This is a genomic window from Vibrio sp. Isolate25, from assembly GCF_022398025.1.
Lineage (GTDB): Bacteria > Pseudomonadota > Gammaproteobacteria > Enterobacterales > Vibrionaceae > Vibrio > Vibrio coralliilyticus_A.
Window position 1 is genome coordinate 633,123 of record NZ_JAKEUT010000001.1, and the last position, 115,343, is coordinate 748,465.

99 protein-coding genes and 2 pseudogenes (2 of these 101 cut by a window edge) are annotated in these 115,343 nt (G+C 44.0%); 52 read left to right on the forward strand and 49 right to left on the reverse strand.

Annotated elements, in window-relative coordinates:
• Both helD and cutA read left to right on the forward strand, forming a co-directional pair.
• Positions 1 to 1,226, forward strand: partial view of a DNA helicase IV gene (gene helD, locus L1D15_RS02725; protein WP_239874593.1) — the 3' portion only. The gene continues 841 nt to the left of window position 1, outside the view; only the last 1,226 of its 2,067 coding nucleotides appear in the window; its start codon lies off the left edge, out of view; the stop codon is at positions 1,224 to 1,226.
• A 13-nt stretch (positions 1,227 to 1,239) separates the two neighbouring features.
• Positions 1,240 to 1,560 carry a divalent-cation tolerance protein CutA gene (gene cutA, locus L1D15_RS02730; RefSeq protein WP_239874594.1) on the forward strand — a complete coding sequence of 107 codons (321 nt, stop codon included), beginning with the start codon at positions 1,240 to 1,242 and terminating at the stop codon, positions 1,558 to 1,560.
• On the opposite strand, the gene L1D15_RS02735 is transcribed toward cutA, so the two are convergent.
• Entirely contained in the window at positions 1,524 to 2,141 is a 618-nt protein-coding gene (locus L1D15_RS02735) for a DUF2238 domain-containing protein (RefSeq protein ID WP_239874595.1), read from the reverse strand. The two genes, cutA and L1D15_RS02735, sit on opposite strands and share 37 nt — an antisense overlap.
• A gap of 232 nt (positions 2,142 to 2,373) precedes the next feature.
• Here L1D15_RS02735 and L1D15_RS02740 point away from each other — a divergent pair, with 232 nt between their 5' ends.
• A complete protein-coding gene (locus tag L1D15_RS02740) occupies positions 2,374 to 3,213 on the forward strand; it encodes a 2OG-Fe(II) oxygenase family protein (protein WP_239836253.1) in 840 nt (279 codons plus the stop codon).
• Between the two features lie 131 nt (positions 3,214 to 3,344).
• The gene (locus tag L1D15_RS02745; protein WP_239836254.1) at positions 3,345 to 3,959 is read left to right on the forward strand and encodes a DNA-J related domain-containing protein; all 615 of its coding nucleotides are present in this window, start codon (positions 3,345 to 3,347) and stop codon (positions 3,957 to 3,959) included.
• Between the two features lie 53 nt (positions 3,960 to 4,012).
• Here L1D15_RS02745 and L1D15_RS02750 read toward each other — a convergent pair whose 3' ends face one another.
• The 4 genes from L1D15_RS02750 to tesA form a co-directional block, all read right to left on the reverse strand.
• Positions 4,013 to 5,668, reverse strand: a complete 1,656-nt coding sequence (locus L1D15_RS02750) for an ABC-ATPase domain-containing protein (protein WP_239874596.1) — start codon at positions 5,666 to 5,668, stop codon at positions 4,013 to 4,015.
• A gap of 72 nt (positions 5,669 to 5,740) precedes the next feature.
• The gene (locus L1D15_RS02755; RefSeq protein ID WP_239874597.1) at positions 5,741 to 7,654 is read right to left on the reverse strand and encodes an EAL domain-containing protein; all 1,914 of its coding nucleotides are present in this window, start codon (positions 7,652 to 7,654) and stop codon (positions 5,741 to 5,743) included.
• Between the two features lie 229 nt (positions 7,655 to 7,883).
• Complete coding sequence (gene fabV, locus L1D15_RS02760; protein WP_239863994.1) at positions 7,884 to 9,074, reverse strand: enoyl-ACP reductase FabV; 1,191 nt, start codon at positions 9,072 to 9,074, stop codon at positions 7,884 to 7,886.
• 73 nt (positions 9,075 to 9,147) lie between these two features.
• A complete protein-coding gene (gene tesA, locus L1D15_RS02765) occupies positions 9,148 to 9,747 on the reverse strand; it encodes a multifunctional acyl-CoA thioesterase I/protease I/lysophospholipase L1 (RefSeq protein WP_239874598.1) in 600 nt (199 codons plus the stop codon).
• Between tesA and L1D15_RS02770 the strand changes: the two genes are divergently transcribed.
• The 3 genes from L1D15_RS02770 (at position 9,746) to L1D15_RS02780 (ending at position 14,590) form a co-directional block, all read left to right on the forward strand.
• The gene (locus L1D15_RS02770; protein ID WP_239874599.1) at positions 9,746 to 10,420 is read left to right on the forward strand and encodes an ABC transporter ATP-binding protein; all 675 of its coding nucleotides are present in this window, start codon (positions 9,746 to 9,748) and stop codon (positions 10,418 to 10,420) included. The two genes, tesA and L1D15_RS02770, sit on opposite strands and share 2 nt — an antisense overlap.
• Positions 10,420 to 12,861, forward strand: a complete 2,442-nt coding sequence (locus tag L1D15_RS02775; protein ID WP_239874600.1) for an ABC transporter permease — start codon at positions 10,420 to 10,422, stop codon at positions 12,859 to 12,861. The genes L1D15_RS02770 and L1D15_RS02775 overlap by 1 nt, the downstream gene beginning before the upstream one ends.
• Before the next feature lie 289 nt (positions 12,862 to 13,150).
• Positions 13,151 to 14,590, forward strand: a complete 1,440-nt coding sequence (locus L1D15_RS02780; RefSeq protein ID WP_239874601.1) for an FAD-dependent oxidoreductase — start codon at positions 13,151 to 13,153, stop codon at positions 14,588 to 14,590.
• Positions 14,591 to 14,638: 48 nt separating this feature from the next.
• On the opposite strand, the gene L1D15_RS02785 is transcribed toward L1D15_RS02780, so the two are convergent.
• From L1D15_RS02785 to L1D15_RS02795, 3 genes are read right to left on the reverse strand one after another with little or no spacing between them, the layout of a single operon-like run.
• Positions 14,639 to 15,571 carry a biotin-dependent carboxyltransferase family protein gene (locus tag L1D15_RS02785; RefSeq protein ID WP_239836262.1) on the reverse strand — a complete coding sequence of 311 codons (933 nt, stop codon included), beginning with the start codon at positions 15,569 to 15,571 and terminating at the stop codon, positions 14,639 to 14,641.
• Positions 15,568 to 16,275: a carboxyltransferase domain-containing protein gene (locus tag L1D15_RS02790; protein WP_239836263.1), complete on the reverse strand. Its 708-nt coding sequence runs from the start codon at positions 16,273 to 16,275 to the stop codon at positions 15,568 to 15,570. Before L1D15_RS02790 ends, L1D15_RS02785 begins: the two co-directional genes overlap by 4 nt.
• 17 nt (positions 16,276 to 16,292) lie before the next feature.
• Entirely contained in the window at positions 16,293 to 17,027 is a 735-nt protein-coding gene (locus L1D15_RS02795) for a 5-oxoprolinase subunit PxpA (protein WP_239875107.1), read from the reverse strand.
• Positions 17,028 to 17,268: 241 nt separating this feature from the next.
• On the opposite strand from L1D15_RS02795, the gene galE reads away from it, so the two are divergent.
• On the forward strand, positions 17,269 to 18,285 hold the full coding sequence (galE, locus tag L1D15_RS02800; protein WP_239874602.1) for a UDP-glucose 4-epimerase GalE: 1,017 nt from the start codon (positions 17,269 to 17,271) through the stop codon (positions 18,283 to 18,285).
• A gap of 90 nt (positions 18,286 to 18,375) precedes the next feature.
• Here galE and L1D15_RS02805 read toward each other — a convergent pair whose 3' ends face one another.
• From L1D15_RS02805 to napF, 6 genes are all read right to left on the reverse strand, one after another.
• On the reverse strand, positions 18,376 to 18,513 hold the full coding sequence (locus L1D15_RS02805; protein WP_005473113.1) for a TIGR02808 family protein: 138 nt from the start codon (positions 18,511 to 18,513) through the stop codon (positions 18,376 to 18,378).
• A gap of 12 nt (positions 18,514 to 18,525) precedes the next feature.
• Positions 18,526 to 19,104, reverse strand: coding sequence for a NapC/NirT family cytochrome c (locus tag L1D15_RS02810; RefSeq protein WP_239874603.1), 579 nt, complete (start codon positions 19,102 to 19,104; stop codon positions 18,526 to 18,528).
• 29 nt (positions 19,105 to 19,133) lie between these two features.
• Positions 19,134 to 19,589 (reverse strand): nitrate reductase cytochrome c-type subunit, encoded by a 456-nt coding sequence (locus L1D15_RS02815; protein ID WP_239874604.1) that lies wholly within the window; start codon positions 19,587 to 19,589, stop codon positions 19,134 to 19,136.
• Positions 19,590 to 19,658: 69 nt separating this feature from the next.
• Positions 19,659 to 22,148, reverse strand: coding sequence for a periplasmic nitrate reductase subunit alpha (gene napA / locus L1D15_RS02820; protein WP_239836267.1), 2,490 nt, complete (start codon positions 22,146 to 22,148; stop codon positions 19,659 to 19,661).
• Positions 22,145 to 22,459 carry a chaperone NapD gene (locus L1D15_RS02825; protein ID WP_239874605.1) on the reverse strand — a complete coding sequence of 105 codons (315 nt, stop codon included), beginning with the start codon at positions 22,457 to 22,459 and terminating at the stop codon, positions 22,145 to 22,147. Before L1D15_RS02825 ends, napA begins: the two co-directional genes overlap by 4 nt.
• Before the next feature lie 18 nt (positions 22,460 to 22,477).
• Positions 22,478 to 22,957 carry a ferredoxin-type protein NapF gene (napF, locus tag L1D15_RS02830; protein WP_239864003.1) on the reverse strand — a complete coding sequence of 160 codons (480 nt, stop codon included), beginning with the start codon at positions 22,955 to 22,957 and terminating at the stop codon, positions 22,478 to 22,480.
• Positions 22,958 to 23,204: 247 nt separating this feature from the next.
• On the opposite strand from napF, the gene narQ reads away from it, so the two are divergent.
• Positions 23,205 to 24,938 carry a nitrate/nitrite two-component system sensor histidine kinase NarQ gene (narQ, locus tag L1D15_RS02835; protein ID WP_239874606.1) on the forward strand — a complete coding sequence of 578 codons (1,734 nt, stop codon included), beginning with the start codon at positions 23,205 to 23,207 and terminating at the stop codon, positions 24,936 to 24,938.
• Positions 24,925 to 25,557: a response regulator gene (locus L1D15_RS02840; protein WP_239836271.1), complete on the forward strand. Its 633-nt coding sequence runs from the start codon at positions 24,925 to 24,927 to the stop codon at positions 25,555 to 25,557. The genes narQ and L1D15_RS02840 overlap by 14 nt, the downstream gene beginning before the upstream one ends.
• A gap of 58 nt (positions 25,558 to 25,615) precedes the next feature.
• Here L1D15_RS02840 and dcuC read toward each other — a convergent pair whose 3' ends face one another.
• The 3 genes from dcuC to L1D15_RS02855 all read right to left on the reverse strand — a co-directional run bounded on the left by dcuC (position 25,616) and on the right by L1D15_RS02855 (position 28,884).
• Positions 25,616 to 26,983, reverse strand: a complete 1,368-nt coding sequence (dcuC, locus tag L1D15_RS02845; RefSeq protein ID WP_239836272.1) for an anaerobic C4-dicarboxylate transporter DcuC — start codon at positions 26,981 to 26,983, stop codon at positions 25,616 to 25,618.
• Between the two features lie 394 nt (positions 26,984 to 27,377).
• Positions 27,378 to 28,166, reverse strand: coding sequence for a lipase (locus L1D15_RS02850; protein ID WP_239836273.1), 789 nt, complete (start codon positions 28,164 to 28,166; stop codon positions 27,378 to 27,380).
• 82 nt (positions 28,167 to 28,248) lie between these two features.
• The gene (locus L1D15_RS02855) at positions 28,249 to 28,884 is read right to left on the reverse strand and encodes a hypothetical protein (RefSeq protein WP_239836274.1); all 636 of its coding nucleotides are present in this window, start codon (positions 28,882 to 28,884) and stop codon (positions 28,249 to 28,251) included.
• Between the two features lie 102 nt (positions 28,885 to 28,986).
• On the opposite strand from L1D15_RS02855, the gene L1D15_RS02860 reads away from it, so the two are divergent.
• From L1D15_RS02860 to L1D15_RS02870, 3 genes are all read left to right on the forward strand, one after another.
• Positions 28,987 to 29,235 carry a DUF2164 domain-containing protein gene (locus tag L1D15_RS02860; protein ID WP_239836275.1) on the forward strand — a complete coding sequence of 83 codons (249 nt, stop codon included), beginning with the start codon at positions 28,987 to 28,989 and terminating at the stop codon, positions 29,233 to 29,235.
• A gap of 160 nt (positions 29,236 to 29,395) precedes the next feature.
• Positions 29,396 to 29,935, forward strand: a complete 540-nt coding sequence (locus tag L1D15_RS02865) for a cytochrome b (RefSeq protein ID WP_239874607.1) — start codon at positions 29,396 to 29,398, stop codon at positions 29,933 to 29,935.
• Entirely contained in the window at positions 29,932 to 30,501 is a 570-nt protein-coding gene (locus L1D15_RS02870) for a YceI family protein (RefSeq protein WP_239874608.1), read from the forward strand. The genes L1D15_RS02865 and L1D15_RS02870 overlap by 4 nt, the downstream gene beginning before the upstream one ends.
• Positions 30,502 to 30,579: 78 nt before the next feature.
• Here the strand turns inward: L1D15_RS02870 and focA are convergent, their stop codons facing one another.
• Positions 30,580 to 32,031 carry a formate transporter FocA gene (focA, locus tag L1D15_RS02875; protein WP_239864008.1) on the reverse strand — a complete coding sequence of 484 codons (1,452 nt, stop codon included), beginning with the start codon at positions 32,029 to 32,031 and terminating at the stop codon, positions 30,580 to 30,582.
• A gap of 223 nt (positions 32,032 to 32,254) precedes the next feature.
• On the opposite strand from focA, the gene L1D15_RS02880 reads away from it, so the two are divergent.
• Both L1D15_RS02880 and L1D15_RS02885 read left to right on the forward strand, forming a co-directional pair.
• Positions 32,255 to 33,160, forward strand: coding sequence for a LysR substrate-binding domain-containing protein (locus L1D15_RS02880; protein ID WP_239836279.1), 906 nt, complete (start codon positions 32,255 to 32,257; stop codon positions 33,158 to 33,160).
• 163 nt (positions 33,161 to 33,323) lie between these two features.
• Positions 33,324 to 33,809 carry a DUF1097 domain-containing protein gene (locus tag L1D15_RS02885; protein WP_239864010.1) on the forward strand — a complete coding sequence of 162 codons (486 nt, stop codon included), beginning with the start codon at positions 33,324 to 33,326 and terminating at the stop codon, positions 33,807 to 33,809.
• 78 nt (positions 33,810 to 33,887) lie between these two features.
• On the opposite strand, the gene L1D15_RS02890 is transcribed toward L1D15_RS02885, so the two are convergent.
• Positions 33,888 to 35,519, reverse strand: a complete 1,632-nt coding sequence (locus tag L1D15_RS02890; protein ID WP_239836281.1) for an ATP-dependent endonuclease — start codon at positions 35,517 to 35,519, stop codon at positions 33,888 to 33,890.
• 233 nt (positions 35,520 to 35,752) lie between these two features.
• On the opposite strand from L1D15_RS02890, the gene L1D15_RS02895 reads away from it, so the two are divergent.
• From L1D15_RS02895 to L1D15_RS02915, 5 genes are all read left to right on the forward strand, one after another.
• Positions 35,753 to 37,498: a bifunctional UDP-sugar hydrolase/5'-nucleotidase gene (locus tag L1D15_RS02895; RefSeq protein WP_239874609.1), complete on the forward strand. Its 1,746-nt coding sequence runs from the start codon at positions 35,753 to 35,755 to the stop codon at positions 37,496 to 37,498.
• Between the two features lie 452 nt (positions 37,499 to 37,950).
• Positions 37,951 to 38,910: a TerC/Alx family metal homeostasis membrane protein gene (locus tag L1D15_RS02900; RefSeq protein ID WP_239874610.1), complete on the forward strand. Its 960-nt coding sequence runs from the start codon at positions 37,951 to 37,953 to the stop codon at positions 38,908 to 38,910.
• Positions 38,911 to 39,195: 285 nt separating this feature from the next.
• Positions 39,196 to 39,384 (forward strand): hypothetical protein, encoded by a 189-nt coding sequence (locus L1D15_RS02905; RefSeq protein ID WP_239836284.1) that lies wholly within the window; start codon positions 39,196 to 39,198, stop codon positions 39,382 to 39,384.
• A gap of 123 nt (positions 39,385 to 39,507) precedes the next feature.
• Positions 39,508 to 40,206, forward strand: coding sequence for a DUF1223 domain-containing protein (locus L1D15_RS02910; protein WP_239864013.1), 699 nt, complete (start codon positions 39,508 to 39,510; stop codon positions 40,204 to 40,206).
• Between the two features lie 90 nt (positions 40,207 to 40,296).
• On the forward strand, positions 40,297 to 41,082 hold the full coding sequence (locus L1D15_RS02915; protein WP_239874611.1) for a transporter substrate-binding domain-containing protein: 786 nt from the start codon (positions 40,297 to 40,299) through the stop codon (positions 41,080 to 41,082).
• 93 nt (positions 41,083 to 41,175) lie between these two features.
• Here the strand turns inward: L1D15_RS02915 and L1D15_RS02920 are convergent, their stop codons facing one another.
• Positions 41,176 to 41,733: a PhnA domain-containing protein gene (locus L1D15_RS02920; protein ID WP_239874612.1), complete on the reverse strand. Its 558-nt coding sequence runs from the start codon at positions 41,731 to 41,733 to the stop codon at positions 41,176 to 41,178.
• A gap of 234 nt (positions 41,734 to 41,967) precedes the next feature.
• Here L1D15_RS02920 and L1D15_RS02925 point away from each other — a divergent pair, with 234 nt between their 5' ends.
• Complete coding sequence (locus L1D15_RS02925; RefSeq protein WP_239864015.1) at positions 41,968 to 43,050, forward strand: site-2 protease family protein; 1,083 nt, start codon at positions 41,968 to 41,970, stop codon at positions 43,048 to 43,050.
• A gap of 28 nt (positions 43,051 to 43,078) precedes the next feature.
• Here L1D15_RS02925 and L1D15_RS02930 read toward each other — a convergent pair whose 3' ends face one another.
• Positions 43,079 to 43,867: a M48 family metallopeptidase gene (locus tag L1D15_RS02930; protein WP_239874613.1), complete on the reverse strand. Its 789-nt coding sequence runs from the start codon at positions 43,865 to 43,867 to the stop codon at positions 43,079 to 43,081.
• Positions 43,868 to 43,951: 84 nt separating this feature from the next.
• Between L1D15_RS02930 and L1D15_RS02935 the strand changes: the two genes are divergently transcribed.
• From L1D15_RS02935 to L1D15_RS02950, 4 genes are all read left to right on the forward strand, one after another.
• Positions 43,952 to 44,404, forward strand: coding sequence for a hotdog fold thioesterase (locus L1D15_RS02935; RefSeq protein WP_239874614.1), 453 nt, complete (start codon positions 43,952 to 43,954; stop codon positions 44,402 to 44,404).
• The gene (locus L1D15_RS02940; protein ID WP_239874615.1) at positions 44,404 to 44,637 is read left to right on the forward strand and encodes a DUF3389 family protein; all 234 of its coding nucleotides are present in this window, start codon (positions 44,404 to 44,406) and stop codon (positions 44,635 to 44,637) included. Before L1D15_RS02935 ends, L1D15_RS02940 begins: the two co-directional genes overlap by 1 nt.
• 75 nt (positions 44,638 to 44,712) lie before the next feature.
• Positions 44,713 to 46,440: an SgrR family transcriptional regulator gene (locus L1D15_RS02945; RefSeq protein ID WP_239874616.1), complete on the forward strand. Its 1,728-nt coding sequence runs from the start codon at positions 44,713 to 44,715 to the stop codon at positions 46,438 to 46,440.
• Positions 46,424 to 46,675 (forward strand): hypothetical protein, encoded by a 252-nt coding sequence (locus tag L1D15_RS02950; RefSeq protein ID WP_239836293.1) that lies wholly within the window; start codon positions 46,424 to 46,426, stop codon positions 46,673 to 46,675. Before L1D15_RS02945 ends, L1D15_RS02950 begins: the two co-directional genes overlap by 17 nt.
• A 451-nt stretch (positions 46,676 to 47,126) precedes the next feature.
• On the opposite strand, the gene L1D15_RS02955 is transcribed toward L1D15_RS02950, so the two are convergent.
• The 4 genes from L1D15_RS02955 to L1D15_RS02970 form a co-directional block, all read right to left on the reverse strand.
• Positions 47,127 to 47,846 carry a 3'-5' exonuclease gene (locus tag L1D15_RS02955; RefSeq protein WP_239836399.1) on the reverse strand — a complete coding sequence of 240 codons (720 nt, stop codon included), beginning with the start codon at positions 47,844 to 47,846 and terminating at the stop codon, positions 47,127 to 47,129.
• Between the two features lie 7 nt (positions 47,847 to 47,853).
• The gene (locus L1D15_RS02960) at positions 47,854 to 49,743 is read right to left on the reverse strand and encodes a DUF294 nucleotidyltransferase-like domain-containing protein (RefSeq protein WP_239836294.1); all 1,890 of its coding nucleotides are present in this window, start codon (positions 49,741 to 49,743) and stop codon (positions 47,854 to 47,856) included.
• A gap of 97 nt (positions 49,744 to 49,840) precedes the next feature.
• Entirely contained in the window at positions 49,841 to 50,227 is a 387-nt protein-coding gene (cueR, locus tag L1D15_RS02965) for a Cu(I)-responsive transcriptional regulator (protein ID WP_239836295.1), read from the reverse strand.
• A 163-nt stretch (positions 50,228 to 50,390) separates the two neighbouring features.
• Positions 50,391 to 51,998 carry an EAL domain-containing protein gene (locus tag L1D15_RS02970; RefSeq protein WP_239836296.1) on the reverse strand — a complete coding sequence of 536 codons (1,608 nt, stop codon included), beginning with the start codon at positions 51,996 to 51,998 and terminating at the stop codon, positions 50,391 to 50,393.
• Positions 51,999 to 52,267: 269 nt separating this feature from the next.
• Between L1D15_RS02970 and L1D15_RS02975 the strand changes: the two genes are divergently transcribed.
• Both L1D15_RS02975 and L1D15_RS02980 read left to right on the forward strand, forming a co-directional pair.
• The gene (locus tag L1D15_RS02975; RefSeq protein ID WP_239874617.1) at positions 52,268 to 53,461 is read left to right on the forward strand and encodes an acetate/propionate family kinase; all 1,194 of its coding nucleotides are present in this window, start codon (positions 52,268 to 52,270) and stop codon (positions 53,459 to 53,461) included.
• Between the two features lie 630 nt (positions 53,462 to 54,091).
• Positions 54,092 to 54,718, forward strand: coding sequence for a hypothetical protein (locus tag L1D15_RS02980; protein WP_239874618.1), 627 nt, complete (start codon positions 54,092 to 54,094; stop codon positions 54,716 to 54,718).
• Here L1D15_RS02980 and L1D15_RS02985 read toward each other — a convergent pair.
• Positions 54,626 to 54,876: pseudogene (locus tag L1D15_RS02985) on the reverse strand (hypothetical protein); the annotation flags it as partial. The gene L1D15_RS02980 and the pseudogene L1D15_RS02985 sit on opposite strands and share 93 nt — an antisense overlap.
• Before the next feature lie 239 nt (positions 54,877 to 55,115).
• Between L1D15_RS02985 and L1D15_RS02990 the strand changes: the two are divergent.
• Positions 55,116 to 55,877, forward strand: a complete 762-nt coding sequence (locus L1D15_RS02990) for an EndoU domain-containing protein (protein ID WP_239874619.1) — start codon at positions 55,116 to 55,118, stop codon at positions 55,875 to 55,877.
• A gap of 162 nt (positions 55,878 to 56,039) precedes the next feature.
• Here the strand turns inward: L1D15_RS02990 and L1D15_RS02995 are convergent, their stop codons facing one another.
• A complete protein-coding gene (locus L1D15_RS02995) occupies positions 56,040 to 56,378 on the reverse strand; it encodes a cytosolic protein (protein WP_239874620.1) in 339 nt (112 codons plus the stop codon).
• 357 nt (positions 56,379 to 56,735) lie between these two features.
• Between L1D15_RS02995 and L1D15_RS03000 the strand changes: the two genes are divergently transcribed.
• Genes L1D15_RS03000 through L1D15_RS03010 form a run of 3 tightly spaced genes read left to right on the forward strand, consistent with a single transcriptional unit; the run spans position 56,736 to position 61,658 of the window.
• Positions 56,736 to 58,340 carry an ABC transporter transmembrane domain-containing protein gene (locus L1D15_RS03000; protein WP_239874621.1) on the forward strand — a complete coding sequence of 535 codons (1,605 nt, stop codon included), beginning with the start codon at positions 56,736 to 56,738 and terminating at the stop codon, positions 58,338 to 58,340.
• The gene (locus L1D15_RS03005) at positions 58,337 to 60,370 is read left to right on the forward strand and encodes an ATP-binding cassette domain-containing protein (protein ID WP_239874622.1); all 2,034 of its coding nucleotides are present in this window, start codon (positions 58,337 to 58,339) and stop codon (positions 60,368 to 60,370) included. Before L1D15_RS03000 ends, L1D15_RS03005 begins: the two co-directional genes overlap by 4 nt.
• Positions 60,363 to 61,658, forward strand: coding sequence for an HlyD family type I secretion periplasmic adaptor subunit (locus L1D15_RS03010; protein ID WP_239864035.1), 1,296 nt, complete (start codon positions 60,363 to 60,365; stop codon positions 61,656 to 61,658). The genes L1D15_RS03005 and L1D15_RS03010 overlap by 8 nt, the downstream gene beginning before the upstream one ends.
• A 76-nt stretch (positions 61,659 to 61,734) precedes the next feature.
• Here L1D15_RS03010 and L1D15_RS03015 read toward each other — a convergent pair whose 3' ends face one another.
• The 5 genes from L1D15_RS03015 to L1D15_RS03035 all read right to left on the reverse strand — a co-directional run bounded on the left by L1D15_RS03015 (position 61,735) and on the right by L1D15_RS03035 (position 72,464).
• Positions 61,735 to 66,270 (reverse strand): cadherin-like domain-containing protein, encoded by a 4,536-nt coding sequence (locus L1D15_RS03015; protein ID WP_239875108.1) that lies wholly within the window; start codon positions 66,268 to 66,270, stop codon positions 61,735 to 61,737.
• A complete protein-coding gene (locus L1D15_RS03020) occupies positions 66,156 to 69,134 on the reverse strand; it encodes a VCBS domain-containing protein (RefSeq protein ID WP_239874623.1) in 2,979 nt (992 codons plus the stop codon). The genes L1D15_RS03015 and L1D15_RS03020 overlap by 115 nt, the downstream gene beginning before the upstream one ends.
• Before the next feature lie 166 nt (positions 69,135 to 69,300).
• Entirely contained in the window at positions 69,301 to 69,786 is a 486-nt protein-coding gene (locus L1D15_RS03025) for a hypothetical protein (protein WP_239874624.1), read from the reverse strand.
• Complete coding sequence (locus L1D15_RS03030; RefSeq protein WP_239874625.1) at positions 69,783 to 70,901, reverse strand: cytochrome c peroxidase; 1,119 nt, start codon at positions 70,899 to 70,901, stop codon at positions 69,783 to 69,785. The genes L1D15_RS03025 and L1D15_RS03030 overlap by 4 nt, the downstream gene beginning before the upstream one ends.
• 51 nt (positions 70,902 to 70,952) lie before the next feature.
• Entirely contained in the window at positions 70,953 to 72,464 is a 1,512-nt protein-coding gene (locus L1D15_RS03035) for a lytic polysaccharide monooxygenase (RefSeq protein ID WP_239874626.1), read from the reverse strand.
• A gap of 753 nt (positions 72,465 to 73,217) precedes the next feature.
• Here L1D15_RS03035 and L1D15_RS03040 point away from each other — a divergent pair.
• Positions 73,218 to 73,913 carry a transporter substrate-binding domain-containing protein gene (locus L1D15_RS03040; RefSeq protein WP_239874627.1) on the forward strand — a complete coding sequence of 232 codons (696 nt, stop codon included), beginning with the start codon at positions 73,218 to 73,220 and terminating at the stop codon, positions 73,911 to 73,913.
• Positions 73,914 to 74,005: 92 nt separating this feature from the next.
• On the opposite strand, the gene L1D15_RS03045 is transcribed toward L1D15_RS03040, so the two are convergent.
• Complete coding sequence (locus L1D15_RS03045; RefSeq protein ID WP_239874628.1) at positions 74,006 to 74,644, reverse strand: NAD(P)-dependent oxidoreductase; 639 nt, start codon at positions 74,642 to 74,644, stop codon at positions 74,006 to 74,008.
• A gap of 125 nt (positions 74,645 to 74,769) precedes the next feature.
• Between L1D15_RS03045 and L1D15_RS03050 the strand changes: the two genes are divergently transcribed.
• The gene (locus L1D15_RS03050; protein ID WP_239874629.1) at positions 74,770 to 75,660 is read left to right on the forward strand and encodes a LysR family transcriptional regulator; all 891 of its coding nucleotides are present in this window, start codon (positions 74,770 to 74,772) and stop codon (positions 75,658 to 75,660) included.
• A 45-nt stretch (positions 75,661 to 75,705) separates the two neighbouring features.
• Here L1D15_RS03050 and L1D15_RS03055 read toward each other — a convergent pair whose 3' ends face one another.
• Positions 75,706 to 77,259: an alanine/glycine:cation symporter family protein gene (locus tag L1D15_RS03055; RefSeq protein WP_239864045.1), complete on the reverse strand. Its 1,554-nt coding sequence runs from the start codon at positions 77,257 to 77,259 to the stop codon at positions 75,706 to 75,708.
• 533 nt (positions 77,260 to 77,792) lie between these two features.
• Here L1D15_RS03055 and L1D15_RS03060 point away from each other — a divergent pair.
• Complete coding sequence (locus L1D15_RS03060; RefSeq protein ID WP_239864046.1) at positions 77,793 to 78,053, forward strand: hypothetical protein; 261 nt, start codon at positions 77,793 to 77,795, stop codon at positions 78,051 to 78,053.
• Positions 78,054 to 78,106: 53 nt separating this feature from the next.
• Here the strand turns inward: L1D15_RS03060 and L1D15_RS03065 are convergent.
• Positions 78,107 to 78,801 (reverse strand): annotated as a pseudogene (locus L1D15_RS03065) (pirin family protein).
• Positions 78,802 to 78,824: 23 nt separating this feature from the next.
• Complete coding sequence (locus L1D15_RS03070; RefSeq protein ID WP_239874630.1) at positions 78,825 to 79,268, reverse strand: DoxX family protein; 444 nt, start codon at positions 79,266 to 79,268, stop codon at positions 78,825 to 78,827.
• A 337-nt stretch (positions 79,269 to 79,605) separates the two neighbouring features.
• Here L1D15_RS03070 and L1D15_RS03075 point away from each other — a divergent pair, with 337 nt between their 5' ends.
• From L1D15_RS03075 to L1D15_RS03090, 4 genes are all read left to right on the forward strand, one after another.
• Complete coding sequence (locus tag L1D15_RS03075; protein WP_239874631.1) at positions 79,606 to 80,199, forward strand: LysE family translocator; 594 nt, start codon at positions 79,606 to 79,608, stop codon at positions 80,197 to 80,199.
• Between the two features lie 16 nt (positions 80,200 to 80,215).
• A complete protein-coding gene (locus L1D15_RS03080; protein ID WP_239874632.1) occupies positions 80,216 to 81,028 on the forward strand; it encodes an AraC family transcriptional regulator in 813 nt (270 codons plus the stop codon).
• A gap of 10 nt (positions 81,029 to 81,038) precedes the next feature.
• Positions 81,039 to 81,749, forward strand: a complete 711-nt coding sequence (locus L1D15_RS03085) for an AraC family transcriptional regulator (RefSeq protein ID WP_239874633.1) — start codon at positions 81,039 to 81,041, stop codon at positions 81,747 to 81,749.
• Positions 81,750 to 81,856: 107 nt separating this feature from the next.
• Entirely contained in the window at positions 81,857 to 82,798 is a 942-nt protein-coding gene (locus L1D15_RS03090; protein ID WP_239874634.1) for an EamA family transporter, read from the forward strand.
• Here L1D15_RS03090 and L1D15_RS03095 read toward each other — a convergent pair.
• The 5 genes from L1D15_RS03095 to L1D15_RS03115 form a co-directional block, all read right to left on the reverse strand.
• Entirely contained in the window at positions 82,778 to 83,683 is a 906-nt protein-coding gene (locus tag L1D15_RS03095; RefSeq protein ID WP_239874635.1) for a hydroxymethylglutaryl-CoA lyase, read from the reverse strand. The genes L1D15_RS03090 and L1D15_RS03095 overlap by 21 nt on opposite strands.
• Positions 83,680 to 84,492 carry an enoyl-CoA hydratase/isomerase family protein gene (locus L1D15_RS03100; protein WP_239874636.1) on the reverse strand — a complete coding sequence of 271 codons (813 nt, stop codon included), beginning with the start codon at positions 84,490 to 84,492 and terminating at the stop codon, positions 83,680 to 83,682. Before L1D15_RS03100 ends, L1D15_RS03095 begins: the two co-directional genes overlap by 4 nt.
• Before the next feature lie 9 nt (positions 84,493 to 84,501).
• Entirely contained in the window at positions 84,502 to 86,106 is a 1,605-nt protein-coding gene (locus L1D15_RS03105; RefSeq protein ID WP_239874637.1) for a carboxyl transferase domain-containing protein, read from the reverse strand.
• A gap of 10 nt (positions 86,107 to 86,116) precedes the next feature.
• A complete protein-coding gene (locus L1D15_RS03110; protein ID WP_019275779.1) occupies positions 86,117 to 87,286 on the reverse strand; it encodes an isovaleryl-CoA dehydrogenase in 1,170 nt (389 codons plus the stop codon).
• Positions 87,287 to 87,355: 69 nt separating this feature from the next.
• On the reverse strand, positions 87,356 to 87,733 hold the full coding sequence (locus L1D15_RS03115) for a MerR family DNA-binding transcriptional regulator (protein WP_345779238.1): 378 nt from the start codon (positions 87,731 to 87,733) through the stop codon (positions 87,356 to 87,358).
• 253 nt (positions 87,734 to 87,986) lie between these two features.
• Between L1D15_RS03115 and L1D15_RS03120 the strand changes: the two genes are divergently transcribed.
• Genes L1D15_RS03120 through L1D15_RS03150 form a run of 7 tightly spaced genes read left to right on the forward strand, consistent with a single transcriptional unit; the run spans position 87,987 to position 95,527 of the window.
• A complete protein-coding gene (locus L1D15_RS03120; protein WP_239874638.1) occupies positions 87,987 to 89,198 on the forward strand; it encodes an acetyl-CoA C-acyltransferase in 1,212 nt (403 codons plus the stop codon).
• Positions 89,199 to 89,215: 17 nt separating this feature from the next.
• Positions 89,216 to 90,709 carry a CoA-acylating methylmalonate-semialdehyde dehydrogenase gene (locus L1D15_RS03125; protein WP_021455129.1) on the forward strand — a complete coding sequence of 498 codons (1,494 nt, stop codon included), beginning with the start codon at positions 89,216 to 89,218 and terminating at the stop codon, positions 90,707 to 90,709.
• Positions 90,710 to 90,720: 11 nt separating this feature from the next.
• Complete coding sequence (locus tag L1D15_RS03130; protein ID WP_239874639.1) at positions 90,721 to 91,875, forward strand: acyl-CoA dehydrogenase family protein; 1,155 nt, start codon at positions 90,721 to 90,723, stop codon at positions 91,873 to 91,875.
• An 18-nt stretch (positions 91,876 to 91,893) separates the two neighbouring features.
• A complete protein-coding gene (locus L1D15_RS03135; RefSeq protein WP_021455857.1) occupies positions 91,894 to 92,682 on the forward strand; it encodes an enoyl-CoA hydratase in 789 nt (262 codons plus the stop codon).
• An 8-nt stretch (positions 92,683 to 92,690) separates the two neighbouring features.
• The gene (locus L1D15_RS03140; protein ID WP_239874640.1) at positions 92,691 to 93,821 is read left to right on the forward strand and encodes an enoyl-CoA hydratase/isomerase family protein; all 1,131 of its coding nucleotides are present in this window, start codon (positions 92,691 to 92,693) and stop codon (positions 93,819 to 93,821) included.
• A gap of 32 nt (positions 93,822 to 93,853) precedes the next feature.
• A complete protein-coding gene (gene mmsB, locus L1D15_RS03145; RefSeq protein ID WP_239874641.1) occupies positions 93,854 to 94,756 on the forward strand; it encodes a 3-hydroxyisobutyrate dehydrogenase in 903 nt (300 codons plus the stop codon).
• 12 nt (positions 94,757 to 94,768) lie between these two features.
• Complete coding sequence (locus L1D15_RS03150) at positions 94,769 to 95,527, forward strand: SDR family oxidoreductase (protein ID WP_006960839.1); 759 nt, start codon at positions 94,769 to 94,771, stop codon at positions 95,525 to 95,527.
• A 64-nt stretch (positions 95,528 to 95,591) separates the two neighbouring features.
• Here L1D15_RS03150 and azu read toward each other — a convergent pair whose 3' ends face one another.
• Complete coding sequence (azu, locus tag L1D15_RS03155; RefSeq protein WP_239874642.1) at positions 95,592 to 96,047, reverse strand: azurin; 456 nt, start codon at positions 96,045 to 96,047, stop codon at positions 95,592 to 95,594.
• A gap of 101 nt (positions 96,048 to 96,148) precedes the next feature.
• Positions 96,149 to 97,816 carry an electron transfer flavoprotein-ubiquinone oxidoreductase gene (locus L1D15_RS03160; RefSeq protein ID WP_239874643.1) on the reverse strand — a complete coding sequence of 556 codons (1,668 nt, stop codon included), beginning with the start codon at positions 97,814 to 97,816 and terminating at the stop codon, positions 96,149 to 96,151.
• A gap of 215 nt (positions 97,817 to 98,031) precedes the next feature.
• Here L1D15_RS03160 and L1D15_RS03165 point away from each other — a divergent pair, with 215 nt between their 5' ends.
• The 3 genes from L1D15_RS03165 to L1D15_RS03175 all read left to right on the forward strand — a co-directional run bounded on the left by L1D15_RS03165 (position 98,032) and on the right by L1D15_RS03175 (position 100,989).
• Positions 98,032 to 98,781, forward strand: a complete 750-nt coding sequence (locus L1D15_RS03165) for an electron transfer flavoprotein subunit beta/FixA family protein (RefSeq protein WP_239874644.1) — start codon at positions 98,032 to 98,034, stop codon at positions 98,779 to 98,781.
• A gap of 11 nt (positions 98,782 to 98,792) precedes the next feature.
• Positions 98,793 to 99,731, forward strand: coding sequence for an FAD-binding protein (locus L1D15_RS03170; RefSeq protein WP_239874645.1), 939 nt, complete (start codon positions 98,793 to 98,795; stop codon positions 99,729 to 99,731).
• Positions 99,732 to 99,825: 94 nt separating this feature from the next.
• Positions 99,826 to 100,989 carry a GGDEF domain-containing protein gene (locus L1D15_RS03175; protein ID WP_239874646.1) on the forward strand — a complete coding sequence of 388 codons (1,164 nt, stop codon included), beginning with the start codon at positions 99,826 to 99,828 and terminating at the stop codon, positions 100,987 to 100,989.
• Here the strand turns inward: L1D15_RS03175 and L1D15_RS03180 are convergent.
• The 3 genes from L1D15_RS03180 to pdhA are packed head-to-tail and all read right to left on the reverse strand — an operon-like array spanning position 100,982 to position 104,185.
• Positions 100,982 to 102,118 (reverse strand): dihydrolipoamide acetyltransferase family protein, encoded by a 1,137-nt coding sequence (locus L1D15_RS03180; RefSeq protein WP_239864076.1) that lies wholly within the window; start codon positions 102,116 to 102,118, stop codon positions 100,982 to 100,984. The genes L1D15_RS03175 and L1D15_RS03180 overlap by 8 nt on opposite strands.
• A complete protein-coding gene (locus L1D15_RS03185) occupies positions 102,115 to 103,098 on the reverse strand; it encodes an alpha-ketoacid dehydrogenase subunit beta (protein ID WP_239836331.1) in 984 nt (327 codons plus the stop codon). Before L1D15_RS03185 ends, L1D15_RS03180 begins: the two co-directional genes overlap by 4 nt.
• Positions 103,091 to 104,185: a pyruvate dehydrogenase (acetyl-transferring) E1 component subunit alpha gene (gene pdhA, locus L1D15_RS03190; RefSeq protein WP_239874647.1), complete on the reverse strand. Its 1,095-nt coding sequence runs from the start codon at positions 104,183 to 104,185 to the stop codon at positions 103,091 to 103,093. The genes L1D15_RS03185 and pdhA overlap by 8 nt, the downstream gene beginning before the upstream one ends.
• 788 nt (positions 104,186 to 104,973) lie before the next feature.
• Between pdhA and L1D15_RS03195 the strand changes: the two genes are divergently transcribed.
• Positions 104,974 to 107,286: a methyl-accepting chemotaxis protein gene (locus L1D15_RS03195; protein ID WP_239874648.1), complete on the forward strand. Its 2,313-nt coding sequence runs from the start codon at positions 104,974 to 104,976 to the stop codon at positions 107,284 to 107,286.
• A 107-nt stretch (positions 107,287 to 107,393) separates the two neighbouring features.
• Here L1D15_RS03195 and L1D15_RS03200 read toward each other — a convergent pair whose 3' ends face one another.
• Positions 107,394 to 109,523: a TonB-dependent hemoglobin/transferrin/lactoferrin family receptor gene (locus tag L1D15_RS03200; RefSeq protein ID WP_239874649.1), complete on the reverse strand. Its 2,130-nt coding sequence runs from the start codon at positions 109,521 to 109,523 to the stop codon at positions 107,394 to 107,396.
• A 257-nt stretch (positions 109,524 to 109,780) separates the two neighbouring features.
• On the opposite strand from L1D15_RS03200, the gene L1D15_RS03205 reads away from it, so the two are divergent.
• A complete protein-coding gene (locus L1D15_RS03205) occupies positions 109,781 to 110,671 on the forward strand; it encodes a LysR family transcriptional regulator (protein WP_239836335.1) in 891 nt (296 codons plus the stop codon).
• Positions 110,672 to 110,689: 18 nt separating this feature from the next.
• Here L1D15_RS03205 and L1D15_RS03210 read toward each other — a convergent pair whose 3' ends face one another.
• Positions 110,690 to 113,371 (reverse strand): bifunctional acetate--CoA ligase family protein/GNAT family N-acetyltransferase, encoded by a 2,682-nt coding sequence (locus L1D15_RS03210; RefSeq protein WP_239874650.1) that lies wholly within the window; start codon positions 113,369 to 113,371, stop codon positions 110,690 to 110,692.
• A gap of 219 nt (positions 113,372 to 113,590) precedes the next feature.
• Here L1D15_RS03210 and L1D15_RS03215 point away from each other — a divergent pair, with 219 nt between their 5' ends.
• Together L1D15_RS03215 and L1D15_RS03220 are read left to right on the forward strand one after the other, a co-directional pair.
• The gene (locus L1D15_RS03215) at positions 113,591 to 114,160 is read left to right on the forward strand and encodes an SPOR domain-containing protein (protein ID WP_239864081.1); all 570 of its coding nucleotides are present in this window, start codon (positions 113,591 to 113,593) and stop codon (positions 114,158 to 114,160) included.
• 158 nt (positions 114,161 to 114,318) lie between these two features.
• A complete protein-coding gene (locus L1D15_RS03220) occupies positions 114,319 to 115,308 on the forward strand; it encodes a D-alanine--D-alanine ligase (protein WP_239874651.1) in 990 nt (329 codons plus the stop codon).
• Here L1D15_RS03220 and L1D15_RS03225 read toward each other — a convergent pair.
• Positions 115,305 to 115,343, reverse strand: the end of a protein-coding gene (locus tag L1D15_RS03225; RefSeq protein WP_239874652.1) for a tyrosine-type recombinase/integrase. 918 nt of this gene lie beyond the right edge of the window; only the last 39 of its 957 coding nucleotides appear in the window; its start codon lies off the right edge, out of view; its stop codon occupies positions 115,305 to 115,307. The genes L1D15_RS03220 and L1D15_RS03225 overlap by 4 nt on opposite strands.

Consider the following 115,343-nt stretch of genomic DNA (forward strand, 5'->3'; position numbering starts at 1 on the left):
ACCAACTGGGCTTAAAAATTCTAAATCAAGTAGAGAATGAAGCTGTCATCATTTCTCCTATTGCTTTAGACGACAATCTTAAAAATGCTTGGTGCATCGACTGGCTCAAGAAACATTGGATGACACCAACGGCATTTAAACGCTGGCAAAAGCATCTTCAAAAATGGCCTATTGCTTATTTAGCAGGTGATGATGAGCTTGGCAGTCATGTAGAGAACCCGAAACTGATTGCTTGGTTAAATAAGCAGCTGAATCAGTTGTCATCAATGGGATGCACTAAGAAAGAGATACAACAGAAATTAGTGGATCACAACGATTACACCAGATTGAACAGCGAACTCTCGCTTGTCTGGCCTTGTTATCAGGCGTGGTTGGAGATGTTGAAGGCCGAAGGACATATCGACTTTAATATCATGATCACCAAAGCGACCCAATATGTTACGAAAGGTAAGTTCAAAGCACCTTGGAAGTACATCATGATTGATGAGTATCAGGACATATCACCACAACGCTTGGCCTTGGTAGAAGCATTATGTCAGCACGTGAACGATCAACACTGTGTGTTGTTTGCCGTTGGCGATGATTGGCAGTCGATTTATGAATTTGCTGGGGCCGATGTTGACCTGACGACGGGTTTTTCTGAGCGCTTCCCACACTCAACCGTTCATTATCTTGATACGACCTATCGGTTTAATAATCAGATAGGGCAAGTTGCGAATCAATTTATACAGCAAAACCCTGCTCAGTTGGAAAAAGAGCTGAAAAGTCACAAAGAGCAGAAATCAAAAGCGGTGACACTAGCGCCAAGTAACTCTGTTGAAAAAATCTTAGATGAGCTTAATCGGAAAGCGAAAAGTACTCAGACCGTACTGATGCTTGGCAGAAATCATTATCATAAACCTGAACTTCTTTCTGAGTGGCAAAAACAATTCGCCTTGCTGTCTATTGAGTTTATGACTTGCCATGCTAGTAAAGGTAAAGAGGCAGACTTTGTTATTGTTCTCTCTGTAGATGAAGGGCAGTTTCCAGCTCGTGTTAAAGCCTTGCACATTGACGGTGCTTTAACCCAAACTGGTGAGACCTTCCCCTATGCCGAGGAGAGGCGTCTGTTTTATGTAGCTTTGACGCGTGCCAAGAAAAAAGTATGGGTGACTTACACTGGATCTGGCTCAAGCTTTGTCAAAGAGCTGGTGGAGAATGACTATCCAGTCATTGTTAAGAAATAAGGATATACGAATTATGAGTGGGCAATTCTGTATTACTCTGACTACATCAAATAGTGACAGCATTACTCAGCAAATTATTGAGTCTGCGCTTAAGAAAGGCTTAGCAGCCTGCATTCAGACAATGCCGATTCGAAGTCATTATATTTGGGAAGGAAAAATCTGCAACGATAAAGAAACGCTACTTATCATGAAAACCAAGAAAGCGTGCTATGCGGAACTTGAACAAGTAATTATTTCTAATCACAATTATGAGGTACCTCAGGTTGTTCAAGTCCCGTTTACAGAAGGGTTTAACCCTTACCTAACTTGGGTAGAAGAGAGCACCCGCTGTTGAGACGCAAGCAAGGTTAATGAAAGTAATGCACCAAGCGTATCCATTAACATATCTTTTTGTGCATCCCATATGTCGCCTTGAGAGCCTAAAAAAGCAATGCCCTCATCCCCGCCTGCGAGGGCAGCATACCACCATTCGATAATTTCATACCCTGCAGCAAGAGACATTATTGCGAAAAGAGCGAAAGCCATGGCTAGCTTTATGCTCATCAGCTGTTTTTTGATTAGGTATTCAGCAATTGGGTAGGCGTATAAGCCGATAGAGAAGTGTGCGACACGATCGAAATGGTTTCTTTCGGAACCGATTAAGTTGTTAAACCAGTCGAATGGTACTTCAGCAAAGGTGTACTTCGCCCCAATGGTATGCAGGGTTAGCCAGATAAACATTAGACAATAGGCAGTGTTGGAAAACTGAAAGCGTCTAGAGACCCACCAAATAACGGCAAGGATTCCTAATGCAGGAATGATCTCTGCTATCCATACTGGGTACGAAGAAGGGGATATAGCAGAAAATAAGAAAACTAAAGCGTAGGCTGCTGTTAACCAATGTAATATTGAAAATGAAGCTTTATTTGGATTCATTAGACTTTTCCTAATTCAGTTCGTAACGTAATCATGCCACTCAATAAAACATTGTTCAATTGTGGGTTGAGATGTTTCCGGTAATAAGTGTTTAACGATTTATGTTGAAAGACATAAATATCGCACAGTTAGAGCTCAAACAAACGTTTTCATTTCATCAAAGTTTGATTTACCTATATGTCACACTTAAAATCGCAAACTCACTTATTACATAAACAATAAAAGTAAAGCCATGAAACTGGAAACTGTCGATTATTTAGCTGAAGATGCTGCTCAGCAATTTGTCACCTCACTTCGTGAGACTGGATTCGGTGTACTAAAAAATCACCCGATTCCAAAAGAGCTTGTGGAATCTATCTATGAGAACTGGTATCAGTTCTTCATGACGGAGCGTAAGAACGAGTTTACCTACAATGTTGAAACTCAAGATGGTTACTTTCCACCTTCCGTTTCAGAAGTTGCAAAAGGCCACACAGTTAAAGATATCAAGGAGTATTTCCATATTTACCCTTGGGGGCAGATGCCAGAAGAGCTTAAAGAGCAGATCATGGATTACTATGATCGTGCGAATCAATTTGCTCAAGAATTACTAGGCTGGGTTGAAGCATATGCACCGAAAGAGGTACAAGAAAAGTTTTCTGTAGCGCTTTCTGAAATGATCAAGGATAGTGATAAGACGCTGCTTCGTGTCCTTCATTACCCACCAATGACAGGTGATGAAGAGCCTGGGGCAATACGCGCTGCAGCTCATGAAGATATCAACCTGTTAACCGTTCTTCCAGCGGCAAATGAACCAGGCCTGCAAGTGAAAGGTAAAGATGGCGCTTGGATTGATGTGCCGTGTGATTTTGGTAATTTAATCATCAATATTGGCGACATGCTCCAAGAAGCTTCTGGTGGTTACTTTCCATCGACGACACATAGAGTGATTAACCCTACTGGTGAACGTCAGGAAACGTCGCGCATTTCATTGCCTTTGTTTTTGCATCCTAAACCAGAAGTGGTATTGTCTGAACGTCATACAGCCGACAGTTACTTGATGGAACGACTACGTGAGTTAGGTGTTATCTAACAGCCAGTTTATTAGAAAGAGCCAGCAAACGCTGGCTCTTTTTTTGGGTCACGATCCTTAAATCTAAGATATTCGCTCGACAAACGGGCCATTTTGGATTTTTATTAAAAATAAACCCCTAGTGAGTGGATATGAACGAGCATCAGGAAGTCGCGGCCCAGTTCCAGCAGTATATGGAGAATCCTCTGCTGTGGCCTATCATGGAAATCCTCAGAAAGCAGCCTTCAGGATGGAAAGTTCATACATTATCTTCCCACCTCAGTGAGCTCGAACTGTTACCTGTGCTTGATGGTTCACCGGAAAAAGATCTCTTCAAGCGCAATTTCTTAATCATGAATGCTCTGTATCAGCTTCAGGAAACCTTATATCCAGATAATTGGTTACAGGTGCAGGCGATGGACATTGTCTTAATGCCTCAGTCACGAGTGTTTGGCCATGAAGTGGATCATGAGGATCCGCTGCGGGATTATTATCTAGATTGGCACAACTATGAAGCAGAAGAGGGTGAGGTTAAACGCCTACTGAATGAATTCTGGACTCGATACCGAGAGTTTGTCGGCAGTACAAATGATGATATGGACCGTGCTAAAGCACTGTCCTTATTCAAGTTACCGCGCGACGCTAGCCAAACGGAAATACGTAAAACATGGCGTAAACTCGCGCTTAAGTGGCATCCAGACAGAGAAAACGGCAATAGTGAGCGTTTTCGAGTGCTTTGTGAAGCATGGCATGTACTCAGACACTAACAAAAAGCGCCAATCAAGGCGCTTTTTACGTGGAGTCTTTCTAGATTATCTCATTACGATGTCGCTTTAAAATGCGACTTTCTCATCCGGTTTAGCGCGGCCATCACATCAAGAGTTCTTGGCTTAGCAAGGTCGCCTTGATTCGGCATGTTTTGACACCAGTCGCCCTGTAAAATCTGTTGGACTTCTTTTGCAGGGTTTTCAGACCAATCAGGCAATTGTGCTAATTGGAACCACAGCCAACCGATGGCGTTGATCTCTGAGCTGGACTCAATCTGCTCCAACGCACTGAGGTCAGTAAATTCTTTACCAAAACGCAGGGAGTCTATGCCCTTTGCTGACACACGGAATTTCCCATCAGCCAGTATTTTTTGCAATGCTGCTCTGTTGAGCGCTCTTGGTCGGAATGTCCTTAGAGCATTTTCTGACTCATTATGTCGCTCTGTTGGATGTTGCTCTACCACTTGCTGGGCTTTCTCGGTGACATCTACGGCTTGGTAATCGTGCATTTGAATCACGGTATCAGCGACATCCAAGTAATCACCAGATCCCCCCATGACGATAACAGTCGATATATCTAGATCATCGCGAAGCTGCCCGATACGATCAACTAAAGGGGTGATTGGTTCATCCCCTTTGCTAACCAGAGCCTGCATACGTTCATCGCGAATCATAAAGTTGGTTGCAGACGTATCTTCATCAATTAGAATGCCTTGCACACCTGCTTCAATAGACTCTTGCAGCCAGGCCGCTTGAGAGGTTGAACCTGATGCATCCTGAGTGGAGAAGTCTTTGGTATCACGGCCCATCGGAAGGTGATTAATATAGTTGGAAAGATTGAGATTGTGCACGCAGCGACCGTCTTCCGCACGTATCTTCATAGCGTTCAGGTTTGTCACTACAAGTTCACGTCCATCACCAGGGATGTGGTTGTAAATTGAGCGTTCAATGGCGTTAAGAAGAGTGGATTTACCATGGAATCCGCCACCGACGATCAAGGTAATGCCTTTTTTAATACCCAAGCCTTGGACAATGCCTTGGTTTGGAGTTGTAAAGCTGACTTGCAAAGATTCAGGAGCTTTAAGGGTAACGGCGTCTTTCATCGGTAAATCACAGTTGCCAGCTACACGAGGTAATACAGAGCCGTTACCCACAAAAGCAAGTAGGTTAAGCTCATCAAGCTTGCTACGAATAAATTCCTGATCTTCAACGATTTCGCAATGATGGATTAGGGCTTCTTTATCTAACTCACGTTCTAGGGTTGCACGTCGAATAAACTTTGGAAGATGGAATGTCAGAATATTGTTGGCTTTTTTGCCCAGCACTGAACGGCCTTCTGCCGGAAGATTAACGCGGAATCTGAGCTCGATGCCAGCTTCAGTAAACAACACAGCGGTGCTATCCAAAACGGTTTGTCCGGTTAAAGCGATACTGATGCTGTTTTCATGCTTAGCAAACTCGGCAAAGCTTCGTGCAATAAAGTCGCGAGCAGCCATTTGATACGTTTGAGACTTATCACGTAACCACTGTAATCCAGTAACTGACCAAGGGCGGATAGCACGTACGCGAGAAGCTGATGCATAAGGGTCAGCCTGAACATAGTCGATATAGAATGTGTAATCGCTAAAGTCGTACTGACCTTTGATTTGCTGGTAAGCGCGATAATTCTGTTTTTCGATTTTTTTTAGCGTAGCAGTTAGCTGGTCCATAAGACGTTCTCAAGCGAGATAAAATGAAGGCGAGGATTATAAGAATCGCTCGCCGCAGAGTAAAGGGTTAAGCTACTGATAAGTCATGTTGGTATGACTGGGGTAATTTTGGCTGAGCAAGCTGGTTTCAAACTCATCGCATGGCATAGGTTTGCCATAGAAGTAACCTTGCCCATATTCACAGCCTTCTTTAATGATAAAGCTCTCTTGACTTTCGCTCTCTATACCTTCAACGGTGACGGTTAAGTTGAGCTTTTTGGCAACATGAATGATTGACCTAACAATTTCTTTATCTTCCTCACTGTCGTCCAATTGCTGAACAAAGCTTCTATCAACTTTAATCGCGTCAAATGGAAACTTTTTCAAATAATTAAAGGAAGAATAACCAGTTCCAAAATCATCGAGCGACAGCGTTATACCTAGATTATTCAGAGCAAGTAAAGTATTTCGCGCAGTGACTTCATCATCAATTAAACCACTCTCAGTGATCTCAAGTTCTAGAAACTTAGCTGGAAGCTGGTAGGCGTTGAGCAGATCTTCAACTTGCTCGATAAAATGCGGGTTTTTAAGCTGTATCGCTGAAATATTAACGGCGATTTTAAAATCGTCCACATGTTCCATCCAATCAGCGGCTTTTTGAATAGCGGCTCGAAGTACGAAACTGCCAACTTCGAAGATCAGCCCGTTTTGCTCGGCCATATGGATAAGAGTTTCATTGGAAATATCACCCAGAATAGGGTGACGCCACCTCAGTAGAGCTTCAGCGCCTGTCCATTTATGTGTCGTCGGTGACACTTTCGGTTGGAAGTAGAGCAACAAATCATCATTACGTACTGCTTGTAATAAATAGCTTTCCATCTGATTTATGTGCTTCTGAATATCAGCGATCGCTTGTGAGTAGTAACTGAATTTATGCCCTGAATCTTTACACGATTGCATCGCCTCAGAAGCGTACTTTAGTAAGTTTTTGGGGCAAAGTGTGTCATTGGTGGTGCTGATTCCAATATACGCATTAAGGTGAAGAATATCGCCATCAATATCAAATTCAGATTGACTAACTTCGACTAGTAGATGGCTGAGAATGTTTAAGTCAACGTCGAGTTGAGGTGATTCAATCAGTAATACTAAATTGGTGGAAGTAGGGCGAGCGGTTAGAATCTGATACTGGCTTAAATCACCCAGCCTTTCTCGGTATTGAATTAATACATCTTCCCATGAACTGTAGCCATATTTTGACTGGATTCTGCGACCATTGGTAAAACCAATATGGATAGCTGCCGCCTGTAACGAAGGGCTGATTCCCACATCTTTAATAAAGTGTTCCGCTTCATGCTCAAGTGCGGAACGGTTTAAAAAGCCAGTACCCAAGTCATGTCTTTGCTGGTAGCGAATTTTTTGTTCAGCGGCGCGCCGTTTATCTATCTCTTGATTCAGAGAGTAGTTGAGATCTACAAGATCCTGAGTGCGAGTATGTACTCTTGATTTGAGCTCTAAGTTGAGGTGTTTTAGCTTTTCATGCTGATAGAGTGTTTTTAGTTGTGATTCGATAGAGTCACGAAAACTTTCTATCAATTGCTGATAGGTCTCAGAAAAGTGGTTTTCTTTATTGTCGAGTACACAGATGGTGCCAAAAGTATCGCCATTCGGCCAGTTAATAGGAACACCACAGTAAGCCAGCAGGCCAAACTTGATGTCTGGATTGTCTTGCCATGCAGGGTCTATCTCAGCGTTTGGTACAATAAGCTGACTTTGTTCATTGACAACGGTTTCACAGTACAGGCCTTGCCCCAGCGTTTCTGAATCACCCACACGATAAGGGTGGTTTCCGTTGTTATTTGACGAAAAAACTTCAATATGTTGTGGGTAAATACGCATGATCAATGCGGTGGGTACTGACACAATCTCTGCGAGCAAGTCGACAATATTTTGCCAACCACTGGTCATTTCGTCAGGAATGACCAAGTTTGTAGTATTGATTTTTGACATACATTTTTTATCCCTGGCAGCTTAGCCTTCTAACCGGGCAATCCTAGCCCTTATGTTAATAATAGTCGCTATTTAGTAGGAAGCAGGAGAAGAGGCGTGCTTGGGAGACAACCTTCGTTCTTATTATTAAGAAAGGCAGATGCTACGTTTAAAAAAACGCCCTGTCAGTAAGGCAGGGCGCTTGTTGTATGTGTGTTTCAAAAATAAGACAGACTTGGTAGGCGAATAATCAGCGCGTAAAATCACTTAAGTCAACGGGTTTGGTATAGTCTATTTCGCTGAATCCGAATCCGTTAATGTTCAAAAACTCTTGCTTAAAGCCCGCATAGTCACCAAGCTCTTTGAAGTTCTGACTGTTCATTTTTTCAAGCAACACACTCACTTGGCTCTGAATAGCTGGGCTCAGCTCCCAGTCATCCATTCTGATCAATCGCTCACTATCCAAAGGAATAGGGGAGCCTGAGTAGAGTTTCTCTCTGAAAAGGCGCTGCATTTGTTCAATACAGCCTTCATGAGTCCCTTCCTGTTTCATTACCCGATAAAGGGCGAGAATATACGGGGTGAGGCCGGGAATAAACACACTTGCTTTGGTTACCAGTGCTTTACACACAGTGGCATAGGCACCGCCACTGAAGTTTGCCATTTTAAGATTCAAAGCGTGACTGGTTTGGTGCAAATCGATTTTTGCTCGCCCGAGCGTTCCATCGAGATAGATTGCATGTGTCGACTCTGGGCCAATGTAAGAAAATGCAATAGTTTTACAGCCTTCAGCGATGGACTCCGCATTGATCAAGGCATCAATCCAGTTTTCCCAATCTTCTCCCCCCATCACTTTTAGTGTGGCTTCTGTTTCTTCTTCACTGGCTGAGTGAAGTGATGTTTCTACCCATTGATCGGTCTCCAAAGATACAGACGACCCTGAAACATCCTGCCCAATCGGTTTTATGGTCGAACGCCACATATCGTCACTATTGGGCTTTGGTCGAACACCACTTGCCAAACTATAAATAATTAAATCCACTTCACCTTCAAAATAGGTCTCAATGGCTTCAATCACTTCAGCTTTAGTTTGAGGTAAAAAAGCGTCACCTTGGATATTGATCGCAACACGGCCAGACTTTTGTGCGTGTTTTTGGAAGAAGATGTCATTGAAATAACCAGCAGAGCCTACTGATCTACTGGAGGGCCCTCGTTCGTATGAAACGGAAATGGTGTCTGCGTTTGCGCCACCGAAGGTGAGTGCTATGCGCGCTGCTAAACCAAGGCCAGAAGAACCACCAATGATAAGAACGCGTTTTGGCCCGCATTTTATTGGAGTGGCTTGTTGTGAATATTCTATTTGTTTTATTACTGAATGCTCGCATCCGGTTGGATGAGCGGTACGAGCAACAACGCCTTCAATCATGGGTTCTATGATCATGGAAACTTCCTTTTCAACACGGAGTTTCGTCACATTAACGTAAAGCTAGGTAAAGTTTATTGAGCTAGACCAATTAGAGGTGATTTAGTAATTCATTGGCGACAAATTCCGCAATCCATGGTTGAGCGATGTCCTTAGGGTGTAGGCCATCGTCCATCATCCATTCCGGTTTTGTAATTACTCCTTCCAAAAAGAAAGGAAGTAAGGGAACGTCAAGTCGCTCAGCCGTTGCAGGGTAAAGCGCTGAGAACGCCTGCGTATAGCGCTTACCATAATTAGGGAGTACGTGAATTTGCATCAATAGAGGTTCAGAACCTGCATCACGTACCATATTGATGAGTTGAGTTAAATTATTTTGAATCAGGCTTGGTGGGAAGCCTCGTAAACCATCGTTAGCACCAAGCTCGATCAAAACAGAGTCTGGCTGGTGTTCTTTGAGCAGTTTGGGTAGTCGAGCTAAGCCGTTACCTGTAGTGTCACCGGAAATACTGCCGTTAATAACGGTCAGATTTTTCCCTTTTTTAGTCATGATGTTGGGTAACAATGTAGGCCATGCTTTTTCGATTGGCATCTGATAGCCTGCACTAAGACTGTCACCTAAAATCAAGAGTTTAGTCGCACTTGCTGGGTTAACGAAGAAAAGCACAAATACAAAGGAAAGTAGTCGAAACATGCATGCATCCGTAATTAAAGCTGAATCACTGTCCAAAGTAGTCTCTACTAATCAAGAGCAATTAACAATCCTAGAAAATGTAAATATTGACATTAAGGAAGCTGAAAGCGTCGCTATTGTTGGCACATCCGGCGCAGGTAAGTCTACGTTGATGACTCTGTTGGCTGGCCTAGATACACCAACGTCAGGTGATGTGCATTTACTAGGACGAACCCTCAATACTCTCAATGATGAGGAGAGAGCTGCGATTCGCAGTGAGTCGGTCGGTTTTGTTTTCCAAAGCTTTTTGCTTATTCCGAGCTTGAGTGCCTTGGAGAATGTTACTCTGCCTTGCTTGCTGAAGGGAGAGAATGAAGATGTAGACAGAGCCAAAGCTTTGTTGACCTCTGTGGGCTTGGAGCACCGTATCCATCATTCTCCGTCTCAGCTATCTGGCGGTGAGCAACAGCGTGTGGCGTTGGCTCGAGCATTTATGGTGCAGCCAAAAGTGTTGTTTGCAGACGAGCCAACAGGGAACTTGGACCAGCAAACGGCTACTAAAGTCAATGAACTACTGTTTGAGCTGAATAAACAGCACGGTACGACTCTAGTTTTGGTTACCCATGATATGAAGTTAGCTGAGCAGTGTGATCGCCGCATCCATATTCAAGCAGGGCATGTGGAGGAATCATAATGAGCTCGAGTTATTCTCCAGCCTTAAATCGTAGGCTGTTTTCATGGAGTTTGAGTGAGATACGTCATGGGCAGCTATGGCCAGTTTCGATTGCTTTAACACTAATTATCGCCTGTATTTTTGCTTTGACTGCGCTTGCTGAACGAATGGAGCAGGTTGTGGTGAAACAAGGTAAAGAGGCGTTGACAGCAGATACTGTGTTCGCAACCGCAAATCCAATCCCAGATGTGCTCTATCAAGCAACCAATGAGGCAGGGTTGACCACTTCCACTCAAACTCGCTTTGCCACTATGGCATTTAGTGATCAAAGCATGAAGTTGATTACCGTGAAATCGGTAGACAGCGCATATCCTCTCAGAGGGGAAATGGTGCTATCGGATGACAATCAAAAGTACAAGGCGGTTAGCCCCGGTGAGTTGTGGTTAGATGAGCGGCTGTTTTCTCAACTTGAGGTTAATATTGGTGACAGCGTCACTGTTGGTGATGCTGATTTCACGGTTACGGGGCGTATTGTTGAAGAGCCGGGACTTAGCTTTAATCCATTCCAGCAGATGCCGTCGGCACTCATTCACAATACAGATTTAGAAAAAACTGGGGCTGTTCAGCTAGGTAGCCGTGTCCGATACAGCTTGTATATCAATGGGGACGAGTCTGACATAGAGCAGGTAAAGCAAGCTATCGACTTAACTCCAAGTGATCGTTGGCGCGACCAAAATAGTGCTAGCCGAACCAATGAAGTATTCCAGCGTACTGAGCAGTACCTGTCACTCACGGTGGCGATTGTTGTTATCATGGCTGCGACAACGCTAGTGTTGACCTGCCAGCATTATGTTGCCACTCGCCGTAAAACAATATCGATGCTTAAAAGTCTCGGGGCAAGTAAACGTTGGATAGGGCGTTGGTTAGGTATTCAGGTCACTATCTTACTTAGCAGCGCTTCTGTGATTGGAGTGATAATTGGTATTGCACTTGAGTACTTACTGCGTATTCCACTTGTGGATTTATTACCAAACCCCTTGCCGAGTTATGGTCTTCAACCAGCGTTTCTTTCCATCATCACCAGTATTCTGATCGCAGTACCAGCACTCGGTATTCCTTTACTCAGTTTGCTGAATGTTAGTGCAATGGATGTCATGCAATCACAAGCAACGGCACAAAGAAGCCGCAACACGGGTTGGCTGATCTTGGTTCCCATTGTGCCAATGTTATTCGTTTACAGAGAGAATACTTTGGTATGGATTGTACTGGGAGGGATGCTCGCTTTGTTTGTGACACTAGCAGCGGTGAGCTTGGTAGTGACCAGAATGCTTGGACGACTTCCGTTATCAACATCTTTCAAATTAGCGCTTAGCCGTATTAATCGATCTTCATTAGCTACGGGCATTCAGTTCGGTGCGTTAGCTCTTTCTCTGATGTTATTGGCGGTGATGTGGTTGGTTCGCACGGACTTGTTGTCAGATTGGCAAAAAACGATTCCTGAGAATGCGCCGAATGCTTTTGCGTTAAATATTGCTCCATATGAGAAAGAAGCCTACATAAGCGCGTTAGACGCTCATCAAATTGAGCGTTCAAAAGCTTATCCGATCATAAGAGGCCGTTTAACGGAAATAAATGGTGAAGATGCTAAAGATAAGGCGCAAGGCGAAGAAGGCAGTGATGTACTACGCCGAGAAATTAATTTTACCTTCGGTAAAGAAAACCCTGAGCATAACATCATCTTGCAAGGTGAATGGACTGACCGCAATGGCGTTTCAGTCGAATCGGATGTCGCAGAAGACTTTGGACTTCAAATTGGTGATCAACTTACGTTTGTGATCAATAGTCAAGTCGTGAAGGCGAACGTCAACAGTATTCGTCATGTTGAATGGCGAGATATGAAGCCTAACTTCTATTTTATATTCACTCCAGACGCTTTAAAGAATATTCCTGCAACGTATTTGGTGAGTTTCAGAGTGGAGGAGCAGCACAATGGTGTCCTTAATGAGCTATCAAGAAGTCACCCAACAGTGAGTCTAATGGATATTCGCAGTATGGGTGCGAAAATTCAGGAGCTACTTACACAAATCGTTTGGTCAATTACTGTGTTAGCCGCGTTAGGTGTTATTGCTGGTGTACTGTTAATCTTCACTTTGCTACGTCTCAGTTTGGGTCAGAGGCAATCGGAAATACAGTTGTATCGAACGTTAGGAGCAAGTAAAAAGCGGGTTACTCGAACCATTTGGGCTGAATATGGATTAATGGCTCTTGTGGCAGGKTTGATCGCAACAATCGGTGCGGAGGCAGTGGTAGGGGGGATTATGTCATTTGGTTTTGATCTTTCTCCCAACTTGCATTTTTCACTCTGGTTTGCACTTCCTTTGGTGACTTTTTGCACACTAGCATTGGTTGTGAACAGCCTAATAAAACGGCTGCTAGTCCCTATAAATAAAGAGTTTAGCTAGCTCATCAGTGGCTAAGTTATCCAGTTATCCACAAAAACAGTGGATAAAGTTTGGGATAACTTAGCCTGTAGATAACTCCCCATTTCCTCCAAAGCCAATAAGCATAATGTTTAGAGGATTCTTGTTATTCACAGTGACAATTTTTCTTCTTTCCACAAGATATGAGTCAAGCGTTTTTTTTCATTTTTTTTACTTGAAATTGTCATATTTATCCCCTTCAAAAAATGTGATTTTATTGGGCGCGCAAACTCAGTAAAATGTGCTGAGAATGAATAAATTAGCAACATAAATGCAGTCTGAAAAAACGAAAGTGGATACGCCTTCTGTCGCTGTGATCGGTGGGGGCATAGCGGGTTCGACCGCTGCCTTGCATCTGGCAGAAATCGGTATAAATGTTGTGTTGCTGGAAAAAGGCAAAACTTTAATCAGTGGGCCACCTATTTGTCATTTGCATGCTGGTGGAAATTTGTACAGAGAAATTTCCACCTCACAATGCATTGAGCTGTTGGAACAGTCCATCGAATCCGTACGTCTTTATCCACATACTATCAATCGTCGCCCAACCGTCATTGCTGTGCCATACAGTGATGGTGGTAGCCCAGAAGAATTGTATGAGCGGTTAATCACGATACAGCGATGCTATCAGGAGTTGGTCGATTTAGATCCGGCGAATGAAGTGCTCGGTGCCCCATCAGACTATTACAAGTTTTATGGTCGAGAAGAACTGGAAGCGTTAGCGACACTTAATCAACCGAGCCAGCCAAGCAATGTGGATGATTGGATGATACCGTTTGCTAAATCTGCTGATTTAGACTCGCTCAAGTTTCCAGTCGTTGCAGTGCAGGAGCATGGTTGGAGTGTATTTCGAATCGCTGCATCTGCAACATTAGCATTGGAGTCGATCCCCAACTGCCAGTTGCTGACAGAGTCACAAGTTATAGGCCTTGAAAACACAAACCGTGGCTGGAAACTGGAATACATCAGAGCTAATGGTGTAACCAGCGTTTTGGAAGTCGACTATTTAGTCAACGCATGCGGTTATGAGACGGGAAGCATCGATGATCTTGCTCAAACTCCGCGCAATCGACTCGTTGAATTCAAAGCTGCTTATGTAACGCGCTGGGATGATTGCTGTGAGCTGTGGCCTGAGGTGATTTTCCACGGTCCAAGGGGAACTCCAAATGGAATGGCTCAACTGACTCCTTACCCTAACGGCATTTTCCAACTCCACGGAATGACGAAAGATATTACCTTGTTTGATGATGGCTTGGTGGCCTCAGGAGAAGAGTCGTCGCAGCCTACATTACCACTCAGGCTCCGGCGTAAGATTCAACAGGGCTGGGATGAAGAGGTGGTTCTATCAAGAACACGCCGAGCCATTGAACACATGGCGAAATTTGTGCCTAGTTACGAGAAGGCTCATGAGTTTGGTACGCCTCTTTTTGGGGCCCAACAAATCCCAGGTTCTGATGAAACACTGCGCGCTGCTGACGTGACTTTTGAAGGGCGGAACTACGCGAGGATCGAAGTTGTTAAAGGTTCTTCTGCACTTGAAGCGGCTAATAAACTGGTTGAAGAGTGGAAGTTGTTTGACTATCAAGGAATGGCGATCGAAGCGTTGCACCCTGTCAGTATGGCGCTCAAACCTGAGGATATCGAATCAAAAGCGGAACAGTTAGCGACCTTGCGGAATTACCCAAAGGAATTGGCTAACGTGTACGGTGAATAATCAGAAAGCTCCCGAGATTGGGAGCTTTGACGTTGTCTTGAAGATAGACTAGTAGCCAAAGAACTTTGCCCATTGGCACCATACGTCCTGTAAGCCTAATAGGTCACCCCTGACGAATCTAACCTTCTGCCCAGGCTTCGCTTGTGCAAGGCGAGGTAGATCAATCCGAGCGACACAGCCAATTTTCGGGTATCCGCCGATAGTCTGTCTGTCATTGAGAAGTACGATGGGCTCACCATTCGGCGGGATTTGGATTGCTCCTAAAGCAATGCCTTCACTAAGATATTCTTTGTCTGGTGGAATGACTTTGCTATCGCATAGTCGATACCCCATGCGATCTACCAATTGGCTGACTGTGAATTCTTGATTGTACAGTGAGCTAACGGCATCCTTGGAAAAGTCATTGATTTGATATCCTTCTATGACTCTTAGTTCAAGGGGAAGGTTATAGTCAGGTTTGTACCGAAACGTCATTTGTAGAGGCTTCGCTCTAACATCATGGGGCTTAAAGCCAATGACTTCTCCTGCTTGTACGGGGTTCCCTGACTGACTGCCACCTAGCTGATCTCGAGTGACGGTAGCGCAGCTTCCAAGTTGAGGTGTGACAGTAAAGCCTCCTTTGATTGCGAGGTAAGCCCTTAGCCCGTTTTTTGGTAAGGAAAAGGTCAGAGTTTGCCCTTGGCGAGCAACGAATGTTGACCAATTTTCGAGAGGCTTACCATCAAGTCGAGCATTAAGGTCTCCGCCTGCTATGGACATTTCGCATTTGGAGTGAATAAGAAACTCCGCCTGACCTAGTGTGATTTCAAGAGAAGCACAATTAGTGGTGTTACCAAGCAGATGATTAGCCCAACTATATGCGTAGTCGTCTACTGGGCCACCTTGAGTAATCCCCAAATGCGCCAGACCAAATCTACCGAAATCCTGAATGAGTGTTTGTTGCCCTGGCTTTACGACGGTGATTGCGTGGTTGATCATCATTGCCACCCCTTAGTGATTTCTCCGCCTAGGCGGAGAAACTCTTTTTCCGAAATCGGTCTAAAACGTACTTTAGTGCCTATTGAAAAGGGCAAAATGGGTGAGTTTTTGGGAGTATAAAGGTCAAGTGGACAATTACCTATGATGTTCCATCCCCCCGGAGATTCAGCAGGATAAACAGCGGTATTGGAATTGGCAATCCCTACGCTGCCTTTTGGTAACTTCACCCTTGGAGAAGGCTTCCTCGGTAAACGAAGGGAGTCTGCGACGGAAGTTAAAAAGGCGAAGCCGGGGGCAAAACCAATCGCACCCACTGTATATTCATGGGTCGTGTGCAGATCTATGATTTCTTCTAAGCTTAAGCCTTTTGCATAGTAATCCTGTAAGTCAGGACCCACATCATCATGGTAGTAGATCGGGAGCTCAATATGCTGTGACTCAACATCATCAGGAAGGGCTTTGATTGCTTCAGTGACCAGTTTTTCTAGGTAAGGGACAAATTCGAAAATTGAGACCCTATGCGGTAAGTAATCAATTAAGATTGAATCAAAGGAAGGGGTGACATTCATAATCATCGCTCCCAATTGATTGGTGAGATAGTGACTTATTTCACCAATGAGGAGTGACAGTTTATGGCTAGGTTCTGCTTCAAAGTGGATGAGTATTGAGCACTCAGCAACAGGGTCGACAGATGTCTCTATATTCACTCGACAGTCTCCTTGCGTTAAAGGATGTTTCGTATTTTTTGAATCATAGTGATGGCTTGTTGATTATCGCCATGGACACAAATCGTGTCGGCTTCAATGGGGATGAGAAAGCCGTCAATTGTGCGTACTTTTCCGTAGTGGACGATTTGGCGGACCTGATCGAGTATGTCTTCCTCTCTATGTAACACTGAACCGGTCATCGAGCGTGGAGAAAGTGAACCATTTGATAAGTAAGCTCTATCCGCAAAAGCTTCAAACAGGATAGGAAGTTCATACTTATCAGCGATCTCCAAATGCCTTTCGTTATCATTGAACGCAAGCATCATTAAAGGTACGTCAAAGCAAGAGACTGCGTCAGCGATAGCATCAAAAATCGACATATCGCGCATCATGTCATTGTAGAGCGCACCATGAGGTTTGACGTAGTTCAGTTGGACATTTTGGCTTTCCGCTAAGGATTTCAGCGCTCCCACTTGATAGATTAGCATGTTGGTGATTTCGTCCGTTGCCATCGGTATTGAACGTCGACCAAAGCCTTGTAAATCAGGATAACTTGGGTGGGCGCCGATCTGGACATCATGTTCAATAGCCAACTTAATGGTTTGTGACATGATCTGTGGGTCGGAGGCATGAAAGCCGCAGGCGATATTTGCCATGTCGATCCAGGGCATCACAGCTTTGTCGTTCCCCATTTTCCATGAGCCAAAGCTTTCACCCATATCGCAATTAAGAGTCATCGAGCGCTTTGTCATTGCTTCCATTCCGCTGTTTCTTATCCTTTCAACATCTTATAAAAATAACAAACAATCAATGATCCATTTCATTATTTCAGGAACAAAAAACAGTTTAGCGTGTTTAATACAGATCATTTGATGCTCATGTATCGCTTAGTGGGAGGGAAGACAGTTAGACAAGCTTGATTCTCATTAATAAGCTATATTTTAATTCTCATATTCGTTAATATTTGGCCAAATTAATCAGAAGGTTAGTAATATGAATGTCTTGGTTACAGGTGGCATGGGGTACATAGGCAGCCACACATGTATTCAAATGATTGAAGCAGGAATGACACCTGTTCTTTTTGATAATCTGTACAACAGTAAAAGATCTGTTTTAGACAGAATCAAGCAGGTAACAGGGACAGTACCGTCTTTTATCGAAGGTGACATTCGGGATAAAAAAAAGTTGGTGTCGGTTTTAAAAGAACACCAAATTAGAGCCGTCATCCACTTTGCAGGTTTGAAGGCGGTGGGGGAATCCGTAGAAAAACCGCTCGAATATTACGATAACAATGTAAACGGTACATTAGTACTGGTTGATGCTATGCGCGAAGCCGGCGTGAAATCAATCGTCTTCTCTTCTTCTGCTACTGTCTATGGTGATCCTGCTAGTGTGCCTATTACAGAAGATTTTCCTACCAGTGCGACCAATCCTTACGGCCGCAGCAAACTAATGGTTGAAGAGTGCCTGACTGATTTTCAACAAGCGAATCCAGATTGGAGTATTACATTACTTCGCTATTTTAATCCGGTAGGCTCACATCCCTCTGGAAACTTAGGCGAGGATCCGCAAGGTATTCCCAACAATCTGATGCCATTTGTTTCACAGGTCGCGGTTGGAAGACGTGAATGTTTGTCTGTCTTCGGTGGTGACTATCCGACTAAAGATGGTACTGGCGTTCGTGATTATATTCATGTCATGGATCTCGCTGATGGTCATGTTGCTGCGCTTAGGAAAGTTGGTCAAAAGGATGGTTTGCATATCTATAACCTAGGAACGGGTAATGGTTACAGCGTGCTAGAAATGGTCAAAGCGTTCGAAATCGCATCAGGTAAGCAAGTGCCTTACCAAATCGTTGCACGCCGCCCTGGGGATATTGCAGAGTGCTGGGCTGATCCTGCAAAAGCAATAAAAGAGTTGGATTGGAAAGCAGAGAGAACATTGGAAGAAATGACAACGGATACTTGGCGTTGGCAGTCCAATAACCCACAGGGCTACCCAGACGTTTAGTTTTATCGCTCGCTAAAAAACAAAGCCACCGTTTCCGGTGGCTTTTTTACGCATTATACAAAATAGGCAAAATTGAAAATGCGAGTGAGGTTAATCGACCTCTTTGTCTTTACCAAGCGATAGTAGCCAAATCGAGATGGCAGCGACGACAGCAAATCCAGACAAAATAATGAATGGCATAGCGCCATAGCCAAGAATATGCCAGATAACGGATTCTAAAGTACTCATATCTCAGTGCTCCTATTGCCAGCCTTCAACGCCGTGCATGTCAGGAAGTTTATGTGCGATACCTTTGTGGCAATCGACACATGTTTTCTCTCCTGATGCTAGCGCGGTTGAGTGTTGCTTCGCACTACGTTCGCCTTGCTCTGAAAAATCCATGTACTCAAATTCGTGACAGTTTCGACACTCCAAGGAGTCATTTTTCTTAAATCTAGCCCACTCACGTTCGGCTAGGTGAGCGCGCCGCTCTTGGAATTTTTCAGGTGTATCGATAGTCTTTGTCACAAAGTGAGCGAATAGCTCTTTTGAAGCTTGAACTTTTCGTACGATTTTATCCGTCCATTCGTGTGGCACGTGACAGTCTGAACAGATAGCCCTTACTCCAGAACGGTTGGAGTAGTGAATAGTCTCTTGAATTTCAGCGACGATAGGCGCGTGACAACCGGAACAGAATTCTTCTGTATTGGTTGCTTCCATGCCTGTGTTAAATGCGCCCCAAAATAGAAGACCACCAGCAAAGCCCATGAATAAAACTACACCGACGGCAGTTTTACTAGGGGATGCTAATCTCTTCCAAAACGCTTTCAATAATTTCATAGATAGCCTCTTACTTACTCGCGTATCACTTATTTAAGTGAATCGACACTCTTGAACTCATTTTCAACAAGCGGCTGAGCGTTTGCTTGCGGAACGTGACACTGAAGACAGAAATAACGGCGAGGAGACATATCTGCTAACACAGCGTCTTCGCGGTTTATGTAGTGCGTGACACTGATCTTAGTTGCGCCCATCTCTTTTGCATTTTTCCAACTGTGGCAAGAAAGACATTTGTTTGCATTCAAAGAGACTTCGTAACCACGGATGTTATGTGGGATCAGCGGTGGCTGATAAACATAACTGCTATCTAGTGCCTGTTCACGAGGGTATTTTTTGAAATCGTCAGCAGGGCGAGTTGCTTCTAGCTCACTGGCACCACGTAGTGATTCCAAGCCGCCAATACCACCCGGGTTTTCTAACTCGGCAACGGCAGCTCCACTGATTAAAGCACCAACAGATAACAGTGCAATAAGTAATTTTTTCATCTTACATTCTCCGCCTTATGGCTTAATTCTTATCTGTGGTCGCCCTATGGGCGACCAACACATTCTGGTTTATGCAACTTTAGTGATCTTGACTGGACACTTCTTAAAGTCTGTCTGCTTGGACAGAGGGTCTGTCGCGTCAAGGATCAGTTTGTTGATCAGGATGCGTGCATCAAAGAATGGTACGAATACCAAGCCTTTAGGTGGGCGGTTACGGCCACGTGTTTCAACACGAACACGCACTTCACCACGTTTGTTGGCAATCAGTACTTCTTCTCCACGGCGAACACCACGAGCTTTAGCATCTTCTGGATGCATGTAACACACGGCATCAGGTACTGCTTTGTAAAGTTCAGGTACACGGCGCGTCATTGTGCCAGTATGCCAGTGCTCTAATACTCGACCTGTACATAGCCAGAGATCAAACTCTGAATCAGGCACTTCCGGTGGCGCTTCATATGGCGCAGAGATAATCAGTGCTTTGCCATCTGGTTTGCCATAAAAGTCCCAACCACTACCTGCTTTTGCATAAGGATCAGAACCTTCTTTGTAACGCCATAGGGTTTCTTTACCATCCACAACAGGCCAGCGTAGACCGCGAACTTGGTGGTAAACATCGTAAGGTGCCAAATCATGACCATGCCCACGACCAAAGGCTGCATACTCTTCGAATAAGCCTTTTTGTACGTAGTAACCAAAGTGATGAGCGTCATCATTAAGTTCACGTGCTTCTTCGATAGGGAATTTGTTTACGACACCATTTGCAAATAGCATGTCGTACATGGTTTTACCACGGTACTGAGGTGCTTTAGCCAGTTGTTCTTCTGTCCACACTTCTTCCATCTTGAAGCGTTTAGAGAACTCCATCACTTGCCATAAGTCAGATTTTGCTTCGCCAACGGTATCTACCTGCTGGTACCAAGCCTGAGTACGACGTTCAGCGTTACCATAGGCGCCTTCTTTTTCAATCCACATTGCAGTTGGAAGGACTAAGTCAGCAGCTTGGGCTGTTGCAGTTGGGTAAGGATCAGAACATACGATGAAGTTTTCTGGGTTACGATAACCTGGCAAACGCTCGCCGTTAATGTTTGGACCGGCTTGCATATTGTTGTTACACATTACCCAATATGCATTCAGCTTACCGTCGCGAAGCATGCGATCTTGAAGTACAGCGTGGAAGCCAGGTTTTGGAGGGATGACGCCATCAGGAATATTCCAGATGCCTTCTGCAATCTTACGGTGTTTAGGGTTAGCAACGACCATGTCCGCTGGTAGGCGGTGTGCAAAGGTACCAACCTCACGTGCTGTACCACATGCAGATGGCTGACCAGTGAGTGAGAATGGGCTGTTACCCGGAGTTGCAATCTTACCTGTAAGAAGGTGGATGTTGTAAATCAAGCTATTCATCCACACACCACGAGTATGTTGGTTCATACCCATAGTCCAAAGAGACATTACCTTCGTATCTGGATCTGCGTATTGCTTGGCAAGCTCAACGAGTTTCTCTTCAGAAACACCAGAAAGTTCGGCTGTTTTCTCTAGCGTGTATGGCGCAACCGATTTTTTGTATTCCTCAAAAGAGATAGAAGACATAGCGCCAGAGTTAGGATTCGCCGCTGCCATTTGGATTGGATCGTCGTCGCGAAGACCGTAACCGATATCTGTAGTTGCTTGCTTGAAGTTAGTGTGCTTGTTAACGAAATCCCAATTCACTGCATCATTTTCAATGATGTAGTTGGCAATGAAGTTAGCGATAGCTAAGTCTGACTGAGGTTCGAAAATATAACCTTTGTCTGCAAGCTCGAAAGAACGGTGGTAGTACGTAGACAGTACATTCACCTTAACGTGTGGGTGGCTTAGACGGCGGTCAGTAATACGAGTCCACAAAACAGGGTGCATTTCGGCCATGTTTGAGCCCCAAAGCACGAAAGAGTCGGCGTTTTCGAAGTCATCGTAACAGCCCATAGGCTCATCAATACCGAAAGTACGCATGAAAGCGCCAACAGCAGAAGCCATACAGTGACGTGCATTTGGATCAATGTTGTTCGAACGGAAGCCAGCTTTCATCATTTTGGCTGCCGCATATCCTTCCATGACAGTCCACTGGCCAGAACCGAACATACCTACGCTAGTAGGACCTTTGTCTTTAAGGGCTTGTTTCCATTTCTCTGCCATGGTGTCAAATGCGACGTCCCAAGAAACAGGAGTGAAGTCACCATCTTTATGATACTTACCATCTTTCATACGCAGTAGTGGCTGCGTTAGACGGTCTTGTCCATACATGATCTTAGAGAGGAAGTAGCCCTTGATACAGTTCAGGCCTTTGTTTACAGGTGCTTCTGGGTCACCTTGCGTAGCTACGACTTTGCCATTTTGTGTACCTACAAGGACAGAACAACCAGTACCACAGAAACGACAAGGCGCTTTGTCCCATGTGATTTTTGTTTGGTCTGAGCTAGCAATCAGGTTAGTCGCTGACGCTGGTAGAGTAATACCTGCGACCGCTGCTGCTGATGCTGCTGCGTTTGCTTTCACAAACGCACGTCTTGTCATCTTCATACTTCACCCTCGGTTTGGGAATATTGAGTTACAGTGTTTTTATTTTTTGATTCGTCTTCTTCTAGCTCAGTTTCAATTTGGTGGTAGACCAGTACTGTGCTTAAAACGTTCGGTAAGTTGTTAATAGCTTCGATAGTGTCAGTAATGAATCCCTGATTTTCGGTTTCCAAAACAACAACAATTTTGCCTTCTGGACTGTCACCATAGATCTCTGCATTGTCGTATGCTTCGATCTGAGACTTAATCTCGGTCAGGTGTTCAGGAGAAACATGAACCACTAAGCTAGAAATATGCACTTCGTTAAGTGACATAGATATCTTCCGTTTTTATTACAAATTGCTCACATTGATGGATGAAGTAGGACACACAGAAACACAGGCGCCACAGCCGTTACATTCATCGAGATTTATATTGGGTTGTGCTACTTTGCCAACTTCTAATTTGAATGTGATTGCCATAGGTTCACACATATCGCTGCAGCTACGGCAATCAACATTTTGTTTCGCTAAACAGCTTTCATTAATAGTAGCTTTTACGTTCCATGGTTGCTCATTTTTTGAGCTGAATAAAGGTTCAGGGCAGACTTCTGCACATTGATAACAGAAGGTGCATTCATCCACGGAAAAATCAACTTGAGGAAAACCGCCATCCCCTTTGACAATAATTTGGGTTTCACAAGCGTCACTGCATTTGCCACATCGTGTGCACTGGTCGGTGAAAAAGCCTGGCTGTGATAACCATGGTAGGTGCAACTCATTATTTTCTAGCTTCTTCCTTGAGAAGAAACGTCGTTTTGAAAGGTCGACCACTGCGCTACCTAAAGTTGATGAAATCTAAACTAATCATAGTTCACATTTCTTTTAATAAATTGTCATTTATCCTCACACAGATTGTAGTTTTTGACATATTTGTATAAATAACCCTTAGGTGGTAAATGGAGGGGGTTCTTGTTTTAGATCAATAAATTCCACCACATTTGATCAGATATTGTCTGCGTCAACATACAAATCTATAAATAGTGATGTCGCACTGTTGACTTTGAGTGTAGGAGAGTGAGTGTTTAAAAGTGTGAAGAAATCAGTAACGAGTACGATTGCAAAAGCGATGGTGCTCATTCTGTCGTTGTCGATAGCAACAACAAGCTTCGCTATCATCACTCTAGCATCGAGCCTAAATGATGCAGAGGCCGTGAATGTTGCGGGTTCGATGCGCATGCAGAGTTATCGTCTGGCACACGACATTCAGATCATGTCAGTGGATTATGCCGCGCACATTGACATGTTTGAGCGCTCGATTTATTCCCCCTCTATGAAAGCACTCCAAAGCTGGACAGTGCCGGAAGATATTACTCACGATTACTACAGGTTAATCATACGCTGGCATGAGTTAAAAGAAGTACTGAGTAGCCACGATAGAGAACGTTATCTCATTTTGGTTGCTGGATTCGTAAATCAAATTGATGAGTTTGTTTTTAAGTTGCAGAACTTCTCTGAGCAAAAGTTGATTAAACTGGCTTGGGCTGGGGGAATGGGCTTAGGCGGGATCCTGATCGTCAGTATTTTTGTTGTCCATTACATTCGTAAGCAGATCGTGAAGCCACTTAACGCTTTAGTGACTGCTAGTGAACAAATTCAGTCCCGTTCATTTGATGTCTCTCTGAATGTTTCGAGTGATAATGAAATGGGTATCCTCACCCGAACCTTTAATAACATGGCGGCCGATCTAGGTAAGTTATATCGGGGTTTGGAGCATGCTGTTAATGAAAAGACTCAAAAGCTTCAACATGCTAATGACTCACTTGAAGTACTTTATAGCTCATCACAGGAGCTGACAGCTTCACGAATTACTCAAGAGAACTTTGAAGCTATATTGAAGCACCTAACAAGCCTTGAAGGTATTCGAGCTGTGCGCTTAGAAATCCGAGAAGCGGGTGAGAAAGCGTTGATTTTGAATGAAGGTGAAGAGTGCTCTGGGTGTGACTCGGAATGCCAGCAAAAGACGCTGTCTCTTGATGGGCAAGAACTAGGGACCCTGTATTGGAAAGTGGCACTACCTTGCCCAGACCCAGCTTTGATTGATAACTTTGTCCAGATCATTTCCCGAGCGATTTACTATAACCAAGCTCAGCGTCAGGCCGAGCAACTTCTATTAATGGAAGAACGGGCAACAATCGCACGTGAGCTTCATGATTCACTGGCTCAAGCGCTTTCGTATCTGAAGATTCAGGTCTCATTGCTCAAGCGAAGTATGAGTAAATTGCCAGAATCACCACAGCTGGAAAAAACACAGCCAATTTTACGGGAACTCGATACAGGGCTTTCTTCGGCTTATACTCAGTTGAGAGAACTATTAACAACTTTCAGGCTGACGATTAAAGAGGGTAGTTTTGGTGTGGCTTTGCAAGAAATGACCGAGCAACTTGGCGAACAGACAGAATCGGCTATTGTGTTGAGTAACGAGCTGTCTTCGATTGAGATGGATGCCAACCAACAAGTGCATTTATTGCAGTTGATACGTGAAGCAACAATTAATGCTATTAAACATGCTAAAGCTTCCGAAATTGTAATCCGATGCTGTGAAAGTGCGACTACGGTGATTGTGTCGATCAAAGATGATGGCGTTGGGTTTGATAAATCGGTAGAGAAGGTCAACCATTATGGTTTGAGCATTATGCAAGAGCGTGCTTCACGCTTGAATGGCCAGCTTGAAATTATTACAGAAAATAACGCTGGCTGTGAAATTTTATTAGAATATCCAAAGACTAAGGAACAAAACATTGACAGAGTGTAGAGTATTGCTGGTGGATGACCACCCACTAATGAGACGAGGTATTCATCAGCTATTAAGCTTTGAAGATGAGTTCACTGTTGTTGCTGAAGCAAGTAACGGTACTGACGCAGTTGCGCAAAACCATGAGCACAAGCCGGACCTGATCCTATTGGATCTCAACATGAAAGGTATGTCTGGACTTGATACTCTTAATGCTCTGCGTGCGGATGACTGTGATGCCACAGTCGTGATTCTTACGGTTTCGGATAGTCCTGCAGATATTGAAGCGATTGTAAAGGCAGGGGCTGATGGCTATTTATTGAAAGATACAGAGCCGGATGAATTGGTGGAGTTACTTAAATATTCATTACAGGGTAACAAGGCATACAGTAAAGAAGTAGCGAAGTACCTTGTTGATAGAGAAAACATGACGAATGTTTTTGATGAATTGACCGACCGAGAAATGCAAATCTTAAGAGAAGTAGCCAAGGGATATAGGAATAAACAAATCGCTGACAACCTATTTATCTCTGAGTCGACTGTAAAGGTACATATGAAGAGTTTACTCAAAAAGTTAAAAGTACCGTCCCGTACAGCGGCTACAGTATTGTATCTAGAACGTTATGGCGAGATTAAATAGCTAGTTCGAATTCAAATAAAAAGGGCGCTTATCGAGCGCCCTTACTTTTGGGTATATATTATGCGTTCATCGGAACCAATACAAGGGTACCGAGGATCACCGTAATAAGTCCACACAGAACGGGTACGGATGTACGCTTCACTACTTCAAACGGGCTTATTTTACCCATACCAGACGTTGCGACAACTACACCGGATACAGGTGAAACCGTGCGACCTAAGTTAGATGCTTGTAACATCGGGATAATTAAGAATGCTGGGTTTAATCCCATTTTTGCCGCTAATGCAGGCGCTAATTCAACAAAAGCATAGAAAGGAGCATTTCCTGAACCCGTTGCAATTGCAGCTGCAACCGTAAGACCAGTAAGAATCAACATCAATGCGATACCACCTGCACCTGCTGTTTCTGCAAGATGCAGTAGATTATCAATCGCGCCAATTGACATCAGACCTTGAGCAAAAACACCGGCCGCGACCAATAGCATTACTACGCCTTTAAACGCATCGGCCATGCCCTCATAACAGGATTCTAAGTCTTCCAGTGTTTCTTTACCTTTGAACCTTTTAGTCACAAAGTCGATAAGAGCACCAATGAAAATTGATAGAACCACAATGGTGTAGATATCCAGTTTTAAACCCGGAAGCGTTCGTCCATTGAAAAGAAACACACCAATGATAGGTAGAAACGGAAGCACTGCATAATATGCTGGAGCTTTCACCTCTATTTCAGATACGTCGACGCGTTCCATTGGTGAGTTATCTTTCTTATCTAAATACTTGTTCCAGAAAAACGCAGCCGCAGCCATAACAATAATGGCGCAAATAGAGACAGGTAAAACTGTTTGGACGGCGAAAACATCCAAATCTAGCCCAGATTTTTCAGCCGCGATAACAACGTCACCTGATGTTGGAGAGAGAATGATTGCTGCTGGTGAGGCACACACGGCTACCGCTGCGGGTCTGGAGATCCCCATTGCAGTCATCATAGGGAAAAGCGTTGCCATTAGTAGTACGCCTAAACCAGTTGCAGAGCTAACGGCAAGTGACATCAAACATGCCACGATGTAGGCAGCCACGAGTAAAACATAAGGTGACTTTATAACGGAAAGGGGTTTGGAAAACTGCTTAACGACGACATTGTTTGCACCGATATGGGTCATGTAGGAAGCAAAGCCACAAAGCAGCATGATTTGCATGCCTAAGCCACCACCACGGTATTGGAGCATGTATTTTACGTACTCAAGAGAGTCGGTAAACATATTACCCGTAGAGGCAATTTTTGATGGTAGTACCGTGTGGCCAATGAGGCCAGTTAGAATGAGTAACAAAATACCTGCAGTTAAAAGAACGCCTGCAGGCTTATATCCTTTAACAATGAAGTAGCCGACAGCAACAGTGACGACTAACCCTATTAAGAGTTCCAGCATAGATATCACCTTAAGATATGAAAATTATATAAAAACTGTTTCAAACTATGACAAAGAATGTACATAAAATGAGGTTGTAGCACGAGTGCTAGTTAAGCATCTGATGATCTAGAACAATAAATTGATTAACTTATTAAAAGTGGCAAATGATGTTGTAATGTCAGAGTGTTGTAGATGTTATTAATAGTTTGGAAGACAGATGGAGATGTTTGTAAATGATAAAAATGTTACATATGGCGTTTGACTTAGTCGGCACATCGGTTTAAAGAACACCTCAGGCTTGAGCCTTTATAAGCGGTGACTTTAAACATGTTTACCATGATGTTTGGCAGTTATTTAGAAACTTAAGTTCTGTCTTGAAAGTTTATCGGTGTGATTTCAAGATCTACTCGGTCTAACGTTCATCAAAGAAGTCTTTGTTACGAATATATTTGGTCATTAGATGATAGGAAAAAGGCCGAATTAGCCAAGATCCTATGGAGCGACCTAAGCGCATTAAAGTTGGGGTATTTTCGTATATTCTCCCATTATACAACCACAGCATTTTACCCACATGCCAGTAAAAAAGTGGTAAAGGGGGGAGGAAAGTCACTATGTCGAGATCGCAGCAAATACGATAGGTTTTATGTCCGAGTGTATAACGATTCTTAAACCCATACCCTCCGATTGAAGGTTGCCCAAATGTGACAACACGTTTGATTGATTTAGGAAATTGCTTTTCGAGTGCATCCGCGAGTACACAGCCAATAGCACCTCCTGAAGAGTGTCCTGTGAAAGTGATCTTTTTTCCTTGTTCTATTAAGGGGACGATGATTGAAGTTAGCTGCTCATAGACAGAGGCGCCGAGTCTGTCATTTTTATGCAAAGGGAGGCTTTCTTGAAAAATCAGGTAGTAGTAGCCCGCGTGAATAGCGTAGTTAAGGCCAAGCGCTTTACAATGTCGTTTCCACAGAGCCAGATTGAGTAGCCAGTCCCAAGGGTTATGGGATCCCTTGATAACGACAATCACTTCTTCATTGTCATTGGCCCAGAGCACACGAATCATGGGCTTTCCAAACCGATTCGCTATCACTCTTTGGCCATTAGGCGCGAATCCATATCGAGTTTGTTTGAGGACTCTGGAATACGCTAAGTTACATAGGACAGCATAACGCTCATATTGGTAACGTTTTAGTTTTTTCACGCTGAACTCATCAAAGGGTTAACTTTGTGAGTATGGCTGAATAACGTGAAAGTGCGATGACAAGGATAAAGTGAGTGTCTCACTAACTAAGTTGAACGACGGAGTAAAGCTGAATGTATTTGCGAACTAATTGCTTATCCGTCGAGCGCCTGAGTGGATGAGTGCATTTAACAAAGTAGGGGCTCAGGCCGAAGTGTTGCTCCAGCGAATTGGCTAATTGAGAGTCACTTTCAAACAGACTAATACCTTGTAGCTTGTATTGGTCGATTTCATCTGGCAGTTGGCCTGTCCACCAATGGAGTAACTCCCTGCTTTGTTTATTTCGAGAAATCCAGTGATCGCTGAGTAGAAGTAATAAATCGTTGGGTTGAATCGCAAAGGCGTATTCTTCTTGCCATTGAGTAATCGCTTTAAACAACTTTTGCCGACAGTTGCTTCCTGCGCTGAATAAATGCGATGAGAGAATCCAAACAGTCCCCACATCCGAAGTGACTCGATAGTGATGCGGTTGTTCATTATTTGCATACGATTCTAAAGCGACATATTCACAGTGATGGCCGAACTCAATTAATGTCCTTGATAAACGGCGAGAAAAGGCCAAGCTCAAGTGGTGCTCACTCATTCCCTTATTATGGATCGTCGGATAATGTTTTTCACACAGCTTCATACAATCTGCCTGAAATTCATTGACACTTTGAATTAGCACATCAAGTAACAAGACTTCTCTCCATGAGTCGATATTTACCCAAACAAGATTAGCATGTGATGGTTTTATTTAGTTACACTTACCAAGAAAAATATTGAGCAGAGTTAAGGGTTTATGTCTAAGATTGAATTCACGTCACAACAAAAACAAGCAATGTCATCTGCTTTATTGCGATATCTGGAAGATGAGCTAGATATAGAGATTGGTCAGTTTGATGCTGACTTTTTTATCGACTTTATAACAGAGACGTTTGGGCCCGCTTTTTATAATAAAGGTTTAGCCGATGCACAGGCGGTCATGCAGAAGAAAATGCTGGACATTGCCGATGAACTTTATGAGATAGAGCAGGTTAGCGATTTTTGATTAACCTATGAAGTAAAAAGTTCCTTCAAATTTTTTGAATGACTTAATCAAATTCACTCCGTTTCCCGAATGTAAATAATAGTAAATACTCTGTTATAGAAACAAAAGAGGCGATAGTCTCAATGAAAAAGAGAACTATTCAATATTTGGATTGAGTGCAATGAAGTCACAAGTTAAAAACTATAACCCTATCGCTCGGGGTATTCACTGGGTATCAGCGATAGTCATCATTGGTATGTTTGCTGTAGGCCTATGGATGGTTGATCTAACGTATTACAGCGAATGGTATAAAACGGCACCTCACTGGCATAAATCGATAGGTATTTTGCTTGCAGGTCTAACACTATTTCGTTTTGTTTGGAAACACGCAACACCTTCTCCTGAAGTGGAAGGTAAAGCCTATGAAAGATTGGGCGCTAAATTGATTCATGCTGCAATGTACTTTGTGCTGCTTGTGCTTTTTGCTTCCGGATACCTTATTTCAACAGAAGATGGCAGAGGTATTGACGTCTTCAACTGGTTTACAGTCCCTGGGCTAGGCGCACTGTTTGAAAATCAAGCCGATCTTTCAGGCGAAATACATTTCTATGCAGCCTGGGCACTCATTCTAATGGCAGCGGCTCACGCACTCGCTGCTATAAAACACCACGTGATTAACAAAGACAACACGCTACGCAAGATGATAGGAGCTTCGAAATGAAAAAGATGTTATTTGCAACCGGATTGGCTATGACCATGGCATTGCCATTTGGTGCAAGCGCAGCGGACTACGTAATTGACAATAAAGGTGCTCACGCATCGGTTAACTTTAAAGTTAGCCACTTAGGCTACAGCTTTATCAAGGGGCGTTTTAACACATTTGAAGGTGACTTTTCTTACGACCCTGCAAATATTGATGCCTCAAAAGTATCGGTCATCGTTGATACAACAAGTTTAGACTCGAACCATGCAGAACGTGACAAGCACATTCGCAGCTCAGACTTCATTGATGCCTCTAAGTACTCCACCGCGACATTTGAAAGTACGAGTGTAAAGGACAAAGGTAACGGCAAACTTGAAGTGACGGGCAACCTTACCCTTCATGGTGTCACCAAAGAGATTACCATCGATGCTGAATTTGTTGGTGCGGGTAAAGACCCGTGGGGTGGTGAACGTGCGGGCTTTTATGGCACTACACGTCTCGAACTGGAGGATTTCGACATTCCTGTGATGGGAGCTTCAAGCTACGTCGACATGGAGTTGCATGTCGAAGGTATCAAGAAGTAAATACAGTCAAAGTAAAGCGTCCCCAACTAATGTTGGGGACTTTTTTGATCAAGCGACTTATTTCCTGACCAAAATTGGTTATGCAGTCTCTCGTTGATTTGCTTCTGTGACTAATGTGACGGTATCACTATAAATTGAACGCATAGCCCGCAGTACATCTTCTCTGGTTACCACGCCCACAAACTCACCTTTTTCCAGAACAGGCAAGACGTGTGGTTTATGTACCTTGATACTCTTCGCTCGTTCTTCAAGAGACAGAGAACTAAGCTGTGTTGCTATCCCCATACTGGTTGTTGGATAAAGCTGTTCTTTATCGATGCAGAGAAACTCAGCGACATCAACTAACGTATCTTGAGAGCTGATGGCAATGATATCCCTAGACATCAAATCCACCACTTTTTGTCCTTCAACTGGGATGTAATCCTGACACCATAAATCCACCATCACATCATGCACAGAGTAGAAACCAATTAATCGACCTTGAGAGTCAACAACAGGAGAGCTGACCAAATGGTGCTTTAGTAACGTATCTATTGCGCTAGCAGTAGGCATCTCAGGGCTCAGAGTAATGGGATTTGGGTTCATAAAGTCTTTTACGATGAGTGTGTTGTTCATGGTGTTTTCCTTGACTGACGTAATGTTAGTGGTTGTTGTAATACTTGAAATAGATGCGGCTTTAAGTTGAGGTCTGCGATATATACTCCAATTGGCAAGACCCACTAACACCGCTCCGCCAAGAATATTCCCTAAAGTGACAGGGATGAGGTTAGCGGTAATAAATTGATAAATATTAAGGTCGCTGTATTGAGCAGGGCTTGCACTCACTTGGGTCCAAAAGGTTTCTGGTGCAAAACTTTGGATTACGATACCAAGCGGCACCATAAACATATTGGCAACGCAGTGCTCGAACCCACTTGAAACAAACATGGCTACAGGCATTATGGTCATTGCTGCTTTTGTCATGGCATTTGCACTGCTAAATGTTAGCCAAATAGCGAGACATACCAATAGGTTACACAGTACCCCTAATGCGAATGCTTCTATTGTAGAGTGATGGAGTTTATGCTGTGCAATATTGAGTGCATTGAGGCCCCATTGACCATTATCCATTTGATAGAGGCCAGCAGCAGTAACAATAATTAGCAGCAACATGGCTCCTAAAAAGTTACCCACATAAACTTTTCCCCATATAGACAACATTTTTCCAAGGCTAATTTGTTTATTGGCCCACGAAATACTGGATAAAACGGAGCTGGTAAATAGCTCTCCGCCGCAAATAACAATCAGAATCAGCCCCATGCTGAACGCTAGACCTCCAGCGAGTCGGCTGATCCCCCAACCTGATTCTGTGTTGCCAGTAGTGACGGTTATGTAGAACAGAAAAGCGAGCCCAATAAAAGCTCCTGCCATTACAGCGAGCCCTAACGTCATACTGCTGGTTTTTTTGGCCTTACTAAGGGCAAACTTTTCCGCCTCAGCCATCATCTCACTAGGAGAAAAGTAGAGATTATTCGCTTGAGCTTGTGTCATATCGGCTCCCGAATTGATTAGTCATGATTACCTCCTGTTAATGCAGTAAAAGCATCTCACTGCCAATTCAGGTTATGGTGTTCGGCTATACACGTAAAATTGATAATATTTAAAAACCTCATCAAAAATGTTGATATAGAAAGTGAGAAGGATAGAATGAAACAACTTGCTTATTTATAAGCAGTTGTGTACTCACACTCTCTAAGCAAAGGATCAAAGCTTAATGAGATACTCTCTTAAACAACTCGCCGTATTTGACGCAGTCGCAGATATGGGGAGTGTCAGCATGGCGGCTGATAAGCTAGCGTTAACTCAGTCTGCAACCAGCATGTCGCTCGCTCAACTCGAAAAAATGCTTGGCCGACCATTGTTTGAACGACAAGGTAAACAAATGGCACTGACCCATTGGGGGATGTGGCTCAGACCGAAAGCGAAGCGCTTATTACAAGATGCGCAGCAGATTGAAATGGGCTTTTACGAGCAACATTTGCTCAGTGGTCACATCAAATTAGGTGCGAGTCAAACACCTGCGGAACACTTGGTTCCGGACCTTATCAGTATTATTGATAACTCATTCCCGGAGATGCGAATCTCACTGAAAGTAAAAAGTACGGATAGCGTCATGCAGGGCGTTTTAGACTATAAGTACGATCTGGGTATCATTGAAGGGCGTTGTGATGATAACCGTCTCCACCAAGAGGTATGGTGTCGTGATCATTTGACCGTGGTCGCAGCTGCTCATCACCCATTTGCGAAACATAACACGGTTAGCTTGGCGCAGTTAGAGCAAGCTAGGTGGGTATTGAGGGAGCATGGTAGTGGTACTCGCAAAATATTTGATAGCTCCATTCATCATTTAATTGAAGATTTAGACGTTTGGCGTGAGTATGAGCATGTACCTGTCCTACGTAGCATGGTTGAAAATGGACAATACCTCACTTGCTTACCTTATTTGGATGTTGAGCGCTTTATTGAAAATGGTCAACTGGTGGCGTTGAATGTGCCGGAACTGAATATGGAGAGGACATTGTCTTTTATTTGGCGTGCAGATATGTTGGAAAACCCACTTGTCGAGTGTATTAAGCGAGAAGGCTTACGGATGATGAAAGGTAAACCGTCAGTCCTTTGATATTTTCACTATCTGTTGAAATAGCGTTTGCGTCACAAAATATTTTTAATATTTCATTTTATTGCCTTTTTATTGTGATTCAGATCGTTTTGTTTCGCTTGTTTAACCCTTAACATGCCATCTTGTACTTTTGATGTGTGGAAAGCACACTTAGCGAGGCGGTATGAGCACACTTGTCGCGATTTCATTAACTACAGGTATTCTTTCTGGGCTTTGGGGGTGGATTGCTATCTCACTTGGCCTATTGTCATGGGCTGGTTTCTTAGGTTGTACCAGTTACTTTGCTTCTCCAACCAGTGGGCTCAAGGGCCTGGCTGAGAGCTTGGTGACCAACATGACAGGTGTATTTTGGGCAATGGTGATTATCCATGCTTCCCAGTATGCTTCGCTAGAAATTCTTGGTTATGTGATCACTGCTATCGTGGCATTCATGATGTGTATTCAAGCAAAGCAAAATTGGCTTGGGTATATACCAGGTACTTTTATCGGTTCTTGCGCAACTTTCGCAGCAGATGGTAACTGGCAGCTTGTTATTCCTTCGTTGATCTTAGGTGGAGTGTTTGGTTACTTAATGAAAGCAAGTGGCTTATGGCTGCATCAGAAGTCTTCTCAAACACAATCTGCCAGCGAGTTGCCAACTCGCTCATGATTGTGAACCCCCGATTGATTCGTATCGCTGATATTTGATACGCGGCCTTGGTTGCTGAAAGCAATCAGGGCCGCTTTTTTATGTGTTGCCGTTTGCCATGGTAACAACGCGTTTTAACGTCCACCTAAGCAGCAGTGGGATGCATTCCATGCCTTGACTCTCACAGTGAGAAACAATCGCAAGAGCAAGGTCAGGCTTCGCAAATTTCTTGAGTACTCTAGTGACCACTTTCTTGGCCGGAATTGGATGATCAAGGGGAATTCGGACCATACCTTTAAAGAAGGGTTCGAAGCCATTGTTATAGAGATAGTGTTCAATATCTCTATCTGGTAACTCTGTTAGACGATGACGTTCTTGATCGTTGCCTAATTGAGCCCGCACTGCGGCAGCATACTTTTTACCAGCTGCATCGCCGTCGGTGACAACATGCCAATCAATACCGAAAGCTTTGGCGATCTTGACTAAGGATTTTAGCCCTGATTGAGCGAATTCTATGATTTGTACACCTTCAGCCGCCAAATTATAACCGCATTGGTTGGCTAATTCATTGAACAACCAGACTTCAGTTTCCCCTTCAACCAAAAGCCAACACCTCGCAAACAATGCGCCTGAGCGATGAAAACGAATATGGAAGCCGATGCGTCTGAGCTCATCTTTGCTAAAGCCTTGAGATGGTAGATAGGTGGTAATAGTGCGGTCTGACTGTCGAACCAAACGCCGGATACTGTAAAGTGGAACTTGCCCTAACAGATCCCCACTGTTTGTAGTGAGAATTTTTTGCATGGGAAGAAGTTGTAACAGACTCCAGGCTCTGGCTAAGTGGGTAGGGTGCAACCGACCTTCAGGATCTTCAAGAATTAACAATGGCCTTGCACAGCGCCGAAGCTTGTTCGGCCCTTTGGCTTGTAGGTAGGCATTGAGTAAGCCCATAAATAGAAGTCTGGTCTGTTTACTTTTTGTTTCTTCAACAACTTGTGAAATACTTTTATTGTTGGATGAACCACTAAAGAAAATACCGTCTCTTTGCTTACGTAGGTTCTTACGTGTACTGGATTTAAAGGAAAAGTAATGATCAACGAGAAGGCTCATTGAGCTTAGGCTGCTTTTCATTTCTCCTTTATTTACATGCCCGGGTATTGCCATAAGACGGCGGCATGTGTTGTTAATGCGTTTTTCTATTCGATCATTGGTATCACCCAAGTTGCCTATTGGGCGTTCAAAGCGTCGGGAGTCTTTTAAACGAATGACGGGATGTAGTGTCATTAACTCCTGCGCTAGCTTTTCAGAGTGGTGAAGTGGGAGAGGGTTCCCCTCACGATCAAGAAAGGCATAGCGAGTAGTAACATCATACCCATCACGGCTAGCGCTTAACCGATAGATGATTTTATTCGCGCCTTGTGCATCTTGAATCCAAACGGGCTTGATTTTTCGATAACGGCCTGAGTTGATTTCATTTTTATCGTTGGATATTAGGCTAATAACAATTTGTAGATGTTGAGTTTGTGGGTGAGCAATCGAATAGTCGACGTGAAAATCCGTCATTTCGAATTGGTATGGCACGCCTTCAGGTGGCAACGCGACAGACAGGGCATCAAGTAATGAAGACTTACCCCAAGTATTTTCGCCAATAAGGGTCGTGAGTTCATCAAACGCAATAGATAGTCGTTTGATCCCACGAAAGCCAGAAATTTCAATCCGCTCTAGCAGCATGTACTGACTCCGTTTGAGCTACTGTTACTTAAAGCATAATAGAAAAACCTCGTATAAGCAGAAGCTTAACTCACAAAGTTTGTGCTTTCTTGGTGTAAAAGATGAATAGAGTTAGGCGATTAAACTCACTTTTATTTATGTATAGAGAATCAGGCATACAAGAAAAATGTGAAAGTTAATGAATTTGTCATAGAGGATGGGATACGATGTAGTGGATTATGAGAGAAGAAAATATGAAATATAAAAACAATAAAGCAACCAAGATAAGGCTTGCGCACATCAATGATACCCACTCGTACTTTGAACCAACGTCGTTGCAGTTAACGATCAATGTTGAAGGGGAAACCCTGACACCTTACGTTAGCGCAGGGGGCTTTGCTCGTATTGCAACACGTAAGAAGCAACTTGAAGAGTCTTTGTCAGATCAGCGTGAAATGCTATTCCTACACGCTGGAGACTGCTTTCAAGGGACATTATATTTCTCGCTATTTAAAGGGGAAGCGAATGCGACCATGCTCAATGCTCTAAATATTGATGCAATGGCGTTAGGTAATCATGAGCTGGATATGGGGAATTTACCGGTTGCCAAATTTGCTGAGCAAATTGAGTTTCCCCTACTTGCTGGCAATTGGGATCTGTCGAATGAACACTCACATAAAGAGTCGACGCTGAGAGACAAAGCATGGGTATATTCGTTCTTACCGGAAAGCCAATCAGCTCAATGGATTGTGAAAGAGGTAAATGGAGAGCCTATTGCTATTTTCTCCCTAGCTCTCGAAAAAATGGCAGACATTTCTAACCCTGATCCAGATACCCCATTTGTGAGCTCGATTGAAACCGCAAAGCGCACTGTTGAGGACATTCGAAATCATGGCATTAATAAGATCATCCTCTTAAGCCATATGGGTTATGAAGCTGATCAAGATATGGCAGAGCAGGTGGAAGGAATTAGCATTATTGTGGGGGGGCATAGCCATCGCTTACAAGGTGATTTCAGTTCACTCGGCCTGCAAAAAGATGATGAATACGGCATTAAAATTAACGGTACTCATGTTGTTCAAGCTGGCTACCACGCCCTCAGCATGGGGCACTGTGATATTGATTTTAATGAACACGGCGAGATCATCAGGTTTAAAGGGCAAAATGAGCTGTTACTAGGGCGTCGATTATTCCTTGATGCCAGTATGAATGAGAGCACCGAAGAATTGCCTTATAACCTTGCACGACGATTTATTGATGAGCACCCCAATGTATTGGTGTGCAAAAAAGATCAACAATTGCAGGGGTTGTTGAATAAAAAGTATGTGACTCGGGTTAGAGCGCTACAGCGCAATGTTATTGCTCATGCAGATAAACCACTACGTCATATCAGAATTCCTGATGAAGTAGGTGCGAGCGAGCTGGCACCTTTGGTCGCTGAGTCTTTTGTTCATTCTATGAACAAACTTGGACATAATGCAGAATTTGCTATTCACAATGCAGGTGGTGTTCGTAATTCGTTGAATGTTGGCAATGTGTCAGTCGCCGATATTGCTGGCAAGTTACTACCGTTTGCCGTACCAATTGGTGTCTATCGACTTAAAGGGAAGGACATTGCCGCAGCACTTGAAGGGGCAATTAATAATGCCACAAATAATGGTGTAGAAGGTACTGGCGACGGATCCTATCCATATACCTACAACCTGAACTTTCAATACCTTCCGGAAGCGGAAAAAGGAAACCGGATCGTTGGTCTAGAAATCTATAGTGATCAGCTAGGCTGGCAAAAAATTGAAGAAGAGCGGTACTACACCGGAACCTCTTCAGCCTATACGATGAAAGGTAAAGAAGGTTATGAAGCTTTGTTAAATATGCTTGATGACGGTGTGGTGACGACAAGCTCGATGGCGGACTGTTTTATTGAGTTGTTAACAGACTTTCCTGAAACACTGAATAGACCGCAAGAGAAAGTGCAAATATGGTGGCATAAAGGTTGCTAATTAATCCTTTGAGTTAATTGAGTAAGTAAATGTTACTCGGAGGAATCTATGTGGAGTAGAGACTGGATCGACGTAGCTGTCGTGGTTAGCTGGATAGGCGTTTGGTCTGCATTGGTATACTTTCTCCCTATTGGGGGAGTATAACTTAGCAAGAGTTATTGCGTAATGTAAAAAAGGAGTCAAATCGGCTCCTTTTTCGTTTCTAGCTATAGACGGAGCCTAAATGTCAGAATACAATCCGCACTGTTTGGGGAGTAGTCGCCTCTGGTTTACTTATCGTCATCTCGTTAGACGTTGTTCTATCCGGTAAGTATAAATGCCGCTCTATTCATTTAGTGCGCTTTTCGACGAGACCAACGCAATCAAGTATCCAATGTAGCCATACATTGGATTGGTTTTGTTTGCGGTGGGAGAGTCATACACAATTCTGATCCCTCCGCTCTGGAGGTATAATGACCCTATCAATTTATCTTGGCTTTGGTTTGCTGACACTGTCGATGGTGGCGTTGGATATTTGGCAGACTCGTGGCGGTAATATCAGTATTAAAAAAGCGGCTGTATGGAGCGTATTTTGGTTTCTGCTTGCGTTTGCCTTTGCCGTTAGTATTTATTTCTTCTGGGATATATACGCCCCGGGAAGCCAATATAGCGCAGAGAAAGCCACCATATCATTTATCACTGGTTATTTATTAGAGAAGTCATTGAGTGTTGATAACCTGTTCGTTTTTGCCATTATTTTTCATCAGTACATGGTTCCGGAACATTTACGTCCAAGAGCACTGCTATGGGGGGTGATCGGGGCGCTTGTATTACGCGCCATTATGATTGCAGTTGGTGCACAATTGCTCGCACAGTACCATTGGGTCTTGTACATATTTGCGTTATTTCTGATTTGGACTGGTATTCAGCTTGCTAGGGATAAAGCTGAAGAGGGCATTAATCCCCTGCCTGAGAAGCTAATTAGAAAGTGGGCAAGTGTGACGCCGGATTTTCGTGGTAATGCATTGAGTGTTGTGGAGCAGGGTAAACGTGTATTGACGCCAATGGCGATTGTTATCGGCGTGATTGCGTTTATGGATGTGATGTTTGCACTTGATTCGATACCAGCCATTTTTGCAGTTACTCAGGATCCTTTCTTAGTGCTAGCGGCCAATGTGTTTGCTTTGCTGGGGCTACGTTCGCTGTATTTTGTACTGCAAGGGATGATGGATAAGTTTATCTACCTAAAACCTGCTCTATCATTTATCATGATCTTCATCGGGATCAAGATGATGTTGGTGGGTTCTCCATGGGAAATTCCGACACCATTATCCTTAGCTGTATTATTGATCACCATGCTGGTGGCGATAGTTGCTTCTGTACATAAACAAAGAAAAACGGCTCCCCCCCTCGAAATAAGTATTGATAAATAAACTAATTCAACGGAGACGAATTGCTCCTTTTTATACGTATTTCTTGTAAATTATTTGTGACTTAAAGCATGTTTATGATTGCTTTGAAAATAAAAAATGCAGATTTTTTGGATACAAATGCACTATTTAGATGTTGTTTTGCATTTTATTTGAATTTTCATGTTAAGAGGTTGTTTTATTAGAAAAACTAATCTCAAATAATAAAATTTGTCATTTTTTGAACAATAAATAATTGCTTAATATTCCCCCATCGAAACGAATTACACGATTTATAGAGAGGCAATCATGGCACAGGCAATGCACATCGGAACTATCGAAGCTCCAATCTCTATGGACAAAAAAACCTACTCGGTTACTTTCAAAGGATTGATTGCACACCTATTAGATATTCTTTTCACAGACGATACGCCACGCGCTTACTACGCGAGCGATATGTCTGGCCACATGCAAAAGGATATTGGTCTAACTCGTTAATTGACCAAATCGTAAAAGAGATTAAGCGCTAGCAGAAATGCTAGCGCTTTTTTTTGTTTTCCCTCATGAAATAGAGTGTGCGAAACATCGGTCATAGTCAGTAGAACAATAAAGGATCTGTCTATGAACCCATTACTAGCAATATCTTTTGTATCGAGTCTATCTAGTGGACAAATCTGGTCACACGAAGGTCAACCTGCGCAGGTAATAGAGTTATTTACATCTGAGGGCTGCTCCAGCTGCCCACCTGCGGACAAATATTTGTCGGAATTTGAAGAAGACGACCGTCTGTGGAAAGACATTATTCCCGTTGCTTATCACGTTGATTATTGGGATTACTTAGGTTGGCAAGATGATTTTGCTAAGCCTGAATATTCGCAATTGCAAAGGTTGTATCGAGCGTACGATGTGGTTGGCAGTGTTTACACGCCAGGCTTCATCGTTGATGGTAAAGAATGGCGTGGTTTTTTCAACTGGTTGAATCGAGAATTACCAGCACTAGAGCCAAGAAATGCTGAAAGGCTAACACTTAGCCGAAAGGGCAGTCAGTTTACTCTAAGCTTCGATAAGTCCGGTTACCTTGATGCGACCATCATCTTTTTAGCGAATAACAGAACAACGCTTGTGAAAGCCGGTGAGAATAAGGGTAAATCACTCGAGCATGACTTCATCGCTAAAGAGCGTCAGCAGAGTCGTTCAAATACAGGAATATGGCGCTTTGAGTTGACTAATGAATTACGTGATATTGATGCTGTTGTTGCATGGGTCACAAAACCAGGCAGCTTCGAGAGAATCCAGACTGTTGGGGGAGAAATAAAGTAGCGCGTATTTATATGTTACAGTGTCATGATTGAGGTATTGCTACTTTTGTACTAGAAGTATAAAGGTTGAGCTTATTAGTAGGACATTAATATGGGCGATTTTAGCCGTTTAGCAAAACTGCCACTTTTATTGTTACTGCTGGTCTCTTCTCTCCAAGAAGTTTACGCAAAAACAGTTACATTTGTTACTGATATTTGGCCCCCTTATGTACTTGACGCATCAAAGAACCAGGGAAAAGGTTTTTTTGTCGATCTAGTGATCGAGATGTGTGAAAGTGAAGGAACGAAAATAAACATAACTTATGTCCCTTGGCTAAGGGCAGAGACTATGGTCAAACATGGCTCAGCCTTTGCGGCATTCCCTTATGCAGTGACTCAAGCGAGAAAACAATTTGCAGATTTTTCGATTGCTTTAACTCAATCTGCGAACCCACCACGAATATTTTATTACCGGCCTTCTGTACCTCAGACTGAACCTATTAGCCTTGAGAAGTTAATGACCTATCGCATAGGTACTTATCTTGGTTATTACATAAAAGAACAGTTTGATGAACAGGGGCAGAAATACGTTTTAGCTCAAACGGAAGAGAGGGCGTTTAGATTGCTTCAAAAAGGTCGCATAGACTATTTGCCTGCTGATCCTGAATCTGGATGGAAGTGGATCGCGAAACTTTTCCCTGATTCGCAGCACCTCTTCGATGTCCTACCGGAACCTTTCCCTGGAACTTCACTCCATTTGATGGTTTCCCGCTCTTTTCCTAATGCCAAAGAAATCCTTGCACAATGTGAATCAGGGTTCCAGAAAATGATAGATTCCGGAAAGTATCACGAGATGTTAAAGCGTGAAGGCAAGTTAAACTATGCGATACCAAACTAAGCGGTGTCCTTAGTGATGCAGAGAGAGCATCTCAAACTGAGATGGACTAAAAAGGGCGCTGAATAGCGCCCCCGAGTAATCATGAAGTAACAATTACTTTTTACGGCAGTATTCAGCGATAACGTACATGGATTGGCCGCCGTTTGCCTTACCAGAAACTAGCTTAGGATCGTCGCCGATGCTGATACCTCGAATAACGGTACCTTGCTTGATGACTTGATTAGTGCCTTTAACAGGTAGGTCTTTGATAACCGTTACGTCGTCACCTTTTTTAAGCTCAACGCCGTTACAGTCAAGAGGCTTGTCATCGGCAGACATACCAATCATGGCCCAGTTCATTTGCTCTTCTTCCATGTACATCATATCTAGCGCATCTTGTGCCCAGCTTTCACTGTTCAAGCGCGTCAACTGACGCCATGCAGTGACTTGTACACCTGGAACTTGATTCCACATACTGTCATTCAAACAGCGCCAGTGGTTGATGTCTTTCGGGTCATCGATTTCGCCAAGACATTTCTCGCAAACCATAATGGCGTGATCCACAGTAACATGGCTATGTGGTGGTACAGCGTAGGCTGTCAGTGGAGAATCACCGCTGCACAATTCACATTTGGATTGACAACGCTCTAGCATGGTCGCTTCAGAAGACATATTGAACTCACATATTAATAGGGACTTAATTAAGGTCGCTATTATCCACTTTATCCATCGAAAATAAAGGGATATTGAACAGAGGAGTATAGAGAAGGTGTCATTGAGTTACTTTTTACTCTTAACTGAATGGCAGGTGTGACGGTGTCACTATTATCTGTGAGTTTTCTTTGCCATTTGTCTAACAATTGGCATAATTGGCGCCGCTTATATAACAAATTACTAGGACAAACATTGGAACTGCTTTCTATTGATTTTTTGGGAAAGCCTTTGCGCTTAGAAGGTTCCCTCGCTGGCTGGCAACAACTTTTTTGGGACAATCAATTGGTCTCTCAACTGGACGCAGATTCAGAGCGTGGTAAAAAGTCTGCACACGAGTTTAAATTGCTTAATGGTGAAGAAGAACTGATTTGTCGACTTGAAACCTCTTTGGAATGGCAACCGTTCCTGATCGAATATAAAGCGATATTGAATGACCAGCTTGTCGTTCAAGGAAGCCGAGATACGAAGGATATTGAAAAGCAGACACCATTCACTCCGCTACAACCAGAGAAAAAATGGAGCCTGTTGGGTCTATTGTCACTTGGTGTAAAAGCTTTTAAGAGCGCAAAACTCATTAAGGTAGCGCTTGCATCAGCCAGTCTCGCGGCATACTCATGGCTGTTTTCTTTCCAGTTTGCACTGGCGTTAATTGCTTGCTTGATTTTCCATGAATATGGGCACGTTAAAGCGATGAAATACTTTGGAATGAGGACTAAAGGTATCTATTTAGTTCCTTTTCTAGGAGGTTTGGCGCTCAGTGATGAGAAGATCAACACACGTTGGCAAGATGTAGTCATTTCAATAATGGGGCCTATGTTTGGCTTTGTTCTCTCGTTGATCCTGGTAGTACTATATTGGGTGACGGGAGAGATGTTCTTTGCCGGTTTAGCTGTATTTAACGCATTTCTAAACCTGTTTAACCTATTGCCAATATTACCTCTTGATGGTGGGCATATTTTAAAAAGCATTAGCTTTTCTATGAATAGCTTAATGGGGATTCTCCTCTGTACCGCTGCAGCACTGGGTGGGGTTGCACTGAGTTATTCACTAGGGCTGACATTGTTCGGCTTATTGCTTGCCTTAGGGACTTTTGAAATCGTGATTGAGTGGCGTAGTCGGCATCACAGTCACTTGCTGCCGCTCGATCGTTACGGTCAAGTCGTCGCTGCGGTATGGTACTTGGCGTTAGTGACTGGATTGATTGGGATTATTTGGTATTTCGCGAGTACTGGTGACCAATTACTGCGTTTACCACTGATGATTCTTGGAACATAAGAATGGGGGGCACGAGCTCCCCATTACTTTAAGAACAATTCGGTTTTTTCACGCTGTAGTTTGGTAGTGTTTTTATTTTTTCTGACAAGTCGTGGATCCGAGTTCCATGTGAAGGGTGAGTAGACAATAACTCAGGTGGCTGACTGCCACCGGAAGCTTTCGCCATGTTCTGCCACAAACTGATGCTTTGGTTAGGGTCAAAACCTGCTTTAGCCATGATTTCCAACCCTACCAAGTCTGCTTCTGATTCTTGCGTTCGACCGTAAGGGAGTAACACTCCGTATTGCAGACCGAGCCCTAACGCTGCCATTGTTGCACTTTGGTATTGGGCATATTCGGATGAGCCCAAAGCTATACTGGTGATTTGTAATCCTGCATTTGCTAACTGAGATTGGGACAAACGCTCATTACTATGATCCGCGAGAACATGAGCGATTTCGTGACCAATCACAGTGGCAAGTTGGTCTTCATTTTTTGCCACTTTGAGTAAGCCAGTGTAGACGCCAATTTTGCCACCAGGAAGAGCGAAAGCATTGACTTGGTCACTGTCAAATACGACCACTTCCCACTCCTTAAACTCAGGTTGTTGCGGTACTTGCTTCGTGACGGCTTTCGCCACACATTGCACGTAGGCATTTATTTTTGAGTCTTGACTTATCTTCTGTTGCTGCTTCATTTGCTCGAAAGACTGGGTGCCCAACGTACTCATGTCATTATCAGAGAAGAGCAGTAACTGATTGCGCCCTGTGGGTGAAGAGGTACAAGCGGCCAATCCTATGATGGCGGCTAGGGTTGTGTGTTTCAACCATGTTTGCATGGATTACTCCGTTTCACTCTTATTATTTTGCTAATCATACCATTAGGTTACAATGCGTTGTAACGAATCATTACGAGAATCTATATGACTATCTGGAAACGACCCATTGATCTTGAGCGTCTCAATGCGACGTCTGAAAACACTTTGATAGATCACCTCAAGATTATTTATAGCAACGTTGGAGAAGATTTCATTGAAGCGACAATGCCTGTCTGTCACTTCACTCACCAACCTTTAGGTATGCTTCACGGTGGGGCCTCAGTAGTTTTGGCGGAAACTCTGGGTTCTGTTGCTGCCAATTTCTGTGTTGATGAGGATGCGTATTGTGTTGGTTTGGATATTAATGCCAACCATATTCGATCGATGCGTGAAGGCTATGTGATTGGCCGGGCAGAGCCGATTCACCTCGGTGTATCGACGCAAGTTTGGCAAATTAACATTACTGATGAACGTCAAAGGCTTGTATGTACTAGCCGATTGACTATTGCGGTTAAGAAAAAACGCAACGTTAAGCAATCTCTTAAGGTAAACCAGTAATGGTCATTGAGTTTAAAAGCGGAAAAATCATCGTGACGGTGCATGAAATTGTTGTGAAAGTTGCTTCGGAACATATGATCACTCTTTCTGCCCAAATCGACGCGATTCAACTCATAGGCCGAGGTGCCAATGTTATTGCTGCAAATGGCTCGGAGACAAAGTGGTCGATTAAATTGGATAACGCACAACAACTGTTCGAAATCGCGAGTGAAATCGGGATCGACATTCAATAACACTAAAACTCACTTGCTTCTTTAAATTAAATAAGGAAACTTAATCTAGTTATAAATCTATGAGATTTCCTCTTTATGAGTAGCCCTAGACTGCGTGTTCAGTTCGAGACCTTGTTTGAGCATTACAATGGCAAAGATTGTGGTGTTCAACTTGAAGAAATTACCGACATCCTTTTTTGTACCCGCCGTAATGCACGTATCGTGCTAAATAAAATGGAAGAAGAGGGCTGGATAGAATGGCACCCCTCACCAGGTCGCGGAAAGCTTTCTCAGCTCAACTTCAAGCGAAGCCGAACCGATGTCAGTGAAAATCTTGCTCGTCGATATTTAGAGGAAGGTAAGATCGGTCAGGCGTTGAAAGTGCTTGACCAAGACTCAGCTAAACTTGCGCAGGTAGTTGAGAGCTATTTAGGTGTCCAGCAACTTGAAGGGCAGCAAGTTCTGCGTTTACCGTATTATCGTCCACTGTCAATGCTCAATCCTACCAAACCTGTCCGTCGTTCAGAACAGCACATTGCACGTCAGATATTTAGTGGCCTGACACGCTTAGATGAAAGCGAAAAACTTTGTCCAGACCTTGCCCACACATGGGAAATGCTGTCACCAAGGCATTGGCGCTTTTATCTGAGGCCGAATGTCCGTTTTCACAATGGCGATTTGCTTACCACCAATATTGTTGTGCACTCATTGTTGGAGCTTAAAGAGAAAAATCTGTATTCACATATCCATGACGTGGTAAGCCCAGGCCGTTTTGTGATTGACGTGTTATTAAGTAAAGATAACTATCATTTACCGCTATTATTGTCCGAGTCGGATGCAAAAGTCTTGTTACCTAAAAAGTCTAGGGATGAAGATTATGATTTAAACCCAATTGGGACAGGCCCTTATAAGGTAATTCAAAATGATGATAAACGCCTTGTTTTACAGGCTTTTGATGGTTATTTTGGCTTCAGACCTTTAATGGATCGTGTAGAAGTTTGGGTTATTGATGATATTCACTCGTCAATGGTGTTCCCAAGTATGACTAATCCGATTAAGCCAGAAACAGGGACCTACAGTGATGAGGTTGAATTGGACCCGGGGTGCACCTATTTGCTGTTGAATAGGCGAAGTGGCCTTGCGAAATCTGACGATTGGGCCAATTACTTTAGTCATAGGCTTGGTTCGCTAAATCTCTATCAGGAGCTTCCTCAAGAAAAGATTGTGGAGCTTGGTGTATTGCCTGCACATGGCCTAAAGCCAGGCTGGTATCACCACACTAGGCAAGGGCATTACACGTCACCACCTTCTTATCGAAAGGTGACCATTGCTTACCATGGTCAGCACCCTATGTTTCCAACCTTAGTGAAATGCATCGAATCATTGTTGAAGCAAGACAATCTTGAAGTGGAGCTAATTAAGTATGACATTTCTTTACCGGATGCTGATGATGTTGATGTCTGGGTTAAGCCTATGGGGATCGCCAACAACCGAGAAGATGGACTAGCGGGATGGTTGCTTAACTACAGCGATATTGAACAATTAAGCAAACCCGAAGATTTCAAATATTGGTCTGGCTTGGTTGAGGTGTGGCAGGCAGAAGAAAATAGTGCATTCCCAGCAAAAGACTTAGGTAAATCTCTAGTTGAACGAATGCAGATTATCCCTATGTTTCATTGTTGGTTGGGTATTAGCAAAGACCAATGTGGCTCATTACAGAATGCTAAATGTAACGCGTTGGGTTGGTTTGATTTCAGTCAGGTCTGGTTAAAACCAGAGAAGCTTATTCAAAGTTCAGAGATGTTAAATGGCCAAACCGAATAAGAAGCAACCGAACAAAACGGTCGATATTTATTGCTCTAAGTGTCAATCCAAACTGTTCAAGTATCGTAAAGGTGGTAAAGGGGCTTTAGTGAAGTGCTTTAAAGAACGGATCGTTGAGGACTATACAAAAAAGACATGCTATTGCCCTGAGTGCGATAGAGAGTTTGCGAGAGAAACTTTAATAAGAGGAACGCCAGCTTATAAAATTATTGGCGGAAAAGTTACCATGAAGTAGGATGTATTTAGCATAATCTTTTAACACAAATAACAGTAATTTTGATGAACAAATTTGTTGAAAATGAGGCTAGGCGCACCGATTTTGATCTGAGTCGACAAAAATCGTAAAAATCTCGTTAATAACTATCATTGATCTTTAAAAGTGTTAGAATGGCGCTGTTTAAAAATCAGTCCAGTCTATCAACTTTGCAAACAATAGGGGTTATCAATGGAGCTAGGTCTCATCATCGCTTTCATCGTCACGTCAGCTGTAATGGTTAAGAAAGAGATGACAAGCTCAAAATAATTGCTGTTTCATTCATAACATTTTTGTTTTCCTTTTTGAATGAACGATGGAAGCTCCCAGATTCGGGGGCTTTTTTGTTTTTTAAACCCATTCATCGTTTGTAAAGTTTGTTGGTAGAACCACCTTCTTATAAGGTGGTTTCTGCACTGGCTCTATATTATTTTTAAATCCACACTTGATTCAGTTTTGTCGTCCGTTCGTAATGATGAGCGATTTGTGCCTGCAGTAGTTCGGCAGTAGCGACTGCATCAGTTAAAGCGTGGTGTGGTGTGTAAGGTGGAAGGCCGTAACGTTCACGGCTTGCGCCTAATCTGACCGAGGCAGGTTTCTTGCCCAGAACTTTATTGAGAATCCCACCACGTAGGCGCTGTTGATGGAGTGTTTCAAGGTGCATCGTATCGACAACAGGAAACTCGATACCTTCATTGATGCGGTCTTTCAGTGCTCGATCAAGAAACTCTCGCTCTATTCTTTGATAATGCACCACCATGATTCTACCTGACATCTGTTGCAACACCTGATCGTAAATATTTGATAAATCAGGGGCGTCAAGAATATCACTGTGTGTGATGCCGTGAATAATGACAGATTCCTCAGCCAATTGCTGGCGCGGTCGTACTGTCCAGTGATGGGCTTGGTTAATGAAGATCCTATTGAGATTAAACGGCACCGTACCAATCGTGATAATGTCGTCTTTGTCGGAATCCAAACCTGTTGTTTCAAAATCCATCGCCAAAAAGGTTACATCTTCGAGGTTGGTTTCAGCACTAGGGATGCCAGCATTGTAATAGTCCTTGAGTGAAGCATCTCGACTTGTTTGTTGCTTTGCCGCAAACTTGTTTTCCCAGTCAATGGCAGGCGTGTGCATCATTTTTCTGATCATCATTTACCTACTTAAAGTTATTGCTGGCTTGGTAGCGGAACTTAAGAAAATTTTGTGCATTACTGAGAATTTGGAACGCATCTTTTAAGTTGCGACGCTCAAAGTCGGACAAGTTCTCTGGTTCAATGTTGTTATCTGGCTCGATTTGATTTTCGACATCAAAAGCTTGGTGGCGAATACGCACCATGGAGATGAACTCTAAGGCATCTCGTAAATCTCGTGCTTTCCCTTTGGGGAGAATGCCGGCTTCGTGAATGTCATCAAGACGCTCAAATGAGTTGGTTGAACGCGAGCCAACCGCCAAAGCATGTACACGGATCAGATCTGCAAGAGGGGCAGTGCCACGACGTTTGAGGTTGATGGAATTCTTATGCTGGCCGTCTTTCTCCATGACAAAATCTTTAAAGAATCCGAGTGGTGGGGTGCGATTCATCGCGTTTCGAGCTAAACAGGCTAAGAAACGGTTGTTTCTACGTGCGCGCCTGACGATGAAACCATTGAGCTGCTCAGCCCACTTCAGACGACCGTAAACACCGACCAAGTCAAAGAAGATAGAGGCATTTAAAAGTGCTTTTGGATTTGGATCATCAATCCAGTCAGCAAAACATTCTTCCCACTCTGTCCTTGTCATGCGCCAGTCAGGGTTGGTTGCCATAATATCGCCAGTACAGTAGGTGTAACCGCATTCGTTTAATCCATCACAGATTTTCTTCGCCAGCGCATCGAAGTATTCGTTGTGCTCTTCTTCAACGTATGAATTATCTAGAATAATGGCGTTATCTTGGTCGGTTACCAGGATCTGTTCATCTCGCCCCATTGAACCTAAAGCGAGAAAACAATAGGGAATAGGAGGCTCGCCCAGCTCTTCTTCTGCCAGTTCAATAATGCGTTGTTTAAAGCTTCTGCCTATCACTGACATCGCACTCCCGACCATGTGCGAATTGGCATCTTCGTTCACCAAACGCACGAAACTATCCTTGACTTGCTCGGATAGGGAAGCGAGTTCTTCAATGGATTGCTGTTGGAAGATGCTACTCACTAGCAGTAGAGAGTTTTGGGATTCATAACGAACAATGTCGGTGGCTTCAATAATACCAATGGGCTTTTTGTCTTTCAAAACTGGAAGGTGGTGTACGTTATAGCGTAGCATCGTGAGCATAGCTTCATAGACGTAGGCATTGTGGTCTAACGAAATAACCTCAGTGGTCATCACACTGGATACTTCATCACTGGCATCGAGTCCCTCGGCGAGTACTCGGGTACATAGGTCTCGGTCTGTAATGATTCCGACAAGCGGTGAGTTATCTTCTTCGTTATCCTCGAGGATATCTGGATCAATGATTAACAGCGATGAAACGTTTTCTTCAGCCATTTTTATCGCGGCATTCTGAATAGTTTCTGTTTTCTCTAGGAAGGGGGCTTCGCCTGTCAGCAAAGTGCGCACTTTGGACGTCGTTAGATCGTTTTGTTCATTGGTGCTTGAAACGGCTTGGCGTAAGCGGGCGGTATCTTCGACCTCTACAAAGTCAGCGAAAGCTTCGTGGTTGTCGTAGAGCTCCTGAAATACGGGCTCAGGGATGCAGTATACCAAGGTGTCTTTTATAGCTTTGACCGGAAAGCGAACTTTATTGTTGGTCAACAGGCCCATTTGACCAAATAGGGCTCCTTCATCGAGGCGATTATAGAGCTCACCTTTACGTCGATAGACTTCAACGACGCCACTCCGAACCATGTATAAATCGTGGATTTCATCACCAAAATGGATGACGGGCGTATCCTCGCGAAAATAAGAAATTTCGACATGTTTGGTGATGAAGTTAAGGACTTCCTCTTCTAGTTCATCAAAGGGAGGGTGCTGAGAGAGGAAATTTTTTATTTCCAGTAATTCTGCTTCCATGAAGACATCCGATCTATCAGTGTGGTCTTTCAATGTTACATGATCTGCGGATGTACTTCATGGTGAAGGGTTGAAAAGATTAGGAAAATAACCAAGTCTACTTGGTCAGATCTTCAATAATAGGACATTCACTGCTTTCATTACCAGGGCAGGCATTCACCCAGCCTTTCAATTGCTTTTCAATTTCTTTCAATTCCCGAATCTTGATTTCCACCTCTTTTAGCTTTTCCTGAGCTTTCGCTTTTACTTCACTGCTTTTCCGTTTTGGGTTGTGGGCGAGTTCGACAAATTCTTTACACTCCGCCAGTGAAAAGCCGGCATTTTTGGCTCTTGAAACCAAGTTAAGCTCTTGAACATGCTGTTCATTATATTCTCGATAACCTGCTTCACTGCGGCTAGGGGAAGAAATGACGCCTTTTTCCTCGTACAGGCGAATGGACTTACTGGATAATCCGGTAAGTTTCGCTACTGAGCCTATATTCATGGGGAACCTCTGCCAATGGGTAAGTTGTTCGCATCGAAATTTCATGATCAGTTTTACTACTTTCAGACTTTTAGGCCAATCGTTTTATGGCAGTCAAAAGGAAAAGCTTACCGTGGAAAATGAAAGGTGGGTAGAAATGGTGGGTAAAATTTCTGGGCTCTCCTTACGTTTCCTCCGCTAATTCAATGATATGAGGGGGGTTATGATTGTGAGTCCAACGGATTACCTCATCGATTTTTAACGCAGGGCTATACAGAAAGCCCTGAATATAGTCGCAGCCGTAATGCCTTAATAGTTCGAGAACGCTGTTATCTTCAACCCCTTCAGCGACGACGGTATAGCCGAGGCCATGGGCCAATGCGATGGCATTTGAGACAATCGAGCTGTTACGCTGATTGGTTTCTAGTTGATACAAAAAAGATCGATCAATTTTGATCTGGTCAACGGGTAAGTCTCTGAGTAGCGAGAGGGAAGAATAGCCCGTTCCGAAATCGTCTAAGCTGATCTTGAAGCCGAGAATTTTGAGGCTTTCTAGTAATTCTTCAGGGCTTCTTAAACGATTAATCGCTGTGCTTTCTGTTATTTCCAGAATGAGGTTTTCTGTGATATCGGGGTATATCTGAATCAACTTTTCAAGATGCCTTTTGAGGTTATTTCCCATGAGATCTTTCGCAGATAAGTTGATATGTACAGGACATCGAATGTTCTCAGATTTTAGCTTTTCGATATCGGTAGACACCTGATTAAGGACCCAACTAGTAATGGAGGTGATTTTGTTACTTTGTTCTGCAATAGGAATGAATTCGACCGGACTCATCACGGTACCATCTTCTTTTTGCCAGCGGATTAGTGCTTCGTAGCCAGAAACAATCGCGCTTTTCCCGCACAGGATCGGCTGGTAATAGATACAAAACTCGTCATTAAGAAGTGCGGCATCAATTTCGCGAGTGATGCGCAGTTTTTTCTTGGCTCCTTGGCTCATTTTATCGTCATAGCACGCAAACAAGCGACCAGACTTTTTGGCCCAATACATAGCAACATCAGCGGTATTAATGATTTGTTCTGCGTCTTCTCCGTGTCTTGGAAATTCGCTTAAGCCAATAATTGCACCGGTGCTCAACTCAAAACCGTCGATACAAAAGGGTTTGCGCAGTTCTGTATCAATACGCTTAGCCAATACTTTTGATGCGGATTCACTGCTATTTGGACAAATAAGAACAAACTCATCACCACCAATTCTGGCAATGAAATCTTCTTTACGCAGCAGAGATGAAATTCGTTGGCCGATTTGAATCAATAACTGATCCCCACAGAAGTGACCCATTCCATCATTAACTTGCTTGAAATTCACGATATCAAGCAGCATCAAATCAAAGGGGGTATCGGACTCAATTAAGAACTCAATTGTTTCTATACAGTGTTTTCGGTTGGGGAGTGTGGTGAGTGAGTCGTGAAGCGCATTGTGCTTTTCTTCGTCGGCTAGAACATGGAGTTGGTTGATGCTTTGTAAGCTGTAGGTGGTCACCATATACACGAAAATGCTACCGCAAAAAAGAATGATGCAGAGGCCAAATAATACAGGAGTAACAATAGGATCATAAAAAATAGCTACTAAAACAAAGGTATAGCCGGCGACGAAACCAAGAATTAAGTAGCTTAAAACCTGCCACCCTAAGTGCTTTGTCTTCCGACAAACTTTATTAGCGGGAACGTACCCCGCTAATAGAATGATGATGCCTGAAATGACCAGAACAATAGATAAAGTCGTCACTAGTTAGACCATAAGGAACAGGTTTGGGTAAACTCGCAAAAGTGTCACTCTGTTAATAGAGTTTAGGCTTGGATTTCATATTTATAAAACTAACATTAAATTTATGGCTAGAAATAAAGCGTAAGTTGCGTTAGATCAACAAAAAATCGTTTCCTACAGGTCCTTCTTTAAAATAAAGTTGAATCATTAAAAAAATATTGAATAATGTAAGGCACACAAAAAGAAGCACTTTGCTTCCAAAATTCAGTCTGAAACAGGATACATACTCCATGTCTAACTCGTTTGTGCTGGTTATTAACTCTGGTAGCTCTTCTCTTAAATTTGCGGTGATCGACTCCATTACAGGTGACGCTGTTATCACAGGCTTAGGAGAGTGTTTTGGGCTCTCTGAAGCAGTCATTGGCTGGAAGTATAAAGGTGAGAAGACAGAAGAGGCCATCACTGCTCCAGACAATCATCATCAACACGCAATTAACCGAATTGTTAGCCTGATGGAGTCATTAGGTTTGACAAACGATCTAGTTGCTGTGGGACACCGTATCGTGCATGGTGGCGAGAAATTCACCTCCACAGTTCGTATTAATGACGAAGTTCTAGCAGAAATTGAAAGCTTGTCTGATCTGGCACCGCTCCACAACCCAGCAGGCGCAAAAGGGATTCAAGCAGCCATGCAAGCATTCCCAAGCCTTCCTCAATTTGCTGTTTTTGACACGGCATTCCACCAAACTATGCCTCAGAAGGCATTTACTGGTGCGATTTCTAACGAACTGTATAAAGAATACGGCATCCGCCGATACGGTTTCCACGGCACTAGTCACTATTTTGTAAGCCGTGAAGCAGCCAAAATGCTCAATAAACGTGTGGAAGAGTCGAGTTTTATCTCTGTTCACTTGGGTAACGGAGCCTCGGTCTGCGCGATCAGCAACGGTCAGTCTGTTGATACATCAATGGGCTTTACACCATTAGCCGGTTTGATGATGGGAACTCGCTCTGGGGATCTTGACCCAGGAATAATTGAGTTTCTAATGAAAAAAGGCTGGAGCCAAGAGAAGGTGTTTGAGACTTTGAATAAGAAGTCTGGTTTCTTGGGGGTTTCTGGTTTGACGTCTGATGCGCGCGGTATTTTAGAAGCAATGGAAAAGGGACACGAGGGGGCTAAACTTGCTTTTGAAGTCTTCACTTATCGTGTTGCCAAGTACATTGGCTCATATTTGATTCCGCTGAATGCGTTAGATGCGATTATTTTCACCGGCGGTATTGGTGAAAACTCACTACCTATTCGCCGTGAAATACTGAACAACCTCAAGCTACTTGGCTTTATTGAAGACGAGCAGGGCAACGAAGATGCCCGATTCGGACGCGCAGGTATCATTGCAAAATCAGATATGCTCAATGCGGTTGCTATGGTTATTCCAACCAATGAAGAATTTGTGATTGCCCAACAATCGGTAGAATTGCTGTAATATATAACAAAACAGATAGTTAAAAAGCGAGCCTCGTGCTCGCTTTTTTGATCTTATATGGTTGATATAGCTAAGCAGCGCTTGACGCCACACTAGTTACTGCTCTATTGATTTCTGAAACTCATTTTGTGCCCTTAGGTCAGCAAGGTTCATGTTCACTTGTTTTTGCCCCTAAATGAGTTGCAATAAGCATCAGAGCGAATGGAGGACAAAGGCCAAACCTGACTCTTGCCATTTTTTGCTTAAAGCTATTTAGCAATTTTTAAATCATTAATATATCGGGTTTATAAAAAGTAACTAATTCACTGTACATATAACAGGTACCCTTAAACGGTTGTAGCTTCAATTTTGAAGCAATCTTTCATATAGATTGGCCAGGTGATGCATTTGGACAAAATTGATAAAGAATGGGGATGTGCTTATTCTCATTACCACGACAGCAGCAACGTCAAAGCATGTATTGTGGCAGTTTCCTGTTTAGAAAAGATCTCTGAAAAACTAACTCCGGCAGTGCTTGATTTGTCAAAGTGACTTTTTTGTTAGTGAAATCGTCAGATTGTCTTACTGGGAATTATAAGCTACTGAAAATATGGTTATCATCCTTGTTATTTATCATTAAAGCCTACTCCTATGAGATATAAATCCAAACGTTTAGAACCAGAAGTAAGACAAAAAACCGCAAGAGAACGTGCTGCACACCAACGCCTAGAACGCAGGGCTGAATTAACGTCTGATGAAACTGATGAGAAACGATGGGCTGATAATAGAAGGCGGGTTATCGCTAAGCGTGAGAAAGCAGCACAGCAAAAAGAAAGTCGTAAATCTTGCCTTGATCAAATACTTAATCTGCTGGGGAAAACACGCAACGATTTCAAGTCTTCTATCCCTAAGGGGCCTAATAGTAAATATTATCGAGGTGATGTGTTTGCCTTGAGTTTACCAGACTCTTACCCAAATCTCGATGAGCGTATGAGTTCGATCATTAAGCACACTTCAAGAACTAGCGGGAGTGCTGGAGAAGTTCAATCCTTTACTTCTAATGTGTATGTCGCTCATAGGTTTGCACAAAGTAGAGGGGGAACTGTTCATATGGTTGACGCTTCAGATGGTATTTTTATGTCAGCTGCGGATATTATTTATGCTCATGGTGACCGGCTAGTTAAATTAGGCCATATTCAAGCGGGGACTTTGAGGGCGGCTGTTGAACATTTCTATCAGGATGGTGAGTCTGAGTATTTTTGGATGGGACGTCGTTAAAGTAAACACTCCATGAAGCAACGAGGCTACAATGCACTTGACCGTGTTAAGGCCGTTTACTTTCACTGACTCTACGATGCTGTAAAGCATTGCGCTCTCATTAGCTGTTTAATGGCGCGTTCGACACGATTATTGTCAATAGATAAGTGACTATCGTCTAGTGGGCTAAGTTGGAACACCGAAAATTACAAACCCTATTGAATTCCCAAGCTTAAGAATTGCACACAAGCAATCGTGCACGAATAAGGCTCCTTTGGGGCCTTTCTTTTGAGTGGCGAACAAGGGTCATATGAAGATCTATGTGATAATCTGCTCCAAATCAAGTGTGGGTAGGAGATATGTAGTGGCCCAAAAATACAGTATGACCTCTAATAGATAATCAAAAAGGGAAATAAACATGAAATTAGCAATATCATCATTGGCTCTTCTTTTCACAGCCATCAATGTTCACGCCCAGCAAGTCCCATTTTTTGATGATGACCCTAATACGGCTTTCGCTCCTGAATATACATTTAAAAACAAACCCATTGATAAAGAAGTACTGAGAATATGTGGAGAATGGGGAAGTGGTGTATCTGAACAGGACCTACAATCTTTATTTGAAAATTATCCAGATATCACAAAGAAACTGCTATCTATTGATGAATCTTTAAACATAGAGAAGCTCGTAACATTGTGGACCAAGAATGATGGGTTTGACCATATATTCTGTGGAGAGAGAGAAAGTGACGGTAGTCTTGGCGGGTTACATTATGCCCCAAGATATAAAGAACTATACGAAATGGGAGTCATTTCTATGTGTCCACCAAACAATGATAAATGTTTTGATTCGGGCAATGAGGTTGTGCCGGAAAAGGGGATCTACTCAATTCCTACGAGCTATCTCAACAATGAAAGCAAATGGAAGTTGAAGCCTGTCAACGGTTACAACATGGAAATGAATGCAGATGAAATTCTTTATCAAGCCACCAAAGGTTACTTTGACCTAGCGGATAGAAGGAGTTGTTTCCATAAAATCCCACAAACCAATGACCATCCTGAACACTACGCAGTGATTGTGAGTGTAAAAGGCGATGAGATCACTACTTTTTACTCAGTAGGTCCAAATGGTCGAAAGGCAAATTCTCAACGTTACGGTACTAGTTACTGTGAAAAATAAGATCGTATAGAATCACTCTTATTGTGGGCTAGTAAGGATTCAATCTGTCAGTCCAAAATGACGATGTAATCAAATCTGACAGATTGTTCTAATCCCTCTTATATACCATGTTAGGGGGACAGATCCTCACTTAACCGCAGCTTTCAACTTTCCGAATGGTTGTTAGTCAAGTCGGGTAATAAAGGTTTGTTCGTCATCCACAAAAGCGACAAAGCCGCCGTGATAGATAAACACTCGTCCACGCCCTTCAACTAGGCAGGCAAGTTGTGGGTTCAAATCTTCTTCGTTATCTTGGCTTTGAAACGTACCGGTATCTGTGACTACGCCGCTGAGTTTGGGCAAATATCCATAAGTACGCTTGGCTTGGTCAATCAGGTTCAATTCACTCGCAGTAGAGAAGCAAGAGGGGATTGCCCCGGCTTCTTCGATGAATATGGTTTTCAGTTCTTCAAAAGCGGTAATCACCAGCCAGTCAATGTCGTTAACGCGATGGATAAACATAGAATTTCTCGATAGTACTAATATGGAGATTTTATCATTATCAGGGGAGGGCATAGTAGAGATTTAACTGATAAAGGCGGAAATCCTATGGCTGTTTTTGGACATTGATAGGCTAACTGGAAATAGTTCCATCAAGTTGTTTAGAAATGTATGTTAGGGAACGAAAAACTGAAAGAACCTTGAGTGTTTTTTGGCCAGAACACACTAGTTCTTTTTCTCAGGCGTAAGCGGTCAATTGCTGATGGCCAATGTAATTTGTCGTCATGTATCAAATTTAATCTAAAATTCAGAACCTTAACTTGAATAACCCCCTACTGTATACCAACCTTATCTCATATGAATACAGGGGAGCTAGGTATGCAGCTGACGCAGACGATCAATAAAGATGTCATTGGGAGGGTGATGGTACCCTCGATTCTAATTAATCTTCTATCACTTGCCGTTCCATTGACGGTGTTGCAAATTTACGATCGCATCCTGCCGAACCAGAGCTACGGTACGGCAACATTACTAATCGTTGGAGCATGTACTGCCGCTTTATTGGAATCATTCATTCGTTATGTGCGAAGTTGGTTACTATCCGCTGCAGCAAGCAATACGGAAAAAGAGACCTTTGATCAACTTGTTTCAGCCGTGACTAATGCCAAGCCTAATGAACTACGCATGCTAGGAGCGTCAAGTGTTGACAATGGCTTATCGTCTATATCGAGAGTGAAAGAGTGGTATTCAGGGGGCATGGTTTCCGGTTTTATCGATTTTCCCTTTGCTCTCCTATTTCTCGGCTTAGTTTATTACATTGGTGGCAGCTTAGTACTTGTTCCTATTGCTGTGTGGGTCTTAGCCAGTGCAGTCGTTTGGCTGGCCTCGATAAAATCTAAGCGTTTAGGTGAAGACGCGTTAGAGAAAGAGCAAGACCGAAAGGGATTTATGCTGCTACTCGGACAAACTCTACAAGGCATCAAACGACAAGCTGTGGAGTCGAGGCTTTATCGTCAGTTTAAACGCACTAACGATGAAAGGTTCTTATCCAAATCTAGTGAAGAGCAACAAAACGCCTTTGCACTAGAATTTATTCAATTAGCGTCCTTAATGACATCGGTAGTGATAGTGATCACCGGTAGCATATGGGTTCTTGATGGAGATCTTACAACAGGCGGTTTAGCTGCATGCTCGATTTTGTCGGGGCGTGCGATTGCCCCTTTAAGTGCCCTCATTGGCATGTGTGTGAAACTGAACTCCATTCATTCCGCTAATCAGGCTATTGGTCGAATTCGTAACTTGCCTCAACATTCATTTGAAGTAGGCGATATTAAATCAGTGAATGCAATTGCCGTATGTAACCTAACCGCCCAACGTTATAGCCACACATACAGTGTCTCTTTTGAAATGGCTAGAGGGGAGATCATTCATTTGAGTAGTGATGAAAGGCACATCGACAGTTTCTTTGCTGGAGTGATTGCTGGAGTTGACGGGGCTCAAAGCGGAGACCTTCTCATAAATCATGACAGTGCTTCGATAGAATCTCTGTCATCTATTAGTTCTTACGCTGGCGTTAAAGGGCAGTTAGTCAGCGGCTCTTTACTCGACAATTTGTGTGGTTTTGATCCAGAGCGTACCGAAAGGGCACAACAATATGCCCAAAAGCTTGGGGTAAGCAGCAAACTAGCTCAGTTAAGTGACGGGCTAGAAACGAAAGTTGGCCACGCTTTTTCGAGCCAACTAAGTATGGGCGATATCAAGCTCCTAAACCTAGCTACTCAGCTCGCTGCAACCTCACCATTAGTGGTTCTTGATAGGCCTGATGCCTCTCTCGACCTTGATGGGTTAGAAGCCCTTAATCGAGTATTACGAGAGGAAAAAACTCAAGGGCGGATGATTGTGTTGGTTTCTCATCATCCGGCAATCATTGAACTTACGGATAGAACTATGATTGTGGAAGAGAAGCAAGGGGCGGCAGCATGATGAACAGTTACGAACAAGCCGGAATCGCTTTGCTAAAAGGCTTGGAAGTCAGTACTAATATACAATTATTTTCTAAACAGTGGATTGATGAAAATGGGCTTGAGAATATCGATGAATTGTTATCGTTGTTTGACCGGATTTATCTTCCCTATGAAATTGTTCCTAAGCTTAACCGGGATCAGAGCTCGAAGTATTATCTTGCTGTTTATAAAGATGGGCGTATCGAAGTGTGTGATGGCGTAAATTTGGAAGTGGAAAGCCAGCCTGCCGACTTTTACGTGGTTGTGTTGGGGTTGCCATTAGAAAAGCACCCTTCGGATTGGACTGGTGAAAGGCTCGATGCATTTAAGCCAATGCTACCGAAATTACTTATTGTAAGCTTCTTCACGAATGTTTTTGCCTTAGGTCTTCCATTTATCACTATGGCAATTTATGACCATGTGATTGGAGGAGATGCAGCGCATGAGTTATTGGGAATTACCATTGGTGCAGCGCTTCTTTTTGTCATGATGGGGCTGCTTAGAACCTTACGCGGAAAAGTATTGGTCAGCTTAGCTAATCGTTTAAGCCGAGAGGTTTCTCAAGCATTAGTCAAAAAAACTCTTAAAAATTCGTACACTCAGAATCAGCAATCGATCGCGTTCAACCAACAGAATCAGATTCTCTTATCGGAAAGGGTATCGAGCCTTTTGTCGGGGCCGTTGGGAGGAGCGCTGTTTGATATCCCGTTCGTTGTTATTTTTATTCTTGCTATCGGGATTTTGGGCGGTTGGCTTGTCTTAGTACCTATTGCTTCGCTTATATTGTATGCCATATTTTCCAAGCACGCGTTGGCTAATTCTAGTAAGAGCTCAATGCAGTCGACCATAGCAGGTACCAATCGACAGAATCTTATTAATGAGCTCTCCTTAAAACTGGTTTATTTACGCACCTCTGGTTTTGCGCCGTATTGGTTGAAACGTTTTGATAAGGCAAACTTCCTTGCTTCAAAAGTTGGGTTTAATCAAGCGATTAGACAGCACAGGTACACCTCTATTTATTACGCTATCACCTTAGGCTCAACAATCGCTGTTATGGGGCTTGGAATTGGTTTGATTTTCGAAGAGGTATTGAGTCCAGGTGGGTTAATCGCCGCGATGATGTTGATTTCTCGTATTACTGGGCCAGCTCAAATGCTAGCCAACAGTGCGTCAAGGTTTGCCAGCTTTAATCAGTCTAAAATGCAAATTAATCGCTTACTTGCCCAACCTTCAGAGCGTGATTTCAGCTATCAGCATCACGCATTACCTGATCATGCCCCTTCCATTAAAATAGACCAACTGACGCTTCGATATCCAAAACAGATACGTCCTGCTCTCTCCGCGGTGAGCTTTGAGATAGGCAGAGGAGAAGTTGTTGCTATTACAGGACCATCCAGTAGTGGTAAATCTACGTTGCTAGAATCTCTAGCGGGGCTTCAAGTTGCACAGAATGGTGCGATTGAGCTTGAAGGGGTGAATTTGTCTCAATATGACCCACAACTATTCCGTCATTGGTGTTTCATCCGCGCAGCCTATCCAGACTTACTCTCTCTGTCGGTAAGGGAATGGCTAGCTGATGGGAAGCAGGTGACCGATCAGAAGATGGTTGATGCACTCGCTCTTGTGGGGGGGAGCGCATGGTATGACTCGCTGCCTAAAGGTTTAGATACGGTGATTAGCTCACTCATACCGGACAGCTTGTTCGATATTCTATCTGGTACGATTGCTCAAGTCCTTATTGATGCTAAGGCACTAGTTTATGATTACAAACTCATGTTAATGGATAACCCTGTTCCAGATTATCACCCTAAGGCGAAACAGGTATTCACAGATTTTGTTCACCGTAAAAGAAGACAATCAACCATCATCTTCACTTCTCATGATCCTGATTTAATTAAACTAGCGGATAAGGTGGTCGTATTAAATGATGGCTCCGTAGCGTACGCAGGCCCAATAAAACAAGAAGAAACTGAGCAACAACAATTTATCAATGAGGTATCCAATGGCTGAACATAAATACGGTGAACTAGTGGAGTCGAGTGTAACGTCAAAATCATTATTGATTGCGACGTGGGCGGTAGCCATTTGCGTGGTCACTTTCGTTGTTTGGTCACTGGTAACTCAAGTGGATGAAATTGCCAAAGCGAAAGGGGCAGTCATTCCTGAGGGGGAGCGGCAGGTGTTACAAAGCGAAATTGGAGGAAAACTCAAACGTGTGCTGGTGAAGAAAGGAGATTTAGTAGAAGCTGGACAACCGCTAGTGGAGTTTGATGCAACGTTTCAACAAACAACTTTGGATGAGCTTAAATCTCAGCAGGTTACGCTGTCACTGAGTATAGAAAGGATGAACGCTTTGCTTGATCAAAGAGAGCCTGATTTTTCTTTGTATTCCGCAGAATATCCGGCTTTAGTGAGTGAGCAGCTGGCTCAGTTGAGTGCACAAAAAGCCTTGTTTTATCAACAGCGGGTGGTATTAGAAAAGGATAGTGAACAAATTGCAGAGCAGCTTCGTTCGGTGAAAAAAGCCTTACCCTCTTACGAGAAGCAATTACAAGCGACCAAGCAAGAACTCGATATACTAGAAAAGGGCTTCAAGGCAGGGAACATCTCTCGATTAAGAGTGCTAGAGATGAGACAAAAAATGGCAAGTATTGAGCAGCAAATAGCGGAGGCAATAGGTAAGCGCTCCGTCCTTGAGAAGCAAGCTTCGACCAACGAGCAAAAAATAGAACAGCTGCTGGCAGAGTCTCGTTCAAAACTGAGTGATGAACGCTCAAAAGCTGTTTCAGATTTGTCTGCTTTAAATGCGAGAGTGCGTTCGAGTGAGGCGAAAGTGACAAACACAGTTGTGACCTCACCATTGAAAGGGCTGGTACAAAGCGTTCCCAGTACTCAAGTTGGTGGTGTAATTCAACCTGGTGGCGTAGTGGTAGAAATCGTCCCTTTAACGGGGAAAGCGGACTTTAAAGCTAAGCTATCACCTAGGGATATTGGCTTTGTTCATGAAGGACAACCAGCCCGAGTTAAAGTTGATGCGTTCGATTACAGTCGCTTCGGAGCTTTAATTGGAGAAGTAGAAAAAATTTCTCCGACAACCAGTCAGAATGAGCGAGGTGAAATCTTCTATGAAGTCTTTATCTCTGTTGACGAACCCTACTTTCATAATGATCCTGAAAGGTTTTCAATTCTACCAGGTATGACAGGAGAAGCAGATATTACGACAGGCGAAAAGTCCGTATTTCAGTATCTTTGGAAACCGATCTATACCAATGTTAGTGTCGCCTTTGGTGAACGCTAACTCTATCCTTTAGGTTAAATGAATATAGAGAGAGGCAGCATAATCGCTGCCTCTCTCTTTTGGATGTTATTATTTTTTAATAAGGATCAATTAAGTGGCTAGGGTCAGTATGATCATGGTGTTCGTCTGGGTTTATTAGATCCTGATGCTTGTTATCGCTGTCATTAGTTTGGTCATGTTTTGGTTCTAACATGTCTGTATCCACGGCGTGCTCTTGGAGCTCAGTATGTTCTTCTTGAGCCATTACAATATCAATATCATTTGGCAAATCAGATGGTGATGATGTTTCTGTAGAAGCTTGTTCGGAGTTTAAGCCGAGAGCAGAGAGATATGCAGCTGCGCCGTGGTGTGAATTGCCTTCACCTGTTGGCGGAGCGGTTTGTTCATCGGTAACATCATCAGGAGAAAGTATGACATCAACGGTTGGTACTTGTTGATCTACCGTCTCATCAGATTGGCTAACTGGCGTGGGAGCTAGTGATGTTAGCGTCATCCTTGCACTGGCGTGTGTTGCACCAGAGTGTGCATCTTGGACATCGTAAGTAAAGTGTACTTGACCGTTGTAACCTTTATTGGGGGTGAACGTATAAGTCCCGTCTTGGTTATCTCGAATGGAGCCATGGTCAGCAACTAAGTTGTCAACCGATAATTGTCCCTTGTCGTTACTATCAATATCTCTGGCGTTTGCTAACAAATCAGACGCGGTGATGGTTTGAACGGTGTCTTCTTTGCCAGAGTTTAACTGGACCTCACTTGATACAGTAGGGGCGTCATTAGTGCCATGAATTGTGATCACAATGTCATGGGTAGTGCCATCCTTTGAGTGCACGGTCACGGTATCGGTCAAGGTTTCATTCTCACCTAGTTGTTGTATTTCAGGCTTACGATTATCAATGTAATAACCCCAATCGCCTTTTGGACCTATTTCGAGTTTACCGCCTAACGATGATGTGTAAGGTGCCCATTCAGGGTGCATAGGTGCAGATATTAATGTGTTAAATTCAAATCCTGATTCGCCAAGATCTGAATCTGCCGCTGTGAGCATACCATGAGCCTGGATTGTGTATGAGTAGTTTCCGACAACAGAAGCATTGGGTTTGTAATCTTCCGCTACATCGCCTGTATCTTGACCACTAAATACTGCAGCATCGTTAGTTGGTAAGAGGGTAGTACTAGCCCCTGTGCGGACTTCACCCCCGTTTGTATCCTTCACGTCGTAGGTAAAGTGCACTTGACCGTTGTAGTCTTTATCGGGAGTAAAGGTATAAGTGCCGTCGTGGTTATCTTTGACTGAGCCATGGTCGGCAACGAGATTGGCGATACTCAGTTGGCCTTGGTCGTTGTGATCAACGTCATTAGCGTTCGTTAATAATTCCGCAGTGGTGATGGTTTGCACTGTGTCTTCTTTACCAGAGCGAAGGTGAACTTCAGCTGATACAGTTGGTGCATCGTTAGTACCAAATATGTTAATTTGAATACGTTCTGTCGCTTTTGACCCATCAGTGGAAGTTGCGGTAATGTTAAATCCTTCAGCCTTAAATTCCCCCTCTTCGAGAGAGTTGGCTTTGGTTGGATCTAGATCGTAATGCCAGTGTCCATCACTATTTACATTTAGTGTACCGTAGCGTCCTACGAATTGCCCAGCAGTGAAAGATACTTTATCTATAGTGTCTACATCATGAGCTTGAAGTTGCCCTGAAACTCTTGGAGTAATATCCTCTGTCACACTTCCGATTGGTGCGGTAAGCGAGTTGGGAGTGTCAATGATGATATGATCATCTGTGCCCCTGATAACTGCTGTAAACGGTATATGTGTACCATCTTCAGTGATTATGATCATAGAATCACTCAGTGATTCACCGGTACTGAGCCCCTGGATATTTGCATGGTCGTTATTTGCCATATATCCCCATTTGTTATGCCCATCATAGCCATGTGTAAAATTGAAAGTTCCGTAAGTTGCTGTAATAATTCCAGCAAAATTGGGTGTGAGTGTGTGTGTGACACCATTGACAATAACACCTACTACTTTTTCTTGTAGCGGAGAGTCTGGGTCATGAATGTCTAGATTATTCCAGCCTGACCACAGTTCATTTACTGAATAGATGAATACTTTATCTTCAGTGACGTTTACTGATGTAGGGCCATTAATGATTGCAGCATCATTGGTCCCTGTTATTACAATCTCTAAATTTTGTGTGGCACTCGCGCCATGTTCATCAATTACGGTGACAGGAATAGTGAGCGTATCTTTTTGCCCACTTGTAAGGTGTTGATAAGCCGCATTGGTTGGGTCAAAGCTATAACTGCCATCTGGATTGAAGGTTAAGCCATCAATCGGTTGAGCTATTGAATAGGTTAATGTTGCACCATGGTCGGTATCATGACCTTGCATTTGTCCCGTTAACCGCTTTCCATCTTCGGTTACGGCATGAGATTGAGCGGTGAGGGTGGGAGCGTCATTAGTGCCGTGTATATTGACTTGTATGGTAAATGAAGTGCCATCTTGTGACTTTACGACACACTCATCAGTGATAACTTCTCCATTTGCAAGATTTTGAATCAAGGGTTGATGATCTTTGATAGTGTATAGATAACCACCATCTTGTGATATCACGATGTGACCACCCAATTTTGTGTCATAGCCAATGCCTTGATAGGTTTGAGGGCCTAAATTGATATTGAATTGAGCCTCTCCTTTGTCGGGGTCAATGATATCAAGCTTGCCACTAAAGTGGAGCTTATCGTGTGCATCGATATAGTTGCGATCTTCAGTAACACCGTTTAGATGTTTATCAGATGGTGCATAATTTATCGTGGCGTTGTCTGGAGCAGCCGCTAAGTTCATCGAGGCAGTTTGCTGTACAGACGCACCATGCTCATCTTGTATTTGGTAGCTAAACTGGACTGGACCAGTGTAATCCTTATCAGGTGTAAAACGGAAAGTACCATCATGGTTGTCTGTAACTTGTCCGTGGTCGGCAGAGAGGCTGTGTATGCTCAGTTGTGCGTCATGGTCAATATCACTGGCATGAGCAAGTAAGTCAGAGGCTTGCAAGGTCACCGCTGTGTCTTCTTTTCCCGCAGCCAATGTGACTGATGACGACACCGTTGGAGCATCATTGGTGCCTGTAACAGTAATTGTAATACGGTGTGGCGTGCCATCCGCAGAATGGACTTCATACATGACATCTTTCGTTTCACCTTGCTTTAGGGCTTGTACCGCTGGATTGCCATTTGCTAGAACATAATCCCAATTACCGTATCGGTCGATGTGCATTTCTCCCTGGAAGGGGTCACTAATTGCTTTTTCGTGTCCAAATATACCTGATTCCCGAAAGTAATTTTCATTTACATCAGAATCGGTTACGTGAAGGGTTCCGGTAACTTGAATTTGATGCATTGAATCATGAAAAACGTGCCTATCTTCGGTTATTGAACCGGTATCGGTACCCGAAATTGTTGCAGCATCACTTACCGGAGCCAAGGTCATATTTGCCCCAGTATGGGTTACACCAGAATGAGCGTCTTTCACATCGTAGGTGAAGTGTACTTGTCCGTTGTAATCTTTGTCTGGGGTAAAGGTATAAGTACCGTCGTGGTTATCTTTGATTGAACCATGGTCAGCAACGAGATTGGCGATACTCAGTTGACCTTGGTCGTTGTCATCAACATCAACTGCATTTGCTAATAACTCCCTAGCTGTAATGGTTTGAGCGATGTCCTCTTTGCCCGAATTAAGTTGTACCTCACTCGATATAGTTGGTGCATCGTTGGTTCCATGAATGGTGATGACGATATCGTGGGTGGTGCCATCTTTGGAGTGAACGGTGACGGTGTCAGTGAGTGTTTCGTTTTGTCCAAGTTGTTGGATAGCAGGTTTACTGTTGTCAATTGAGTAACCCCAATCACCTCTGTCATTGATGTACAAACGTCCACCAAGCTGGGTATGATACGAGTTAGCTAAAAGCTTGGCATCAAACTCCGATTGGCCCGCATCTGGGTCGGTTACTGTTAGTGTGCCATACGTGTCCAACTGTCCGGCTAACCCTGACACCTGNCCAAGTTGTTGGATAGCAGGTTTACTGTTGTCAATTGAGTAACCCCAATCACCTCTGTCATTGATGTACAAACGTCCACCAAGCTGGGTATGATACGAGTTAGCTAAAAGCTTGGCATCAAACTCCGATTGGCCCGCATCTGGGTCGGTGACTGTTAGAGTGCCATACGTGTCCAACTGTCCGGCTAACCCTGACACGCTCGAAGCCAAATTATGGTCTTCGGTAACATCTCCCGTATCTTTTCCGCCGATGGTTGCTGCATCGTCTTGGGGAGCTAAGGTCATGTTTGCCCCCGTATGCGTCACACCAGAATGAGCGTCTTTTACATCGTAGGTGAAGTGTACTTGTCCGTTATAGTCTTTATCGGGAGTGAAAGTATAAGTACCGTCTTGGTTATCTTTAATTGAGCCATGGTCGGCGATGAGATTGGCGATACTCAGTTGGCCTTGGTCGTTATGGTCAACATCGATGGTATTAGCCAACAAATCTGCTGCTGTAATAGTTTGAGCGATATCCTCTTTGCCCGAGTTGAGTTGTACCTCACTCGATATAGTTGGTGCATCGTTGGTTCCATGAATGGTGATGACGATATCGTGGGTGGTGCCATCTTTGGAGTGAACGGTGACGGTGTCAGTGAGTGTTTCGTTTTGTCCAAGTTGTTGGATAGCAGGTTTACTGTTNGTTGTACCTCACTCGATATAGTTGGTGCATCGTTGGTTCCATGAATGGTGATGACGATATCGTGGGTGGTGCCATCTTTGGAGTGAACGGTGACGGTGTCAGTGAGTGTTTCGTTTTGTCCAAGTTGTTGGATAGCAGGTTTACTGTTGTCAATTGAGTAACCCCAATCACCTCTGTCATTGATGTACAAACGTCCACCAAGCTGGGTATGATACGAGTTAGCTAAAAGCTTGGCATCAAACTCCGATTGGCCCGCATCTGGGTCGGTTACTGTTAGTGTGCCATACGTGTCCAACTGTCCGGCTAACCCTGACACGCTCGAAGCCAAATTATGGTCTTCGGTAACATCTCCCGTATCTTTTCCGCCGATGGTTGCTGCATCGTCTTGGGGAGCCAAGGTCATGTTTGCCCCCGTATGCGTCACACCTGAATGCGCGTCTTTGACATCGTAGGTAAAGTGCACTTGACCGTTGTAGTCTTTATCGGGGGTAAAGGTATAAGTACCGTCATGGTTATCTTTGATTGAGCCATGGTCGGCAACGAGATTGGCGATACTCAGTTGACCTTGGTCGTTATGATCAACATCGACTGCATTTGCTAATAACTCCCTAACTGTAATGGTTTGAGCGATGTCCTCTTTGCCCGAGTTGAGTTGCACTTCACTCGAAACATAAGGCGCATCGTTGTCGCCATGAATGGTGATGACAATGTCGTGAGTGGTACCATCTTTGGAGTGAATAGTGATGGTATCTGTGAGGGTTTCGTTTTGACCTAACTGGTCAATTGCTGTCGCCGTTGAGGGAGATAACCCACTTGAAGGTGTTTTCCCTAGGTTGACCATGTAGTGCCAAGTGCCATCAGCGGAGAGCATGAGTCTGCCGTATTGGCCTGCATAGTTGAAGTTATTGGATACCGACGAGTGCGACAAAGTATCGAATGCAGACTCTCCGGTATCCGGGTCGATAATGCTCAACTTTCCATCAGCATACAAAAGTGTATTGCCCAATTGAGCCATGCCAGGCTGAGCATAATTAGGAGACATATCTTGCCCAGCATGACGCTCGTAAATGTGGCCTGTATCAACCCCAGTCACTTGAGCGGCATCATTGGTCCCTGTTATTACAATCTCTAAATTTTGCGTGGTATTCGCGCCGTGCTCATCAGTGACGGTGACAGGAATAGTGAGCGTATCTTTTTGCCCACTTGTCAGGTGTTGATAAGCCGAATTGGTTGGGTCAAAGCTGTAACTGCCATCTGGATTGAAGGTTAAGCCATCAATTGGTTGAGCTATTGAATAGGTTAATGTTGCGCCATGGTCGATATCATGGCCTTGCATTTGTCCCGTTAACTGCTTTCCATCTTCGATTACGGCATGAGATTGAGCGGAGAGGGTGGCAACGTCATTGCTTCCTTCAACTTTGATGGTGATTGAATGTCTTGTTCCGTCCGCAGACTGAATGGTGAATACTTCTTGGTGGTGTTCAGATTGATTGAGATATTGAACTGCCGCTTTATTATTATCGAGAATGTAGCGCCATGAACCGTCTTTGTTGAACTCTAAAGCACCATATACCCCCGCTTGTTGACCAGCAATAAAGTAATCTTGATTGGCATCTGGGTCTTGTATTGATAGCTGACCACTCACAAAGGTTTGTTTATCTTCAGTAATGGAGCCAAATCCACCGCTAATCGATGCGTGATCGTCGGTGCCACCAATCGACATGTTGACGACTTGAGATGTGCCATCTTTAGTGTGGATGGTAAACGATTCATGCAATTCAGTTTGACTGGTTAGTGCTTGAATGTTGCTTTGCGAATTGTTGACCTGATACTGCCAGTGACCTTGGGCGTCGATTGTTAATGTACCAAATTTCCCTTTGAGAGTTTCAGCTTGAACGGCGCTCTCATCATGGTCAGGGTCAATCACATCGATTTTGCCCGAGGTAGTGATCAAGCCATGTGAGTCGACATTACGATCTTCAATAACACTACCTCTAAGATCACCTGATATGCTTGGTGAATCTTGGTGCCCCTGAACCGGAACTTGAATGACAACATCTGTTCCATTCGACAAGTGAACAGTGAATGTATCAGTTCCTGGCTCCTGTTTCTGTAGAGCAATGTAAGCTGGAGATTTTGGATCCAGTGTGAATGTGTAACTACCGTCGCTATTGATATGTAAAGACCCGTATTTACCTTTCATTGTCTCATCTATATAGGTTATTTGAGGTTGCGAAGTTAGCGCTGGCGTTTGCAGTGGTGTTGACGGTTTTGTAGTAACGGTGTTTGGTGTGTCAGTGTGGGGGACATGGTTGGTAATCTGATGCACAAGCGGATGTTGTTTAGTTGATAGATGATGAGATGGCGTTACAGACAAAGAGTCTTGGAGATGCCCCTTTTCTTCCATTTCAGCAACGGCTTCTTCGCTCTTTAGACTCGCTTTTGGCGCCGGAGTATTTGGAGTGTCATGGCTTGTTTGAACTGTTTCATTTTTTACCACAGAGCTTGAATCGTATGGCTGTTCACCAGTATGAGATTCATTCGAAACATTATCTGTTTCTTTACTTAGCACGAGAGAAGGCAGAATCATGGCGATCTCACGAGGAAGTGGAACCTTAATGTTTAGGCGTGAGAACAATCGAACTTTACTAGCCGCTGTTTTGTTCTTTGAGGGGGCTTCCTCCTTGTTAACGTTAGCATTCGATTTTCTGTCTTTTTTGTCATTAGTCGCCATTGATGTTCCCTGCCGTTATGAAATTAGTCTCTCTTCAGTAAAGTACAAATTCTGATTCTTTTCTATCTTCAGCAACTATTTAAAATGATTGGATTTTGTTATTACCCAGCTATCAGTTTTAGCGGTTGTCATATTCGCAATAATGCGCTCAAAGCGTACTGTGTTATCAGCGATCTTGTTCTTGGTGAATCTTTAATGTGATCGTTTCATTAGGTGTGCCTACAACTTTGACTGGGTAGCTACCCCATTCATGAGTGTTTATGTGAGTGATGGTCATATCTGGTTGATCGCATTGCTGGTTAGTAATGTTTTGCCCCGTTGTATCCGCGTCTTTCATTTCTATATTTATTCCCGTGCTGTGGAAGACAACGAGCTTTTCATCCCAATTCTCAACAGATAGATTTAGGTAAGCTTGTCCATCATTATTGAGTTTAAGTGTGATCGCTAAGGGAGTGGAAACGCTCAAGCTTTGTTGAGCGGCTTCATCGGGTGACTGTGCCGTTTCAAATGTGTTGGTTGGTAGCTCACATAGGGCACGATATTCTTTAGCAAAATATTGGTTGCGTGCTGAATTCATATCGGCAAGGGCTTGAGGGCTAATAAGCGCGATAGCGGTTGTCAGGCTGATGAATATTGGGCGTGTTAGTATCATCTTAATATTGTTTCCGATTGTTGTTGGTGTAGGCATGATGGTGTTGAATTTTGCTCATTCTTAGTACTAACAGAGGAGCCGAATGGTGAATTAAATGGATAGCGTGTCCAGTCTTGGTCGATAGATAACGAGCGAAGAAAAGCAATGAGTGCTTTTTTCTCATTGGTCGTTATATTAAATCCATTAATTAGAGTACTTTTGGCCGGGTGATGGTAACCATCGCCCTTATTCGGCCCATAGCTAAGTTTTCTTCCGCCTCTGGCATAACTCTCTATGACGGACTCCAATGATTGGAAGCTACCGTCATGTCCCCAAGGCCCAGTGTTTGATACATTGATTAAAGAAGGAATGCGAAACTTCCCATCGTCCTCCCATCGTTTTGTATATTGCCTTACCCCAGGCTCACCAATAGGGTAGGAGAGCATCCCATTTTTGTTAGGTACCCCGTAGAGACCCGTATTTTGATAATGGCTTAGGGTATTTACAGGTTGATTCAGCAAGGGGCCGCCATGACAGGCTGAGCAGTTGAGTTTGTCACTATAGAAGAGCTGCAGGCCATGTTGCTCCTGTTTTGTTAGGGCTGTGATATCTCCATCCCTATACCGTAGGTAGCGTGACTCTTGGCTAGTGATCAGCGTTAAGTACTGCTTTAGAGCCCGTACTATGCGCTCTACGCTGATGTTTTTATCACCAAATGAACGCTCAAACATCGATGGATAACAACTGTCTTGAGCTATCCGTGAGATCAACTTTTTCGGTGTTATACCCATTTCGATGGGGTGAGTCGAAAACATTGGGTTGGTGATCGCAGTATCGATTATCTTGCGAGTGGGATCGGCCTGAGAAAAGTGAGTAAAGAGAGATACATTGAGCAGTGAAGGAGTATTTAGCGTGCTGTGGTTGCCATTAATGTCGATGGTTTTCGTAAATGTGTTACTCCAGCCATGTGTGGGTGAGTGACAAAGTGCGCAGCTTCTGTTCTCTTTGACGGATAACCGAGTATCAAAAAACAGATGACGGCCTAGCTCTTGTATTGCACTAATCGGCTCCTCTGCGAAGGTGACACTAGGTAAAAGCAAAAGTAGAGCCAATAAGACGTTGAAGTAATACGACATAGAAAACTTACAGAACTAGGCCACCTAAATATAGGTGGCCTTTGATTGACTTTAATCTAGCTTACGCCACTGTTGATCGACCCAGTTAGGGTCACTGGCAACACCAGGTAAGAACGCTTCGTCGTTACAGTGTGCAGCCCAGTCGCCGAAACATTCGTAGATACCTTCGCCTTCAAACTTCACCACGTCACCGGCCACGTAGCTGCCAAAGCCTTCTGGGTATAGGTAGTCATACTCAATCTCGCCTTGTTCTTCAACAACGGAGAATTCGTATGCGGCTTGTTCAGTGGAACCATCAACCTGACTAAGAATTCGAACGCTATAGTTTCCTAATGCATTGACTTCAAAAGATGCAGGCTGCTCTGTTGTTCCTTTGATGATTTGTTCTGGTTTCTCACCGCCAACGGTTCTCAATGTCGCTGTATATGAGTAAACATCTTGTTTGCCATTGATAACAGTGACCTCAACAGGAATAGAAAGAGTTTCGCTAGGTGCTAACTCATACTCTGCTTCTTTGTTTGACCACTCTATAGAGGTGTCATTGGCATCCTGATCGACTTTTTCAATCAAGTGTGACCAATTCTCGTTGGTGTAGTAGATATTATTCTCTGATGGGTCGTCACTGATGATCACTTCATCTTCATCGTTTAATACACCCACTTGCACATATTGTGAAATAGTCTGATTACTGTTGATGGACTCTGCTAAGTCAATTTTCCAAAGATCGTTTTTCTCGTTCTCAGGCGTAATATCCTGTAAGACTTCGAAATCTTCATAACCTTCATACATCAAACGAGCCTTGACTTGGTCTCCAGAAGCGACGTCGATTGTTTCCGTTGCAAACTCTTCACTTTTCACCCATGGTGACTCGTCTGGCCCCGGTTCGTGGTCACCGACGATAACGTTGGCACAGCTATAAAAGGCTTCTGGGCTGTCCCATACATCTTGAGGCGGCTCTCCTAAAACTTCATGAGCTTTATGATCCGGGTTAGGGCGTTGCCAAACTTGGTAGATAATGTGTTTGCCCGTTTTGCCTTCTGGCCATTTTACTTTGTACTTAATAACCTGATCAGGTAAACCTCCTTTACCGTCAATAACGGTGAGCCTTTCCAAGTCTGCCCAAGTCAACCTATCCGTATCCGGATTGAAACCGTCACGAGTGACGAAAAGATCCCAATACCATGTTTTGTGTACTGCTGTGTGCATATAGGTGATTTCAAATTCGCCATTTTCGTCCAGCTCAATTTCAGTGGCATATCGGTTAGCACTTGGGATATCAAGTACTGAGTAATCGCCACCTTTAGAAGCTGAACATAGCTCTTCGTCTTTGATGACTGCTTGGTGATCGCCAGCAGCACTGCCGCTATTAATCTCATTTTTTTGATTTTCGACAGTGCTATTACACAAGCTCGGATCTGTGGTTGTGTTTTCGTAACAGCTATTCGCATAATCTTGTGGTGAGACCATATAGCCATGAGCTGACACTGGGGTGACATAAACACTGCTCAGTGCCGCAGTGAGTAAACTCAGCTGCAATACTGTATTTTTCTTATTGATTTTCATTAGGTGTATCCTCTTGTTGTCATAACCTAGAACTGAAAATAGTACGGGTTTAATAAGTTACTTATCTAATTGCTCGATAGTTAAATTTATAAAATTAAACGATGTGAATTACTTTTATTACCGGTATAAATATATCGATGATATTTTAAAATGTAATTGTAATTTATTTAAATTTTCAATAATTAATATTTCAAGTGTTCATTATTGACTCGGTATTTTCGTGATTAATGCATTGCAAGCATTATATTCAGCTTGTTTTGTATGCCCATGCCCTTGGTGAACATTGTTTTTATGGCATAGGTCTCAGTCTATGGAGTTAAGCTCAACTAAACGGACTTGTTCTTGTTATATATTTTGACGTTATTAACGTAGTCTGTTTTTGTATCCCAAAAATTAAACTCTCGAATACTTTGGGTAGTTATTTTATATAAATTTACATATTCCTATTCAAGTTTTATTTCTGATTTTCCATCTCAGGGAAGAAAGTGTTTTTTTATAAAAAAGAATTTGAATGGATATCACGTAAATAATTTAATCTTGCATTCGTTTAATGTGTATTGGAGTAAAACTGAGCGCAGCTTTTCACCCGTTCATTGCCATCTCGCAAGACTATAGTGTGGAGTTTAAGCTGATACTCAACAAGTCCAATATTGGTTTAACTTTGCATGGTGTGTCAGTATGTAACCTATATAAATAACAAAAAGACATTTGCTATCTATACTTATATTAATTATTAAGAGATAACTGTTTGATATGATGACAAAACCCTTACTGATCACAGCATTAGTGTTCATTTTTATGAGTATGAAGACGCATGCTGCATACGATATGCATTTTTTCCTGCCAGACTTTCCGCCTTACACTATGGTTAATGATCAAGGGCAGCCAGATGGAATTGGTCTTGAAAAGGTCTTACCGATCTTGTCGTCTATCGGAGTAAATTATACGGTAACAGTGTCATCAAACCACGGTAGAGCATTGTCTGAATTAAGAAAAGAGCGCTCTGATGGCTTCTTCATGGCCTCGAAAAACGAAGAACGGGATAAGTATGCGGTTTTTTCAGAACCCGTGATGATCAATCGTTGGGTTTGGGTGGTTAGAACCGAAGATATGAACGGATTTGATCCCCATAGTGATACCTTCAAAGCAAACGCCAAGGTAGCGAGTTTACTCAATACGAACACTTCTTATTGGCTCAAAAACCAAGGGTATCAAATCAGTCCGCCAGTGACCAATCCCTCAGGATTAGTTGAAAAGCTGGATAATAAGGAGATTGATGCCTTTCTTGTTGCTGAGGTGGTATTTCTCCATGATGTGATCGACTTAGAAGGGTATGGTGTGGTTTTAGAAGAAGAAAAGGCTTTTGGCCTCTATATCTCAAAACGTTTTCTAGAACAACACCCTGAGTTCATGGAAAAGCTTAATACAGCCATCCGGCGTTTTCGTTGATTGTGAAAACTTTGTGATGAGTCAGTATTAGGGCTGTCGATATATCATCACTTTTATAAATGAAACAGGAGCCATGTAAGGCTCCTTTTTACTTAGTACGCAACACCAATACGTTGGTTTAGGTGCTTGGCTGACTCAAGTTCGTCGATCATAGCAACAGCATAATCAGCGACTGAGATTCGACTGTTGCCATCATTGTCTGTCAGCAGTGTGTCACCACCAATTCGGTAGGGTGATTGCTTCTCCCCAGGGAAAATTTCTGCTGCAGGGCTGATGAAGGTCCAGTTGACAGAAGTTTCAGCCGAGCGAAACACCTCTAAAGCTTCTCCCATAGCGACAGCTTCTGGCTTATACTCGTCAGGAAATTCTGGAATAGAAATAAGCTGAACGCCAGGTGCAACTTCCAGAGAACCGGCGCCACCGACCCAAAGTAGTCGAGATGCGCTAGATTTAGGCAGCTGAGTCAGCAGAGTTTCTGCTGTTCTAGCGACGATGTCGTGATTGCCGGCGGCGCGTCCGCCAATGGCTGAGATCACGACTTCTGCATCATCAACTGCGGCTATGATGTCAGCACTACTATCCAGTAAATCAAACTGTCTTGTCTCAACCCCTTTTATTTCAAAGTTAGCAGGGTTTCTTACTAAAGCGATAACCTCATGCCCGCGCGCTTTTGCTTCGTTTACGATGTGGCTACCGATCCAGCCTGATGCACCTAATACTGCAATTTTCATCTTTGTTTCTCCTATGAGTGATTTTGTATTTATTGACAACAATTGCAGTCTAATAGGTGTTAAATGAGTTATAAATTAGCCATAATGATACACATTGTATCCTTTTATGTTACTAATGGTGATGTATGGATCGCCTAACCGCAATCAGAAGTTTTATAGAAGTAGCGAACACTAAGAGTTTTACCAAAGCGTCGGATGCACTCGATATCAGCCGTCTACAGGTGTCGCGTCACGTTCAGGAGATTGAAAGTTGGCTTCAACAGCGTTTGCTTCATCGTACAACAAGAAAAGTCAGCCTGACGGATGCTGGTGAGCAAGCGTATGTACGATGCCAACGCATTTTGGACGAGGCTGCTGCATTAGAGCTGGAAGCGAATAATCGTAAGGACGCGTTAATTGGGACAATTAGAGTTGCCTCTCCTATAGGGCTTGCACAAAACTTATTGATAGATATCGTCGAGAAATTTGTCTCGCGATATCCGCAGGTCGTTATTGACATATTGGCTTCGGATCAATATTCAGAGTTAGTGGATGAAAGGGTCGATGTTGCACTCAGATTTACCGATACACCCGCAGACAATCTTATTGCTCGTCGATTGATGGCTATTGATATGGCGGTATGTGCTTCGCAAACTTATTTGGATAGCGTCGGAGAGCCGAAAGTAGCTGAAGAGTTAAGCGAGCATAATTGCTTAACACATTTAAACACGAAAAACTGGTCGTTTGTTAAAGATAATCAAACGATCGATGTTTCAGTATCAGGTAACATTAGAGCGAACGACTTAGGAACCTTGGTTAAGGTCGCTCTCAATGGCAAAGGCATTATTCGCTTGCCGTGTGACTTGGCGAATCCATTGATAGAAAAGGGGGAATTAGTCTCGATTCTCCGTGACTGTCACTGTCCAAGTTATGCCCTTTGGGCTGTGTATTTATCTCGTAGTTATCAGCAGCCAGTGGTTAGGCAATTTATAGATTTTTTAGTGGAATGTTGGAAAGACGACATCAAGAGGAAATAATAAACCCGGCGAAAATGCCGGGTTTATTATTAGAGAGGAAGATGTTTATTGCTCTACGGCTTCAGTCTGCGTTTGTTTCTGTTGCTGTACTTTGTAGACCTTACCAGCATTGAAACGTTCAAGGTAATCAGCAAGATCGCGTTTCACTTCAGGAACTAGGATGTAAAGACCGATGATGTTCACCAATGCCATTGCAAAGATCATCGCATCAGAGAAGTCGATAACAGGACCTAAGTTCATTGCTGCACCAATCACAACGAAGATACAGAATTTAACTTTGAAGATAAGCTCCGCTGTTTTGCTCTCTCCGAATAGGTAAGTCCACGCTTTCAGACCGTAGTAAGACCAAGAGATCATGGTAGAGAAAGCAAACAGAACAACTGCAATAGCAAGAATGTAAGGGAACCAGCTGATCGCGCTGCCAAATGCTGCTGATGTCAGTTCAACACCTGCTAGACCAGTATCAGTATCTAGGTAACCCGTAATGATGATAACTAGAGCCGTCATAGTACAAATTACAACGGTATCGATGAACGGTTCTAGCAGAGACACGAAACCTTCTGACATTGGTTCTTTTGTTTTAACTGCTGAGTGAGCAATAGCCGCAGAACCCACACCCGCTTCGTTCGAGAATGCTGCACGTTTGAAACCTTGGATAAGCACACCGATGACGCCACCAGCAATACCTTCACCAGTGAATGCTCCGTTAAAGATAGCGCCAAATGCGTCATCAATGCGGTCGAAGTTCATTAGGATGATGATAAGTGCCGCACCGACATAAATGGTCGCCATGAAAGGAACCACTTTCTCTGTCACTTTAGCGATAGACTTGATACCACCGATGATAACAATACCAACGATGACAGCTAGGATAAGACCAAACAACCAGCCTTTATCAGCAAAGAACGAAGCGTCGCCACCTGTTACACCGACTACCTGCTTGAACGCTTGGTTAGCTTGGAACATGTTACCGCCACCAAGAGAGCCACCGATCGCAAACACAGAGAACAGAACTGCTAGTGTACGGCCAAATGCAGCGTTACCGCGTTTAGCTAGACCTTTGCTTAGGTAGTACATAGGACCACCAGAAACAGAACCGTCTGGGTTGGTGTTACGATATTTCACACCAAGAGCACATTCTACAAACTTACTCGACATACCAAGTAGGCCAGCAAGGATCATCCAGAATGTTGCACCTGCGCCACCGATAGAAACTGCGACCGCAACACCAGCGATGTTACCAAGACCAACAGTACCAGATAGCGCTGTAGTCAGTGCTTGGAAGTGAGATACCTCGCCATCTTCTTTGGCTTTTGGATCTGAGAACTTACCGGAGACTAATTGAACTGCGTGTTTGAAACCACGGAAGTTGATGAAGCCAAGGTAAAAGGTAAAGAAGCTTGCCGCAACAACCAACCAAAGAACGATCCAAGGCACCTGTACGTCTGTAAAAGGGAAAGGAATGGTCGAGAAGATCATTCCTACAAATGGGTTGACGATAGGTGCAACGACTTCGTTGATTTTGTCATCCAAGTTGGATGCCGCAGCGCTACCTGCAAAAAGACTTGCCAAAACGGCAAGCGATATACGCTTTGTCATGCTTTTCCTGCCTATGCATTATGGTTTATATAAATATTATTTATATAGATGTTGTGTTTGTTACATGTGTGTAACAAATGGGTATTATTCATTTTATAAATAGGTCCGCAACATCTTTGGCGGAAAACTTGATCCAACAAACAATTCTGATATTCGCTAACTCTAGACGGATAAATTGAACTTCTTCACTGCTTTTTGCATAAAAAGTGGAATTATTGATGATAATTCGGTTTTTAATATAGTTGTTAATACTGTATTCGTGGCTGAAATATAAAACTGTGTGATTAAAGTTTGAACAGCAGACAAATTTGCGTTAAGGCTCATAATAAGTGATTTGTGATGATTTATGTTTTATTGGTGAATATCAATTCGCGTTGTCAACGAGAGAGTACAGCACTGAATACGAGCATTGGAGCAATGGCGGAAAATTGTCACTTTCTTGTCATAGACAGAAGGTACTTTCCCGACCGGATATTACTTTTAGTTCGTTTTTTAGAATGATGTACGAAATTTACGGTTAGAAGCAGAAGAAAATGACAAGAAAGTTGAACACGCTAGACGATATTATCATCAAAAAGCTACAAGATAATGGATTAATAAAAAGTGAAGCTGAGGCGTATCTGAAGCGTAATGTGTACAAGCTGGATAGGCACGAAGTGGACACAATCAAGAACTACTCTGAACATTTTGGTTTAAGTGGCAAAGAGAGAATTATAGATGACATTCTCGAACTTAGAAGAGAAGCTCTCATAACAAAATTGGCTAGTCGAACAGCTGAAGTTTTGGAAAATTAGCGTTGAAACCTCAGGGAGGTACGCTTTTTTTCCCTGAGGTAATCTAGAGGAATTTACGGCAGGTCAAATACCAGTGCAGTCACCATTTCTTCTCCTGTGTTTGCAAAAGAAAGAGAAGTGGTATCTTCCACTTTTGCACCGTCACCTGGATGAAGAATGGTGCTATCGACTGTCAGTTGCCCTTCAATTTGATGGATATAAACATTTCTTCCTTGTACAACTTCATAGTCAATGTGTTGGCCTGGCGACAAAATCAATTGATTTAGAAAGGCATCCTGTTTTATATGTAAGGTGCCATCGCGACCATCAGGTGTGGCGATAGGTGTTAAGCCTTCTGTGTGACCAAAATCTTTTTGCTGATAGCTGGGCTCTTTACCAAACGTATTTGGTTGAATCCAAATCTGTAGAAATCGCAGAGTTTCGGAGTCAGACGCATTGTATTCACTATGATAGATACCACGCCCAGCGGACATAAGCTGGAACTCTCCGGCAGGTAAGGTTTGAATATTGCCTGACTGTCTTTGTGTTCGATGGAACCTTGTAGAACATAACTAACGATCTCCATATCTCGATGGCCATGTGTGGCAAACCCGGCACTTGGCTGAACAACATCGTCATTAATGACTCGTAGCGCTGAGAAACCCATGTGCTGTGAGTCATAGTAATTGCCAAAGGAGAACGTATGTTTACTGTCCAGCCAGCCAAAACTTGCTCTACCACGGTCATTTGAATGTCTTACGGTAATCATAATAATGCCCTCCTAGTTTGGGATTAAGCGAGTGTCTTTGCGATATATTGATCGAGACCGGCTTTACCTGATCCCGATAATGCCAATGAAATGCTTGCTGCCATGAGTGCTAACCCAAACTCATAGCCATTGTTTGCCATGAACAGACCGTTTTCAAAGTGAACTGAGAAAATGGCAACAAGCATAGTAAAGGCAAGAGCGACAGAAGCTGGGCGAGTAAGCATGCCAAGTAAGATGAGCAAACCACCAAAGAACTCAGCACTACCGGCTAAAAATGCCATCAGAACACCGGGTCCAAGGCCGATAGATGCCATCCATTGACCTGTGCCTTCTAAGCCATAGCCACCAAACCAGCCAAACAATTTTTGTGCACCATGCGCCATAAATATAATGCCGACCGGAATACGTAAGGCCAACGCACTGTAGCCTGCGTTTGATTCTGTCAGTGTTTTTAATAGAGCTTTCATACTATCTTCCTCAAATTTTTCAAATTTAGTAGTAGAGGGTTTATACCTTTCCCTCAGTGGTTAAAACTAAGTTTAAGTGCTGATGAGGTGAGAAGAAATCGGATAAAACTAACGCACTTGTTCGAATTATTCGAACAAGTAAAATTTAGGTAGAGGGGAGATTATAAATGTTAGGAACTTTGGCAAGATTGGATTGGCTACCGCAAAGGTAAAGGTATTCGATGTTCTGCCTGACTTGTTGCTATTCAGCTTGTTTCCAACAATTAATGCACTGCAATATCGTTCAATACTGGCTTCCTCCTAGTCGTTATCTTGGTAAAAAAGAGGAGATAACGAGATGGAAAATTTGATATTGGCGATGGTGGTGTTTGCATTCGTTGGAGCCGTGACACCTGGCCCTGTGAATTTATTAGCGACAACTACTGCGGTAAATGATGGGCTAAGGGCTGCGTCAAAGCACGTTCTGGGCGCATCGATAGCGTATGCTGCTGTCGTGTTTGGTACCGGGCAGATGATGCAAACACTGGCTTCGACGTTACCGAAGCTTGAGTTTTGGATGCAGTTAGTTGGAAGTAGCTTCTTGTTTTACCTTGCTTACCAAATCTTTGTTGCGCCTGTGCAAGGTGTCACTGTTCAACAAGGGAAGAGTTCCGGCTGGGTGACTGGAAGTTTGACTCAAATACTCAACCCGAAGGCATGGTTGGTAGCGATGTCCGGCGTAAGTCTTTATGTAATAGGGCAGGAAAATGAACAATATTCCTTGCGTCTATTTACTCTGGTTTCATTATTAGTCTGTGTGATCGGGGTTGGCATATGGGCGATGATTGGCCGTATTTTAGCGAATCGACTTGCAAATCCACGAGCTCATCGTCAATTTAATCGATTCATGGCAATGATGTTATGCGTATCTGTCGTGATGATTTGGCTCTGAATGGAATGGTGAGTGAATGAAGAAAGATAAAAGTGCGAGTTTCAAGCAGAGTACGGTTCTTCCATGGATCGAGCTACGTGTCGCCAATCAGTCGACGGCATGTTATGACGCTCACTCCCATGATGAATTTTCATTTGGCATTATCAATCAGGGCCGTGCAGATTACCGAAATCGGCGCAATACACATCAGATTGGGCAGGGGGATATCGTTACTATTAACCCAGCAGATATTCATTCGTGTAACCCACACCAAGGTACTTGGTCCTATAGTATGTTGTTTGTTGATGCATTGGAGATGGGACAAATCCAGCAAGAAATGAGTTCTAATCAACGATATGACTACCTAGCTTTTGAGAGTGATTTAGAGCGTCATCCGGAATTTCAGCAACGGTATTTGGCACTTTTTTCCGCGCTTCAGAGCGAAGAAAATGTGTTGTTAGCTCAATCTTGTTTGTATGATTTTATTGAGCTTACTTCTCGACAGAGAGTTAAACCGATGGCAAAGACTGGCTTGTCGAGTCTTGCGGTGGTGCGCGAGAAGTTAATGGATGAACTGAGTAACTCTCATTCCCTAGAAGCGTTAGCAGAGGAAGTGGGAATGAGCCGGTATCAGCTTCTACGTGCTTTCAAGGACCACTATGGGTTACCGCCATACGCTTATCTTATGGACGAAAAGATAAAGCGTGCGAAAGTGATGCTCAAGTCTGGAGAAGATATTGTTGATGTTGCCAACAATCTAGGCTTCTCAGATCAAGCGCATTTTCAGCGACATTTTAAAAAGAAACTTGCTGTGACACCTAAGTTTTATCAGTCTCACTTTGTGGAGTGAACCCAGTCCGATGTTGGAAAACAATCTCACCATTCGAGCCTATACCCGTCAACGTAGAGGCCATGCTCATGAACATCATCAGCTTGTGCTTCCTATTTTAGGTACCATCATTATTGAGCTGGAAGGCTATCAAGGAAAAGTGTCGGTCGGTGAGTGCGTGGTGATACAGGCCAACACTTTTCACCATTTTCGCGCTAAAGAGGCTGCGCGTTTCATTGTCGCTGATTTAAACACCATACCAGAGAATTTGTTGAATATGGACACTCTGGTTTTTCCGATTTCTTCACCACTTCAGTCCTACTTAACATTTGTTGAATCTCAGCTGCAGCATCGGGTAACCCCTTCCATCGAGGAGCCAATGGTCGACATGTTTATGAAGTTATTGGCGGAGCAACAGGCTGGGCAGCAACTTGATCATAGGGTTAGAGCGGTGCTGCATCATATTGAGGAAGACCTAGCCAGAGAGATCACGGTTGATAACTTAGCTAAGATCGCCTGTTTGAGTCCGACGCAGTTTAAAAAGATCTTCAAACAATCCACTGGATTAAGTGTTCTGCAATATGTAACCAAACAAAGAATGGAAAAAGCCAAGGCACTCCTCACGCATACGGATATCCCAGTTCAGCTTATTGCAGAGAGAGTAGGGTACGCTGACCTGTCGGCTTTTAGCCGTCGTTTTTCATCATCATTTGGGCTTTCTCCCCGAGAGCTACGCGGTTGATGAAATTGAGTCTATAAAATCAAGTAAAGTGTCTTTTCTGCAAAGTCTAATACTCTTCGCTTGTTTAAGCTGTGCTTATCAAAATGATAAATACAAAGAGTACAGCTATGAGTCAGAGGCTAAAAACACACAATGAACAGCTTGGAGTTCTGGTCATCCTGTTTGCTTCTTTATTGTGGGGGACGACTGGTACCGCAGCCACGTATGCGCCTGATATAAGCCCGTTGGCTATTGGTGCTTTTTCTATGGGTGTGGGTGGACTTCTACTGGCTCTGTTTGCTTGCAACACGATCAGAAAAGATCGGCGCATATTGAAATCCAATAAAGCTATTTTGTTGACCGGAGCACTTGCTTTGGCCGTTTACCCTCTCGCGTTTTATAGCTCTATGAGAATGGCCGGTGTGGCGATTGGGACGGTAGTCTCTATCGCGAGTGCGCCATTCTTCGTAGCATTTCTGGAGTGCCTGTTTGGCAAAGAGAAAACAATTGATACCCGCTGGGTGATAAGCCTCATCGTGGGCGCAACTGGTATCCTTTTACTGACTCTATCAGAGACATCAACTTCCACACAAACTGATATTCAACACATGAAATACATAGGAATAGCGCTCGGATTGCTTGCAGGTTTCACCTATGCCACTTACGCGTGGGCGGCCAAAATGCTCATCACTGAAGGTGTACATTCCAAATCTGCGATGGGAAGTATTTTCGGGCTGGGCTCACTATTGCTGTTACCTTCACTGTTTTTTACTGGTGGTAATCTGTTTGCGACAGCAATAAATACATCTGTCGCCTTGTACATGGCGTTTGTTCCAATGTTTCTTGGTTATGTCTGCTTTGGTTATGGGTTAAAAACAGTGTCTGCCAGCAAAGCGAGTTTGTTGACGTTGTTTGAGCCTGCTGTAGCTGCAGTATTTGCGGTGGTTGTGGTGGGAGAGCATATTGGCATGTCAGGATGGGGAGGAATTGGGCTGATAATGGTTTGCTTGTTACTTCAATCCTATCAGCCCAAAAATAGAGAGAGTTTGTTAGCTACGCAAAGCCAGTGAAACTTTGGAAGTCGGCTGACGCCCTAAGGCATCGCTGATTTCCCATCCAGCCTGAGCGAGGCGATTTAGGTCCACGCCCGTTTCAATCCCTAAACCTTGGCAAAGGTAAACCACATCTTCGGTCGCAACGTTACCAGAAGCACCCGCAGCATAAGGGCATCCCCCTAAACCTGCTACGCTGCTATCTACAACACGAACGCCCATTTGAAGGGCTTGGTATATATTGGCGAGCGCCTGCCCCCAAGTGTCATGGAAATGAACTGCGACCTGTTGTGGAGGTACTCGCTCAAAAACCGCGTTGAGCATGTTCGCAATTCGTACTGGCGTACCCGTACCAATCGTGTCTCCAAGAGACACTTCATAGCAACCAAGATCAAGCAGTGCTTGAGCAACCTGGGCTACCTGACTGGTTTCGGTTGGGCCGTCATAAGGGCAATCGACGATACAGGATAAGTAACCTCTAACCGGAATGCCTTTGTCTTTTGCTAGAGCCACCACTGGGCGAAATCTTTCCAGGCTTTCTTCAATAGAACAGTTGATGTTCTTCTGACAGAAACCTTCTGAAGCCGATGTGAATATCGCGACTTCATCGGCACTGGTGCTTAGGGCTTGTTCGAAGCCTCTCAGATTGGGAGTCAGCACCGAGTAAGTCACACCTGTTATACGAGTGATTTGAGACATCACCTCCATCGAATCTGACATTTGTGGTACCCATTTTGGCGAAACAAAGGAACCCGCCTCAATGTGTGTTAAACCGCAGCAGGACAGTTGGTTAATAAGTGAAACTTTCACTTTTGTAGAAACCAATTCCTCATTTTGCAAACCGTCGCGAGGGCCTACTTCAACTATCTTGACTGACTCTGGCAGTAACGAGGTCGTCGTCATTTACGGCCTCCCATTGCCCAATTTGGTGGTCGCTTATCAAAGAAAGCTTTAAGACCTTCTTGCCCTTGTTCAGACACCCTGATTTTTGCGATTAATTGACTGGTGTATTCAATTAAAGCATCGTCAAGTGCCTGAGAATCACACTCGCGAATCAGAGCTTTGGTTTGTGTAAGCGCAGCAGGGCTATTAAGCTGCCACTGATTTACCATTTCAGTAGTGGTTTTCTCCAGCTCGCTGGCTTCAACGGCTTCATGAATCAAACCAATCTCAACCGCTTTGTTGGCGCCAAAGCGTTCTGCAGTCAGCATGTAGCGTCTCGATTGGCGTGCACCAATCGCGCGGTTTACATAGGGCCCGATGGTCGCTGGAACAAGTCCTAGCTTTACTTCGCTGAGACAGAACAAGGCGCTTTGATCAGCAATCGCGACATCACAGCAGCAGATGAGCCCAAGAGCTCCACCAAACGCACAGCCATGAACAACAGCGAGAGTAGGGTGAGGGAAGTGATCCAAGCAGCGCATCAACTGAGCAAGCCTTGACGCATCTTGCTGATTTTCCTGTTCACTTTTACCTACCATTGACTGCATCCAGCCAAGATCAGCGCCAGCGGAGAAATGCTTTCCGTTACCACGTAACACTAAGCATCTAACATCCGACCGCTGTGCCAGTGAGTTAATCGATTCTATCAACTGTTCGATAACCTGCGCGTTGAACGCATTGTGCTTGTCTGGCCGGTTAAGTGACAGATTGGCAACGCCGAACGTATCGACGTTGCAAGTGAGATAGTCGGTATCTTTCAGAGTGGTCATGTCAGGCTCCTACATTCTAAAGATACCGAAATGGCTATCAGGCATCGGAGCATGTTCTGTCGCGGTGAGCGCTTGGGCGAGAACATGTCGAGTTTCTTTAGGATCAATGATGCCATCATCCCAGAGGCGTGCACTGGCGTAGTATGGATGGCCTTGTTCTTCATACTGATCAACGATGGTTTGCCTGAACTGTCCTTCTTCCACCTCTGACCAAGGTTCACCTTGGCGTTTCAGGACCTCACGCTTCACTTGGGTGAGTACGCCAGCTGCTTGCTCGCCGCCCATTACTGAGATGCGAGCGTTAGGCCACATCCACATCATCGTTGGCTCATAAGCTCGACCGCACATACCGTAGTTGCCCGCTCCGTACGAGCCGCCAATGATGATGGTGAACTTAGGCACATCAGCACAAGCTACTGCCATCACGAGCTTAGCGCCATGTTTGGCGATGCCACCTTCCTCAACTTTTTTGCCGACCATGAATCCCGTAATGTTCTGTAGAAACAGCAATGGAATTTTTCGCTTGGCACACAACTCGATAAAGTGGGCGCCTTTCTGGGCTGACTCCGCAAACAAGATGCCGTTGTTGGCGACGATGCCAATGAGTTTGCCTTCGATTCGAGCAAAGCCACACACAAGCGTTGTGCCAAATAGGGCTTTAAATTCATCGAAATCGGAATCATCAACAATGCGTGCAATCACTTCTCTCACATCGAAAGACAAGCGCAGATCGGCATTGACGATGCCGTAGATATCTTCAGCGGGTAGACGTGGTGGCAACACCTTTTCTGTCTGGGGTATCACAGGCTCTTGATTGCTGCTTGCAAGTGCTTCTCGCGCCATATGGAAAGCTTGTTGCTCATTTTCTGCGTAGTAGTCTGCAACCCCAGATTTACGGCAATGAACATCTGCGCCGCCAAGTTCTTCGTCCGTCACGATTTCACCTGTGGCCGCCTTAACGAGAGGAGGCCCGGCAAGGAAAATGGTACCTTGTTTTTTCACGATAACAGAGACATCCGCCATCGCTGGAATATAAGCGCCACCTGCGGTACAAGGCCCAAGAACAACCGCTATTTGTGGTATGCCTTTGGCGGACATGCGTGCTTGATTAAAGAAAATACGCCCGAAATGGTCTTTGTCTGGGAACACCTCAGCTTGGTGAGGTAAGTTCGCTCCACCAGAGTCGACCAGATAAACACAGGGCAAGTGGCAGCGTTCAGCGATTTCTTGTGCTCTGAGGTGTTTTTTCACTGTCAGTGGGTAGTAGGTACCGCCTTTGACTGATGGGTCGTTGGCCAGCACCATACAGGTAACCCCTTTTATTTTGCCGATACCTGCAACGACCCCCGCACAAGGGATTGATTCTTCATAAACATTCCACGCTGCGAACTGACCGACTTCTAAAAAGTCTGATCCTTGATCGAGCAGAAGATCAATACGTTCGCGTACCGGAAGTTTACCTTTCTTTCGCTGTCTTTCGACAGCCCTAGCGCCACCACCTTGTTTGATGGATTCAACATCTGCGTTCAATTTTTCGACCAGTCCACTCATCGCTTGCTGATTTTTAGTGAACAGGGGAGAGTTGGTTTTGATTTTAGTTTTTATGATTGCCATAACATCCTCGTTAGCGTGACTCTTCAAACAGTTCACGCCCGATAAGCATCCTGCGAATTTCAGAAGTACCTGCGCCAATTTCATAGAGTTTGGCGTCTCTTAATAAGCGACCGGCAGGGAATTCATTGATATATCCATTACCGCCTAGCAGCTGGATGGCATCGAGTGCAAGCTGTGTTGCTAATTCGGCACTGTAAAGAATCGCGCCAGCGGCATCTTTTCTTGTTGTTTCACCGCGGTCACAGGCAGCGGCAACGGTATAGACATAAGCGCGTGCTGCGTTGGCACGGGTGTACATATCCGCCACCTTGGCTTGAACTAACTGGAACTCACCGATGGACTGACCAAATTGCTTACGGTCATGAACGTAAGGCACAACAAGGTCTAAGCAAGCCTGCATGATGCCTAGTGGGCCAGCAGCCAGTACCACGCGCTCGTAATCTAAGCCACTCATTAAGACTTTGACGCCTTGGTTTACTTCACCAAGTACGTTTTCAACGGGAACTTTGCAGTTGGTGAAAACCAGCTCACAGGTGTTCGAGCCTCGCATACCGAGTTTGTCGAGCTTTTGAGCGTGACTGAATCCTTCAAAATCACGTTCGATGATGAAAGCGGTGATGCCTCGTGAAGCCGCGCTAGGGTCGGTTTTGGCATAAACGACGAGTACGTCCGCATCTGGGCCGTTGGTGATCCACATTTTGGTGCCATTCAGCACATAATGATCACCGCTTAATTCGGCTTTGAGCTGCATACTGACTACGTCTGAGCCTGCATTAGGTTCGCTCATTGCCAGCGCACCAATGTAGGAGCCATCGATTAATTTAGGTAGGTATTTTTCTCTTTGAACAGCATTTCCGTTGCGGAAAATCTGATTCACACACAGGTTAGAATGAGCACCGTAACTAAGTGCTACAGAAGCAGACGCACGGCTTATCTCTTCCATGGCTACCACGTGTGCTAAATAGCCCATTGCAGCGCCACCATATTGTTCGTCTATGGTTACGCCAAGCAAGCCCATTTCACCCATTAGCGACCATAAGTGGTTCGGGAATTGGTTTTCCTCGTCCACTTTGGCCGCAATAGGTGCAATGTGCTCGCGGGCAAAAGCATTCACGTGTTCCCGCAACATATTCACAGACTCATCGAGCCCAAAGTTGAGGGGGGTGTACTGAGATATCATATCGCCTCCGATTCAGCGGTTTTTGCTGGTTACGATCCCTGGCGGATTAATGATGTCTCGAGAAGCGCTTTAGCTGGCTTTTGAACGCTGCAACGCTTCTTCACATCGCTGGCGAGCGGTATTCAAATCGTCAAGGACGATGGTGATGTCCTCAAGTTGACGTTTGAGTACAGCTTCCTTCTCATCAATGATTTTGAGCATCTTAATCAACTGGGTATCTATTTGATTAGTATCGTAAAGCTCTAACAAGTCGCGTATCTCGGCCAATGAAAAACCAAGTCGCTTCCCTCGTAAAATCAACTTAAGACGAACCCTGTCTCTGCGCTGATAAACTCGCATACTGCCTTTGCGCTCAGGTTGAATTAGGCCCATATCTTCGTAAAAGCGGATACTTCTTGTTGTGATATCAAACTCTTTAGCGAGCTCGCTGATTTTGTATGTTTCCACCAGATGAAACTCCCCAACTGCCAGGTGATAGACAATCACACTTTCCACTACGACGGTAAAAAAGATTTTACAGGTTGTGAATGTGTTTCTTTACGTTAACGTAAATGTTAGTGCTATGCTTACGTAAACGTCAAGAAATAACCATGCAAAAAACAAATGGCTTTGAAAAGTGAAAGCAGCGTCGTGAATTTAGCTGCTTTGTGGTCGCAGAGGTAGTAAAGCCGTTACTCAACAATCTTGTGAGGAGCAGGCAATGCAAGAGAAAGAGATTTGGATAGTTGCAGCGAAGAGAACGCCAATGGGGCGCTTTCAGGGCATGCTTTCTGAATATTCTTCACCCAAGCTAGGGGCGGTCGCGATAAAGGCGGCAATGGAAGAGCAATCTTTATCACCAGAGTTGGTCGATGAAGTGTATATGGGCTGTGTGTTGCCCGCAGGCTGTGGGCAAGCGCCCGCTAGACAAGCTGCTTTGGGAGCAGACCTCCCGAAAGCGGTAGGTTGTACGACCATCAATAAAGTTTGTGGCTCCGGTATGAAAGCGGTGATGCTAGCAAACGACCTTATTCGAGCGGGCAGTGCCAATTGCATTGTTGCAGGAGGTATGGAGAGCATGACTAATGCGCCGTATCTACTTAAAGAGTCACGCTCTGGGATGCGCATGGGTCATAAATCGACCTACGATCATATGTTCTTAGATGGTCTGCAGGACGCGTATGAAGGTGAACTTATGGGCGTCTTCGGTCAGCAAATTGCCGATAAGCTTGAATTTACCCGAGAGCAGATGGATGAGTGGGCAACCTTGTCGGTTAACCGAGCCATTGAAGCGCAGCAGCAGGATTTGTTTGCCGATGAAATTGTCCCTGTTGTCCTCAAGAAAGATCCTCCGCTTGATTATGATGAGCAACCACGCTCAATCAAACCCGATAAAATTCCTCAGTTAAGGCCTGCATTCGCCAAAGATGGTTCGATTACTGCAGCCAACTCCAGCGCAATATCCGACGGTGCCGCCGCTCTTGTGGTGATGGACGCGCAGACTGCCAAGCAACAGGGCTTGGAACCACTGGCGATTATCAAAGGTCATGCAACGCATGCCCGTATTCCTGCTGAATTCACATTGGCACCTGTTTACGCCATTGAGCAGCTTCTATCTCAGCTTGATTGGGCGGTGGACGAAGTGGATTTATGGGAAATCAACGAAGCTTTTGCTGTGGTGACGCAGATAGCTGTCAAACAGCTCAGCCTCGATAGCGAGAAAGTTAACGTGAAAGGCGGTGCGTGCGCATTAGGCCATCCCATTGGTGCCAGTGGTGCAAGAATTCTTGTCACGCTGATTCATAGCCTTCGTCAGTTGCAGGCTCTGGGCACAGATGGAAACAAGAACAACAAACGCGTGGTGCGAGGTGTTGCATCACTCTGTATTGGTGGCGGTGAAGCAACCGCAATGGGTATTGAGATCCCACTATAAAAGAAAAGGACATCATTATGACTCAGTCAGTTCCCTTATTTATTGGCGGTGAGTTCTGCCAGTCACAGACCAATGAATGGGTTGAGGTGACCAACCCGGCAACCAGTGAAGTCATTGCCAAACTTCCTTGTGCGACTGAACAGGAAATGGAGCAAGCAATTCAAAATGCCGCTGAAGTGTTTAAATCTTGGAAGGAAGTTGCGGTATCGGAGCGAGCTCGCTTGATGTTGCGTTATCAGCACTTACTTAAAGAACACCATGACGAGCTAGCGGAGCTTCTTTCAAAAGAGACCGGAAAAATCACCATCGATGCGAAAGGAGATGTTTGGCGCGGAATCGAGGTCGTTGAACAAGCTGCGAATATCGCTAGCAACATGATGGGCGAAACCGTAGAAAACGTTGCGACAGAAATTGATACTTACTCGATGATTCAACCGCTAGGGGTATGCTGTGGTATCACACCGTTTAACTTCCCAGCCATGATTCCCTTGTGGATGTTCCCACTGGCAATCGCCGCAGGGAACACCTTCGTTCTTAAACCTTCTGAGCAAGTGCCGCTTACTGCGATGCGTTTGGCTGAACTATTTGAACAGGCTGGCGCACCAAAAGGTGTTCTGCAGGTTGTCCATGGCCGTAAGAATCAGGTCGATAAACTGCTCGTTCATCCTTTGATTCGTGCTGTGTCATTCGTAGGCTCTGTGCCTGTTGCTCAATACATCTATCAGACGGGCACCAACTTCAATAAACGTGTTCAGGCGTTCGCCGGTGCGAAAAACCATATGGTTGTGATGCCAGACGCCAATAAAGCGCAGGTGATAAATAACTTGGTTGGAAGCTCAGTTGGCGCGGCTGGGCAACGATGTATGGCGATTTCAGTTGCCGTATTCGTTGGAAGTTCGAAAGAGTGGGTCGATGATCTCAAAACCGAAATGGCGAAGATGACTCCGGGGGCATGGGATGATGGCAATGCGGCGTACGGGCCATTGATCAGCAAAGAAGCTAAGAATCGCGTGGTGAGCTTGATTGAAGAAGGCAAAGCGCAAGGGGCTGTGTGTGAGCTAGACGGTACTCAGTGCCATGTTGAAGGTATGCCAGAAGGTAACTGGCTAGGCCCGACCTTGTTCACAGGTGTAACGACTGATATGTCGGTTTATGAGCAGGAAATCTTTGGTCCTGTTTTAGTTTGCCTGGAAGTCGAGACATTAGAAGAGGCGATTGAACTGATCAACAACAATCCATACGGCAACGGAACGTCTATTTTCACCGCAAATGGCGCGGCTGCACGCAAATACCAACATGAAATTCAGGTTGGTCAGGTGGGCATCAATGTCCCGATTCCAGTGCCTTTGCCGTTCTTCTCGTTCACCGGATGGCGTGGCAGCTTCTATGGCGACCTGCATGCTTATGGCAAGCAAGCGGTTCGATTCTATACCGAAACCAAAACGGTTACGTCGCGCTGGTTTGATGATGATATCCCAACAGGGCCAAACCTAACCATTCAACTGCGATAACGGGAGGACAAATGGATTTTGAACTTAATGAAGACCAACGTGCATTTGCTGAAACCGCTCAGCAGTTTGCGATGGATGAGTTAGCGCCGATGGCTGCAGAGTGGGATGAAAAGCAGCTGTTTCCAAAAGATGTACTTAAAGCTGCAGGTGAATTAGGTTTTCTCAGCCTGTATACGCCAGAAGAACAGGGGGGCTTGCAACTGAGCCGTCTTGATTCCTCAATCATTTTTGAGCAACTGGCGATGGGGTGCACTTCCACCACAGCATTCATGACCATTCACAACATGGTCACCTGGATGATCGCCAGTTTTGCTACTGAAGAAGCCAAAGAAGAGTTTTGTCCAAAACTGATCACTGGCGATTGGCTTGGTTCATATTGTTTGACTGAGCCGAACGCTGGCTCCGATGCCGCTTCATTGACAACCTCTGCGAAAAAGCAGGGCGATGAGTACATCATCAATGGCGGTAAAACCTTTATCTCCGGTGCTGGTGACACGGAAGTGTTAGTCGTGATGGCGCGTACAGGCGATAGATCAGCAAAAGGTATTTCTGCTTTTGTCATTCCTGCGGATGCGGAAGGTATCAGCTACGGGCGTAAAGAGCCCAAAATGGGGTGGAACAGCCAACCGACACGTGCCATCACGTTTGACAACGTTGTGGTACCTGAAAAGTACTTGTTAGGGAAAGAAGGGGAAGGTTTTACTTTCGCTATGAAAGGGCTGGATGGAGGACGCATCAATATCGCGACTTGTTCCATAGGTACTGCGCAGCAGGCATTGAATGAGGCGATGCAATACGTCAAAGAGCGCAAACAGTTTGGTAAAGAACTGGCTCAGTTTCAGGGGCTACAGTTCAGGTTAGCCGACATGGTGACAGAGCTGGTCGCGGCCAGACAAATGGTGCGCCTCGCGGCAAGCAAATTAGACAATCAGGACCTAGAAGCCACGGCATATTGTGCGATGGCGAAACGATTTGCGACGGATGTCGGTTTTAAGATTTGTGACCAGGCACTTCAGTTATACGGTGGCTACGGCTATATCAAAGAGTACCCGATGGAGCGTCATTTCCGCGATGTACGTGTTCACCAGATCCTTGAAGGTACCAATGAAATTATGCGATTGATCATCGCGCGTCGAATGCTGGCTGAAGGCTCTCAACTACTCTAATCGAAAGGATACTCAACGATGAATCATTCAGAAGGAAGTACCATTCAACATACGATTCGCAACCATGTCGCAGTCGTTACCATGAACAACCCTCCGGCGAATACGTGGACAGCGCAAAGTCTGGCTCAATTGAAGCAACTCGTCTTAGATCTTAATGAGAATAAAGACGTTTACGCCTTAGTTATTACCGGGCAGGGTGAGAAGTTCTTCTCTGCCGGTGCTGATTTAAAATTGTTTGCAGATGGTGACAAATCGGTCGCAGTAGATATGTCGCGCTTGTTTGGAGAGGCATTTGAAACCTTATCTGCATTCCGTGGTGTTTCTATTGCCGCCATTAATGGCTACGCGATGGGGGGCGGTCTGGAAGTGGCATTAGCGTGTGACATTCGAATTGCGGAAGAACAGGCGGTTATGGCACTTCCAGAAGCCAAAGTTGGCCTATTGCCTTGTGCTGGTGGTACGCAAAACCTGACGGCGCTTGTCGGTGAAGGGTGGGCGAAACGCGTTATCTTGTGCGGTGAACAGATTGATGCGGCAAAAGCACTCAACATCAAGCTGGTTGAAGAGGTTGTCAGTAAAGGGAATGCCCTTGATGCGGCAATTAGCCTTGCAGAAATGGTGGCAAATCAATCTCCGTCTTCAGTCACTGCTTGTAAATCATTGATACAAAATACAAGGACGAGCCCATTAGCACACGGTTTGATGAAGGAACGTGAACTGTTTATTCAGTTGTTTGACACTCAAGATCAAACTGAAGGTGTCAACGCGTTTCTAGAAAAACGTCAACCTCAATGGAAAAATGGCTAGGAGGCAATATGACAGCAACCGTTCATTTTAAAGAGCTACCTTGCCAAGACGGGAATACCAAGATTGGTGTGGCGACCCTTGACAATGCGCCATCACTGAATGCCTTGACCTATGACATGTTAGCTTTGCTTAAAGAGAAACTCGAACGCTGGCAAGAAGACGACAGTATTGCTTGTGTCTTATTGGAAGGGCAAGGCGAGAAAGCGTTCTGTGCTGGTGGTGACGTACGCACCATGCATGATGTCATGCGAGATCAATCCAGTCAGGAAATCGAAGCGTTTTGTACCACTTTTTTCAAACTTGAGTACGAATGTGATTACCTGATCCACACCTACTGCAAACCAATTATTGCATGGGGTGAAGGCATCATCATGGGCGGTGGAATGGGCCTTTATATGGGCTCTAGCCACAAAGTGGTGACGCCATCAACGCGTTTGGCCATGCCTGAAGTGAGTATCGGCCTGTATCCCGATGTCGGGGCTACGTGGTTCCTTAATCGGCTTGAACCTGGGGTGGGGTTATTCCTCGGTTTAACGGGAGTGATGATCAACGGTAGCGATGCGCTTGATGTAAATCTAGCTGACCACATGGTGCTCTCAGAAGAGAAAGAGTTGCTAGTTGAGCACTTGTTATCTTTACTCTGGGACGAGCAGGAAGACGCTTATGAAGCGGTGACAGATTTGCTCGTTGAATTCGCTGACAAAGTTAACGGCCACAAGCCAGACCCGCAAATGCAGCCCTTTATGCAGGATATCCAACGCGCGTGTAGCGCTAGTGATGTTGTAGAAGTAAGTAAGAACATTCTCGAGCTGGAAGGGCAAAGCAAGTGGCTCGACGTTGCGAAAAGAAATCATGCCTCAGGCAGCCCGATCACATCCCATATTTGCTTCAGGCAGCTGAATCAATACAAAGATCTGTCATTAGCCGATTGTTTTCGTCTTGAATTGAATCTCTCGGTACGTTCTGGGTTGTTAGGAGAGTTTCGAGAGGGCGTCAGATCCAGACTTATTGACAAGGATGGCGAGCCTAAATGGCAGTTCAGCCGTGTCGATAATGTTGATGAAGCCGTTATTGATACCTTGTTTGCATCACTTTGGGATGAAAAGTCGCACCCGCTGGCACAGCTGGGCCATTACTGAGCTCTACGGGCAGGGAAAGAAGGAAATAATTCATGAGTACCATAGCGTTTATAGGTTTAGGTAATATGGGCGGCCCAATGGCCGAAAACTTACTTGCTGCTGGTTTGAAAGTGCAGGTGTTCGACTTAATGCCTGAAGCAGTAAAAAAACTCGAGTCCGCTGGCGCAGTTGCGGCTCCTACTGTTGAAGATGCCGTCAAAGGCGCGGATACGGTGGTAACAATGTTACCTGCCGGCGAGCATGTACGAGCTGTATATCTTGGCGACCATAGCGGTGGTGTTGGCTTACTAAATATGGTTGAAGATGGCACTTTTCTGATTGACTCTTCGACTATTGATCCCCAGTCAGCTCGCATTGTTGCCCAGTGCGCGGCAGAGAAGGGGCTTGATTTTGTTGATGCACCTGTCTCTGGCGGTGTGGCAGGGGCAAAAGCGGGGACGCTGACCTTCATTGTCGGAGGTTCAGACAGTGCCTTTGAAAAAGCAGAGTCTGTGCTTAAACATATGGGCAAAAACATCTTCCATGCTGGTAAAGCAGGCGATGGGCAGATGGGTAAAATCTGCAACAACCTGATGTTGGGTATTCTTATGTCAGGGACTTGTGAAGCACTCAACCTAGGCATTGATAATGGATTGGACCCGAAAGTCCTTTCTAACATCATGCTGCAGAGCTCTGGCCGAAACTGGGCACTGGAACTGTATAACCCTTGCCCAGGTGTGATGGAAACAGCACCTGCTAGCAACGAATTTAAGCCAGGTTTTATGAGTAAACTGATGCTTAAAGACTTGGGGTTAGGGCTGGATGCTGCTGCGCAGAGTCAATCTTCCGTGCCTATGGGTTCTTTAGCCCGAAATCTGTATGCTTTTCACAACGCAAATGGCAATGAAGAGCTAGACTTTTCAAGTTTGTTCGAGTTTTATCAATCTAAAAAGTAACGGAGTTCGCCGATGGATCTAAAACAGAGCGTAATAGCGATTACTGGTGCAGGGCAAGGCTTAGGCCAGATGATGGCTATCACACTAGCGCAAGCTGGCGCGGAACTGGCCCTACTGGATGTTAACGAAGAAGCCCTGATGGATACCAAAGAACAGTGCAACATGCTCGGGGTTAAAGCACTGACTTACAAAGTTAATGTGACGGATGAGCAGGAAGTGGAGCAGGTATTCAGTGACATTGTCACTGATTTTGGACAGTTAGACGGCCTGATCAATAATGCTGGGATTCTTCGCGATGGTTTACTGGTGAAAGTCAAAGATGGTGAGATGACTAAAATGTCGCTTGAGCAATTCAACTCCGTGATTGACGTGAACCTTACCGGAACGTTTTTGTGTGGACGAGAAGCAGCGGTTCAGATGATCAATTCCAAGCGAAAAGGAGTCATCATCAACATTTCTAGCGTTGCTCGTGCTGGAAACATCGGTCAGACAAACTATGCGGCGTCTAAAGCTGCTGTAGCGACTCTGGCGGCGACTTGGGGTAAAGAGTTGGCAAGATATGGTATTCGAGCGGCCGCTATTGCACCTGGTGTGATTGAAACGTCTATGACGGGAGCGATGAAACCAGAAGCGCGTGAGCGTCTGGAAAGAATGGTACCTGTGGGTCGGATGGGCGATCCCAAAGAAATTGCGAATACGGCTAAGTTTATCTTTGAGAATGACTACGTGAATGCGCGTGTATTTGAAGTCGACGGCGGGATATTCATGTAAAGCTTAAGCTTTCAAACGTTAAAAAGGCACGTGAGTTACGTGCCTTTCTTGTTTTAGAAATGAGTTATTTCAACTCGAATTTCCCTTTCATAATTGCCCAGTGGCCAGGGAAAGAACAGAAGAAGGTGTAGTCACCACCTGCTTTCATTTTTTCTGTACTGAATGTCACTGAAGTGCTTTCGCCACCACCAATGATTTTGGTGAACGCGTAAACACGTGCATCATCTGGTTTGACGTAGTTGTTCGCCGCTCCTGCAGACATACCTTCTGTACCCACAGCCTGAACATTTGCTGTATCGGTGATAACCACGTTGTGTCCCATAGAGGTTGCAGCTAGCTTACCTGTATGGTTCAACGTTAGTGTGACTTCTTTACAGCTAGACGGGACGCTAATGCTGTTAGTTGAGAACTGCATCATGTCGTTCGCATCAACAGAAACAGAACATTCTGCGCTTGCTTGAGCTCCGAAGCTGACCGAACCAATGACAACAGCAAGAATTCCAACACTACGTTTAATCATATTTATTCCTCACAGTTTGTAGTTGAGACCTATTCTCATATACGTAAGAAATAGAAACTTTGATCACTTTCACTAAGTGCTGGATTTCTCGTTAAATACAGTTACATATTCTGATAATTGGGACCACCGCCACCTTCTGGCGGTATCCAAGTGATATTTTGCGAAGGATCTTTTATATCACAGGTTTTGCAATGCAAGCAGTTGGCGGCATTGATCTGTAGCTTTGGCTTGTTATCAACCGTGACAATTTCGTACACGCCTGCAGGGCAGTATCGCTGACTAGGCTCATCAAAAAGAGGAAGATGATTTTCGATAGGAATACTTTCACTGGCGATAATCAGATGACAGGGTTGGTCTTCTTCATGTTGTGTGCCTGAGAGGTAAACAGAAGAGGGCTTATCAAAACTCAGTTTGCCATCGGGTTTAGGGTAGTGAATCGGTTTGCACTGGGAAATTTCTTTCATCGACAGATAATCCGCTTGCGGATCGGAAATCGTCCACGGTGCAGCTTTGTTAAATAGATACTGCCAGATGTTTTGTTCGAAGGTTGCTAATGCGCCTCCCATAATCGCACCATATTTGTGGATTGAAGAAGCAAAGTTTCGGCTCTGTTTTAGCTCGTCAAACAGCCAAGATGACTCAAACAGACTTTGATAATCGGCTTCTCTCTGGCCGCCGTCTGCTTGGAGTGCGTCAAATACCGCTTCGGCAGCGAGCATGCCGGATTTCATAGCAGTATGACTGCCTTTGATTTTTCCTGAATTCAGCGTTCCAGCGTCACAGCCAATCAACAGCCCCCCCGGAAATTGCTGTTTAGGTAATGAGTCAAAACCGCCTTTAGCAATCGCTCTTGCACCATACGAAATCCGTTCACCGCCTTCGAGGTATTGTCGAATAACAGGGTGGTGCTTAAAACGTTGAAACTCATCGAATGGGCTGAGGTATGGATTAGAGTAGTTTAAATCAATGATCAACCCGACGACGACCTGATTACCTTCTAGATGATAAAGAAAACTACCACCGCTAGAGTCTGTTTCGTTCAGAGGCCAACCTGCGCCATGAAGTACACTACCTGCCTTATGGAGTTCACTGTCTGGAGGGAGTTGCCAGATTTCTTTTAATCCAAGGGCGTAGTGTTGTGGTTGTCGACCCTCATTGAGGTTGAATTTGCTAATGAGCTGTTTGCCCAAGTGACCGCGTGCACCTTCAGCAAACACAGTGTATTTGGCTTTCAGTTCTATCCCAGCTTCAAAGGTTGGCTTTTGTTCTCCTGATTTATTCAGACCCATATCGGATGTGTTAATGCCCGTTACGGCACCTGATTCATCATAATTCACGCTAGCGGCGGCAAAACCCGGATAGACCTCAATCTCTAGCTCTTCGGCTTTTTGACCAAGCCAGCGGCACAAGTTGGCTAGGCTAATTACGTGGTTGTTGGAACTGTTGTGCATTAGCTTGGGAGTCAAAAATGTAGGCATCTTGATATGGTTGCTTGCTGTCGTCATGTACATGAACTCATCACGGGTGACGGGATTATTGATTGGCGCACCAAGTTCTTTCCAGTCAGGGAAAAGTTCATCCAATGCTTTGGTTTCAAAAATTGCACCTGAAAGTATATGTGCACCGACTTCAGCCCCTTTTTCAACAACACAGATCGATAGAGGTACTTCGTTGATTTTACTGAGTTGGGCGAGTTTGATTGCGGTCGACAACCCCGCAGGTCCGGCTCCAACGACGACGACATCAAACTCCATACATTCTCTTTCCATGGTGTAAACCTACCTTGCCAATTAATTCTTATGGATAAATATAGTGCAGTTGACGTAAACGTAAACTTTACTAAGCTGAGTATAGGTTAAAAAAACCGACATGAGTTGTGTTTAATGTGATATTAAGCCGCAAATTTGCGACATAAAACAACGATAAACACATCATCTATCAACTTGTTATCGTTCTGGAAATGCTTTAGCACCAAGGAGGAGATGTGAAAATACTAGTCGCCATAAAGCGAGTGATTGACCCTTATGTCAAAGTTAGGGTGAAGAGTGATGGCAGTGGTGTTGAAACCAACAACGTCAAAATGTCGATGAACCCATTTTGCGAAATTGCTGTGGAAGAAGCGGTTCGCCTGAAAGAATCCGGTGTTGCAGAAGAGGTGATTGTCGTCTCTATTGGTGATACTGCGTGTCAAGAGAACCTTAGGGGGGCATTGGCGCTAGGTGCTGATAGAGCTATTCATATAGAGGTAAATGAGTCACCAGAACCGCTAGTCGTGGCAAAGTTACTGAAAGGCTTAATCGAGCAAGAGCAACCTGGCATCGTCCTTCTGGGTAAACAATCCATTGACACTGACAACAATCAGGTCGCGCAAATGCTCGCCGCGTTGACTCATAGACCGCAGGGCACATTTGCTTCCAAAGTCCAAATCGACGGAGACTGGGTAAGTGTAACACGCGAAGTAGATGGCGGTTTAGAAACGGTGAAATTGGCTTTACCTGCAATCATTAGTACCGATTTGCGTCTTAACGAACCTCGTTATGCTTCATTACCGAATATCATGAAAGCCAAGAAAAAACCTTTAGATGTTATTTCAGCAGCGGATCTCGGTGTTGATTTGGTACGCAGCCATGAAATCATCGAAGTAATGACTCCAGCTGAGCGTTCTTCTGGAGTGATGGTCTCCAGTGTGGGGGAACTGGTTGATAAACTTAAGAATGAAGCCAAGGTGTTGTGAGGGAAATAAGTATGAATGCGAAAACCTTAGTCATCGTTGAGCACGATAACCAGACCTTGATAGCGGATACATTGAAAACCTTGTCAGCGGCGTCATCACTCAGCACTGAAATCAGCGCACTGGTCGTAGGCAGCGCTTGTCAGCGAGTCGTAGAGCAAGTCGCTAAAGTCGATACAGTCAAAGAAGTGTTGGTCGCAGATTCAGACGCTTATCAAGATCAGCTAGCAGAGAACTGTGCTTCATTAGTACAACAGGTTGCGGCGGACTTTACACATGTGCTTGCTCCTGCGACGACGTTTGGTAAGAACCTAATGCCAAGAGTGGCGGCTTTACTGGATGTTGGACAATTTTCAGATGTTATTAAGATTGAGTCTGAGGATACTGTTATCAGACCTATCTATGCCGGTAATGCGCTCGCAAAAGTAAAATCATCAGACCGGATTAAAATGATGACCATTCGAAGCTCTGCATTCGATATGGTTCCGATAGACGACGATTCTTCCGCAGAGATCAAGCCTGTGGATATTAACGTCGTAAACGATTTATCCCAATTGGTGGAGCGTCAGAGAACAGAAAGTGCACGTCCAGATTTACCTGCTGCGAGAGTGGTTGTGTCTGGCGGCCGAGGTCTTGCTAGTAAAGAGAACTTTGTGATGGTCGAGCAACTTGCTGACAAGTTAGGTGGTGCTATTGGCGCGTCACGTGCTGCTGTAGATGCAGGCTTTGTCTCTAATGATCTGCAAGTGGGGCAAACGGGCAAGATTGTTGCGCCAGATCTATATATTGCCGTCGGTATTTCAGGAGCGATTCAGCACTTAGCAGGAATGAAAGATTCAAAAGTGATTGTCGCTATCAATAGTGATCCTGAGGCTCCCATATTCCAGATTGCCGATTATGGCTTGGTTGGCGACCTGTTTGAAATATTACCAGAATTAACTAACTCAATTTAAAAGTAAAACCCCGCTAAAAATTAGCGGGGTTTTATGTGTAAGCGAGCAATAATTCTCCTAAACTCAATCTATTGGTGTTTGGTGAGGGGATTCGATGAGCATACACTTAGATATAGCCACATTGTCTATTATCTGTGTTTTGTTGGCTTTATGTTATTGCATTGGATTGTTATTGATTCAGCAACTTCAACCTACCGTTAGAGGTATTAGCACAATAGCTTTTGCGCTGCTTTTACTCTCCGTGAGTTTCCTTCTCCTTAGCTTTGGTAATCAAATCACTCATTGGATCTCTAAGATACTCGCCAACTCTTTAATGGCGTTTAGCTACATCATTTTACTCTGGGGAGTTTGTCAATTCAGAGGCTTCCCGAGAAAAACTGCCAACATAGGTTTTTATACTTTTCCAGTATTGATAGTCGGGTTAACCTATTTTACGTTCTTTATGCCTTCGACCAATGCACGTGTCATTCTTATGAGCACGTATGTATCAAGTTTATGCTTCATTACTATTGTTGCTAATCAAAAAGGCAAAAATGCCGACATGACACCCTCTAAGTATCTGCTTTCAATAGGATTAGCAACACAGGGCATCTATAATTTATTCCGTTTTATCTGGACGTTGTTTGAGCAAAGAATTGATGACTTCATGATTTCTGGAACCGCTCATCAACTGGCGTTTGTTAGTACATTACTCATGATCATATTCATCGGTTTTTCAGTGACATGGATGCTAACAGGGCGACTTGTTGCGACTATCTATGATACTTCCATCAAAGATGAATTGACCCAGCTTTATAACCGTCGTGCTTTGGAAGAGCTACTTCCTAGGGAAGTAGCTCGTTCGAGCCGGCACAGGCAACCTCTATCGTTGTTACTTCTTGATATCGATCACTTTAAAAAAATCAACGACACATATGGGCATCAAGCTGGGGACCGAGTGCTAAGGACTATGGGTAAGCTTCTGATACTGCAAACCCGTAAAGACGATTTAAGCTTTCGCTATGGTGGGGAAGAGTTTTTAGTCTTATTACCGAATACTGATACTGAAAATGCGGTTATTGTAGCCGAAAAGCTGAGAGAGGCGATTAAGAAAGCAAAAATGTTACCGAGTAATGTCGATTTTTGTACTGCAAGCTTTGGCGTGACTCAGTTTAACGGAAGTGATGATTGGCAAAGCGCCATAGAGCGCGCAGATCAGGCACTCTATAGCGCGAAGGAAAATGGCCGCAACCAAGTCGCGGCTAAAAAGGCTAGTTAAGCTTCATTTCCAAGTGCTCAACTAATAGTTTGGTAAAGCGAGCGGCTTCGCCTCCGGTGCACGCTCTATGGTCAAAAGTGACTGAGAGTGGCATCGCTTTGACTGCGACCGCTTCATTATTTCGCATTACGACTTTTTCAATAATACGCCCCGCACCGACGATCGCCACCTGAGGAGGGGAGACAACGGGAGTGGCATAAATCCCTGCAATGGCACCAAAATTAGACAATGTGATAGTGGCATGTTGCAACTGCTCACGGCCAATTTTCCGGTCACGGATGCCTGTCACCGTTTCATTTAACCACGAGCGTATATCTTCCGTTTTCACCTCGTTAGCGTTACGCAGAACGGGGACGTATAAACCGTGGCTGCTGTCCACTGCAATACCAATATTCACAGAGCTATGTACGCATCGAGTCATCGTTTCAGCGTCAAACCAAGCATTAAGTGCTGGCTCTTTCTCACAGGCATGAACAATGGCTTGGATCAGCCGGCTCGAGATATCTTCCCCTTTTTTCCAATTTTCTAACAAGGCCTCCTCGGTAATCGTCACTGACGCCACATTGTGATGAGACTCAGCCATGGTGCCAGCCATGGTTCTACGAGCACCTTTTAGCACTTCTGTTCCCGGTTGCTGTTTGCCAGCTTCTTCGTAAATATCAGCGTCGGTAATTATGCCGTCATGGCCGCTGCCCTTTACTCGAAGAAGATCCACCCCGAGCTTTTTCGCAAGTAAGCGCGCAGAAGGCATCGCTGTGATCGGGGAGCCTTCGCTGGTGTTGTGCGAAGCACCGATCCAAAAATCGTCGACATCGACTTGATGAGTTTGGCTTGAGACATTGCCAACAACAGTTGCAGCATCTTTCTGTTTGGATTCTGCCTTCTTTGTCGTCCCTTCTTCTTCGATTTCTAACAGAAGGCTACCGATATTGATGACATCACCTTCCTCTCCATGTCGGCTGACAATTTTACCACTATAGGGTGCTGGTACTTCGACAACAGCTTTTGCTGTTTCGACTGTTAATATAATTTGGTCTACTTCGACCATATCACCGACGTTCACATGCCATTGCACAATCTCTGACTCTGCGAGCCCTTCACCAAGATCTGGCAATAAAAATGATCTCATTTCCATCCCTCCACGAGTTCTTTTGCTGCAATAACAATGTCTTCTTCCTGAATCATAAAGTAATCTTCATTTCGGTAGTAAGGCATAACTGTGTCCATACCTGTTACGCGTTTCGGTGGCGCCTTAAGAGTGCACATAGCATGCTCGGCCGCACGCGCAATGATCTCCGCACCGACACCACAGGTTTTACTGGCTTCGTGCACGACCAGTAAGCGTCCTGTCTTGTCGAGCGATTTCAAAATAGTATCCATATCGATAGGTTTGATGCTCGCGAGATCTATTACCTCAGCTTCAATACCTTGTTCTGACAGCCTTTGTGCTGCTTGTAATGACTCAACCACACAAGCGCCCCATGTGACTAGTGTGACGTCACGGCCTTTGCGAAGCGTAAAGCAACTATCAAGCGGTAGAGCTTCGCCATTATCAATGACATTAGACTTAACTGTGCGGTAAATACGTTTAGGCTCAAAGAACATCACAGGATCATTACTACGAATAGCCGCTAGCAGTAATCCATAAGCACGCTGGGGTGATGATGGAATCACAACTCTGAACCCTGGAATGTGAGCGAACAGAGCTTCGATGCTCTCTGAATGATGCTCTGGTGCATGGATACCACCGCCAAAAGGTGCACGAAAAACCGCCGGGCAGGTTAGGCGGCCTCGTGTTCGATTACGCATTCGAGCAGCGTGACACATCAGGTGCTCCATGGCGGGAAACACAAACCCTTGGAACTGAAACTCTGCCACAGGTCTCAAGCCCTGTGTTGCCATACCGACACTCACACCGCCGATCAAGGCTTCTGCAAGTGGGGTGTCAATGACTCGTTTTAGACCAAACTTTTCTTTTAGCCCAACAGTGGCACGGAATACACCACCATTGTCACCCACATCTTCACCTAAAACGACAACCTTAGAATCCTTGCTCATTTCATGATGCAAGGCGAGGTTAACTGCTTCAACGAGTGTAATCTCAGACATGTTTGCCTCCCTGCATTCGCATCGCTTTATTGATCAGTTCATCTCTCTGGTTATTCAGTTCTGTAACGGGGGATTCGTACAGATAGTCAAACGCAGATTCAGGAGCTTGAGGAGGGAGGTTAAGATAACGTTCAACCGCTTCTTCGACTTCTAGCTTTGCTTTAGAAAGTAAGGCTTGCTCTTCTTCTTCAGACCAGTGCCCGTAATTGAGGAGGTGATTTTTGAGGCGGAGAATGGGTTCGTATTGCCAAGCTTGGTTTAGTTCATCTTTGCTACGGTAACGGCTGGCATCATCTGCGGTCGTATGATCACTGAGACGATAGCTGATTGCCTCAATAAGCGTTGCGCCTTTACCTTTTCTGGCTCTATCTAGAGCGGTAGATACAGCGTCAAACATGGCAACGACATCATTGCCGTCCACGGTAATACCCGGTATTCCCGCCCCTTTAGCTTTCTCTGAGAGAAAATCAGCTGCGCACTGCAGAGCACGAGGGACGGAAATGGCCCATTGGTTATTGTTAACCACAAAGACCAGTGGAATATTCCAAGCACCAGCACAGTTGATGGACTCAAGGAAGTCACCTTTTGATGTTGCACCATCGCCACAGGTGACGAGTGCAGCATTATGGTCGCCTGCTATTTTTAACGCCGCCGCCACACCAACTGCATGAGTACATTGTGTGGCAATAGGAACACAGAATGGTAAGTCTTGGCACGATAGGTGACTACCCTCTGGGCAGAAGTCACTACCGCGTTCATCACCACCCCAGTATTGAAGATTCTTCTCCATACCGATACCGCGAACCCACATTGCAGGCATATCACGATAATAGGGGACGAAAACATCTTGTACTCGCAGTGCGTGGCCGATGGCAATACCAAAGGCTTCAGCTCCCAAGTGAGACGGGTAGGTTCCTAGCTTTCCGGTTCTTTGTAAGGCGACAGCTTTATTGTCGTAGGTGCGTGCGACAACCATGTCGCAATAGAACTTTTTCAGTGTCGCAGCATCAGCCCACTCAGGGAGTGGTTTAACTACTTGACCATGATGATCGATAAATCGATTCATGGGTAAGGCCTGAACGTTCATCTCAAGCTCCTTGTTACGCTGCATTCTTTGGCAGCAATTGATTAACATCCTCCGGGCAAAACCAACTTTCACGTACTGAACTCTGTTATAGCCTGAAATACTATTCTAGAGAATTAGCCATATGCATTCTTTCACACTGCTATATAAACTTAATCCAGTGATGAATCTTGGTTATGCCAGTTAACCTAAGTGTAACCAAAATGTTAAATTGCGCCTGATTTGGGGTGTTACCTCGGAGTAAACTAATTCTTACAAACGTTAAAAAACAGATGAAAGTGCTGGTTTTTTTGAGTGGAAATATCGAAATCTGAAAAGATTCACTATCGATTTGGAGAATTTTACAAGAATATTATCCGGATTTTTTTGCAAAATTTGTCTGAAAACTTCTTTTTGATACTCACAACAGAGCCAAACTCGTTACTAAATGAATAACTCTACGATGTCATTGATTCACACACGACGTATTGGTTTATTAAATGACGCTATTACAGGCAGATATATGTTGATCGAGAATTATTTTTGATGAATTTAACAGGTTAGACCAGTTTGTAATTACTACTTAATGAGTAGGGCGGATTGACTTTTTTTGATTTTATTTCAGATGGTTACTTATTTTTTAACCTCAGGGTTTAATTTTCCATACAACAATAAATCTAACCAAAATCGAAAAAATCGACTTTTATGATTACACTTATATCACTAAATGCATATAAATCGTACGTCAGCTGGCAAGACTCTTCTGAATAAACACAGAGGCGGAGATGGAGTTTCCGCAAAGAGGTTCGGTTATGAAGATTGCCACTAAAATAGTTTTGGCTTCAACCTTGTTATGTAGTATTGCCGTTGTTGCAACAGGGATTTTTGTAGGGTGGAGAGCGTCAGTACTCTCAGAACAAGCACTGTTTCAACGTGCCGTTAGTCAGCTTACTTCCATTCGAGAAAACAAAAGAAGTGAAATAGAAAATTACTTCCAACACATACGTGGGCAAATGTTGACCACAGCCAATTCCATTGGTGTCAGGGATGCGATGGTGGCGTTTAAAGACACATTTGAGCGTTATCCTGTTGAATCTGTTAGTGCCAGTGACTTATCTCGCCTTAGCAATTATTACACATCGAGTTTTGGCACAACCTATCGAACGGCGAATGGCGGAAACTCTGCAAATGAAATGCAGAAGTTGAATAGATTGTCACCGAGAGCAAAAGCACTTCAAGCTCGTTACATTGGTGTCAACCCAAATCCACTAGGCGAAAAGCATCAAATGATGGCAGACTCACTGGGTACGGAATACGATGAAGTGCATCGTAAGTACCACCCAAGCATCAAAGGCTTTTTAGAAGAGTTTGGTTATTACGACATTTTCTTAGTCGATCCTAGCGGCAACGTTATTTACTCGGTGTTCAAAGAACTTGATTATGCGACAAACCTTAACTCTGGCCCATATGCAGGTAGTGGTATCGCCAGAGCGTTTAAAGGGGCGCTAAATTTGGGGTCTTCTCAATATCACCTTGAGGACTTTGCGCCATACTTTCCTTCATATGAAGCGGCAGCCTCCTTTATTGCCACTCCCGTCAGAGTGGATAATCAAACTATTGGTGTACTGATCTTCCAGATGCCCGTCGATAAGATTAACGGCATTATGACCTTTGAGGAAAACTGGAGTTATGCTGGACTCGGTAATTCAGGAGAGACCTATCTTGTGGGGCCCGATCATTTGTTAAGAAGTGAATCTCGCTTTCTTATCGAAGACCCTGCCCAATATATTAAGGAGCTAGAAAGCTCAGGTGTGTCTAGCTCGATAATTGATCAAATACAAGGTAAGTCTTCAGCGATTGGCCGTCAGATGGTGGATACGGATAGCGTTAAAGCAGCATTCCGAGGGCAAAGTGGTTCTAATGTGATTAATGATTACCGTGGTATAGAAGTTTTGTCGGTGTATTCTCCTCTAGATGCTGCGGGATTGCAGTGGGCTATTGTGACTGAAATAGATAAGGCAGAAGCGTTAGCGGATTTGGATGCACTTGTTCAATCCAAATTTACGACTGTGATGACCAGTATTGTTGTAGGTGTAATAGCGGCCGTATTAGTTTCATACTTCCTTGGTAATAGTATTGCGCGACCTATACGCATTGCGAGTGAGAAAATACAAAAAATCAGTCGTGACAATGATTTGACAGAACGGCTCGAGGAAGGTGGTAAAGATGAAATGGCTGAGCTGGCGATGTCCCTCAACTCTCTCTTTACTCACTTACAGGATATTATTCGTAAGTTTGCTGAGGCGACCGAAAACCTCAATAGTAATACTCAAAGTATGACAGGCAATATGAACAGTACTCGAGCAGCCGTTCAGGATCAGAATCACAGATCGGAGTCAGTAGCGACCGCGGTAAACGAAATGAGTGCTTCAATTGCTGAGGTGGCACAGTTTGCGAGTCGAGCGGCTGAGTTTGTTAAGAATGCGAACGATACAGGCAGTGAAGGGGTAACTGTCGGGCGTAATTTGGGCTCAGAAATCTCACGTTTAAACGAAGAAATGCAGACCGCTGTCGAGGCAATTGGTCGTTTACATCATGAAAGTAACTCCATTGCTGAAGTATTGGATGTCATACAAGGTATTGCAGAGCAAACAAATTTACTTGCTCTCAATGCTGCTATTGAAGCGGCAAGGGCGGGGGAACAAGGCCGCGGTTTTGCTGTGGTTGCGGATGAAGTCCGCTCCCTAGCTGGGCGTACTCAATCATCAACAGAAGAAATACGTGAGAAGATTGAATCTTTGCAACGTGAAACTAATGATGTATCGAAGAGTATAGAAAACGCTAATAGCACGGTTTCACAAGGAGTAGATACGTGTGACCAAAACGCAGTCATGCTGGAACAGATCGTGACCATGCTGAACGATCTTAATGAAATGAATGTGCAAATTGCGGCAGCAACCGAAGAGCAAAGAGCAGTGACTGATGAGATCAGTGGCAGTATTACCTCTATCGCAGATGCATCTTCAGCGGTATCGAGCCAAGTTAGTGATGTGGATAATGTTCTTCAGGGCTTGTCTTCACAGGCTGAGCAGTTAAATGCGGAAGTTTCTCAGTTCAAATATTAGCTAGCCATAAGTAAAGCCATCGCTCTTACCTCTGTTAAAGCAGAGTATCCAGCGATGGCTTTTGAGAGTTTAAATTAAGCTCTTAATGACTTAGTAAAAGGCAGGTTTTAAAATTCGTACTTAGCAGTAATGGCCCAGTTGCGACCTGCTTGAGTGTCATCAGCATACAGCGCGCCTTCACCTCTCACATCGCTCCATTTCCAGTACTTTCTATCTGCTACATTGAAAAGGCCGGCTCTCAATGTGAGGTCTTGCATTGGGCGATAATACGCTGTTAGATCGATAATGGTTGCACTTGGTGTTCCCACTTCATCAGGCGTTCTCGTACTATCATCAGGGTCAATGTTAATGTCCGATAGTTTTTTCTCAGCGTAGTAGTTCATTGCAATACTGGTACCCCATGTTTGGCTAGGTGCATCGTAATCCAATGACGCGACAGCATTCCACGGGTTTACTGAATTAAGCGGCTTGTTCTCACCATCTTCACCTTCAGTGTAGCTAGCGGCAAAGTGAGTAGAGATACCCTTAGGTAGTTCGAACACTTCACTGATGGCAATACGGCTTGAGAACTCAATACCTTTAATTGTAGCTTTACCAACATTTTGATGCTGATACTCAGATGAGCCAGAGCCAATGTCTACAACGTCAATGAAGTTTTTGTAGTCGCTATAGAAGACGGCGATTTCTGAACGAGAGAAGTCATTCGTATAACGATAACCGGTTTCGTACGTGATACTTTCTTCAGCTTCCAAATTTGGGTTAGGTACGTTTGTGTAGCTATGTCCAGGCATCGAGTAGTATAACTCTTCAAACGTTGGGGCTCTGTGACCTTGGCTTATTTGAGCAAACACCTTAGATGTATCATCTAAAGAATACACAGTGCCGAGACGTGCAGTAAGCGCTGAACTTGTGTTCGTTTCATAAGTTTGGCCTGAAGGTATACCTTCAGTGGAGCTATCAGGCTTAGTTTCAAATCTATCCCAACGTAGACCTGGGGTTACAATTAACTTATCTTCAAGGAATGAAATCTGATCTTGAACGAACAATCCAATTCTGGTTTCGGTTGCATCAGGTTGATAAAAGTATATCGATGTTTGGTCATTGTTAGAGCGATCAATGATTTTGTTGTAGTTGGTAATGTCCTTATTGGTATAAGCCAGACCGTACGTAAAAAAGTGCTCAGAAGATTCAAGTGATAGGTATTTGTTTACCTGCAAGTCTGCTTGAATACCTTTATCTTCATAAGAATAATCTTTTATTTCATTTACAACACTACCAAAAGAAGTTCCAACACGGTCAGTCACATTATTTTGTTCGTGAGATAGCCACGTAAGCTGCGATGTTACCGAGTCGGCAAGTTTCGTGCTGCCTTCCCAAATATGTTTGAGGCTTATGCGTGAACGTTCGGTAGTATCGTCACTGTTGAAAGTAGGGAATGACGAATGTTGGATATCACCTTTACTATTCTCGTTAATGAACTCACCAGTAAACTCTATTCTGTTTGCGGTATCTATTTGATACTGAACCTTAGCCAAAACATTGTCAGCTTTAGAGTCTAAGTCTTTTGGTGAGTAATCCTGATAGTCGCCATTAGCAAAATTGTCTGTCAAGCCTGCATCGTTTCGAGTATATGCAACGAGTGTTTCTAGATCACCACTGCGATTAGCCAGAACCACATTTTCAGTGAAAGAATCATTACGAGAAGCAAAGCCTAATTTTGCTTGCCCTCCAAACCCATCTCCTTCACCAAGGAAATCACTTGGGTCTTTAGTTTGGAACGCAACAATACCGCCAATACCATCAGAGCCATATAAGCTTGAAGCTGACCCTTTAACCACCTCAACCGCCTTAATCATGTCTGTATCTAAGGCAATTCGACCGGAAGAGATGAATGTGTAGGATTGGTCATACATATAGGGTTGTGCGACACCATCAACCAAGATATTAATACGGTTACCTTCCATACCTCGGATGTTAATTTGTTGGATTCCCATTCGTCCATCTGAAATGACGTCTACACCCGGTGTATATTTCAGTACATCATCAATGTTAGATGCTAATGTTTTATCAATTTGATCATCTGTAACCACAGAGACTGAACCTGCCACATCTTCAAGTTGCTGTTCTGTGCGTGAAGCGGATACCACGACCTCGTCAAATAATGCATACTCTTCAGCGTGCGCGTTCGAGGCAAGAGCGAGTATAATTGAAGCTGATAATAATGATTTTTTATACATTGTTGTAATTACCTTTAAATCCACAATGAGGCTTATGTTTGGGACGGACAGAACTCTATAGGATCTAAATGATAATTACTATCGTTCGTATTATTTAATCGTGTTGCTTATTTTACCGATCTTCGTGTTAATTAATTAAAAGTCTTTTTAATACAGTCGGATAAAAATTTTATTTACAATTGTAAAGATTTATTTAGTACGCTGGAAATGTGATTATTTTCGCTAATCATTAATTTATATTAATAGGAATAACAGCATTGCAAAGTCCAATTACTCTAGAAGCCATGCATATTCTCGATGCAATAGATCGCAGAGGAAGCTTCGCAGCAGCAGCGAATGAGCTCGATAGAGCACCTTCATCGCTGAGTTATCAGATACAGAAACTTGAACAAGATCTAGACATCATGATCTTTGACCGCTCAGGGCACAAAGCGAGTTTCACCAGTGCCGGTAAGCTAATTCTTGAAAGAGGGCGAGCCATTTTAGCCGCGACTGAAAAGCTAGTTAATGATGCCAGTGTGCTTGCTAATGGCTGGGAGTTAGATATCACACTCGCTTTTGATGGGGTGATTCCGGTACAGCACTTTTTCCCTATGGTAGAGGCTTTAAGCAATGTCAGTTCAACACGTATTCGGCTACAAGAAGAGATTCTTGCCGGTTGTTGGGAGTCACTTGATGAAAGTCGATCTGATCTGTTGGTCTGCCCAAAACCAGAAACGTTACCACTTGATGTGAAAGCGGAATCGATTGGTTCATTGAAAATGATTTGGGTCGCAGCACCGAATCATTATGTCCATAAACGGAACGGCCCATTCGATGAAGCAGCAAGAGCTAAGTATCGAGTCATCGCAATTGCTGATACCGCACGAGAACAACCAGCTATAAGCGTTAACATCCTTCAAAGACAACCAAGGCTAACCGTGAGCAATCTACCGGCCAAAGTTAAAGCTCTGCAATCCGGCTTAGGAATCGGAACCCTGCCGCAATCGGTGGCAAAGCCTTTAATAGATGATGGAACGCTAGCTAAGATCTCAGATACGGAAACGTTTGATATAGACATCATACTTGCTTGGAAAAGAAACCAAATGGGTGAAGCAAAATCATGGTGTATTAAGTATCTTAAGAAAAATTGGATGCTTAAAGAGTGATCCAAGCTCGTTGCTGGCTTACTGAAGCGGGAGCACCATGTCAGCGACGCCATCTTCAAACTGAACATCAAGTTTGAACCCGAGTTTCTGTGCCAACATCAACATTCCCCTGTTAGTTGGCATGGTCATACCCGACATTTGCTGAGTTCCTTTGTGGCGACAGTAGTCTATGATTTTGTTCATCAAAATCTTACCTAGCCCTTTTCCTTTGAGGTCAGATCGAATCAAAATCGCAAACTCAGCATCTGTATTTTCAGGGTTTATCAATGCACGAGAGACACCGATGATTTTCGGTTGCGAATCATAGTCAGCTACGGCAACAAACGCCATTTCTCGGTCGTAATCAATTTGCGTCAAGTTAGCTAGAGCCTCGTGGTTAAACTCTCCTACATCACTAAAAAAACGCTTGTACAGATCTTCTTTAGATACATTACGAATAAAATCTGCATGGCCAGGTTCGTCTTCAGGAAGGATAGGGCGTAATAGGATGACTTCACCATCTCTTAACTCAATTTTTTCTTCATACTCAACTGGGTATGGGCGAATAGCTAACCGTTTTTGAGCATCACCTTGATATTGTTTGAGGATTAAATCTGCATCGAGAATGGTAAAGCTATCTCCAACTGCAAGGACTGGATGGATATCCAGCTCGTGAACTTGAGGGCAATCCACGACCATTTGTGATATCCGAACTAGAAGTTCAGACAGCCCTTGGATATTCATTGGTATGGGTAGCTTTTGCAAGCGAATTTTACCGCTCTTTATTGCCCTGACGATCAAATAGCGAGCCAGTGTCATGTTGAGCGGTGGGAGCGCAGACGCCGCATCGATAGACTCATCCCACTCTGAACCGCCTTGCCCAATTAAAATCACAGGGCCAAATGTCTCATCGGTTTTGACTTTGATACGTATCTCTTCGCCACCTGCAAGTTTTGCCATGCCTTGAACCAAAAGGCCATGCACATGAGCAGAAGGATAGGAAAGCTTCGTTCTGTCGAGAATCGCTTGTGAAGCACTGGCGACTTCATGACTATTACGTAAGTTGAGCATAACCCCTTGTACATCAGACTTATGGGCAATATCTGGAGATCGGAGTTTTACCGCGACAGGGTAACCAATTTGTTCGGCAACGTGAACCGCTTCACTGGCATCAGAAGCAATCCAAGTGGGTAAGACATTAAAATCAAAGTGCTTAAGAAATTGCCCAATTTGGTGAGTATCTAGTGATACTGTTTCTTTATCCAGTAATTTGCTGTTTATCCATTTCTTGGCTTCATTTAACTCTCTAATATGCACTGGTTCTGCAGTGGTTGGTGTCTCCATCAATTGTTTTTGATTTCTCCTATACTCAACCAAGTGCATGAATGCAACAACGGCACTTTCGGGCGTTCGGTAGGTTGGAATTCCTGCTTGAGTAAATATTTGACGGGCAGGCCGCGCCGTAAGTTCACCGGACCAGTTAGTGAGTATATTAAATCGTTTATGCCTAGGGTGCGCTTTAATTGCTTCCACGATAGCCATCGCCGTTTTCTCGGAGTGGGCGATAGCAGAAGGGCTATGCATAATCAGAATGGCATCAGCACAGTCGCTATCCATTAAAATATTGAGTGTATCAATATAACGCTGAGGTCCTGCATCACCCACTAAATCAATCGGGTTATTGTAACTCCAACTGGAAGGTAATACGCCACTGAGCTGTTCTATCACTTCGTCTGGAAGAGCAGCTAGTTTCCCGCCACGGACTAGCAGGGTATCAACGGCCATGATTGCGGGACCGCCACCATTAGTGATAATGGCAAGGCGTTCACCACGAAGTGGGACTGAATGAGTCAGTGTTTCTACTGCAGCAAATAGCTCATGTGAGTTGTTTACCCTTAACATACCGGTACGGCGAATTGCTGAGTCATAAATAATATCGAGGGTATTGTCTCCACCAGTGTGGGCTTGAGCGGCTAACCGACCTGCTGACGTTTTACCTCCTTTCAATACCAAAATTCGACGATTTCGAGATGCCGCGCGAGCTGCAGACATAAATCGTCTTGCGTCTTTTATGGTATCGACGTAAAGCAGTATAGCTTCCGTATGAGCATCAGTACTTAGGTGATCGAGCAAATCTGCAAAGTCTATATCGAGGGCATTACCAAGAGAGATAAAAGCAGAAAAGCCAATGTTTTTGTCATTTGCCCAATCGAGTATAGTGGTGCACATCGCTGCTGATTGAGAGATAAAAGCAATTTTCCCTTGCTGCGCAGTGACCGGCGAAAATGATGCGTTAAAATTGATCCAAGGTAGGATCATACCAAGGCTATTAGGACCTAATACTCGCATATTGGACTGTTGAGCGACCGTAAGACAGGCTTCCTGAATACTACAACCATCGTCAGTAGCCAAATGCATATCTGCAGAGAGAACAATAACCGTTTTTACTTTTTTCTCGGCAAGCTGCCTGAAGAGTTCTAAATTCCGGCTCGCGTTTGTACATAAAATAGCGACATCTGGTGTAATGGGAAGTGAATCTATATCTTTATAAGCAAGAACACCACACACTGAGCTATAACGTGGAGTGACGGGCATAATTGCACCTTCGAACCCGCCTTGAAGAAGATTCTTCATAACGATATTGCCTGCTCGCATCGCTCTGGTCGAAGCTCCAACAACAGCGACTGACTTTGGTTTAAGTAAGTAGCTTAGACTATTCATTTATGCACTCCGACATTCAACGTTTAAGCTAATATTAACCAAGCACTTAAACGAATTCAGAGATAATTAGGCGTTGTTTTAATCAGATCACCTGACGTGACTCCGACTTTGTGCCATGTGTCACAGTGTATTGATATATAATTAGAATGTTGGGTTGATTCTAATCCTATCTAACGGCATGATTTACAGTAATTTCTACAAAAGGCATTTGAAGAATTCATGAAAAAAATCGCAATAGTTGGCTTATCAGTGGTGCTTTCAGCGTGTGTATCGAGTGATTACGTAACTGACGTGTCCTCTGAAAGCTATCGTGAGGATTACAAAACAGCGGCAGTAGAGAAGCCGATTGTTTCAGAGCAAGGCGTTACCAACGGCGTCACGGAAGAAGCGGTTAAGACTGTAAGGCCGATGGCTGAGAAGCAAATGACTAACATGCAACCTCAGAAGAAGGCTAAGCCAGCAGTCGCGATTATCCCACCAACTGCAAAACAAAAAGCGATGAACCCACGTTATGGTTTCACGATTCAGGTTGTTGCGGTTGGCAGCCAAACCAAAGTGGACCAGTTTGCACGTAAACTACCACGTGATGGCGAGCCAGTGTGGGAAAACTATAAAGTCGTCAACGGCACAAAGTGGTACACAGTCCTTTACGGAGACTACGCCACTCGCGCTGATGCGAAGAAAGCCATTTCAAAACTTCCTAGTGACCTTCAGGATATGAAACCTTTCGTTAAGAGTATTGATGCGATTAAGAACTCTGAGTTCCCAACGCTGAATAAGCTTAACTAATTTCATAAAAAGGGGCATCAGCCCCTTTTTTAATGGGTATTAATCCATCAAACAAACTGTCAGAACGGTCATAATTCGGTTAAATCAATGAATCCTTGCCGAGTTTTTATTATGATTAACTCTACTAATCCCTCTGTTATTTCATGGAAAGATCCTTAATGGCGAATACAACAATTTTACTACTTTGTGGTGGCGGTTCGGCTGAGCATGAAGTGTCGCTCGTTTCAGCAGATTTCGTACAATCCCAACTTGAGTTAACACCTGAATTTGAGGTGATTCGAGTAGAAATGAAACCTGAAGGTTGGTATCAAGGGGAGCAACTGGTTTATCTCGATACAAACGCTGGAACTTTGAACTCTGAAGTAAATGCAACAAAATTGGATTTTGTTGTGCCATGCATTCATGGTTTTCCGGGCGAAACAGGTGATATCCAATCGATGCTTGAGCTTACAGGTATTCCTTATTTAGGTTGTGGCCCTGAAGCCAGTGCGAATAGCTTTAACAAGATCACGTCGAAACTTTGGTACGACGCTCTTTCCATTCCAAATACGCCATATATCTTTTTGTCTGAGAACAATAAGTTAGCATATGATCAAAGCTTAGCGGCGTTCGAGCAGTGGGGTAGTGTATTCGTTAAAGCAGCAAGACAAGGTTCTTCTGTTGGCTGTTATAAAGTGACAGAAAAAGCTCAACTGCAAAGAGCAATCAATGATGCGTTTGGATACTCAGATCAAGTCTTAGTGGAACAAGCCGTCAAACCCCGCGAGTTAGAAGTTGCAGCGTATGAATACAAAGGTCAATTGCATGTGACTCCGCCGGGAGAAATTAAAGCGCCGGAAGACACATTCTATTCATACGAAGAGAAATACAGTGCAGATAGCCATTCAACAACAGATGTTGAAGCGACGGATCTGACTGACGATCAACGAATCATTATCCAACAGGCTTCTGAAAAAGTGTTTAGACAGATGAAACTTCGTCATTTGTCTCGTATCGACTTTTTCCTTACTCCGGATGGTGATGTGTATTTGAATGAGGTCAATACTTTTCCAGGTATGACACCGATTTCGATGTTTCCTAAAATGGTCGAGCACAGCGGCTTAAAATTCTCCGAGTTCCTTGCAGATTGTGTAAGACGCTCACTTTAGTCCCACGGTTTAAAACGTTTAAATATCATCATTTC

Bases quoted from the DNA above. Each gene is read 5' to 3' on its own strand.
- cutA (WP_239874594.1), top strand. From the start codon at position 1,240: ATGAGTGGGCAATTCTGTATTACTCTGACTACATCAAATAGTGACAGC.
- L1D15_RS02735 (WP_239874595.1), bottom strand. From the start codon at position 2,141: ATGAATCCAAATAAAGCTTCATTTTCAATATTACATTGGTTAACAGCA.
- L1D15_RS02740 (WP_239836253.1), top strand. From the start codon at position 2,374: ATGAAACTGGAAACTGTCGATTATTTAGCTGAAGATGCTGCTCAGCAA.
- L1D15_RS02745 (WP_239836254.1), top strand. From the start codon at position 3,345: ATGAACGAGCATCAGGAAGTCGCGGCCCAGTTCCAGCAGTATATGGAG.
- L1D15_RS02750 (WP_239874596.1), bottom strand. From the start codon at position 5,668: ATGGACCAGCTAACTGCTACGCTAAAAAAAATCGAAAAACAGAATTAT.
- L1D15_RS02755 (WP_239874597.1), bottom strand. From the start codon at position 7,654: ATGTCAAAAATCAATACTACAAACTTGGTCATTCCTGACGAAATGACC.
- fabV (WP_239863994.1), bottom strand. From the start codon at position 9,074: ATGATCATAGAACCCATGATTGAAGGCGTTGTTGCTCGTACCGCTCAT.
- L1D15_RS02770 (WP_239874599.1), top strand. From the start codon at position 9,746: ATGCATGCATCCGTAATTAAAGCTGAATCACTGTCCAAAGTAGTCTCT.
- tesA (WP_239874598.1), bottom strand. From the start codon at position 9,747: ATGTTTCGACTACTTTCCTTTGTATTTGTGCTTTTCTTCGTTAACCCA.
- L1D15_RS02780 (WP_239874601.1), top strand. From the start codon at position 13,151: ATGCAGTCTGAAAAAACGAAAGTGGATACGCCTTCTGTCGCTGTGATC.
- L1D15_RS02785 (WP_239836262.1), bottom strand. From the start codon at position 15,571: ATGATGATCAACCACGCAATCACCGTCGTAAAGCCAGGGCAACAAACA.
- L1D15_RS02795 (WP_239875107.1), bottom strand. From the start codon at position 17,027: ATGACAAAGCGCTCGATGACTCTTAATTGCGATATGGGTGAAAGCTTT.
- galE (WP_239874602.1), top strand. From the start codon at position 17,269: ATGAATGTCTTGGTTACAGGTGGCATGGGGTACATAGGCAGCCACACA.
- L1D15_RS02805 (WP_005473113.1), bottom strand. From the start codon at position 18,513: ATGAGTACTTTAGAATCCGTTATCTGGCATATTCTTGGCTATGGCGCT.
- L1D15_RS02810 (WP_239874603.1), bottom strand. From the start codon at position 19,104: ATGAAATTATTGAAAGCGTTTTGGAAGAGATTAGCATCCCCTAGTAAA.
- L1D15_RS02815 (WP_239874604.1), bottom strand. From the start codon at position 19,589: ATGAAAAAATTACTTATTGCACTGTTATCTGTTGGTGCTTTAATCAGT.
- napA (WP_239836267.1), bottom strand. From the start codon at position 22,148: ATGAAGATGACAAGACGTGCGTTTGTGAAAGCAAACGCAGCAGCATCA.
- L1D15_RS02825 (WP_239874605.1), bottom strand. From the start codon at position 22,459: ATGTCACTTAACGAAGTGCATATTTCTAGCTTAGTGGTTCATGTTTCT.
- dcuC (WP_239836272.1), bottom strand. From the start codon at position 26,983: ATGCTGGAACTCTTAATAGGGTTAGTCGTCACTGTTGCTGTCGGCTAC.
- L1D15_RS02860 (WP_239836275.1), top strand. From the start codon at position 28,987: ATGTCTAAGATTGAATTCACGTCACAACAAAAACAAGCAATGTCATCT.
- L1D15_RS02865 (WP_239874607.1), top strand. From the start codon at position 29,396: ATGAAGTCACAAGTTAAAAACTATAACCCTATCGCTCGGGGTATTCAC.
- L1D15_RS02870 (WP_239874608.1), top strand. From the start codon at position 29,932: ATGAAAAAGATGTTATTTGCAACCGGATTGGCTATGACCATGGCATTG.
- focA (WP_239864008.1), bottom strand. From the start codon at position 32,031: ATGACACAAGCTCAAGCGAATAATCTCTACTTTTCTCCTAGTGAGATG.
- L1D15_RS02880 (WP_239836279.1), top strand. From the start codon at position 32,255: ATGAGATACTCTCTTAAACAACTCGCCGTATTTGACGCAGTCGCAGAT.
- L1D15_RS02885 (WP_239864010.1), top strand. From the start codon at position 33,324: ATGAGCACACTTGTCGCGATTTCATTAACTACAGGTATTCTTTCTGGG.
- L1D15_RS02890 (WP_239836281.1), bottom strand. From the start codon at position 35,519: ATGCTGCTAGAGCGGATTGAAATTTCTGGCTTTCGTGGGATCAAACGA.
- L1D15_RS02895 (WP_239874609.1), top strand. From the start codon at position 35,753: ATGAAATATAAAAACAATAAAGCAACCAAGATAAGGCTTGCGCACATC.
- L1D15_RS02900 (WP_239874610.1), top strand. From the start codon at position 37,951: ATGACCCTATCAATTTATCTTGGCTTTGGTTTGCTGACACTGTCGATG.
- L1D15_RS02905 (WP_239836284.1), top strand. From the start codon at position 39,196: ATGGCACAGGCAATGCACATCGGAACTATCGAAGCTCCAATCTCTATG.
- L1D15_RS02910 (WP_239864013.1), top strand. From the start codon at position 39,508: ATGAACCCATTACTAGCAATATCTTTTGTATCGAGTCTATCTAGTGGA.
- L1D15_RS02915 (WP_239874611.1), top strand. From the start codon at position 40,297: ATGGGCGATTTTAGCCGTTTAGCAAAACTGCCACTTTTATTGTTACTG.
- L1D15_RS02920 (WP_239874612.1), bottom strand. From the start codon at position 41,733: ATGTCTTCTGAAGCGACCATGCTAGAGCGTTGTCAATCCAAATGTGAA.
- L1D15_RS02930 (WP_239874613.1), bottom strand. From the start codon at position 43,867: ATGCAAACATGGTTGAAACACACAACCCTAGCCGCCATCATAGGATTG.
- L1D15_RS02935 (WP_239874614.1), top strand. From the start codon at position 43,952: ATGACTATCTGGAAACGACCCATTGATCTTGAGCGTCTCAATGCGACG.
- L1D15_RS02940 (WP_239874615.1), top strand. From the start codon at position 44,404: ATGGTCATTGAGTTTAAAAGCGGAAAAATCATCGTGACGGTGCATGAA.
- L1D15_RS02945 (WP_239874616.1), top strand. From the start codon at position 44,713: ATGAGTAGCCCTAGACTGCGTGTTCAGTTCGAGACCTTGTTTGAGCAT.
- L1D15_RS02950 (WP_239836293.1), top strand. From the start codon at position 46,424: ATGGCCAAACCGAATAAGAAGCAACCGAACAAAACGGTCGATATTTAT.
- L1D15_RS02955 (WP_239836399.1), bottom strand. From the start codon at position 47,846: ATGATCAGAAAAATGATGCACACGCCTGCCATTGACTGGGAAAACAAG.
- L1D15_RS02960 (WP_239836294.1), bottom strand. From the start codon at position 49,743: ATGGAAGCAGAATTACTGGAAATAAAAAATTTCCTCTCTCAGCACCCT.
- cueR (WP_239836295.1), bottom strand. From the start codon at position 50,227: ATGAATATAGGCTCAGTAGCGAAACTTACCGGATTATCCAGTAAGTCC.
- L1D15_RS02975 (WP_239874617.1), top strand. From the start codon at position 52,268: ATGTCTAACTCGTTTGTGCTGGTTATTAACTCTGGTAGCTCTTCTCTT.
- L1D15_RS02980 (WP_239874618.1), top strand. From the start codon at position 54,092: ATGAGATATAAATCCAAACGTTTAGAACCAGAAGTAAGACAAAAAACC.
- L1D15_RS02990 (WP_239874619.1), top strand. From the start codon at position 55,116: ATGAAATTAGCAATATCATCATTGGCTCTTCTTTTCACAGCCATCAAT.
- L1D15_RS02995 (WP_239874620.1), bottom strand. From the start codon at position 56,378: ATGTTTATCCATCGCGTTAACGACATTGACTGGCTGGTGATTACCGCT.
- L1D15_RS03000 (WP_239874621.1), top strand. From the start codon at position 56,736: ATGCAGCTGACGCAGACGATCAATAAAGATGTCATTGGGAGGGTGATG.
- L1D15_RS03005 (WP_239874622.1), top strand. From the start codon at position 58,337: ATGATGAACAGTTACGAACAAGCCGGAATCGCTTTGCTAAAAGGCTTG.
- L1D15_RS03010 (WP_239864035.1), top strand. From the start codon at position 60,363: ATGGCTGAACATAAATACGGTGAACTAGTGGAGTCGAGTGTAACGTCA.
- L1D15_RS03025 (WP_239874624.1), bottom strand. From the start codon at position 69,786: ATGATACTAACACGCCCAATATTCATCAGCCTGACAACCGCTATCGCG.
- L1D15_RS03030 (WP_239874625.1), bottom strand. From the start codon at position 70,901: ATGTCGTATTACTTCAACGTCTTATTGGCTCTACTTTTGCTTTTACCT.
- L1D15_RS03035 (WP_239874626.1), bottom strand. From the start codon at position 72,464: ATGAAAATCAATAAGAAAAATACAGTATTGCAGCTGAGTTTACTCACT.
- L1D15_RS03040 (WP_239874627.1), top strand. From the start codon at position 73,218: ATGATGACAAAACCCTTACTGATCACAGCATTAGTGTTCATTTTTATG.
- L1D15_RS03045 (WP_239874628.1), bottom strand. From the start codon at position 74,644: ATGAAAATTGCAGTATTAGGTGCATCAGGCTGGATCGGTAGCCACATC.
- L1D15_RS03050 (WP_239874629.1), top strand. From the start codon at position 74,770: ATGGATCGCCTAACCGCAATCAGAAGTTTTATAGAAGTAGCGAACACT.
- L1D15_RS03055 (WP_239864045.1), bottom strand. From the start codon at position 77,259: ATGACAAAGCGTATATCGCTTGCCGTTTTGGCAAGTCTTTTTGCAGGT.
- L1D15_RS03060 (WP_239864046.1), top strand. From the start codon at position 77,793: ATGACAAGAAAGTTGAACACGCTAGACGATATTATCATCAAAAAGCTA.
- L1D15_RS03070 (WP_239874630.1), bottom strand. From the start codon at position 79,268: ATGAAAGCTCTATTAAAAACACTGACAGAATCAAACGCAGGCTACAGT.
- L1D15_RS03075 (WP_239874631.1), top strand. From the start codon at position 79,606: ATGGAAAATTTGATATTGGCGATGGTGGTGTTTGCATTCGTTGGAGCC.
- L1D15_RS03080 (WP_239874632.1), top strand. From the start codon at position 80,216: ATGAAGAAAGATAAAAGTGCGAGTTTCAAGCAGAGTACGGTTCTTCCA.
- L1D15_RS03085 (WP_239874633.1), top strand. From the start codon at position 81,039: ATGTTGGAAAACAATCTCACCATTCGAGCCTATACCCGTCAACGTAGA.
- L1D15_RS03090 (WP_239874634.1), top strand. From the start codon at position 81,857: ATGAGTCAGAGGCTAAAAACACACAATGAACAGCTTGGAGTTCTGGTC.
- L1D15_RS03095 (WP_239874635.1), bottom strand. From the start codon at position 83,683: ATGACGACGACCTCGTTACTGCCAGAGTCAGTCAAGATAGTTGAAGTA.
- L1D15_RS03100 (WP_239874636.1), bottom strand. From the start codon at position 84,492: ATGACCACTCTGAAAGATACCGACTATCTCACTTGCAACGTCGATACG.
- L1D15_RS03105 (WP_239874637.1), bottom strand. From the start codon at position 86,106: ATGGCAATCATAAAAACTAAAATCAAAACCAACTCTCCCCTGTTCACT.
- L1D15_RS03110 (WP_019275779.1), bottom strand. From the start codon at position 87,286: ATGATATCTCAGTACACCCCCCTCAACTTTGGGCTCGATGAGTCTGTG.
- L1D15_RS03120 (WP_239874638.1), top strand. From the start codon at position 87,987: ATGCAAGAGAAAGAGATTTGGATAGTTGCAGCGAAGAGAACGCCAATG.
- L1D15_RS03125 (WP_021455129.1), top strand. From the start codon at position 89,216: ATGACTCAGTCAGTTCCCTTATTTATTGGCGGTGAGTTCTGCCAGTCA.
- L1D15_RS03130 (WP_239874639.1), top strand. From the start codon at position 90,721: ATGGATTTTGAACTTAATGAAGACCAACGTGCATTTGCTGAAACCGCT.
- L1D15_RS03135 (WP_021455857.1), top strand. From the start codon at position 91,894: ATGAATCATTCAGAAGGAAGTACCATTCAACATACGATTCGCAACCAT.
- L1D15_RS03140 (WP_239874640.1), top strand. From the start codon at position 92,691: ATGACAGCAACCGTTCATTTTAAAGAGCTACCTTGCCAAGACGGGAAT.
- mmsB (WP_239874641.1), top strand. From the start codon at position 93,854: ATGAGTACCATAGCGTTTATAGGTTTAGGTAATATGGGCGGCCCAATG.
- L1D15_RS03150 (WP_006960839.1), top strand. From the start codon at position 94,769: ATGGATCTAAAACAGAGCGTAATAGCGATTACTGGTGCAGGGCAAGGC.
- azu (WP_239874642.1), bottom strand. From the start codon at position 96,047: ATGATTAAACGTAGTGTTGGAATTCTTGCTGTTGTCATTGGTTCGGTC.
- L1D15_RS03160 (WP_239874643.1), bottom strand. From the start codon at position 97,816: ATGGAAAGAGAATGTATGGAGTTTGATGTCGTCGTCGTTGGAGCCGGA.
- L1D15_RS03170 (WP_239874645.1), top strand. From the start codon at position 98,793: ATGAATGCGAAAACCTTAGTCATCGTTGAGCACGATAACCAGACCTTG.
- L1D15_RS03175 (WP_239874646.1), top strand. From the start codon at position 99,826: ATGAGCATACACTTAGATATAGCCACATTGTCTATTATCTGTGTTTTG.
- L1D15_RS03180 (WP_239864076.1), bottom strand. From the start codon at position 102,118: ATGAGATCATTTTTATTGCCAGATCTTGGTGAAGGGCTCGCAGAGTCA.
- L1D15_RS03185 (WP_239836331.1), bottom strand. From the start codon at position 103,098: ATGTCTGAGATTACACTCGTTGAAGCAGTTAACCTCGCCTTGCATCAT.
- pdhA (WP_239874647.1), bottom strand. From the start codon at position 104,185: ATGAACGTTCAGGCCTTACCCATGAATCGATTTATCGATCATCATGGT.
- L1D15_RS03195 (WP_239874648.1), top strand. From the start codon at position 104,974: ATGAAGATTGCCACTAAAATAGTTTTGGCTTCAACCTTGTTATGTAGT.
- L1D15_RS03200 (WP_239874649.1), bottom strand. From the start codon at position 109,523: ATGTATAAAAAATCATTATTATCAGCTTCAATTATACTCGCTCTTGCC.
- L1D15_RS03210 (WP_239874650.1), bottom strand. From the start codon at position 113,371: ATGAATAGTCTAAGCTACTTACTTAAACCAAAGTCAGTCGCTGTTGTT.
- L1D15_RS03215 (WP_239864081.1), top strand. From the start codon at position 113,591: ATGAAAAAAATCGCAATAGTTGGCTTATCAGTGGTGCTTTCAGCGTGT.
- L1D15_RS03220 (WP_239874651.1), top strand. From the start codon at position 114,319: ATGGCGAATACAACAATTTTACTACTTTGTGGTGGCGGTTCGGCTGAG.